Origin of the sequence: Haloarcula vallismortis ATCC 29715, from assembly GCF_000337775.1 — an archaeon.
Taxonomy (GTDB): Archaea; Halobacteriota; Halobacteria; order Halobacteriales; family Haloarculaceae; genus Haloarcula; species Haloarcula vallismortis.
In genome coordinates this window covers 219,946-302,533 of sequence record NZ_AOLQ01000065.1, presented here as the reverse complement: position 1 = coordinate 302,533, position 82,588 = coordinate 219,946, and the positions used below count along the sequence as shown (strand labels likewise).

Sequence of the window (82,588 nt, the reverse complement as noted above, 5' to 3'; positions counted from 1 at the left end):
GCGCAACCGAGGTGTGAGGCCTAACTAAAGACGAATGATCGGTTGCATTCGGTCCGTTACTCCGCAGCTATGTTTGTCACATGGTGTCCCGAACTGGAACGACGAACAGCCACTCACTGTACCCCTTCCTAACTACCAGTAGCGGCGCTTTCCTGCCGGTTTTGGAATCTAAGTTGAACATTCGGTGATGGGGTGGTTTTCATAATCGGCGCTGACGGCCGCAAGAACACTTCCATCGACGAGGGAGAGGAAGAACTAGGACGCAGTCACCGTGGTGAGGACGGCCAGTAGTCACCCGGTGGGATTACGATCTGTACGGAGCGGGCGGCTGCCTCCTGATTCGTGTTTCTGACGACGGGCGGTAGTCGCCACTACGTCTATTCCTGCTAATCGCCAGACGGGAACCGATTATGACTAGCTCAGGTGGGGAGTTTGACGGCCGATTCAGGCAGGTTGAGGGACGATCTTGGTTTCTGTATTCCGCATTTCAGCCGTGCTTACGGCTTTGATGTCGGGATTCTGTGTTTCGATGGGATTCGTCATAGCCTGAACGGAACAGAGTATAGAACGTTTCTTGCGGCCTTTGAACCCGATTATGAGAATTTGCTACGTGTTTCGCTGTAATGTCTTACTGGGCAAGCTGTTCCTCAGCAGTGACTACTACTCGACGCAGTCGAAATCTTAGGATACTGTAGGAGTGGTCTCGTAACCTGACGGGAAACATAGTGTCAAGGATAGAGGCGAGAGATTGAAACCCACAAACCAACCGAACGCCGTCCTTTGTCGATTTCCGGGTGTCCAACCCAGATGCCTCCCACCGAAAGAACGTGCGTGGCCGCTGTCGAACCTAGCTAAACCGGTGGACTGACCAGTCGGCAGATATCGGAGCTGAACGACCAAAACTTCTGATATCGGATGACAGAGCCTTTGTCGAAGCCAGTTTTGACACACCGAGAACTGCGAAATATATATTTCTATTATAGTTAGGACATAATCGGATTTCTAACCTTGGTCGATGTCTTGCGATTCGAACTAACCTTAGAAATAGTAGAAATTAGAATATGTTTTGTGAAATCGATTTCAGTTTCCAACGGAGAGCCCCGACTGCTCCAGCTCTGGATTGTTACTGTTCGCTTGCCAATCTGTCGTGCTCGGCGATGGGAAGCTAAGGACTACCAGAGACGAGTTGGTCCATTCTACCGGGGATTATCCCACGGTTGTCCTATCGAGAATGGGCCGATTTGTAGCGATTGTCCTGTGATAAGTCAGACCCGCGACGTTTTTGAAACGAGGGTGAACAAACATAGCGTATGCGACGATTGCTCCTCGCTGTGTGCTTCGTGTCCCTCCTCGCCGGGTGTGGTACATTCATGAGTGATAGCCCGCCGCCGAGCGACGAGCGAGCTGTCGCGGCTGTCGAGGAGGCGAATCGTTCGATAGCCCCAGTCGAAGCGTACCGATTCAAAATGGACATGCAGGTGACTGCGTCGGATGGCGACCAGTCGCGAACGCTGAGCGTCGATGGAAGCGGTGCGGTGAACGTCTCCGCGAAACGGATGCAGGCGACGACACGGATGCAAGACCAGACAGTCAAGTCCTACGTCGACGGCTACAGGGCGTACCAGGGCTGTCAGGACCCCTGGGGCGGCTACGCTGTCGAGAACGTCTCGCGCTCCGAACCGTGGGCGACCGCGACGCCGCTCCACCGGCAAGTGCTGCTGTTCGAGCGCTCGAATGTGTACTGGCGTGGTAACAAGACCCTTGAGGGCAACCGGACTATTCTCGTCACGGCGTCCCCGAGCGCTGACACCATCGAATCACTCATCGACCGCCGACAGGCTGGCGACATGGATCTAAACCGTGGCTCGCTTGAGAACGCGACAGCACGACTGTGGCTTGACCCGGATACGAACCGCCCCGTACAGTCGGAACTTACCATAGAAATCTCACAGCGTGGAGCGACCGCAACCGCGACGATTACCGTTCAGTACAGTGAGTACGGCGAACCAACCGCCATCTCGATTCCGCCGGACGTGGACGACGACCCCTACAAACTCGGGTGTCCCGGGGCTAGCTGATCCACTTGATGACACCACTGCTGTCAGGTAGACCAGGGACGATTGACCGCTCAGTCCGACCAACTCTCGTACAGGTCTCGTCCGACTACGCCCAGACCGACGAGCGTGATGAGATTGAGGAGGAAGCCACCGACGACTGGAATCGCAAAGGGGACGGCCAGTAACAGTCCGCCAGCGACGCCGTCTGTTGCGCTAACGGTCCCGTCATTGCCGAGAACCGAGTTACCGACCCAGACGGCAGTAATGCCGGTGCCGATGATACCGAGGACACCGATGAGGAGCAATCCGGGGATCGAGATCAGCGCGCCGATAACTGTCAGTGCGAGTATCACCAGCCCGATAGGGACCAAAATACCGACGAGGATACCCCAGCCGATTGCACCGCCGAGGTTGTCCTGAATCTCTCGCACGGCGTTAGTCGTGTACGTCGGGCCAATAGCGGCGGCTGCGGCGCCCAGTACTGCGAGAATGGCGAACCCGACGCCGAACCGGATGACGACGTTGAGGGCTGGATCACCGACGCCGCCTGAGGCCGTAGACTGTGCTGTTGCGACCCCGGAGAGCCCGAGTACGGCGAGCAGACTCCCGAGGCTACTGACGGCTTGCTTGGAGGGCATAGTAGCATTTGTCCCGTTTCAACCGTGGTTGTAAACCTCTTCTGCATGTATAGAATTTGTCATAGTAGCGCTACCGTGTGTGGTGCTATTTCGGTGAGCGTCCAGACAACGGCAAAAAGAGCAGACAGAGTCGGCCGATGGCGGACGGAGCGGTAGTTTCAGTAGCTCATTGGACGGCTACGCTTTCGTCAGTGATTCGACAGAGGTACAGTCGGACCACAGCACAACCCAAGATCAGTCCAACATTCCGATCCGATCCGCGGTAAACCCGAACACGTCCTCGTAGCCGTAGGCTGAGAGCAAAACCGGGTGGAACGGCTCCTCGGCAACGATGGTTTTGTCGTCGGCCGCTGCTACAGGGTCGCCTTCGGGTACCGGCTCGAAGTTCCTGACAAATACCTCGTACTGGTTGGCCGCTGCCTTCGGAATCGGCTCGCCGAGTTGGAACACTGGCAGTGACGTCTCTCGCTGTGGAGGTGACTCAGCGGTAACACCGGTAGCAGCGAGGAACTCCCGGATGACCTGCGCTGCGTTCTCAGCGGCTTCAGCAGAGCCTTGATAGCCACACTCGACTTCGAGAACAGAGTCTACTGTCGCGATCATTCGCCCCTCATTTGCGCCTTTCGTCTGTACGACGGCGTCCACGGAAAGCACGCTACAGAGGGCTTCCATCTCTGGCGTGAGCTCGTCGACAAGGGCAAACATTCCATCGTAAGACTGCGTGGAGTGCAGCGAAAGCACGGTGCAGTCACGGAGCTCAGACGTAATAGTCGCGGCTAACCGTGTTTCACGGGACTCGCTGTCGGCGTCGCCGGGGAACGAGCGATTGAGGTCTGTATCGAGATACCGCTTGTTTTCCTGGAGGGCGGCCTCATTCGCGATAATAAACTTGACAGGGCGCTCAACCGCAGGCGGGTCGGCAAGGACGGCTTCGATGCCGTCCCGGCCGCACGGTTCGTCGCCGTGGATGCTCCCCACGATGGCCACCTCTGGATCCCCATCTCCCAGTTGCTCGATTCGCATCTACCCGTGCTAACACTTCCAGCCTTTAGAATTATCCGGATTCAGTCAGTGTTCGAGTGACTCCGCAAACTCGATGTCCTCCGGGCGACACGTCGGGTACTCGCCGTCGAGGCGGATCTGCCAGCCGTGCAGCGCCGTCGGGTCCGACAGCGCGTTCGTGACCGTCGTCCGCACGTCAAGCAGGTCGACGCCATAGTAGTCGTTGGGGACGCCACGAAAGTACTGCAGCGACGTGCGAAACAGCGACCGCATCCCGTCGTCGTCCTCGAAGTCGAAGTGCTTGTACGCACCGGCGGCGACCTGCACCATTCCGTGGAGGAATTTGCTCTCCGTGTTCCCGCGGCCGTAGTTGTACCACTCGTCTTCGAAGCAGTCGTGTGATTCGTGGAACTCCCCGGAGTTGTAGAGGCGGACCCCGTGGACCACGGCCCGTCTGAGCGTCTCGTGTTCCCACTGACCGTCGGTCCGCCATCCCGATGGGTTCCCGTCGGGGGCCTCGACGGTCGGGTCACGCGTGTGGTCGTCCATGCGTACACTACCAGTTCACGGTGGGTCAAACCACCGGTTCTGTCGGTTACAGTAGGTACTAGAATGTAGTGCAGACCTGATCACATGACAGCACCCGCTTTCAGTGTGCCGGGAAATTCGATTGTCCCATCGTCTGGCCCCGAGTCGCTTCCGTACGACATTTATACTGCACCACCGTGTGTACCGAATGCAATACGCGTGCGAGGGTAGCCAAGCCAGGAAACGGCGGCGGACTCAAGATCCGCTCCCGTAGGGGTCCAAGGGTTCAAATCCCTTCCCTCGCACTGTTGGACCGACACGGTCCCTCACAAACAGTGAGCGGCCATCGTCATGGTCGCGAGGACGCCGCCGACTCCGGTGGTACCTCGCGAAAGAGACGGGAGCCGATCGGTGCCGGAAGACTCGCACGGAGCGATCTTCCCTCGCAATTTTCCGACCCGACGTGGCAGAGAGAGGCATCCGCGATGTGGACCACCGTGGTGTGGTTCCGCTAAGCGCTCGTTGTGACTGAATTCTGACGGCGTTTCTCATGTGATAATTTGCTCGAAAACCGGGCTGATATCATGCCTCCGACTACTCAACGGGATCGGGTACCATTGTGACGCCACGTCTCTGAGCAGTCCTCGGTGACCGTCCTGTACCGCCTGCTTAGCAAAGCCGGAGCTCTGCTAAACTGTACCAGATTTCCTCAGTTAGTATAGCAGTTAACATAGCTTACAGCTATTGAATTGTCACATACACTGTTTTGAGGGTAGTTCATCATTTTATCATCCGATAATTATCAAAAAGGTATGATTAAAATTCTATATTCAATTTAACTCCAGTTTGTATGTTTTATGCCTCTAGAGCACTTCTTGAGCTATCTAGTTAGTGTCACTGCACAAGAAATATACCAAAGCCATCAGTAATGTTTCAGCAATGGTAAAAACGCCAATACTAAAGCCGGCTGTTGTCTTCGTGATGGCAGTCGCACTGGTGCTCGCTGGTCCGTTATCAGTGATGTCCACCGTCGGGGCAACTCCTGTCGCCGAGAGTCAGTCGATATCGGTAACTGAAAACGTCGACGTGTGGGAACGGTCCCCGCTCACGCTCCGAACGACGTCGGAGGGGCCAACGACGGTAGCGGCACCGCAGTCGTTCATCAACGTCGAATCGGCCGCAACCGGTGACTTGCCGCTTAACAAGCGGACGGTGACGATCCACGAGCGCAACGAGTCGATAAACATGTCCTTCGAACCGAGGATCGGTGCCGGGACGAGGTCACTCGCTGGCGACGAGGCGCAACTGCTCGCTGTCAAATTGGATGAGGCACCGACCACCGAAGGTGCAAACACCAGCGACATCTCGAGCTCACTCGGGGACCTCTTCGCAAACAATTCGAATATCACGACGGCAGAGTTACTCGATGACGCAGAGGGCGTCGGTGAAATCGGTGCTGAGGGTGAACTGAACGCGTCCTATACTCCCGAGTCAGGCGGAGTGTACGGCTTCGTGCTGGTGACTGTGGATGAGGGTGACGAGGGGCTATCGGTGTCGGATGGCAACGTCTCCGTCAACGGGAACGTGACTGTTGTCGGCGTCGAGCAAGCGATTGTACAGGACAACGCTTCAACCGTCGAACCGACTCAGAATCCGGTCACTCCCGGTGACAACGTTACGCTGGATGTCGACACCGAAATCGAGGACGAAAACGCCACGCACGCAGTGGCACTGGTGAGACGCGGCGAACTGCAACGGCAGTCAAGCACAGTGACCGTGTCTGGCGAGCTAAACGAGAGCTTCAGTCCGGACCAGATCACTGTGGACAATTCCTTTGACAACGTCAGTGGTGTTGCGACAGTCGGAGGCAACACCAGTATCGAAGGCATCAATCTCTCCGGAAATCAGTCGCTACCTGCAATCGGGTTACAGGGTGTATTCGGCATGGTAGTCTCTGAAGCTGAATCGGATGCCGACGGCGACGTCATCCATGCTTCCGCGACGGTCGTCAGCGCTGACTCTGATGCCAACGTAACAGTCCAGACGCTGGATTCCTGGCCAAACGGCGCGTACCAGTACATCCACGTCGCAGTCGGTACCGAGTCCGGAACTATCAACTCGGATACCGGCACAGTGGCACTGAGTCCGGGCGGCGGCCCTGAAAACGGTGGCGGCCCGGACAACGGCGGCGGCCCCCCAGATTCCGCTGCTGGAACGAATGCCACTGGTAACGACGACGGAAACGGGGCAGAATAACTGAACGGTCGATAGTCACGGACTGCGTCGGTCAAACAAACCATACATTTCGTCATCGGGCGTCACTGGGCGTATCCGACCTCATAGTAATCTATTGGGATATCTATATTTTCTCCGGACATGCCATCAGCTGGATGGCGTCGAACAGTCAATTTCTGCACAACCTGCATTAATCCAAACAGGCACGCACCGAGACACGATTCAGCGATCGCAACATACAGCCTTGGGACAGTGTCTACGTGTCCTATAACCGTCATATGACACTGTGTATCGTCGAATGTCACTGCATAAGAATTATACCGCGTCCTTTCGAAAAAATTCAATAATGTATAAAACACCAAACGGGAAACACACTGTAATTTGTGCGATTACAGTGCTGCTGGTGTTAGCCGCTCCCCTGTCGGTAACGTCAGCGGCGGCAACGCCAGTGGATGACGGACAAACGACGGCAGTGACGGAAAACGTGGATGTCTGGGAGCGGTCACTGCTCCCGCTTCGGACATCCTCCACCGGCCCCACGGCGATAGCAGCCCCACAGACGTACATCAACATTGAATCCGCCCAGACCGGTGATGTTCCCCTCAATAGAGAGGAGTACACGATCCACCAGGCAGGCGAATCAGTGGATCTCACGTTCGAATCAACGACAGGGGCTGGAACCACGGGAGTTGCCGGCGACGAGGCACAACTGCTTGCTGTCAGACTCTCCGAGGACCCAACTGCGGCCGGGTTTAGCGAAGGAAGCGCCAGAACCGATCTAGCCAGTATCTTTACCAACGACTCCAACGCCAACTCGGTCGAACTGTTAGATGACGCGGAAGGGGTCGGCTCGATAGATGACAACGGTGTGCTCGAAACCTCGTACACGCCTGACGCCGGCGGTGCGTACGGCTTCATTCTGGTCACCGTCGATGACGGAGAGGGCCTGTCAGTTTCGGACAACAACGTTTCAGCCGATGGAAACGTGACCGTTGTCGGAGTCGAGCAAACGCTGGTTCAGGAGAGCCCTGCCACGGTCAATGCGGCTGCCAACGACGTTGCCGCTGGCAACAACGTCTCGCTCGATATCGAGACTGAACTGGAAGACGACTCTGTCACGCACGCCGTATTGTTGTTCGACGAGAACGAACTCCAACAGCGGACGAGCACCGTCCGGGTAACCGGTGACATCGATGAGGATTTCTCGGAAGATCAGGTCACGGTAGAGAACTCCTTTGATGGCGTCAACGGTGTCTCATCGGTCGATGACGACGCCACCCTCACCGGAGACTCGACGGCAGTGGAGGCGATGCCGTCGGCAGGACTCGTCGGCCTGTTCGGATTCGTTCTCTCCGAAGCATCGCCAGAGTCGACCGGTGACGACGTGCTACATGCCTCGGCGACGACGGTATCCGGTGCCTCCGATACCACTGTCGATGTCGAAACCCTGGACTCCTGGACAAACGGAACCTACACATACGTTCACATCGCCGTTGGCGAGGACTCCAACGAGATCAACTCCGCTACCGGGACAATCACACTGTCGCAGTCGAACGAAACCGATGGCGGCGACGGAAACGACGACGGCGGTAACAGTGGCGGTGGCGACGACGGCGATGATGGCGATAACAACGACGGCGACGATGACGGCGACAATAATGGCGGTAGCAACGACGGCAATAGTAACAGTGGCGGTAGCAACGACGGCGATAACGACAGCGATAGCGGAGACGACAACTCCGATAGTGAGGGCACTGAGGACGAATCGACGACCGATACTGCAGACCAAACCACCACGGACGACAGCACGGAAATAGAGGACGAAGGTGGGCAGACCGAAACGACCACGACCGCAGATGATGGTGGTGGTGCCCAGCAACCCGACGATACCGCCACAGCTGGAACCGAAGGTTCAGTCGAGACCACGAGCTCAAGCGGTCCCGGGTTCACCGTACTCGTCGCGGTGCTAGCACTGCTAGGTGCCGGGTTTCTGGCGCGTCGAGACTAACGAACTCTCCCAGTTTACTTGGCGATTTTGTTTATTTTCTGCGACGACTTTCTCTCTACTGTGCACCCTTAGGAGGCACTTTGTGAAATCGTTGAACTATCCGGTCACTAGCGATTGCTGATACAGTATTGCTGAAAGGGGCAATTTAATCTTATTTTACAGATAATATGCGACTGTAAGGTTTACACTGGGAGACTACGCAAAGCCATCTCGTGCGGCGAGACTCAAGTGCATCAGCTGCAATGCACCGGTCGTACGCACCGTTGACTTTCATTCCACGGTAGTTGGACGGGCAGCGACGATATCTGACGAACAACTTGAAGTCCATCACTGGGGAGTCGTCACTCCAGCAGGCGACAACCGTTGAGTGGAGTGTTAGCGCGGTGGTATTTCGGCGAAGCTCCGGCCGTGCCGCTGGTACACCGTCGCGAGGCTGTAGCTGATTGCCAGTCCGAAAACGGCCATGGGGACGACAAGTGAGAGCAGACTGTCTGGCGAATGCGCCGCAAACGACGGCGTTCTATCGGGGTTCGCCGCCGACAACGGCCAGAACAGGTTTGGGAAGAAGTAGTACTCCGTCCCGAGCCACACGATGGGATAGAAGTCGCCGGCGATGTGCGAGAGGTAGCCAGCGGAAAACACCGCGGCGGACCGCACATAGCCCCAGCGTGCAGCCAGTAGCACAACGACAGTGAGCATCGGGAGCGAGACGACCAGCGAATGGGCCAGCATTCGCCCGCTCGGAAGGAGAGCGACTGTCCACGCGAGCGGCTTATCGATTATGTCCGGGAGTTGCGTCGCGACAAGCAGGAGTAGTACCATCGCCCAGACGGGAGGCGACGCCACCGGACCACCGTATACACTGCCAGCGGGATAGCTGCAAGGAGAAAGTGGCCTGCGGGGTACACTGTGAGGCGAATGATCCGAGAAACTAAAAGCTGTTCGCCGGGTTCGGCGTGCAAAGGGCAGGCAGTGGGTTAGCCCAGTTATACCGCGGGTAGCGCTACTCTCTGTGAGAAACTGGTCAGCCGGTTACGTTCACCCAGAGATGGACTTCCCGGTACGCGGTCGACTGGTTCACGCTCTCAGGCGGTGGGCCACGGTACAACAGGTACTGGAGACGGAGCCTGTCGCCAGTCATTCTGGGTGTCACTTCGTGTTGGCGCTGCCAGGTCTCGTTGTGACCTAGAGTCGGCTGGAAACGCCGCAATTCCGACCGTTCCCGAACGCGAGTCTGATTGCCGATACGCTCGACGCGCTGTAATTCGGCGATAACGGTGTAATCAGTCTGCTCGTGTTCCTGATTGCCGATACCGACGATCAGCGAGCGGCCCTCTCCCTGCTGAAACTCTGTCGGATAACCGTCAGCAACGAGCTCCCCGTCTTCGTCTTCTGTCAGCAGGTAGAACTCGCTGAACCGCTCGCCATCTTTCGGCACTGTGACGGCGTATCCGACGCTGGCGGCCGCAAGTAAGATGCTAAGAACCAACAGTACATTCAGGACCGCGTCTGTCCGCGAAGCCGGCGAGAACAGTTCATCACGTCCGGCACTGAGCCACGCACGGCAGGGGACACGAAACCGTTCGTCAGCGGGCAACGCCCACCGTCGGACGGCCGCGACAGCGGTCAACACGAGCGTCAGCCCGCTAAGCGAGACGAGAATCGGAAGCAGGCGGATGCCCCACGGCGTGAAGTTCAACACCAGACCGACCAGTGGAACGAGCGCGATGCTGAGGCCGAACGAGAGTGCGGTCCGCTCGATACCGTCGATTCCGTCGGCCTGTGGCCCCAAATCGGTCTCATCGTCGGCCGTGGGGCCGCTCCCGGCCTCCGGAAACAGCGCTGCAATAAACGCATAGCCGGGAACGAAGAGGACAAACACGAGTCCAAAGATGATGCGGACCGGCGTGTCGGAGATGACTGGCAGCAGGGCAGCCAGATTCGTCAGAATCACCACGCCGATAACGCCTGCCAGATCGGCCGGGAGGTGGCGGAGTTGACGTGGCAAGAGTAGTTTCCACGTCTGGGTTTCAGCCATTAGCAATGAGTCATGTCGGCGTGGTAAAAAAATAGCTGATTGCGTCGTTTTCTATCACGGCACCCGACTGGGACTTTCGGTGAGTCAACCGAACGCATTTTATCAAACCAGCGGAATAACTCGGTGTGTTCCGGAGCCAGTCGTGGGCCGTGCTTGTCACCCTGACAATACTTGGACTTACAGCGGGCGCTGGTGGGGTGGCGGCGATGGGAACCGACGACGGGGGTCCGGCTCTGAACCGGCAGGTGGAGACGCCGACGGACGACAACGAGACGCAACAGGAAAACCCGGACTCGGTATCAGACGGCGAGTACAGCGACGAAACGGCCGCCTGGTTAGCCCGGACAATGGGGGGGCAGCTAGAAAACAGCAGTATTGCGCTGTCGAACGACCAGTACGACCAAGCCCGCTCGGTCCTCGGCGACGACTACGACAAGCGCTTAGAACAGTACGTCGAGGTTGCTGGTGACACATCGTCGGATACGGACGACACCGCCGCGAAGGAGTTTGAAGCCGCGCGCGAGAACCAGCGGAATCTCACGGATGAGGTCCAGCGGTACCGGCAACAGTACGCGGCGTATCAGACAGCACGCGAACGCGGTGACGAACGCGAGGCCCGGATTACGGCGCGTGCGATGGAGCGAACGGCATCGAACATCAGCGACAGGAGCGAAGCACTGAACCAGAACCTCGAACGGATCGAGAACACCACGTCTGTCGACCTCTCTTCGGGACAGACTGAGATTAACGAGACGACAGCGGAGATATCGGCAACACAGGCGAGTGTCCGTGAAGAGACGCTCGTCGGCACGACGCTCACGGTGCAGGCGATAGATTCGACTGCATCGTTTAGCGACCCCGGAACGGTCTTCGGTCAGATACAGACTGAGAACGGCTCGGTCATCGCAGACGAAGCAATCGAACTCAGAATCGAGAACCGGACACAGACCGTGCAGACGGATTCGGGCGGCGTGTTTGAAACGCAGTACCAGCCACGTGCAGCTACACTCGGGTCACAATCCATCTCAATTGAGTACGTTCCAGATACTGACTCGGTGTACCTGTCCGACAACGCCACGTTCACAATCGACGTACAACAGGTGACGCCGGACGTGACGAGCGAAACTTCAACGGAGACGGTGAGATACGGCGACCGGTTCAATGCTACAACGTCCGTGAGCGTCGAGTCAGCCGGTGTCGATGAGGTACCAGTCGAATTCGCCATTGACGGGGCCGTGGTTGCACGGACGACAACCGGACCGAACGGCACCGCCACAGAAACGATTCGACTCCCGGCATCGATAAATGACGGCGACCGGCGGGTTGTAGCTCGGATTCCGTATGAGAACCGAGCCATTGCGGGCGTCCAGTCAGAAACCCCTATTGTCGTCGCCGAGACCCGAACGACCCTCTTACTGAATGCATCACGCGCGGCCGATGGGATCATCGTCGAGGGGCAACTCCGGACCGTTGATGGCGACACCGTGGCGGGTCGTCCGGTACGCCTGCAGACCGATGCGGGCGGCACACAGCGAGTCGAGACGACCCGGAATGGCTCGTTCCGGACCAGTCTCGAAAATCCGCCGAGCAACGAGTCAGTTACTGTTATAGCCACATTCGACGAGCCACAATCTAATCTCGGTAACGCGACTGCAACGGCAACGCTGACAGCCGGGTCCGGTGGCGGCAACCCACCTGTCGGCTCCGACTCGGACAGTGACCTGCTTATCGATACACTGGTGGCGATACTGCTCGGCTCTGACGAGCGGCCGGCAGCCGGCTTCGGAAACGGGATCATCGGCTACAGCTGGCTGCCCGTCGTCGGTGGCGGGGCGGCGCTTACAGTTGTCGGCGCAGCTTGGTTTGTCGTATCACGAATCCGCCAACCCCGAGAGACGGACTCGACTGTGCCAGCGGCGGCAGCTGAGGTGTCGATGAGTGGACCCGATCAGACGGCGACACAACCGGATACGACGACTCCGACGTTCGAGGACCGTGTCGAGACGCATCTTGACAGCGGGAACTACGACGCCGCAGCGATGGTCGCGTACACTGCTGTCCACGATGCGCTAGCGGCGAAAAACGGGCTCGGCGAGGGGGTTACACACTGGGAACTCCTTCAGCGAAGCCGGGAGCACGGCGTTCCGGAGGAACAGATGACGGCTCTCGAAACGGTGGTCGAAGCCTTTGAGACGGCAGCATTTGCACCATCGTCGGTTGATCCAGCGCGTGCGGAGGCAGCCGTCGAGCGCGCCCGCGAGTTCAGATCGAACGGGGACCCATAACCCGCTGGTCGTCTCCCTCCAGCCGACTTGCTTAACGCGTTGGACCGGGTCCAGCCGCTTCTGTTCACCGAGTCGGGCAAGGTTCTGGCGGGGGCTAGCGGTATCTGTTCGGGCTGATTGGCTGTAACGGTAGCCGGGTCGGCCGTCGAAATGCGGTAACTATCTTACACCCACCCGCTGTAGGACCCGCCAATGAGTGACGGCCGGAATGGGCGGGTGCTGCTCATCATGGCTGTGCTGGCCGTGGCAGCTGCGGCCCGACTGACGACGCTGCACTGGACACCGCTGCCCTCGACGCTAGACGGATTCGGCTACGTCGCTCTGGCGAGAGACACGCTTCAGACGGGGTCCTTTCCGTTCACCCGGTTCCGGGCGGACAACATCGTGTTTACCGCTGTTCTGACAGTGGTCGGCGCACTCACCGGTGAGCGGCCGCTGTACATCGCACAGCCGGTCGTCGCGGTCACCGGCGCAGCGTCCTGCCTGACGGCGATGGCGCTAGTCAAACGCCTCGCGCAGTCGAGCCGCTGGCGTCCCTCGCGGACGACGCTGTCGATGGGTGTGGTCGGGATGGGGCTCGCGGTGGAGGGCATCTATCTCCGGCGCACCGGACAGACAGACGAGGAGGCGCTGGCGTTCCTCTTGCTTCCGCTGTTTGCGATTGCCGTCCATCGGTTGCTCACGACGGAGCGATACCACCGTCGATGGGGGGCAGTTGTGATCGTCCTGTTCGCTGCGTTCCCGCTCCTGCATACGTTTAGCTCGCTCATCGTTGCGCTGGTACTCACAGGGGTACTAGCCGCCCATCTCGCCAGGATTCCGTCGCGTCGTGACGCCGTCACTGCTCTCGCCGTCGTCGCGGGATTCTGGGTGTATATGTGGGGGTACTACCGGATTGCAGAACGCTCGCTTCTTGAGGTCCCGTACGTCGACCGCGTAAGCGCGTATCCGGGGCTGTTTCTGGCCTGGGTCGTCGTCCTAGTGGCGACACTGATCTGGTTCCAGCGGACGAGTGCTCGCCTCCAGCGGATGACTATCGGCGGCGCGGTCGGACTCTGGTTCCTGACCCTCAGTGCGAACGCAGTACAGACCGTGTTCCCCGGGACACAGACGACGCCAACCGGCCTCTTGGTGCTGGTCGCGGCGTTCGCCGTCCCGGTGGTGTTTGCGGTCGTCGGACTCCCGCTCGCGAGTCGTGATCGGCGGCTGATCGGGCCGGTCGTACTGGCGTTGGTGCTGGCACCAATTGTCATCGTGTACTTCTCGCTGACCGCCTCGCTGACGCCGGAGTACTACGGGACCGCGCTCCGGGGCCAGACGTTCGTTCACCTGCCCGTGTTTGTGCTCGCCGGCATCGGCGTCGTGTCGGTCGCCTATCGGCGGTCGCTGTCGCCGGACGGCGGGCTCGGAGCGACACGGACGCACAGCCACCGCCTCGCAACTGTTCTGACTATCATCGTCGTGGTTGCTGCGGTTGCGACGATGCCTATCGCGTTCGTCAATCTCGATACGCTGGCATTCCCGACCGGAGCGACCGAATCGCAGTTCGCGGCCGCAACATTCACCGCAGACCACGTCGACGAGCAGTGGGCGTCCGACCACCCGTTCAGCAGGATTGTCGATTTGTACTATCCGAACGCGACCAACGGAACGTACCAGCCGACAGCGCGGTGGCTCGGCGGTGGGACGGCACCGAGCTGCCCGACGCTATCGCGGTCGTCGTGGGGGACGACCGGGGCACACCTGTTCCCGGCAAGTAGCGAGAAGACTTCGCCTGCGGCGCTGGCGGAGTGGCGCTACGAGAACGACGTAGTCTATGACACGCGGGGCCTTGATTCGGTGTACCTCGTTCGCCCCGGCGGGAACCGGACGAGTTGCTGAACGCACATCGTTCGGCCCCCTCCCCCGTTTCTCCCGGGTATGTAACCGTGGCATACAATACGAGGCCGGCAGAAAGGCCGACAATGACTGACCCCGTCCTCGTCGGCTCGGAGCTGTGTGTCACACGACGGGGCACCACAATTCTCGATGGCGTCTCGCTCACGGTCGGGTCCGACGCGGCGATGCTCGTTCAGGGCCCGAGCGGGGCCGGGAAGTCGACCCTGTTCAACGTCCTCGGGCTGCTAGAACCGCCGTCTAGCGGACGGCTGGAAGTCGACGGCCGGGACGCGAGCAAGTTGTCTGAACGTCAGCGCGCTAGCCTCCGGCGGACCACGCTCGGATTCGTCTTTCAGGACTTCCAGCTTATCGGTGACCTCACTGCGCGCGAGAACGCGTCGCTTCCCCAGGAGCACGCGGGGGACTGCGACCCGGACTGGCTGGACACGCTGTTCGAACGGCTTGGAATCTCCGGGCTCGCACACCAGTACCCAGCGACGCTGAGCGGCGGCGAGAAACAGCGGGTCGCTATCGCACGGGCGCTTGCAAACCGCCCCGAGATAATCCTTGCCGACGAGCCGACCGGACAGCTAGATCCGGACACTGCCGAGTCGGTGTTAAACCTCCTGTTCAGCATGAAGGAATCGACGGAAACCGCCCTCATCGTCATCAGCCACGACCCCCAACTGGCACAGCGGTTCGACGAACGGCTGTTCATTCGCGGCGGCACGCTCGTCTCCGATGCTGCCTCGACGCCGGACGCGAGCCCGTCCACGGAGACGAACTAACGAACCGATGGGATACAGAAACGCTCTCCTGTTTCGCTGGTCCAGACGGGACCGGCTCACCGTCGTCGTCATCGCCGTGACGGCTGCGTTTCTCATCGGCACGGTCCTGCTGTTGTTCACCGCCGTCACGTACTCGGAAACGTTCGCCGAACCGCTTGCGAACTCCGGGACAGTCACGTACCACGACGCGGAAAACGGCCCACCCGACACTGACGGGGATGTCACCGTGCTCCCGACAGCGACGGCAACGGTAAACGAAACCGACATTCGCCTCGTCGGCATCCCACCCGATACGCCGAGAGTACTCATCGAGGGGTCGGCCCAGTGGCAGGAGGGGCGACTGCCGACGATGCCGGACGGTGCTGACGGCCGGGGACCGGTCTCCCAACAGCGGACCCGAACGGTCAGTGGGTCCAACGGCACCGTCTCGCTTTCGGTCGTGCCACAGGAGCGGGGGACGACGTTCCTCTCCAACCAGTGGTACGTCACGAACGCCTCGACAGCCCAGCGAGTCGGTGTCACCGGCTACTTCATCATCGACCGCAGCCCGAGCGGGACCGGGCTGGGAAGCCTTCCCGATGAAGGGGCACCGCTTGTCAGCGCGCTCCTGTACGTTCTGGGCGGCCTGGAGCAGGTGCTCTGGGCGCTGGGCATCGCTGCGGCTGCCGGTGGATTGCTGGTCCTCATTGTCGTCTACAACGTCACGCGGATGAGCGTCCGCGACCGACTCGACGCGATTCGGGTCATCCGCTCGACCGGCGCGTCGGGGTGGCGCGTGGGACTCCTGTTTACGCTCCGCGCTGGTCTCCTCGTGACCACTGGCGTCGTTCTGGGCTACGCCGTCGGACTCATTCTCATCAAGGCGCTCGTCAACGTCGCAATTTATGTCGGACTCCCAATCGCGCTCGATATCACTGTCACGGGCCAGAGCGCCACCGTCGTCGCGGGCGTCGCCGGAATCTTCGTTTTGATGGGGCTGGTCGCCGGCGCGCTCGCGGCCTATCCGGCAGCGACCCGACCGCCGGCCTCCCTCGGGAACCGGCACACTCGAACCGGACAGTCGGGGCAGTCGAGGCTTGCGAGGGTCCGGAACTGGGTCACGCCGACGTTCCTGTCGTGGCGCTCGGTCGTCCCGACGGCGGCGACGCTAACCGTGTTCGGCATCACGTTCTTGTTGGTGGTCTCACTGGCCGGCCTCGCGTCTCCACTCGGCGGCGAGGCAGGCGGTTCCGGGACGATCACCGAAGCCGGTGCCCCCCATCCGCTGAACAGCCGCCTCGACGGCGAGTACGCGTCGGCGCTCCGGGCCGACGGAACGCCGGCCAGCCCGGAAATCATCTACGCCCAAGTTTCGGACGGGCAACCGTACATGGCCCATGGAGCGAGGTACGACGCGTTCGCGAACGTCACCGGTGCCACGCTGGTCGAAGGCCAGCGACCACAGCGGTACGACGAGGCCGTCATCGGGAGCGACCTCGCACAGACGCTCGACGTCGAGGTCGGTGACGAACTGACCGTCAGCGGGAGCGTCAAGCCCGGGGTTCGCCGGGTCACCGTCGTCGGACGGTACGACGCCGACAGGACGCTCGATGACCTGCTCATCCTGCCGCTTGATTCTGCGGCTGACCTGGCGACTGGGCCAGGACAGGTCCACATGATTCGCGTGAAGGGATCGGTATCCGAGATTGACGATGCCAACGGTGCCGCTGCCAACCGGTCGGGCGCTGTCGTGACGGGGCTATCGGGGCCGACACGCGTCACGAAAGGTGATACCATCAACTTCAGCGTCGACGTGCGAAACGTCGGTAACGAACGGGTGAGCCGGGACGTCACCCTCCGGTATCGGGGTGAGCGACAAACAACGACGATAGCCGTCCCACCGGGACAGGAGCGGACCAAGACTGTCTCCTTTACCGCGTCGGAACTGGGGACCGCAAACGCTACTGCCGGAGGGTACACCCATTCAGTGACCGTCGTCTCGCCGAACAGTATCGAGATACCGAACCAGCTGCCGTCACAGGCCCCGCCCGGGTCGGGGCTCTCCGTCCCTGTCCTCACGAAAACTGGAGAGCGGGTTTCAAACGCCACTGTTACAGTGAACGGCCCGTCGCTCAGAACCGGATCGAGCGGTGTCGCCGTCGTTCCCCTGCCACGCGAACCGGGGAACTACACGATAACGGCCCGGTACGGAAACCGGACGGCGACTCACGACATTCAGATCGTCCGTGGAACTGAGCGGGAGCTGTACGGAGAGCTGTCGATCTCTCCGTCGTCAGGGTCGGTCTTGACGACGCCAACGCTCAGAGTCGGGCTCGCAAACCCCTGGCAGGAACCGATCACACGCAATGTCGGCGTCATCGGTCCCGGCGTCTCCCGAAACCGGACCGTGTATATGCCGCCCGGAAACGTCACGCAGACGCGGTTCTCTCCGGATGGTGGACGCGGCCAGCCCGGAAGGTATACCTATCGTGTGACAGCCAACGGGACTACCCTCACCACAGCAGAGTACGAGGTGACCGGGGACCGCCGGCTGGCATCCGCGGTGGCAAGCAGCGGGTCATACGCGTCGGGAACGCCCATCGAGCGTTCCGTCGAGGGGGTGTTCGGGAACGTACAGTTGATTCTCGGCGTCCTTGTCGTCCTCTCGGCGCTGAGTACCGTCGGCAGTACCACGGCGACGTTCGCACAGGGAGTCCACGCCCGTCGGCAGGCTATCGGCATCCACCGCTCGACCGGCGCGACACAGTGGCGGATTCTGCGGACGATCTTGGCCGACATCGCTCGTATCGCGATTCCGGCGACTGGCCTCGCGCTCGGCCTGTCGGTCGTTGCGTTACAGCTGCTGGAGCGGGCTGGCTGGCTCGTCTTCTTCGGCTTCCGCCTCTCCGCGCGAACACCACCGGCAATTCTCGCAGCGATATTCGTCGGCGGGGTCTTGCTCGCGCTGTTCGGTGCCCTCGTCGCAACACTGCCGTATCTGACGGCGGCACCGGTATCGTTGCTCCCGAGCGGCGACCGAACGCGGACGCCTGATGACGATTCGGTCGCCGAGAGACAGCACAGCGACGACTGAACCGAAGTGCTAGGGCAGATAATCCAGTCTCTGCTGGCGGCTGTCGGTCGGAACTTTGACTGTCGACCGACAAGAACGCCGTTGTATGGCGACCCGACAGCGCCAGCAGTTCATCTACGGACATCTCATGTGGGTGCTTGGCAGCATCCTCGTGTTGACCCTGCTGGATGCGCTGACGTTGGAGCTGTTTTTCGTCGTCTCGCTGATCGGGTTTCTGGTCACGGTCGAACTGGTCGCACCGCAGGCCGTATCGCCGCGCTGGCGACGGCGGCTCTGGTGGCTCATCGGAGCTGGTCTGGTGGGCTTTGCCTACGTGGTGATCAGACGAATCCTTGAGATTCTCCCACCGGGGCTGGTCTGATGGCACTGACACCGTCTCCCGACGATTCCTGGCGTCCGTCGCTCACTCTCCCACAGCTATTACTCGCCACTTACACCGCCGTTACCATCATCGCGGTCGTCTACGCCGCGAGCACGTCCTCGGCAGCGTTCGGTGCGTATAACTCCCAGTGGGACGGGGCAGGCGAACTCCGAGCCGTCGCGGCTGACACCGGTGCGAACGTGACTGTTGGGACGAACGTGAGTCAGTATACGGCCAGTGACCCGGACGACACCGTTGCAGTCATTCTCTCGCCGGCGGAGCCGTACTCGTCGAGCGAGCGCACACGAATCCGGGAGTTTGTCCGGAGCGGCGGGACACTTGTCGTCGCCGAGGATTACCGCCCACGCGGAAACGACCTGCTCGCCGCTGTCGGTGCGGATGCACGCTTCGACGGCCGTCCCGTGTACGACAACCGGAATTACTACCGGAACGCCTCGCTCCCAGAAGCGACGCCTGTCGGCGACGACCCAGAGACAGCGGGCGTCGATACTATCGTCCTCAACTACGGCACGACTGTCAGGGCCGGCAACGCGACGACGCTCGTCACCACTTCTGAATACGCCTATCTCGACACCGATGGCAACGGCGAACTCGACGGTGCAGAGCAGTTAGCGTCCCGACCCGTCGTCACGAGGGAATCGGTCGGCGACGGCCGAGTCATTGCCGTCAGTGATCCGAGCATCTTCGTAAACGCGATGCTCGAGCGCGGTGACAACCGGCGGTTCGTCCGGAACCTCATCGCCAATCACGACACGGCCCTGCTGGACTACTCGCACGCCGGTGGTGTCCCCCCGGTGGCCGCTGCCGTTCTCGCACTGCAGCGGTCAGACGTGCTGTTACTGTTCTGTGGCGTCGTGCTGGTCGGGGCGCTATTCGCGTACGACCGCCGCCTCCATGAGTCTTTGCGGACTCGACTCCGGGAAGAAAGGGGCCACAAGCCGAACCCGGGCTTGTCCCGAGAGGGCGTGAAAAAGTATGTCAGCGCCCGTCACCCGGACTGGGAGGAAACACAGGTACAGCGAGTAACGGAAGCCATTATTAAACAGCGGTCCGAACGTCAACGCAATGACTGATCCGTCGGTACTGTATGACCGTCTCAGATCGGAGGCGGAGACAGTTCTTATCGGTAACGAGCAGGTTCTGCGGCAGATTACTGTTGCCATGCTTACACGGGGCCACGTGCTTCTGGAAGGGGTCCCTGGTGTCGCGAAAACGACGATTGCCACGCTCGTCGCCAACGCGACGGATCTCCAGCACTCCCGGGTTCAGATGACTCCTGATCTCCTCCCTGCGGATATCACTGGAACGACGGTGTATCACCAGCGAAACGGCGAGTTCGAACTGCAGAAAGGGCCGGTGTTTACCAATCTGGTCATCGCCGACGAGATCAATCGCGCCCCGCCGAAAACACAGAGCGCACTCCTCGAAGCGATGCAGGAGGGGCAGGTCTCTATCGAGGGGTCGACGCTCGAACTCCCGACGCCGTTTACGGTCGTTGCGACAATGAACCCGCTCGAGATGGAAGGGACGTTCAAACTCCCGGAGGCCCAGCGCGACCGATTCCAGATGAAACTCGTCACTGAGATTCCCGATTCTGATGAGGAGCGCGCAATCTTGGATCGGTTCGACGCGAACCCGGCGCTCGATGCGGACTCTATCTCACAGGTCATCTCACGGGACGAACTTCTGGACGCTCGGACGGTCGTTCCTGAGACACACATCGAAGACAGCATCAAGGAGTACATTCTCGCTCTCGTCGAGGCTACCCGAGACCATCGTAACGTCATTCACGGGGCCTCTCCGCGGGCGACAATCGCGCTCCAGAATACAGCCAAAGCGGTCGCTCGTCTGAACGGCCGGAAATATGTTATTCCGGACGATGTGAAAGAGATGGCGCTCCCGGTGTTGCGCCATCGCCTCATTATGAGTAGCGACGCCGAATTAAGTCAAATCAGCGCCGAAACGGTTATCGAAGAGATTCTCCAGTCGATCACGCCGCCGGGGTCCGACACCGACCACAGTACAGGCATCGAAACGGCAGTCGGTGACGGCGGGACGAAACGCGAGTTCGAATAGCGACCGGCCCGCAGTTAGCCGTTGTCCGAAGTTGGCATTGTCTCTTGTTCGTGGGTCGCCGCGCCACTGGACTGTGCCGGTGGTTCCTCGGGTTCGTTCCACGAAACTGTCACGACACCGCTGAACCGATCATCATTGTGGGTGTCGACGGTTACCGGTCGATCAAGGCCCGTGGCAAACCCCACCGCGAGCAGGGACACCACTGGGTGGTCTAGTTGATGTATGTCGCCAAACGCCGGGTTGTCGATGGCAATAGAAGCGGTTTGGTTCTCGCCATCGACTTCGATTCTCGTGTTCTCAACAAGCTCGAACTGCTCCGAGAGGGCCGCAGTCAGCTGTGTTGCTATTGCATCGGGGGCGGTACCGAACTCGCCCGACATCGTCTGCTCGAACTCGTTGTAGAGCCGGTCACCAGTCGGGGGCAGTGATATTCCCTGCGCCGCCTCGACACCCGTCACGAACAGTGCTTCCAACTGCCCCGGGTCGGGAACCGTGTACTCGACGTGCTGGGGGACGAACAGGCGCGCAGTCGTCTCCGGATGGGATGCTGTTGGGACATACACCGTCTCGGTCTGGAGTTCCAGTTCGCTGACGAGGTGCTGTTCGACATCTGCCAGCGTGTTGAATACCGTAGCACCGACTGACGCCGAGACGAACCGCTCGGGAGTGAGATAGAACGTGACGATGCCGGCGAACACACCGGTCCCGCCGAACGCGATGAAGATGGTTTGCAGGGCCGGAAAGACAAACGCCGCTACGAGGGATAGTCCGCCAACCGCGAAAAAGCCCAATGCGGTCCGTCTGAACGTTGCCCGTTTCGCGTGCGCGTACGACTCGCGCAAGCGACGGTTCTCCTCCCGCAACACTTCAAGTTCCGCTTCGAGTGTCTGGCGGTCCCGTACAATATCGGTCTGTTGGTCGCTGTCATCGGCTGCCGTATCGGGTTTCGAGAGATCGGGTTGACTCATGTGAAATCACGGTCCGAGGTTACGTCTTCGGTCACGATGTCGAGTTCTATCAGCAGGTAGCGATGGAGCAGATAGCCGACGATGGCACTCCCGACGAGAAGGGCGGACCCGACCCTGAGGGGATCCAGATTCCAGCGCCAGAGCGACAGCCAGGCAAAACCGCCAAGCAGTGGGACGACAAGTGCGACGAGGCTGCCAGCGATTCGACTGTCGGGTGTCTCAGCAGCGACCGAAAGCAATGTCAGGAACAGGCCGCCTTCGACAAGGGCGAGTGATAGCAGTGACGGTGTATCAACTGTGACGAGCGCTATCTGTCCAAGCACGACCGTGAGAACAGTTGTTCCGGACAGGTAGAGGCCGCCGAGGACAACACCGACGAGGCCGAGCCATACCGGTCCACCCATGAGTAGCCCACCTGTCGCTCCGACGATGCCCAGCAGGCCGAGCGCGGTCGGTAGTGGGCGGCGCGACTGTCCGATCAAATTCAGTGTCGTACTCATACGTACTCCCCCTGGTCCGTGTTGGCTGGGCCAGCGGACAGAATAGTCGAAATCTGGTCCGAGGGCCCCACCTCGTAGGCCGTCACCGAGTCGATCTCGTTCAGCTCACGCCGGAACTGGTCGAAGGTCCGATACCGTTCGTAAGCGGTATCGAGGTCCGTGACGAGGTCCGTATCGAAGGCTACTGATGGAGTGAGAAACACGATGACCTCTGTTGCGTTCCGTCTCGCCAGCCCAACCGTGTTCCGTAGCTCGCTCGGGCTGCTGTCGTCGGTACAGATGACCAGCAGATCCGCGCTGCGTATCTCGCGTGGTGCCGCCTGAAAACCGTTGTACAGCGGTTGGTTGGGAAGGTGCTGCTTCGACCCGGCGGCGTCTCGATACGCGAGCAGCGTCGTCTCCATCGGCGATTGGGTGTCAGCCGTTGGATTCACCGTTCCTGTCATCCTTCCGGCGGCAGCCGCTGTCGCGGGGGCTGTTGCCGGCGCTTCAGCTTCGATGTCGAGGTCGTTGATTCGATGCTGACACGACCTGTAGGCTTCGGCTCTCGCCACCGGGACTCTCGCTTCCGTTATGCCGGCATCGTCGATAGTCACGTAACCTAGTGGGTCGCGGGTCGTTTCGGCACGCTGTTGGAACGCCGCGGCGACCGCCTTGAGGTGTTCTAGCTTCGTTTCGCCAGGTGTACCGTCGCCCAACGTCTGACGGTGGTCGAGGAGGAGTACCACGCTACGGTTCCCCTCGGCTTCGTAGTTGCGGACGTGTGTTTCGTCTAGTCTGGCAGTCGCCTTCCAGTCGACGTATTTCAGTGCGTCACCCGGGACGTACTTCCGTATTTCCTCGGCTGAGAGTCCACCCGTCCGCCCGCGAGCATCGTGTTCGCCGACACCGCGTAGCAGTTGTTTCCCTCCCTGCCCAACGTGAATTGGGTCGACCGACGGGGCCTCGACTGCTACTTCGGGGCCCGGTGCAGTCGTGAACGACTGGGTGAACAGGCCAGTACCGTCGCTGACTGTCACTGTGGCCCCAGGAACGGTGTAGTCGCCGACAGTCTCCCAGATGAGCGGGAGTGTCACCGACGACGACTGTATCGATGTGTCGAGATTGAGCTCCGGCGTGGGGCCCGACTCCATCCGCGCTGTGAGTGGAATCGTTGCTTTGACGGAGAGTGGCAGGTGACCGGCGGCGTCGACTGATGCCGCAAGTGTGTACGTCGTTTCGGTGTCGACCTGTATCCGGGTCCGGTCGAGGGACTGGCTCACTGTAAGTTCACCCCTGAGTCGTGAAACGCCACGAACGAACGCAAACTGCAGTGTGAGCAGCCAGCCTGTGAGCCCGGCGGCTCCGACCACTAACAGGGGCGCATCGAGCAGCCCGCCACCCACGACGAGACTAGCGATAGCAGTGAGCGTGAGCCAGAACCGCCGGGTGACACGCATTGCCTTCTGTTACTGAACCGAGCCCATTGAAGATACCGACAGACACAGCCGGGGACTCCCGAGTTGCGTCCGCCCTTGGTATCGAAATCGATACTGATATTCAGAGAATCACTTACTTAACCGCTAATCGAGAATATCGGCGTATAGATGTCTTTGACGGCTTTTCTATCCCGGCCCTTGGGGGCGCGTTTAGGTGCAATTATCGGAGTCAATTTTAATACTGAGCCTGAAGAATCGGATAGAGACTCCGGAACCAGCGGCGACTGGTTCCGTACCGTGCCCATAGCTCGCTTCGGTGCCGTTGCCCTCGTCACCCTGCTTCTCGCCGGCGTCGTGCTTCCAGTCGCTGGGGTGCCGCCGCAGGTAAACACCGCCAGCGGTGGTGGGGCCGATACACCGAACACGCAGCAGGTACAGGCCGATTCGAACGCCACTGATACAGACGGAGACGGACTGTCGGATTCGCTAGAGCGGTCCGTATACGATACTGATCCGACCGATACGGATACCGACGGCGACGGCTATCCGGACGGTATGGAAGTCCGCTGTGAGCAGGCTCTTCCGGATGCAGACCCGCTCCGAACGGACATCTACGTCGAAGTCGATTCCACGGAGGCAACGACGCTCAGCGACCCGGTTCAGACATCCATCGCCGAGACGTTTGAGAAGGCACCTGTTTCGAACCCCGATGGCTCCACCGGGATCGATATCCATCTCGTCACAGACGAGACTAACCTCTCGGCCAACGGGACGGTGTACTCAAAATCCCGTGCCGGTGCCGGAAACGACATCTATGATTTCCGGGCGAACCATTCGGAGCACCGTTCTGACGGCTATTACTACGTCCTGCTCACCGACGATGTGGCCTACAACGGGGACGACTACTTCGTCGGCGCGGGACGACCTGAGATTGCAGCGATGGAGCGGTTCGACTCGACCAAAATAACCGCTTCGCTGTTCATGCATGAATTCGGGCACGCGATGGGCCTCGATGCCCATCAGGACGGTATCGACGAGGAGCGCTACTCCCGGACAGAGTACGATAGCGTGATGAACTACAACGGACTGTACAGACAGCTCACCTATTCGAACGGTACCGACAGCGTGGGCCGAAACGAGTGGCAGTTCGTCGCCGAGAACCGAACACAGCCTGACGTTGAATGTGCGGACAACGCGTGCTCTAGCAGGTGTACGCAGGGCTGATTAGTCGCAAAAAGAGACGGTCAACGGCTAGCTGCTGTCTCCGAGCATACTCATAAAGAACGACCCGAACACGGTCTGCAATCCGAGTACTACGACTGTCGAGGCCAGAAGGGTCGCTGTGGCTGATGGCAACGCCGCTTCGCCGACGAGCAGCCACTGTCCGAACACACTCCCGAGATACAGAAGCCCGACTGCAGCCGCGAGAATGCCGATGGACGCACCGTGTTCCAACTGGAACTGCTCCCGTATCATCCCGACGAGTACACCATCGGGTTTGTTTATCGGGTTCGCAGCGATAGAGCTGAACAGTGCAAGCGTCCAGACCTGATACCCGACGATTGCCAGTAACGATCCGCCGACCATCGTCTGTATGCCGAAGTTGACGCCACCGACCGACAGCTGGGCGACTGACAGTGACATCAATATCGCCCCGGCAGAGACGAGCAACAGAGCCGGATAGGAGAACAGGTAATCCGGCGCGTTCACGAGCATGAATCGGACGTGCCGCCAGCCGTCACTGAAACTGTCGAGCGTCTCCTCGCCTTCACGCTCGTGGTAGATGATCGGAACCTCTTCGATGGTGAGATCGTTCGCGCCGGCTTCCATAATCATCTCGCTAGCGAACTCCATCCCGGTCGTCTCTAGCTCTAGCGTTTCGAGCGCATCCTTGGTGAACACGCGGAACCCGCTGTGTGCGTCGCTCACGCCGGCCCCGTAGAACGTGTTCAGGAACCGCGTCAACAACGGATTGCCGACGTATTTATGCAGCGTCGGCATTGAACCGTCTCGAATCTCTCCCTCAAGTCGGCTCCCCATACAGATGTCCGCGTCGCCGTTCTGGACCGGGTTGAGGAGCTGAGGAATCATCTCGAAATCGTACGTCGTGTCAGCATCGCCCATCGCAATGTACTCTCCCCGCGCCTTGTTGAACGCACAGCGATACGCATAGCCATAGCCCGGTTCATCGGGGGTCACGACTGTCGCACCCCGCTCGCGGGCTAACTCCGGTGTCGCGTCGGTCGAACTGTCGCTTACGATAATCTCAGTCGGGACGCGCAGTTCGGATACCGCTGTTTTGATCCGATCAATACATTCTACGATTCCTTTCTCTTCGTTGAGAGTCGGCATCACGACGCTCAAAACCGGCGTGACGTCGCTCTCTGGCGTGACGAGAAACTCGTCTGCAGTCTTGGCTGCGATCCCCTGTTTGTTCGTTTGATTTGCCTGATTTGCTTGTATTGTCATTCCCGTACCTCGGCTGTAACTGGTGCGTCTAGTAGCATGCACACTCCACTCCCCCTGGCCGACGTTCGACGAATACGGCTGGTAGGGCCCGTTTTATTCGGTTTCAATGGCTACCTTCTGATAGGTACCGTTTGTTTCCCACACAGAATGTCCTGTCAAACCAACATATAATAAAGCTGTTGGGTGAGGTAATTCATAACTAATAACAATAGTTGGCATGAGACCCTTCATCTCTCTTTGATTGGTCACAATTTCTCCGCACCATGACGATATTGTGTAATGAGCACCTGTCAGTAAGGCACACTATACATGCACTGATGTACGTTGCGAATCCTGCATTTATCAGAATAGTATACTATGTCAGCCACGAGTGTCACTTACAGATATTCCAGACACTGTGATATAACGGCTATCGGAACGACCACACCAGAGAAAGTCGCGCTACGCCGGAATTCGAACAGTAAACACACGGAGAAGAGTCTCGGATATCATCTTCGTCAGTAGAACCTCCGCAACCTCAATCGACACGCTTCGGGGGCGGTCATCTGGTGGTGTGTGCCGGCCGACCGCTCTGGCGCTACTCGGTTGCTGAAACGTCTCACACTGGGCGGCGAAGTCGACTCCGTATCTTGCCGCCAACAGCGTGTACCCGTGGCAGTCGGTTCTCCATTGCACTGATCAGCGTTGCGACGCTTAGCCCAAGGACGTAAACAACTCCTAAAACCATGATAACTGCGATGTCCTTGCTGAACCGGAGTGCCCCACGTATCGATGCCATATTCGTACATTTCTGGGATGAGTATAAGTCGTTGGGGTCTGATTATTAATATCTGTAACTGGGCGGGCGCTGTTGTCTAGGGCCGTAGATTTAAGCCGTCCTATGTGCTAAACGGTAACATGGCGACAGATCAGTCCGAGGGGGCCAGCCTGCACGTGCCACCGCTGGAGAATACGGCGTTTTTCTCCATTGAGGACGATGACGGCTACGTCCGCATTGAACAGTCGCTGGGGAACCAGGTCCTGTACACGCCCAACGAGGCGCGGGATATCGCCGAAGCTATTCTCGATGCTGTTGATGAGGCGGTCGAAGAGGAGTAACCCATCGGCGGCGGCCGGCCCTGTTTTGCTGGAAGGCGAGACGGTTTGAACGAGGGCGGTCCACCGTCAGGTATGACAGGTGCAAGCCACCGGGCGGCAGTCGCCGAGCGAGCAGCCCGGTCTGGCGGTGTCGTAGCCCGGGAGCAGTTCCGGGGCGACCTCAGCGTCGAGTCGAAGGCCAACAAGAACGACCTCGTCACAGCGACGGACCGCGACGCCCAGCGACAGGTCGTCGCAACCATTCTGGAAGAGTTTCCGGGCGACCGATTCCTCTGTGAGGAAGACCTCTCGACGCGAGCCGGGCCGGAGGCCGACTACGAGCCTGAAGCGGTCGATAGCATCCCAAGCAACGGCTCTGTATGGGTCATCGATCCGATCGACGGGACGGCGAACTATGTCCGTGGAATGCGCTTGTGGGGGACCGCCGTCAGTGCGGTCGTCGATGGCGAACCGGTCGCATCGGTGACCTATCTCCCCTCGTACGGCGATCTCTACGCGGCCGGCCCAGAGAATGTGACGCGAGACGGGACTGAACTCTCGGTAAGTGACCGAACCGACCCGGAGACGTTTGCTGTGGCCCCCGTCGGTTGGTGGGACCGCGACGACAGGGACGAGTTCGGTCGGTTGTGTAGCGCCGTTGGCGACCGCTTCGGCGATATTCGGCGTCTGGGTTCGTTCCAGGCCACGCTGGCACACGTCGCCGACGGGGCGCTTGAGGGGCTTGTTTGCACGCGCCCGATGGCCCCCTGGGATACGCTCGCTGGCGTCCAGATGGTCCGACAGGCTGGCGGTACGGTCACTGACCTCGATGGCGAACCATGGACTCACGACAGCGATTCTGTCGTCGCCTCCAACGGCGAAGCACACGAGGTGTTCGTGGCGGCCGGCAACGAAGCGCTCAGGCAGGACTGAACACACTTGCCCCGCGCAGTTCAGTACCGCGCGAAATTCCGCTCCGCGCACACGGGACCGGAACGCTAAAACCGCCTGCCACCGGTCACTCGGCCATGGAAACGCTCGAGCGAGCCGTCGATGAGTACGGGCCCGGCCAGCTCTGGGTGGGCTCTTTCGTTGCAGTCCTCCTCGTCGCGGTCGGTGCTGTTGTGGCCGCTCCACAGATCGTCTGGGACCGATTCCTCTGGCAGTACTTCTGGGGGCCAGTGTACGCGGACGCCAAGTCGGCCAGCTGCGCCGAGATGACTGCATCCGGGCCACAACCGCTGTACGATGGCTGTAGGGCGGCTATTCAGGAAGGACGGCTCATAGCTGAGCCCGGGTACACCATCGTCTCCGAGGTCGGCTATATGTTGATTCTGGTGTATATGCTCGTCGGCGTCTACTTCCTCCTTGAGCGACTGGACATCGCCGAAGACCCAGAGCTCTACTTCGCGTTCGTGCCGTTCATGCTGCTCGGCGGCGCGTTGCGGACCGTCGAGGACGCGACGGACCGTGCAGTTGACGCCGGCGTCTCTCCTATCGTCGAGTACCCACTGAGTTCTCTCATCATCAGCCCCGTTATCTACGGCACAGTGTTCTTGCTGACGCTGCTCGTCCTCGTCGTCTGCGTGGACCTCGAACAGCGAGGCGTCGTCGACAGCTACTACCGGACGACTGGCGCTATCGGTGGGGCTTTCGTCGCCGTGACGCTCCTGTATCTCACATTTGTTGCGCTCACGCGCGAGTACGCGACCCTCTATCCGTCAGTCCTCATCACGACTGTCGTGCTGGCCTCGGCGCTGTCGTATGGCCTCTACTGGGTCTTCGAGACGTACCGCCCGGCACTGAACGACGGCACAGGCTACATCGGCCTGTTGGTCATCTGGGGCCACGCCATCGACGGCGTCGCGAACGTCTTGCTGGCCGACTGGCTCGACGTCCTGAACGTTCCGCTGACGTACTACCCGAAACACCCGGCCAACGCGTTCATTATCTCGGCCACCGAATCGCTTCAGCCTGCAAGCCTCTCGGCCGCTATCGGCACGTCGTGGCCGTTCCTGATCGTCAAGCTCGCGGTCGCCTCGCTGGTCGTCTCGCTGTTCAACCAGGAGTTCATCGACGATAGCCCACGGTACGCACTGCTGTTGCTCATCGCCGTCACCGCGGTCGGCCTCGGGCCGGGTACGCGGGATATGCTGCGGGCGACGTTCGGTATCTGAGGGTCGGTCGCGTCGTCGTCCACCTTATGGGAACGGATGATGCTCCCTGTCGAGTCGCGGCTCGAAGCCCAGCTCGGCAGGTACAGCCTCAGCCCGTTCGCCGAAGAACGCGTCACCGAAGAACAGCGGCTGTGCCGACGGACAGACGGCACGGACTGCCTCGAACCCGAGTTGTTCGAGGTCGCGTGTCGTCAGCCGTGCCCCGTGGGGCGTGAGTCCTGCGTCAGCTGCCCGGTCACACACTGCCTCTAGCTCTGCCTCACCAGAGAGGGCCGTGTCGGGGCCGAGCGAACCCAGCGGGACTGCTGTCTCCGTCGCCGTCAGGTCGGCCGCCTCGCCGGGCGACTCGGCGTAGCGCCCGATAGCGCCCTGTGCGTCCATGGCTGCCTCTGGCCCCATGCTGTCGAGTTCCATCCAGTTCTGGAGCGCTTCCTCCAGCGCGCCGACGGCGGCCGAACCCGGGTCCAAATCTGCGTCGGTCCCGAGCGCGAAGCGCGGCCATTCGTCCTGTTCCAGTGCAACAGCGACGACTGGCACGTCCACGTCCTGTGTCAACAACAGCGCCGTCACATCGAGCCCCTCAGATGTCGCGCGCCGCCGGAGCGTGTCGTATTGTTCCTGCTCATCGATGGCAACGCGGAGCGGCTCGAACGTCGAGTACCACGACAGCATCGCGGCGTCACGTTCGATGACCTCGTACAGCCCGGTCAGAAGCGCCTCGGTGACGGTGTTTCCGAGTCCGAGCCCGGTCGTCGTTGCCGGCCTGACGGCGTCCGATGGCGGCGGATAATAGACAGTTTCGGCGGGAAGCGACCGACGTTCGTCGGTCAGTATGTTTGTGGCCGGGACCCAGGACAGCACCGTCGATTTGTCCCACGCAGCCTCGTCTCTGACGAACGCGTCGGGAGTGACAGCATCCGGAATATCGGTGACTGTTCCGTGCTGTATGTTTCCTTCGCGGTAGACGCCGGCCGCGTACCGCTCGTAATTCTCACCCAGGGCCTTCATGAACGCCGTGTCCCAGTCGATAGCGACACCCGCGGCCTTGGCAGCGGCCGATACGTCGCTGAAACCAGCGGTATCGGCGAGCGTCGACAGGTAGTACGGAGCCGGGAACGACTCGACCTCGCCGACCTCCGTGGCGATACCGACCCGGTCGTCGAGGCCCAGTTCTGCCCGCGACAGCGCCTCGCTGTCTGGAGCCGCCTGCCGGCCATCGCCAAGGGTCCGGCTCGGTGTCTCGCTGCAGTCACAGCCCGGGACCGGGAGGAACCGCCGCTGAGTGTGTGGGAGTTCCGTGACGGTCCCGAAAAGCGAAGCGTCGCCGTCGAGAAACTGTGTCACCAGTCGACCGGCCAGCGCTCCCGCGAATCGCTGCGTGGCCGCCGTCGGGGCCGCTGTGGCTTCCTCGGTGTCGTCGACCGTCGCCTCGACCCGAGTCTGGAGACAGTCGAAACAGCCCGTTTCAGGACCAAATCCGCTGATCGCGGCATCGGTCACCGGGACGCCGCCGATGCCGCCCAGTTCGACGGCGACCCACGGAATGGCGTCCTCTCTCGCCCGGTCGTTCCACGCCGCAAACGTCTCCGAACCGACGGTATCGACGACGACGGCGAGGTCACCACTGACATCTGTCGGCGTTGAGGACTGTGCTACTGAAACATCGATAGCAGCGAGAAACGCGGTAAGTGAATCGACGGCCGGTCCACGCCCGACGACTTCGACAGTCTGCATGCCGAACCCCTCGCGGTGGAGCGGGAAAAACCTACGCGGCGAGGATAGACTGGGCGACGGAGGCCAGTTCGTCCGGGTCGGCGTCTTTGAGCCGGTCGTCACCGAGCATCAGGCGGAGCCGCGGCCGGCCCACGTCAATCGGGACTTTCTCGGTGTCGATGAGGTTCATGTCTTCGAGTTTCGTCTTCGTCCGCGAGAATGTCGCCTTGCTCGCCAGCCCGACATCTTCGCCCCACTTGCTGATGTCGTACAGCAGTTCACCGTTCCGCGCGGCCACGAGCAGGCTGATAGTGACCTCGTCAAGCCCGTCGCCGTCGCCGCGGGCCGTCGACAGCGAGTTGAGAACATCGTTGAGATCAGATGCGGTTTCCGGGCCGATGTCGGATTCCAGCGTGCTCTGGACGCGGTTGAGCGGCGGCGTCCGGAGTGAGTACTCGTCGGCGTCTGCCCAGGCCGAGTCGTAGTAGTCGTAGGCGTTGTCCACGAACGCCGCGTCGTCGGTCCCGAGACCACCGACCGTGTCGCTGATGGTCACAAGCGCGTACACTGTATCGACAGTCACCGCGACCGAGTGGTTCGGCACGTCATCGAGCAGTCGCATCGTGAGCCGCCCTTCGTCGATGAGGTCGGCCGCAGTACTCGCGACGAGGAAGTCGTCCATAACGTCTTTCAGCGCCCGCTCGTCGGCTAGCAGCCGAACTTCGGGGGCCCCCGACTCTGCGTCCAGTGTCGATACAAGCTCAGAGATAGTCCGCCGCGACGGGTTCACGACGTACACCGACTCGTCAGCTGCCCCAAACACCGTGGTCAGCATAGACCCGACGTCGTCTTGCAGGAGATTTTCAGTCATTGTCCCTTGCCAGTATATAGTGTATTATTATATTTAATTTTACCGGCCATACTGTGTTGATTTCGCCAACAATCCGACAACACCCACTACCGAACAGCGATAAAATATCGGTCTGTTGTCCTAAGCAGAAAGCGTTTGCTCCACGGACTGGACCTCCTGTTCTTACCGTCTAAATCACGCGTATATGGACAAATTAGCGGCTGTGTGGCGGCTTTTTCACTCGGGAGAATCTACAGCTTCGATACAGTATCGAGCCTGCACTTGGTATGCAAGATGAACATAGACTGTTGCCTCGTCGTGACTACTTGATTACCAGACGCTGAAACAATCGGCGGCCGTCCCAGCTTCCCGCTCAGAGCCTGCCGCTCTATCAGAAGTCTGTCCGGAGACGCGCGGCAAGGTCGTCGGACCAGTGGAACTCCCCGTCGTAGATGACGGGCAGTGAGGTCCGGCCCAGCGCGTCGGCCAACTCCGCAGCGTCGAGCGAGTGGCTCGTCTGTTCGCCGTTCAGCGCGGCGCTGTCGTCGAACGGCAGGCGGTAGCTCTCACCGGGCCGCTCCGGGGACACGACTGTACACTGTACGTCGAACCCTGTCTCCCCCTCTGAGAGCCAGACGACGGCCGGATGTGCGGGATTCGGAACGATAGAATAGGTCCCGTCGCCCACAACGGCATAGTCCTTGCACATCATTATTCGCCGGCGAGCGAGCTCCAGCGCTCGCTGGATGCTGAATCCGTTACTGAGCAGGCGTGCGAAGGCGGTCCCGACCAAGGCGGCGTGTTTGTCCAACACGTCGGTGAGTGTCACTGCACCGGCGACTGCACCCTGCTTGACCAGATCAAGCCCTTCGTCGTAGGAGCCACAGGCGTTCAGGAAGAACGTCTGCGTTCGGACATCCGACAGCGACGACAGCGCCAGATTCCCGTCGGGACAGCGCAGTCCCTCTTCGTCGCAGTGGCCGATGAAGTGGACGAAATCGGTCGGCTGCCGGAACACGTCGGCCAGTTCGGTGACCGACAGCGTCTCGCTGACCCGCACGTCCATTGGCAGGTCCGCTGCCCGGTAGATTTCTGTCACTTCGGTGTGTTCGTCGGCCATCTCCTCGTCGTTGAGAACGACCGCGACCCGTTGATTGCCGACATCCCGGTTCTGAATCCGGTATCGATTCAGATACGCCTCCGCTGGCGTTTTACAGGCGTCTATCGGGTTCCCCGGCGCGAGCCACGAGTGCAACTGTCCCTCGCGCAGGTTCGGTTCGATGACCGGTGGGCGCTCGGCCGACCCACGACTCAGATACGAATCCGCCAGCGTCTTGTCGAGAAGCTCATCGCGGTCGAGCCGAGAGCTGTCCGGCAGGTAGATGAGGCTGAGCCGGTCGAGGAGGAACGGGAGACAGCGGACCCGTTCCGGCTTCGGTGAGACGTACGTCGAAAGGGGCCATTCAGGTAGAATCGACTTCACGGCATCGTCGGAGACATCGAGGTATCGTTCGAGCCGTCCGGCCGGCGACAGCGACCGAACTGTCTCCGGGTCGAGTGAGAGCGCCGACGTGATACGGGGTCCGCTTTCGGCCGGGTCGACGCGCCTGACTTGGCAGTCGAGGTAGAACACCTTCCGGAGTAGCGCTGCGACGCCGGCCTGTAGCGACGGCCACGCGTCGAAGGAGAGGTGTACCGACGTGTCTTCGGCTGTCAACACTGCGGTATCTCGTGACTCGACCACCACTTCGGCCCCGAGATAGTATGCCAGCGGTGCGCTGACGAGCAGTTCCGCCTCGCACTCCGGAACACGGAGCGTGATACCGGTCTCGGGACGGTTCTGCCGAACCGGTCCGGGAATACGGGTCGTTTCGCCGGTCGTGACTATCGGCGGGTGTCCGCGGAGTTCTGGGTGCGAACGGGACGGCTGCATCGTGTGATGAGCCCCGCTCAGATGTGTAATCGCCGTTGCAAGCCCCGTGGGCGTCGCGGGGACCTGCAGATGCGGCCGCTCTGCGTTCGTCTCCCAGATGAACCCGACGGCAATACTCGTCGGCTCTTGGAAGCTGAGCACAGTGGTAACACCGGCTGAGTGGAGCGACGCCGGACCACTGAATCGAACGTGGATCCGAATGTCGTCGGCGACGCCGAGCGGTGACTCGTTGCCACTGTCGGCAGCGCGGGCCTGCATCGTCAACAGGTACTCTCCTGTCGCAAGCGTCGTCGGTGAATCGACTGTCCCGGTACCCCTTTCAGTGTCAACTCGGGTTACCGTGGCATCCACTGCCGGCAGCGCCAACTCGGTGACGGACCCACTGTAACACTCATCGACAGGGCGTGATAACCGGTCGTCGTCTGTGACTTCTCGATTGTGTAATTGGTGCACCAGTGCGGTCGGGTCGACCGTTTCTCCATCCCAGTCCAGCGTTTCACCGCCGTCCCGGCCGACCCGCTCGCCTGCCACCCCCCAGGTGACCATGTGTGAATATGTGGAACGTCATCTGATATATACGTACGGTTGTCAGCACGTCGTCACCGCCCACTGTACTTCCGGCACTGGACAGAGATAATGTCGTCACACACGGGGACCAAAGGGTAGATTATTGTCGTATCAGTCCTGACTCGAACACATGAGCTACGAAACCGTCCGGGAAGCGGACCCGGCAGTCGCGGACGCTCTGGAGGGCGAACGAGGGCGGCAGAACGACACGCTGGCGATGATCGCCAGCGAGAACCACGTCAGCGAGGCTGTGATGGAGGCACAGAGCTCCGAGCTGACGAACAAGTACGCTGAGGGCTACCCCGGTGAGCGGTACTACGGCGGCTGTGAGTACGCCGACGACGTCGAGGAACTCGCTATCGACCGCGCGAAGGAACTGTGGGGAGCAGACCACGTCAACGTTCAGCCCCACTCCGGGTCACAGGCCAACATGGGCGTCTATCTCAGCGTCCTCGAACCCGGCGACAAGATCCTCTCGCTGGACCTGACTCACGGCGGCCACCTCTCACACGGTCACCCGGCGAACTTCGCCGGCCAGGTATACGAGGTCGAACAGTACAAGGTCGACGAGGAAACTGGGTATGTCGACTACGAAGGCCTCCGCGACCACGCAGAGGAGTTCGAGCCAGACATCATCGTTTCGGGCTATTCAGCGTACCCCCGAGAGGTCGACTTCGAGCGGATTCAGGAAGCCGCCGACGCGGTCGACGCTTACCACCTCGCGGACATCGCCCACATCACCGGTCTCGTCGCCGCCGGCGTCCACGAGTCGCCCGTCGGCGTCGCCGACTTCGTCACCGGCTCGACGCACAAGACCATCCGCGCCGGGCGCGGTGGCATCATCATGTGCGACGAGGAGTACGCTGACGACATCGACGCCGCTGTCTTCCCCGGCTCTCAGGGCGGTCCGCTGATGCACAACGTCGCCGGCAAGGCCGTCGGCTTCGGCGAGGCGCTGGCCCCTGAGTTCGAGCAGTACGCTCAGCAGACCGTCGACAACGCCATAGCACTCGGCGAACGGCTCAAAGAACACGGTCTCTCGCTCGTCTCCGGTGGCACGGACAACCACCTCGTGCTCATCGACCTCCGGCCGTCCCATCCTGACACCACCGGCAAGGAAGTCGAGGAAGCGCTGGAAGAGGCCGGCATCGTTCTCAACGCCAACACCGTGCCCGGCGAGACTCGTTCGGCGTTCAACCCCTCGGGTATCCGCGCTGGCACACCCGGGCTCACTACCCGTGGCTTCGATGAGGACGCCTGCCGCGAGGTCGCCGACCTCATCTACACGGTCGTCGACGCTCCACACGACGACGATGTCGTCGCAGAAGTCAGTGACCGCGTCGACGAGATGACCGACGAGTACACGCTGTACGAGTAACGACAGCGCAGCCCTGTAGCGCGGATTCTGCTGGCCCGCTTGCATCTCCCTTTTTGTCATCGCTCCCCGACATGTCTGCTATGCCCCGCACAACCCGACGCCGGACGCTTTATACCCTGAGCGCCGCCCTGTCGACACTCGCTGGCTGTGCGCAGTTCGAGGTCGAGTCAGGGGCGGAAACCGAGCAAAGCGACGGGGCCGCGAACGAGCCGACAGCGACGGTCACGGCAGCAGAGACAGACGCCGCTACTTCGACGGACCGGGGGTCGACTACTGGACAGACGGAGGCAGCTACGGACGCAGAACCCGACCTGCGAGAGGCCAACGTCGTCGGCGTTGCGATCACGAACGAGAGCGGCGGCGACTACCGATTCGACGTAACGCTCTATCACGATGACGACGGCGAGGACGGCTACGCGAACTGGTGGCAGGTCGAGACGCTGGGCGGTGACCGGCTCGGCCGTCGTGACCTCGCACACGCGCACTCGACGGCCCCGTTCACCCGGTCGGAGATGATTCCGGTTCCCGACGACACGGCCTGTGTCGTTGTCCGGGGCCACGACCAGACCCACGGCTACGGCGGGCAGGCAATGACAGTGGCTATCCCGAGCGGCGCAACAAGGGCTATCCAGCAGGGGTCGGAGCGACAGCCCGTGACCGCGTCGGACTGCCCCTGAACGAGAGCCTGCCAGCCTGTCGCGGCTGACTGAAATCCGGGACGTTCATACCGTCCCGCGCCGCCGGTGTAGGTAATGACAGAGATTATCGACGGCGACGCCGTCGCACAGTCGATTCGGGACGACCTGGTCGCGTCCATCGACCGCCTCGCCGATGCCGGCCACCGCCCGTCGCTCGCGACGGTGTTGATGTCTGAGGACCCGGCCAGTGAGACGTACGTCTCGATGAAACAGAACGACTGCGAGGAGGTCGGTATCGAGGCCATCGACATCGACATCGACCCCGACGCGGACGCCGCCGAGCTGTACGACACCGTCGAACAGCTCAACGACGACGACGATGTCAACGGGATTCTGGTCCAGATGCCTGTCCCCGACCACGTCGAGGACAGGTCTGTTCTTCGAGCCATCGACCCGATGAAAGACGTCGACGGCTTCCACCCGGAGAACGTCGGTCGGCTCGTGGCCGGTGACGCCCGCTACAAGCCCTGTACGCCCCACGGCATCCAGAAGCTCATCGAGAGCGCCGGTGTTGACACCGAAGGCAAAGACGCCGTCGTCGTCGGCCGGTCGGACATCGTCGGCAAGCCGATGGCGAACCTGCTCATCCAGAAGGCACCGGGCGGCAACGCGACGACGACAGTGTGTCACTCCCGCACCGAGAACCTTGCTGAACGGACGCGCAACGCCGATATCCTTATTGCCGCGGCCGGCGTGCCCGAGATGATCGACGGCGAGATGATTCAGGCGGGCGCGACGGTCATCGACGTTGGTATCAACCGCGTCGATGCCGACACGGAGAAGGGGTACGAACTCGTCGGCGACGTTGAGTACGAGAGCGCGAAGGAAGTCGCGGGCGCAATCACGCCGGTCCCCGGCGGCGTCGGCCCGATGACCCGCGCAATGCTCCTGTACAACACGGTGAAAGCGACGGGCCTGCAACACGACATCGACGTTGACCTGCCCTGAATGCCGTCGCTCGTGGCCTTCGAAGACCGTGACGTGCTCACCCGTCGCGTGGCAAGAGAGACTGACGCGGCGGGCGTAGACGGGGTCCGGGCCCGCGCCGAGCGCGGCCTCCACTGGGCGGTCGGCGCGCTCGTCACCGACGCGGCGGACCGGCTGCTGTTCGTCTACGAGGACGAGATATGGAAGCTCCCGGGCGGCGGCGTGGAAGCTGGCGAGACACGTCAGGAAGCGGTGCGCCGTGAGGTGCGCGAGGAGACCGGCGTCGCCATCACTGTCGCCGGTCTGGCTGCCGTCACCGAGGTCACAGTAACCGACGGCGGGCGTACGGCGACGTTCTTTTTCGGGACGTTTCGGGGGACAGCCGAATCGACGGCGCTCGCGTCGGACCCCGGACTCGACGGCGAATCGATAGAGACCGTAGCGTGGCGGGATTCAGTCCCAGAAAACTGTCTGGACAGGCGACTGCTCAGGCGGCTCCGCTAACGTCAGACGGTGTCGTCCTCGATACCAGCGAGCCAGTTTTCGGCTCTGACGAAGGCACTCTCGTCGCCGGTGATGTACGACCCCAGATCCCGTGTTGCGTGGACGAGACGGTTCGCGTCAGCGGGGTCGACATCGCCGTCCAGCGCCTCGATTCGTTTCCGATGGTCGCGGATGCGTCCCGAGAGTTGTCGAGCGGTCGGTTCCGGGTCGGTGTCCAGATACGTCCGTACGTCCCGCTGATAGCTGTCGACGGCGGCCGCCATCGCCAGACCGTACGGGACCCGCAGTTCCGATGGGACCTCCTCGACAGCCGGGCGGTCGCCGTCGTCCGCCCCGCCGAGCAGTTCATAGAAGTACCGCTCAGCCGGGTCGGCACTGCGTAGCTCCCGAGAGAGGTGTGCACCGACGTGCTGGAGTTCGACTGCGGCGACGAACGTCGGGTCGAGCGAGCGAAGTTCGCCCGCATCGATGAACCCCCGCTTTCGCGTGTACTCCCGGCACCGCTCTGCAGCAGCGTCAGCGATGTCCCGGGTCGAATCCGCGTCGATTCGGCTCCGGACCGGCGTCAGGTCGAGCGTAGCCGGTGCGTCGGTATGCTCGGTGTGCTCGTCGATGCCGACACTGTGGATGCTGCCGCAGTCCGGACAGGCAATACTCCCCGTCTCGTAGTACCGCCATCGCGTGCCACAGTCCTGGCACTCGCGCTCCCCGCGGACTTTCATACGTGATGGTGAGAGGGCAGCCCTCAAGATTGTTCCGTGAGGGCTGTCTACGTCAACGCATGCGCTCGGAAGACGAAATTCGCGAGCAGTACGAGTTCCTTGTTGAGCAGCTAGACGACGAGGAGATGAACCACGAGCGGGTCCGGATGATGTTCACCCACTACAAGCGAGCTCTTGGATGGGTGCTTGAGGAGGAACATATCTAAATTAGTACAGCTTACATCCACATATACTTCGATAACTAACACCTGCTGGACGGGGCCGGTACTTTTAAGTTATTCTGCCCCATTCGACCAAGTGACGCTTCGCTTGGAGGGCCGAAGCGTCAGCGGGGACCAATTCAGGGCGGCAAGCGGTCGCGTTTTTCGCGACCGCTTTCCACTTACTTCGCTGCTAACGACCTAATACGAGCGGTATCTGTATATCTGCAAAGTGACTGCTCCACGATACAATGCGCTCGGTAGCCAGTTCTGTGCCCGCCGCGTCCCCGAGCCACGACAGTTCGGCTTCGATGCTGCCCGTGTGACGCCGACCTCGACGCCATGCGCGACTTTCATTGCAAACTCTACCGACAACAGTGCCCCGGCGTGGCTTCCCTGCGCTACTGTGGTCTGCTTTTTCTGTCAGCGGCCGGTCGTTGTTCCGCGAGATGCCACGGTACCCTTGCGACTGAATCCTTCTTCGCCTGCAGCCAAGCGTGTGTCTGCCAACTATATCCTACAGTGACAAATAATACTGTTGCCATCAGTTTCCGAAGAATGATGATGTACTGACTGTATTTACCGTATGGACAAAACGATGACTGAGGGCCTAAATACAGAAAATTCGATACCTAGACCTACTGAAATCATACCAAGTTCTCTGGGCCGATATATTTAACAGTATAGATACTAAATCATTACATAGGAGAATCGATGCACGACTTGACAGGATTCCAGCGAGACCTTCTCTACGTGATCGCTGGCAGGGAGGAGCCCCACGGCTTAGCTATCAAGGAGGAGCTCGAAGCGTACTACGAGAAGGAGATCCATCACGGTCGTCTGTACCCCAACCTCGATACCCTGGTCGATAAAGGACTGGTCGAGAAGGGGCAGCGAGACCGCCGGACCAACTTCTATACGCTTACGCGCCGCGGCCGTCGCGAAATCGATGCCCGCCGTGAGTGGGAAGACCAGTACGTCGACCTATAAGGAGGTCGTACCGCCGCTCGTGCTGAGACCGCCGTTTCGCCGGTAATGGTGGGTCCGTAATCAGTGGCAACAGCAGGTGATTCTAGGTCGTCTCAGTCTGGTTCACCATCGGTGACTCGTGGCACTCGACCACGAACCTGGCGCCGCCGCTCTCGGCCTCAGTGACCGAGATTTCCCAGCCGTGGGCCTGCACGATGTCTTTAACGATCGCGAGGCCGAACCCTGTCCCCTCCGTGTTTGTCGTGTATCCCTGTTCGAACACGGCGTCGCGCTCCTGGCTGGGGATGCCCGTGCCGGTGTCTTCGACATAGAAGCCGACACCGTCGGGTAAGGACCCGACTTCGACGGTCAGGTCGGTCGACTCGTTGTGTTCGACGCTGTTCCGGAACAGGTTTTCGAAAATATTCCGGAGCCGATTACGGTCACCGTCGAGTTGGAGTGTCGTTTCCACGACGAGGGTCGCCCCGCCAGTCTCGACGCTCTGCCAGGCATCGTAAGCAACCATTTCGAGATTAACCGTGTCGGTTTCAGTGACCGTTTCACCTGAGCGAGCCAGCGTGAGCGAGTCGTCGATAATCGATTCCATACGCTCGAGTTGCTCCTGAATCGCACCGATGGATGCGTCGTGGCTAGCGATATCCCGCTCAAGCAGACTGAGACGTCCGCTTGCGACGTTCAGCGGGTTCCGGAGGTCGTGCGCAACGATGCTCGCAAACTGGTCAAGCCGTTCGTTCTGCCGTTCCAGTCTCTGCTTCCGTTGTAGCTGCTCGGTCACGTCCCGGGAGTTGAGGACGATGCCCTCGACGAACGGGTCGGCAAGTAGATTTGTCGCGCGCGCTTCGATGAAACGCCAGTTGCCAGCTGCGTCGCGGAATCGCACGACGTACGTGCCGGAGTAGCCGTAATCGTCGACGTACTTGGCCAAATCTTCGGCAACATTCCGTCTATCATCGGGATGGATGTATTCGACGACGTTCTCGCCGACCAGCTCGGTCGGCTCGTAGCCGAGTATCTTCTCGACTGGCTGGCTGACGTACGTGAACTCCCCGACCTCGTCCAGTATAGTTACCATGTCCGAAGACCGCTCGATGAGTCGCTGAAACCGCTCTTCCGCGATACGGCGCTCAGTCACGTCACGGTAAATGAGCAGTTTTCCGATCACTGAGCCAGTTTGGTCGGTGAGTGTCGAACGGTTGATGTCGAAGTACCGGGGCCCGCTGTCGGACTCGATGACGACATCGGCGTCGGCACTGGCGTTGCTGTCTGGTAGCGAGTCGTAGGACGGCATGACTTCCGTCACAGACCGGCCGAGCGCTGTCCCTTCATCATCGAGGAGGGCTGCGCCAGTCTCGTTTACATCGACAAGCCGCTCGTCTTTATCGACGACGAAGACGGGGTCAGACATCTCCTCAACTCGTGTGACTGTGCGGTCACGACAAACCCCAAAATGACGACTGCCGGAGCGAGCAGTAGCGCCCAGCGTCGGCGGGTGAGGAATGATTCCCGGCCGCTGTATGTCAGCCCGAACCAGAACTGCGTTGGCCCGAGTCCGAGCAACCCGAGGTATTTCACAAGGAGGCCGGTCCGGTACGTCGACAGTGTCGTGCTTGCCGCCAGAACGCCGTTACCGAGCGAATACACCGCTACACGGACCATTATCGCGGCGAGCGGGACCGCTCCGCGGACTCCCCTCCGGCGAATCGCGATGCCAGCGATCCCTAGGTTTATCGCGAATGCGATGAGGAGAACCCACGTCGGTATGCCTGGCGCTAATCCCACATTGAGAGATTTATCTAGAGTTATTTTATAACTTCTCTCTGCTATCAAAGTTGAATAAGATCATTAAAAATAATACATGTTGCATCTGAATGTGCTTCTTTACCCTCTAAGACTCGTAAAGAAGGACTGACAAATCGGCAACCGCTGTTTCGCTTATTGATACTTACCGGAGAGAGCACCGGAAGCCGACAGTAGTCTGTGTCGGCTACAGTGAGTAGTGCGTGTGTCTTAACCCCGGTTATCGGCGGGACACATTACCTGTTTCATGCGGCGTCGGCTACCCCGAGACTGAACCGGGCCTTCGCCGTACGCGTCACGTTTTCTACTCGGAGTCTCCCCCAGCACGGCAACAGTGCTGGCGCTGGGGCTCTTGATCTAAAACTGGTAGCGCCGGTCGTCCTTGTCCTGTTGCTGGGGGAAGTCGTTTCCGGTCATCTGGTCGAAGGTCATCCCCGAGAGGTACTCGTCGTACGTGCAGTCGAAACTCGACCGGAGGTGGAAATCCAGCGTTCCGCGGTCGACGGTCGACTGAAACAGCATGTGAACTGCGCGCCTGATGAGTTCGTCCGGGTCGTCCGGGTCGAGTGCGACTGACAGCATCGCGAGCTCGTTGCGCGTCTCACGGTCGATGGACAGCTCGAACTCGTCGTCGAACTCGCCGTACGCCGCTTCGATATCATCCTGCAGATCTTCGAGACTCATACGAAAAGGGACGGTGAGCGCGAGGAAACCCCTTACGACTCGTCTGGGACCGTTCTCTCGAAACGCAGACCACATCGATTATAACATATGATAAATTATATCATGGGTTGAACATAACGATTGGTAGCGGTCGACTACCGAAGGATTCAGATTGGATAATGACAGGCGGTGGGGACGAGATAGCCGGGTCCAGCCAGCGCGACGGGTTGCGGGAGCGACTTCAGACAGTCCTCCCGAGCATGTACACGCGCAACTACGCGGTGAAGTTCGCCGTCGCGCTGGCGGTAATCGTCATCGTACTCGCAGCCGTCGGCTTCGGGAGCTACCTGCAGATACAGAACCGGGTCGTCAGCGACGCGACGACAGACCTCGAAACGTCGGCCACGCATCGTGCCGACAGTATCGAGCAGTGGCGGGCGACCACCGAGGCGGAGGCTACCACTATCGCAGCCGCGGGGGTGTACGACACTGGCACGTCCGCAGATATCAGACAGTACCTCACCACAATAGCCACGGCAGAGTCGTCACAGACTCGTTCGCTCCACTACGTCTCCACCGTTGGCGACTCGCAGTTAATCGTTGCTAGCACTGGGACGGACACAGAAGGCCGGACACCGTGGGCGGTCGAACCCGCCTGGAAGTCCCCCGTACTGGCGACGATGAACGATACTAGTTCCCAGACAGTAGTACAATCGACGGCATATGCGGACGGTGACGGCCACTCAATGGCGTTCGTGGCTCCCACCTCTGATGGCGACGGCGCACTCGTCCTGGTTGCCCGGGTCCCAACCGAGCAGTTTGGCGACGGGCACAGCGGATTTGAGACGAAACTACTCACCGAGGACGGTGACCCCCTTATCGACGGCCAGGACGGGTCCGCGCCTCTCAGTCAGGACGGCCTCCGGGCCGCAACAGCGGGCCGAACGACGACTATCGAAACCGGGTCCCATGTCACAACGTACGCGCCCGTCAACGGCACGTCGTGGGTGGTCGTGACGAGCGCCGAGCGCGAGTCGCTGTACGGGACCGGCCGACTCGTCCGCCTGGGATTTCTCGCTGTCATCGGGACGGCAGTCGTCCTGCTGGGCGTCGCGGGGTATCTCTTCGGACGGCATACGGTTCGACCCCTAGTACGGCTCCGTGACCGAACGCAGGCGATGAAAGCGGGTGACCTCAGCGTCGACATCTCGACCGCTCGGCAGGACGAAATCGGGCGGCTGTACGACGCCTTCGGGAACATGCGGGACACACTCCGGAGTCAGATCCGACAGGCCCAGGCGGCTCGTGAGGAGGCCGAGCGGTCGAGCCGCGAACTCGAACGCCAGAACGAGCGGCTGGACGAGTTCGCGTCGACACTGAGCCACGACCTCCGTAACCCGCTTACCGTCGCTCGGGGACACGTAGAACTGCTTGCGACGCGGCTGTCGGATCCGGAGGCGGATTCGGACGACCTCCAGTCCCACATCGAGAAACTCGAAGACGCACACGACCGTATCGAGTCGATAATCGACGACGTGTTGACGCTGACGAGAAAGGGCGCAAGCGTCGAGGAGACGGCCCCGGTACCGCTTGCGGCTGTCGTTACCGATGCGTGGGACAACATCGACAACAAAAGCGCCAGCATCGAAGTCACGGGCAGTCGGACCATCGACGCCGACCGGACGCGACTCCTGCGCGCCTTCGAGAACCTGTTTCGCAACGCTATCGACCATGTCGGCCCGGAAGTGACTGTCACGGTCGGACTGACGGAACACGGGTTCTATGTGGCCGATAACGGGCCGGGGATTCCGACCGACGCAGTCGACAATATCTTCGAGTACGGTCACACGACGAGCGAGGACGGAACCGGGCTCGGCCTCTCTATCGTCAAGACCATCGCGGAGGCCCACGGCTGGCGGCTGTACATCGATACGACCTACCCCGACGGCGCGATGTTCGTGTTCGCCGACGTGTTCAGCGAGGACGAGCCAGACTGGTATGGAACCGAGTTCGAGTGGGGACGCCCCGAAGCCGACGACTGAGACTATCGGCTGTACCTATTGTGAGATGGTCGCGATGCTTTCCAGACGCAGTTGTTCGGACGAGCGACAACGACCGCCACGCACAAATCAGGACAGCGCCAAGCGGAGGTATGACCGACCAGTCGACAGCGACGGACCGGCCGGGAGGCGTGCCAGCGGACCCGTCGGCTGTCCAGGACGCGCTCGTGGCGTGGTACGAGGCGGACCACCGCTCGTACCCGTGGCGGGAGACGACAGACCCCTACGAAATTCTCGTTTCCGAGGTGATGAGTCAGCAGACCCAACTGGACCGCGTCGTCGATGCCTGGGAGGACTTCTTGGACCGCTGGCCGACTACAGCGGCGCTGGCAGCGGCCGACCGGTCTGCCGTGGTGGGTTTCTGGACCAATCATTCGCTGGGATACAACAACCGGGCGAAATACCTCCACGAGGCCGCTGGCCAGATCATCGAGGACTACGGCGGCGAGTGGCCCCGTGACCCGGACGGCCTCAGCGACCTGATGGGCGTCGGCCCCTACACCGCCAACGCTGTCGCTTCCTTCGCGTTCAACAACGGGAACGCTGTCGTCGATACGAACGTCAAGCGCGTCCTGTATCGGGCATTCGACGTCCCAGACGACGACGCGGCGTTTGCAGAAGCCGCCAGCACGCTCATGCCAGCGGGACAGTCGCGGGTCTGGAACAACGCCATCATGGAACTGGGCGGTGTCGCCTGCGAGAAGACGCCAGATTGTGACGGCGCGCAGTGCCCCTGGCGCGAGTGGTGTTCGGCCTATGAGACGGGCGATTTCACTGCGCCGGATGTTCCGACACAGCCCGAGTTCGAGGGGAGCCGCCGACAGATGCGCGGCCGCGCCATTTCGGCGCTCAAGGAGTACGAGGAACTGCAACTGGACAAGCTGGGGCCGCGTGTGCGCGTTGACTACGCCCCTCACGGAGAGTACGGCCGCGAGTGGCTCCGTGGCCTACTAGACGACCTCGTCGACGACGGTCTGGTCGAAGTCGAAGAAACAGGCGACGACCTCGTTGCACGCCTCAAGCGCTGACCGCGAGTGGAATATATCTTGAACCCCTGCGGCTAATACGTTCACAATGGTTGGCTTGCTCGGCTCGGTCGTCCTCATTGTCGTCGCCACCGCCGTCATCTGGAAGGGGAGCGCGTACTTCGAGCGGGCCGCGGAACGACTGAGTCGGTACTACGGCCTACCGGTGGCGGTCCACGGAGCCATCGTCGTCGCTGTCGGGTCGAGCTTTCCCGAGATAAGCTCGGTCGTCATCAGTACCGTCGTCCACGACGAGTTCTCGCTGGGCGTCGGTGCCATCGTCGGGAGCGCGATCTTCAATCTGCTCGTGATTCCGGCCCTCGCGGCGATATCGAGCGAGGAACTCCGTTCCACGCGCGACATCATTCACAAGGACGCCCAGTTCTACGTCATCAGCGTCCTCATTCTCTTTATCGTGTTCGCGCTCGGAGCGACCTACGTTCCGGGCGGAACGAATCAGGCGGCCATCCTGACACCCACGCTTGCCATCGTCCCGCTCGTGACATACGGCATCTACGTCTTCCTGCACCAGCAGGACGCGAGCGAGCACGTCGCGGACGAGGCCCGAAGCGTCCGTCCGGGCCGGGAATGGGGGATGCTCGGGGTCGGGCTGGTTATCATCACTCTCGGCGTCGAGGCGATGGTTCAGGGCGCACTTTCCCTCGGTGTCATCTTCGAGACGCCGACGTTCCTCTGGGGGCTGACAGTCATCGCCGCCGGCACGAGCCTTCCGGACGCCTTTGTCAGCGTTCGGGCGGCGAAAAACGACGACAGCGTCACGAGCCTGACGAACGTCCTTGGAAGCAACACGTTCAATCTTCTGGTGGCGATTCCGGTCGGTGTTCTGCTGGCCGGGCGGGCGACCATCGACTTCCGGGTTGCGATTCCGACGATGGGGTTTCTGGGCTTTGCGACGCTCGTGTTCATCGTGTTCACACGGACAGACCTCAAACTCACTGACCGCGAAGCGTACACGCTGCTCGGCCTGTACGTGGTGTTCGTCTGTTGGATGGCCCTGGAGTCCGTCGGCCTCATCGAGACGGTCCGTGGTATCTGAGCGGGAACCCCATCGCTTCCGCGGCTGAGGTGCGGTTCCCCGACACGGTAGTGGCCCCACGGCCACGCTGGACTACCCGTCGTCGCCGCCACTGGGCGATAGCTCGCGGGCGTATACCGCCTCATCGTACGGGTCGCCGCCGATGGTGAGCGTGCGCGTCTCGACCCGCTCGAAGCCGAGGTTCTCGAAGAACTCCCGGCTCCGGTCGTTCGAGGCTAGATCGAGCGCGCGGAACTGCTCGACATCGTGTTCTTGGAATCTCGATTCGAGCCGGTCGTACAGCGCCGTCCCGACGCCCTCACCGTGGTGGTCCGGGTGGACGTACAGCCGCAGCATCGTCCCCATGGTGTGCATGGTGATGCCCTGCGTGAACCCGACAACGTTCCCGTCCTGCTCTGCGACCAGCAGCATCGTCTCTATATCGTCGAGGTCGTTGGCGGGGACGCCACCGGCCCACCCGTGGAGCGCGCTACCCAGCGGGTCGGCGTACCAGTCGGATATCGTCTCGTCGATAACATCTGCATCCAGCGAGTCGTAGGCATCGTGCCACGCCGCCCGTGCGACCCGGCGGATGCCGTCAGCGTCGGCGTCGAAGGCTCGGCGAATGGTCGTCATGTGTCTCCAAACGCTTGACAGACAGATTGCTCCGAGCGGGTGTCACACTGGGTAAACTGACGCGATAGACGGCACAGTCCCAGTGGCTCGCCCGAGCGTTGAGGCGTGTCCTGTACCATAGATGCTGTATCTATCGGTTCGTTTGTGCTATCATGGCTAATATCCTCCCCTCCGCGTGTGAACTACTCCCACTATCCATCATGGTTTATCATTAGGTTTATGTAGTTGACACCCATTGATTGTCTTGTATGAGGACAGTCATCCTCGGTGTCATCGGCTCCGACGCGCACGTCGTTGGGATTACTATTCTGGAACGAGCGTTCGAAGCGGCAGGGTTCAACGTAGTCAACCTCGGCGTCCAGTCGTCCCAGTCGGAGTTCATCGACGCCGCGGATGAACACGACGCCGAGGCGATACTCGTCTCGTCGCTGTACGGCCACGCCGAGCAGGACTGTCAGGGCTTCCAGGAGCAAATCAACGAGGCCGGACTGGACGTGACGACGTACATCGGCGGCAATCTTGCTGTCGGACAGGATTCCTTCGAAGAGACGCGCGAGACGTTCAAGGCGCTCGGTTTTGACCGGGTCTTCGATTCGGAGACCGACCCGGAGGAGGCCATCGAGGCGCTGAAAGCCGACCTCGGCCACCGCTCCCGCGAGGAGGCCTCGTCCGAGAAGATCCAGCTCGGTTCCTGACTACGGCCTGATTTTTAGCCGCTAGCGCCAGCGTACTGTGCGTAATCCGGACCACTCTCAGCCACTGCCACCGTTGACCACGCCCAGCCCGAGGTGCTTTCCCACCGGGGTACGTATGATCCGTAATGTCACACATGACAGCTGAGCTGAGTGACGGCACCGAAATCAAGAACATCCACGACGTGGTCGAAGGGTCGAACGGCGTCCACCTGAAGAAGGAAGTCGGTAGCGGCGGACTGGAGCGGGTCGCGTACATCCCGTATCCGAACCTCCTCTACGTGTACCACGACAACTGACGTCGGCCAGAGCGGCCTCCGTGATCGTGACAAACTGACAGCGGGAACGAGACCAGTGACGACCTCGTTTCCCCCCATCGATATACCGGGCCCACTCGATAGACCAGCCATGACCGAACCACACGTTGTCGGCGTCGTGGGCAGTCTCAGAGACCAGAGCTACACCAGAGTTGCCATCGAGCGCGCGCTCGCCGCTGCCGAAGAGATGGGAGCGACGACGGAGCTGCTTGACCTCCGGGAGGTCGACCTGCCGGTGTTCGATGCCGACCACCGCGAGGTCGGCGACGCCGTCGAATTCGCCGATAGAATTCACGCGGCTGATTCGATTCTGCTGGGGACGCCGGTGTATCACGGGTCGTACTCCGGTGCGCTGAAGAACGCACTCGACTACTGTGGCTTCGACGAGTTCGAACACAAGACCGTGGGGCTGCTTGCGGTCGCCGGTGGAGGCTTTCCGATCACCGCGCTCGAACACCTCCGCTCGGTCTGCCGGGCGCTGAACTGCTGGGTCATCCCGCATCAGGCCGCGATCCCGAACGCGCGCAACTACGTCGCTGACGGCCGGATAACGGACGCCGACATCGAAGACCGCGTGACGACGCTCGGTGAGGAAGCAGTGCAGTACGCGAACATCGAGCCAGACCCGGCGTGTTTCGAGAGTACGGAAAACGCCGGGGCAGACGATTAGCCGCGAAGACCGTTGTACGTGTCAGAGCCGTAAGCGTCTGGTTCGAAGGAGCAGACGAGTAACCCCGAGGACCGCCGTATATCTCCAGAAAACGGTGCGTTGCTGACCGGGAGAAGGAAACGGTCAAACCGTCCCGCGCCTAAGTTTCCGGCGTGACTCAGTGGGTCGAGAATCCGACCGGTGGCCGGGACCGGGGGCCGACCGCGCTAGTGCGCGCGTGGGTCGAGATACTGCGCCGCCCGCGGCGCTTTTTCCGCACCGGGGTCGCACCGGGCGACCAGGCACCGGGGCTGGTGTTCGCCGCGACAGTAGTCCTCTTCGAAGAGGTGAGCCGGTACGCCGTTGTCAAGCTGGCCCAGCGGGGGTTCCTGTCAACGGGGCCGTTTGATTACCCCGCCATCGGTGGCTTCTCGCCCGGCGTTGCGGTGCTGGCCCTGTTTGCCATCCTCGTGTTCGTCACGCCGGCGACGGTGCATCTGACAGCGGCGCTGCAGACCCTGCTGTTGCTTCCCCTCGGACTGCTCCCCGTCGCGTCGGACCGCGGCGGCGTCAGTGAGACGGTGCAGGTGATGTGCTACGCGATGGCCCCCTGCCTGCTGGCTGGCCTGCCCAGCGCCGAGCTCCGGGTGCTCGTCACTGCCTGGGGCGCGGCGCTGTACCTGCTCGGGACGGCCGTCGTCCACAACGTCCGGCTCCCGGTGGCTGCAATCGTCGGGGCCATCCCCGCCGCTATTATCTTCGGCTACGGCTTCCGCGGCTTCCAGGCGCTCTCGATGCTGGCCGCGGAGTATGGGTTTTAGGGGCCGCCCGCGTGCGTTCTCTTACGATGCTCAGTATCGACATCGACCAGTTCATGCTGGAACTCAAGGACGGCGCGTTCAAGAGCGTCGGCCCGTCGAACAAGGAAGCGACCATCAAGATGTACGACGTTGAGGGGGTCGACGTTCGCGAGTACGGCGACAAGCGCGTGAAGATTGCCTTCGAAGACGAACAGGGGAGTGAAATCGAGGTCGCTCTGTTCCCGGAGCAGGCAAAAGCCGTTGCGTCAGGGCTAGAGCTGCTCGAAGAGGAGAGCGACCTGTTCGATTAGCGGTCCCGTTTAGTTCGTCCGTAATTCGACAACCGTTTTAGGCCCGACATGCTTGCACCGTGTAATGGGTTCGTGTATCATCTGCGGCAAATCTGTCGAAGGACGCATCTGTGACCTCCACGAGGAGGACGCCCTGTTCGAGTTCCGTGGCTCGCGTGCCGACCAGCTATCGGTCGACCGCTACTACCGCGGCAGTGTCGACGGCTTCGCCGAGTTCGGCGTGTTCGTCGACATCGGCGACAGCGTAACGGGGCTGCTCCACCGGAGCGAACTGGACCAGCGGCTCGATTCCCTCGACTGGGAACCGGGCGACGCCGTCTACGTCCAGGTCAAAAACGTCCGGGACAACGGCAACGTCGACCTCGGCTGGTCCATCCGCCAGTCCGAGCGCGAGTTCCGCGGGGTCCTCGTCGACGACCCGGAAATCGGGCACTCCGTCCTGCTTGAGAACGAAGACAACGAAGACGACGAAGAGGACGACGAAGTCGAGCCCGAATCGACAGCCGACGAGTCGACAAGCCAGAGTGACGACGAATCGAGTACGGACGACGACTCCACTGCAAGCCAGTCTGAATCCGAGAGTACCGCAAGCGCCGGTGCTGTCAGCCGGGCCAGTGACGCCGACCGCGTCGAAGGCACTGCGGCCGTCGGTGGCAACGACAGCGGGTCAAGCGCCGCCGCAGTCACCGACTCCGACGACACCGAAGAGGCCGACGAGAGCCAGGCCGAGACGGTCGCTGCGGCCATCGGCGACCTCGACGACCATGTCGGCGCGGATGTTCGATTGGAAGGCGAGGTCGTCGGTATCCGACAGACCTCCGGGCCGACAGTGTTCGAACTGCAGGACGAGACCGGCACCGTCGACTGTGCGGCCTTCGTCGAAGCGGGCGTCCGCGCGTACCCCGAGGTCGAGGAAGACGACTACGTCCGACTGGAAGGCGAAGTCCGCGAGCGTCGCGGCGAACTGCAGGTCGAGACCGAAGCACTCGACGTACTCGAAGCCGAGGAGCGCGAAGCGGTCGAACAGCGACTCGCTGACGCCCTCGACGACGAGGCCCGACCTGACACGGTCGAACCGCTTGCTGACGACACGGCGGTTGCGGCCCTCTCCGAGGACCTGGTCGAAGCGGCGACACAGATTCGGAAGGCCGTCCTGACGGACCGGCCGGTCATCGTCCGCCACGCTAACACTGCGGACGGCTACCTCGCCGGCAGCGCGCTCGAACGAGCGGCACTCCCGCTGGTCACCGAGCAGCACCGTCGCGCCGACGCGAAGTACCACTACTTCGACCGTCGCCCAATCGAGGGCGGCGTCTACGACATGGACGACGCGACGAAGGACACAACGACGATGCTCGACAACCGGGAGCGCCACGAGGAGAAGCTCCCGCTGTTCGTCTTCGTCGCCGCTGGCGGGACGCGTGAGAGCCTTGACGGCTTCGACCTGCTGAACGTCTACGGCGCACCGAGCGTCGTCATCGACGACATCGACGTCGACGGCGCGGTCGTCGACACTGTCGACGCCGTCGTCTCGCCGTCGGCTGACTCCGTTTCCGAGACCACGTCGACGGCGCTTGCAGCCAACGTCGCCGCACACGTCAACGAGGACGTTCGCGACGACCTGCAACATCTTCCGGCCGTGAGCTTCTGGGAGGACATCCCCGAGCCATACGTCGACGCCGCCAGCGAGGCCGGCTACGACGAGACAGCGGTGTCGGAGCTCCGCGAGGCCGTCGCGCTCGAAGCCCACTACCAGTCCTACGAGGACAAGCGCGAACTCATCACCGACCTCGTGTTCGGTGACGACGAAGAGGACGTGGGTGGCCTGGCCGGCCACATCGCCGAGCAGTTCCGCGAGAAGGTCGACGAAGAGGTGTCGACTGCCCGAGCCAACCTCGACCATCGGACTGTCGACGACGTTGACATTGCCGTCCTCGACACGGATGCCTTCACCCACCAGTACGAGTTCCCGCCGGAGTCGCTCCTGCTCGATGAACTCCACCGGGACGTCCGCGACGAGAGCGACGCCGTGCTCGGCATCTCGACGGACACGATGTACGTCCGCGCCAACGGCGACCTGGACCTGCACGAACTGGTGAGCGAAGTCAGCGAGCGCGTGCCGGAAGGTGGCGTCGCGACCCGGAGCGTCCGCGAGGGCACCATCCGCTATCTGGCCGGCGAGCGCCCGGCCGTCCTTGAAGCCACGCTCGACGTGCTGGCCGACGAACTGTAACGCAGGAGACTTTTTCTACTCGCCGGCTGTCCACACGGCCATGAGCGACGGCCCCGTCAACGAAGCCGACCTCGACTGGACCGACCACGACCACGGCGACCGGACGTTCAAGCGCAAGCAACTGGGCGACGCCGCCGGTGGCGAGCAACTCGGCGCGAGCCTCTATGCCGTCCCGCCGGGCAAGCGGCTCTGGGTGCGCCACTATCACGAAGGCAACGAGGAAGCGATATTCGTTCAGGCCGGGACCGGCACGCTCTGGCTCGGACCTGATGCTGACGAGCACGCGCTCGAACAGGGCGACTACGTCGCACTCCCGGCCGGCGAGGAGAGCGCCCACGAGATCGAAGCCGGCGAGTCTGAGCTCCGGCTGCTGATGGTCTCGACGATGGCGGAGCCGGACATCACCGTCTACCCCGACCGGGAGATGGTCGGGCTGTACGCCGGGTCGCCACCGGGCGGCGAGAAAGCGGACCGGACGCTGTCGACGTATCTCGATAGAAACGCTGAAAAAGAGTACTGGGACGAGTGAACCTTAGCGGCTGCCGACGTCGAACTCCGAGAGCATCGTCTGGAGTCGCTCGGACTGCTCGGCGAGCGATTCGATGCTGGCGCTGACCTGCGACATGGATGCGGCCTGTTCCTGTGCCGTCGCGGAGGCGGTTTCGGTCTCCGCAGCGGTCGACTCGCTGATGTCCACGGCCTCCTCGACCATCGACACTGCCTCCTCGGTCGACGCGGCCTGATCGTCGGTCGTATCGCTGATTTCCTGAATTCCGTTGTCTGTCGCCTCAGCGTTCTCGGCGACGCGGGTGAACGTGTCGACGACCTGCTCGACGGCTTCGGTACTCTCTTGCATATCCTCCTTGGCTCCTCGTGCCTCCGTCACTGTGGTCTCGGTCTGTGCCTGTGTTTCCGCAATGAGCTGTTCGATTTTGGTTGCCGAGGCCTGCGTCTCCTCGGCCAGCTGTTTGACCTCGTCTGCGACGACGGCGAACCCGTCGCCGTCTGACCCATTTCCGGCCCGCGCGGCCTCGATGTTGGCGTTCAGGGCCAGCATATTCGTCTGCTCGGCGATGTCGCCGATGAGCTCGACAATCTCGCCGATTTCAGCCATCTTCTCGTCCAGCCGCTCCACGTTTTCGACGGTCGAATCGATGGCCGTCTGGACCTCTCTGGAACCCTCGATGGCTTCCTGTGCGGTCTCCTCGCCGGCGTCCGCGATCTCGGCCGTCTCGCGGGACCGTTCGGCGACGGTTTCGGCAGAGGCGGCGACCTCCTCGACGGTCGCCGACAGGTCGGTCATCTCGCTGGAGACGGTTTCGAGCATCTCACGCTGGTCGACCGCCCCGCTGGCGATACCCTGAATTGACTCGCTCATGTCCTCGCTGGCCCCGGTCGCCTCGTTCGCACCGGCCGTGACCTGGTCGCTCGTCGTCGCAACCTCTTCGGAGAACGTCTGTATCTCCTCCATCGCCGACGCTGTCTCGTCTATCATCCTGTTGAACGACTCGGCAATCTGTTCCATCGCTTCGTTGTCGGCCACGTCAGGGTCGACGCGAACCGTCAGGTCACCGTCGGCGGCGGCCGCCATCGCTTCGCTGAATCTGCTAGCTGTCTCCTGGAGTTCCGTGTTTTGCTGCTCGGCGGCCTGCATTTTTGCCTCCGCCTCTTCGCGGGCCTCCTTTGCCTCGGCGCGTTTCCGCTCTATCTCCTCCTGTTTGGCCTGAAGGTCGTCAATTTCCGAGGCTCGTTGTTCAGCTTGCTCAAAACGCTCTCGTGATTTCTCGCGTGATCGCTCAGTCGACACCCAGTTGTTCACAAGGGCGACACACAGCATCAGGACGAACCCACCGTGGATGAGCCCCCACACCCACGGGTTGTTAATCGCAGCCGTGTGATTGTAGACACGACTTGGGTCAATTGTTCCGAAGTAGCCGTGGGTGAGAACCACGTATGCCAGTCCCCACAAGAACGGGACCCAGTCCTCGTACACGGCGACCATTGCCATCCCGACGAAGAAATGGAAGTGGGCCTCGATATAGCCGCCCGAGAACTGAACGAGAGCGAGTGACGACACGAACACGCCCGTGACCGAGAGAATCGTCCTGACGCGTCGTCTGAACCGAGCGATGAGGCTCCCTGCCGACAGGGCGAACACAACTCCACAGAGCAGGAGGACCCGAGGCAACGCGGTCGCGGGGATCTGGGCTTCAGCTATCGGAGTCGACCCGGTGTAGACCCCGAGCCCGAACAGAAACGGGATATGCAGCAACGTCACAAGCACCACACTCCGGTGTCGGTTACGCCACTGTTTATCCGGGATTGTCGACCCGTCCGGGATATAGGATACGAAGCTTTCTAGCCGCTCGACTGGGCCTGGATTGCGGTCCGTTGACTGCCCAATATCTCCCGTTGGCTGTGCCATATGTACGCATGGTACGGATACCGCAAATTAACCCTTTCGCGCAGATTATCATTCCCTGAATTGCCGAATCGGCATGGAACATATATACTAAAGCAGCTTGTTGCTGCGCCTGAAACCGGGGCTATCTGCCGTTTACGCTCACAGACCGGTGGAGGGTTCAGGTTACTCGCGACCCATGGATCTCCGATAGTGGTTTCAGCCCACGATCACCGTGTCCGCGCACTCGTACGCCACGCTACCCGTAGAGTGCTCGGTCCAGCAGTATCAACTGAAATAACAGGGACAGCTCTCTGCGGTCAAGAGCTGATGGGCTGGAAGCTGTTTCAACTGCTCACTCGCCGCCGGCCGCTACTCCGGACCCGCTACGTACCGCTTCCTGAGACGGACTTGGCTGCCTTCTTCGCACCGTAGTACGCCCACTCAGCGCTGTAACAGAACACGCAGCCGCGGAAGGTCGGCCGGTCGGGACTCTCGGTGTCGTCCGTTTCGCTACCCATACTTCGGCTTGGTGTGACAGCACAATGAACCCCACGGCCGCCCCCGTCGCTGACGATGCCCGAGCGACACGCTTATTCGGCCGAGACGCCGATTTCGCACAACGCCGATGAGCACGGAGACGCCGGACCCAGACGAGACAGAGACCTTCCAGCAGGTGTGTGCAGAGCTGGTCGACCGGATTCTCGCAGGCGAGGTCGAACGCGACGACGTCGAATCGGCCAAGATTGACGTCTGCCGCGAGTACTCCGCGCCGAAAGTGCCGAAAAACTCCGAGCTGCTCGATTACGCGCCACAGGAGCACCGCGAAGTGCTGGAGGAGGTCCTCCAGCGCAAGCCGGTCCGGACTGCCTCGGGTGTGTCCCCCATCGCTATCATGACGTCGCCCGAGCGGTGTCCCCATGGGAAGTGTCTGTACTGTCCCGGCGGCCCCGACTCCGAGTTCTCCTCCGCGCAGTCTTACACCGGCCACGAGCCCGCGGCCGCACGCGGCGAGCAGAACGACTACGACCCGTACGGACAGGTCACGCTTCGGCTCAACCAGCTACGGGAGATCGGCCACCCCGTCGACAAGGCCGAACTCATCGTGATGGGCGGGACGATGACAGCCCGGAGCCACGACTATCAGGAGTGGTTCGTCAAGCGGGCGCTAGAGGCGATGAACGACTTCGACGTGGACGCCGAGCCGACGCCCGCCGAAGACGTGAGTTTCGCCGAGGACGACTACGAATTCCGGTATCTTGAGGACGTCATCGCCGAAAACGAGACCGCAGCTGTCCGTAACGTCGCGACGACGTTCGAGACGAAGCCGGACTGGTGTGACCCAGAGCAGATCGACCGGATGCTCGACCTCGGCGGGACGAAGGTCGAGGTGGGCGTCCAGACGACCTTCGAGCGCATCAACCGTGAGATGCACCGCGGGCACGGCGTTCAGGCTTCCATCGACGCCAACCGCCGACTGCGCGATTCGGGGTTCAAGGTCGGCTTCCACATGATGCCGGGCCAGCCCGGGATGTCAAAGGAGATGTGTCTGGAGGACTTCCGACGCATCTTCGATGAGACCGACTGGCGGCCCGACTATCTCAAGATATACCCGACGCTGATCGTCGAGGGGACCGTCACCTACGACTGGTGGCGAAAAGACGAGTTCGACCCGCTGGACAACGACGAGGCCGCAGAGTTAGTCGCCGAAATCAAGGACATGATTCCCCGCTACACCCGGCTCCAGCGCGTCCAGCGGGACATTCCGGCGGACTTCATCGAGGGCGGCGTCTGGAAGTCGAACCTCCGACAGCTCGCCTGGCAGCGCATGGAAGAACACGGCTGGACGTGTGACTGCATCCGCTGTCGGGAGGCCGGACACAGCGACGAGGTCGCCGAGAACATCGAACTCGGCGTGATGACCTACGAGGCCTGTGGCGGCACGGAGCACTTCATCTCCTTCGAGGACTTCGACAACGACGTGCTCGTCGGCTTCTGTCGGCTTCGGTTCCCCAACGACCCGGTACGGCGGGAGCTACAGGACGCTGCAATCGTACGCGAACTCCACGTCTACGGTAACGCCGTCGGTGTCGGGCAGGAGGGTGACGACGATGACCACCAGCACAAGGGTTACGGCAAGAAGCTGCTGGAGAAAGCCGAGCGGATGGCCCAAGACGCCGGTTACCCGAAATTGGCTGTCATCTCCGGTATCGGCGTCCGGCAGTACTACCGAGAGAAACTGGGCTACAAGCAGGATGGGCCATACGTAAGCAAGCGTCTCTGATAGCCCTCTGACCCCCTGTCTAGATGTGTGACCGAGCGTCTGTCGACTGATTCTGGCTGCGGAACGTCGTTGTGTGGCTGGCCAGCAGGAGTTGCTGCATCGCGCAGCAGAAATCAGGCGATGACCGAAAGCACGGACATCATTTGAGATACTATATGTATACCGACTCACCAGCCGTGTGTACTGGGTACGATGAACAGCCCATTACGTGTAATGGTGGGACACAGCGTTTATCAGTCCAGAACCGGCGGTAGCGGTCGGGAAACGCGATAATAGCACCTTACTCTGCGATTCACTCCTGCTAACTAATTACCATACTACCATCGGCCCTCTCATGGGTAAGATTATGGGCCTGTGGCTATCAGCGATGACGCTACTGGCTGTGGTTGCGGTGTCGACGGCCCCGGTGTTCGGGCCGGGCGTTGCGGCAGCATCCAATCACGAGACAGCGACTATCGAAGTGACCGATGCTACAACGACAAAGACCAACAGTTCTGGGACGCACGACGCGCCGTTCTCGGTTGTCTCCGACGGGGAATTCGAGGTAGAGTTCACGGTTGAGAACACCGGAGACAGTGACGGCACAAAACAAGTAACGGTCACAGCGGACGGCGAGCAAGTCGGGCAAGTCACCGTTGCGCTCGCCGGCGGCCAGCAGACGACCAAAACCGTTCCTGTCGCGCTCGATGACACCGGTGAGTACGACCTCGTCGTTAACGATGTCCAAGCCGGGACAGTGACCGTCGTCGAACCGTCGAGCATCACGGTCACTGAGACGGCTGTCAACCGAACGGCGGTCACGCGTGGCGAATCCATCGAAGTAACTCACATGCTGGAAAACACCGGCGGGAAAACCGGCGAACTGACCCTCACACCGACGCTGAAGAATACGGATACGGGGGAATCACAGATGGCCAACGAACTCGATGTCGAGGTCGGTAGCAGCGACACGGAAACGACTTCGTGGACGCTGGACACCGGAAATCTCGACGGCCTGCCTGCCGGGGACTACGAACTGCAGGACGGTTCCGGCTCGAACCCGATAATCACTATCGAGGAGCCGACGCGGTTCACCGTCGATTACTCGCAGCTAAGCGACGAATCGACAGTAACGGGCGACCCAGTTGATCTAACTGTCCGGATGGAAAACCCCCGGAACGGGGACGGGTCAGCGACGGAGGACGTCGTTCTGCAGGCTGACAGCGCTGAAATCGCCAACCGAACCGTCGAAATCGAGAACGGCGAGACGAAGACGCTGGAGTTCTCACCGAACTTCGACAGCGCGGGGACGTACGATCTAACGATAAACGGAGAGTCGGTCGGGACTGTCGAAGTCGCGGACGAGGGCTCGATCCAGATTCAGGATGCCGGGCTCATGGACACCCAGGTCAATACTGACACGGACACGGGTAGTCACGGGTCCAACAAGCTCGAAACGTGGGTGATTGTGGAGAACACTGGCGGACAGGCCGGAACGATTACCCTGCCTATCGAGGTCGGGGGTACAGAGGTTGGAACGCAGTCGGTGGCGGTTCCAGCCGGTGAGACGGTCAACGAGACACTCGGCTATCGACTCGACGGAGCTGTTGACGAGGGTGACCACGAGGTTACAGTCGGCGGGGTCACCGCTGGCACCCTGACCGTTGGCCAACCCGATATTCAGGTCACTGACGCAAGGTGGAACAGAACAACGGTTACCCGAGGTGACGCGGCAGAGCTGACGGTGACGGCCAGAAACGACGGGCCCGTGACCGCAAAGCAGGAGTTCTGGGTCGAAACGGAGAACGAAGTCCCAGACGCCGTTTCGTTCGACCTTGCACCGGATGAATCCGGGACGGATACGTACGTGCACAGGTTCGAGGAGCCCGGGACGTACCAGTTCACGGTCGGTAGCGAGACCAAGACGGTCACAGTCGAGCAGCCAGCGACGTTCGAGGTATCCGACAGGGCGCTGAACACGACGAGTGTGGGCGAGGGCGAGAGCGTTGCGGTGACTGCGACGGTCACGAACACCGGCGACCAGGCCGGTACCTACGAGGTCCCGCTTACCGTCGCTGACGAGCGGACGGACACCACGGAACTGCAACTAGAGCCTGGAGAATCGGCGACCGTCTCGTTCACGGAGTCGTTCACCGCCGTTGGCCCATACCCTATCGATCTTGACGGCGAGCGGGTCGGGACGGTCCGGGTCTCTGAGGCGGCGGCGTTCGACACGGCCGCAGTCGGACTGAACCGGACGAGCGCTCGGACAGGCGAACCCGTAGAGGTGACTGCCACGGTCGTCAACAACGGTGACGAGACAGGGGCTTCCTCGGTCCGGCTGCAGACCAACGACGACATCGTGGACACGACGAACGTCACGCTCTCGGGCGGGCAACAGACCGAAGTCACCTTCGTCTACGCCTTCGAGAGTGGCGGCGAGTACGACGTGGCGGTCAACGGTGATTCCGGCGGAAACGTTTCAGTGACACAGCCCGCGATGTTCGAGGTCCGCGACGTAAATCTGAGCACTCAGTCCGTCGAAACCGGTGAGTCAGTGGATGTGACAGCGACTGTCGCAAATGTTGGCACGGAGAGTGGGAACTACACTGCGGCGCTCGCAGCGAACAATCAGACGCTCAAGTCCAAAACCATCGGTCCGATTGCCGGCGGTGAGACCGCAACTGCGTTCTTCAGTATCTCTTTCGACAACGAGGGCAACCGGTCGCTCTCTGTTGGCAACACCCTCACCGAGACGCTCGCCGTCGAAGCTGAAGACAGTAGTGGTGGCGGTGGCGGAGGCGGGGGCGGTGGCGGGGGCGGTGGTGGTGGATTCGATTTCGATGATGAACCGGACGAGACCGACGATGGCGGCGGCGCAGAGGCTCCCGCTATCTCGAAGTCCCAGATTGACGGCGGGGTCACTGTCCGAATATCTGCCGACGCTGCGAACTCAACAGTCTCCCAGTCGCTGAACCGCTCCGGTCCGTCCGAGACCGCGCCAGCGTTCACTCTATCATCGCTCTCGCTCAATGTGACTAACGACAGTGATGGGTTCAACACGACACTGCTTGGCCCACACGCCACGCCGAACGACATGGCTGCAGTTCAGGGAGATGGTGTGCGCGGGTACGTGACTGTCACCTCCGGTGCGAATGCGTCTGCCATCAGCCGGGCGACGTACACCCTGCGGCTCGACGAATCGGTGCTTCCGGCCAACGGGTCGATGGATGCCGTGCGGGTGTACAAGTACCACAACGGGTCCTGGAGTCAGCTACCCAGCACTGTCAACGAAACAGACGGCTCGATTCGGGTGACATCGTCCAACCTAGCAACCATTGCTATCGCTTCCCCGGTCGCTAATGCGTCCACTCAAGCGACCACAGTGGGGCCCTCGTCGAGTGCATCTGCCCCGACGTCCGCCGAACTAACCGTCACTGACGCGTCCCTGACGGCTGACTGGGTCCGGGCCGGCTTCAACACCTCAGTGCGAGCGACAGTCGAGAACCCGACCGATGAAACCGTTGAGCAGCCACTGACAGTCACTATCGACGGCGATTCAGTCGCCTCTCAGACTGTCCGGCTCAATGCCGGCGAACAAACTACTGTGACAGTGGAGTTCGAGGCCGTCGAGGGCACCGTCACAGTCAACGGCGTCAGTGCCGGTGACCTCCGTGTCGGCTCGACGACCGTTCAGGGCACAGGCGGCTCTGGGGCTGACGATACTGGTGAAAGCGGTGGCGGCGCGGAGCCAGCCGCGGAAACGGTCGCAGCGTCTGGTCCCGGATTCACTGTCCAGCTAGTCGCAATCGCGTTGGCGCTGATCACCGGTGTCGCCCGACTCCGTCGACAAGTGTAGGACGACCTTACCGACGGTTTGGCTGCTGCGTAACTAATCCTTTACTCGCCGACATTCCTGTATGAGCGAGGCACGAACACTCTATACTGTCGTTGCTGTCGTTTTTACTGTCGCTGTGTTCGCGTCCGTCTTCGCCGTCGGCAGCGTAGTCGCTTCTGACGGCAGTCCACAGAGCGGATCAGACGCCACAGCAAGCACACCCGGACCCACCGTTTCATCTGTTCTCGAGCGCCACACAGGGACACTACTCGGGCAGGTCAACGAGACCGACACACCCGATGCCGGTGAGCAGACCGAAGAAGAGACTGAGACTGAAGGCCCCACAGAAACCGAGGAAACGGCAGAACCGACGGAGACAGAGAAACCCACAAAAACTGAGGAAACGGAGGAACCGACTGAGACAGAAGAACCCACAGAGACCGGGGAAACGGAACAACCGACTGAGACAGATGAACCCACAGAGACCGAAGAAACGGAGGAACAAACTGAGACCGAAGAACCCACAGAGACTGAAGAAACGGCAGAACCGACCGAGACAGAGGAACCCACAGAAACCGAGGGAACGGAGGAACCGACTGAGACAGAAGAACCTACCAAGACCGAGGAGTCAACTGAAACGGAAGAACCTACACGAACTGAGAACGGAAGCCAGAAGCAAACCGACGCAGATGACAGCGCTGATAGAGGCGACTCTGACGCCGGTAACGGCGACGCCGATGACGCAGACGACAGGGAGAACACGACAACGTGGAACGAAACGGCGGGCGGCGGTGCGCCTGCTGACAACACGACCGGTACCGAGAACGGAACTGTTGGGTCTGGGACGGCAACTGAAACGGGCACCGACGGGGCATCCACTCTCGCCGGGCAGGGCAGCGCCGATGTCCGGGTCTCGGACGCGTCGCTGTCGGCTGACTGGGTCCGGGCCGGGTTCAATACGACTGTGCGAACGACAGTAACGAACACCCGGCCCCGACCGGCCAACGAGACACTGACTGTGGCGGTCGACGGCGAACCCGTGGCAACGGACCGGGTGGCACTCGATCCTGAGGAAGAGACGGTTGTCGAGACCGAGTTCGAGGCGGTCAACGGAACCGTTCGGGTCAACGGCGAGACGGCTGGCCCGCTCAGAGTGGAAAACCAGTCCGTTTCCGGAACTGACCGTGACGACCGGACAACAACCACGGCGCAGGGCCCGGGGTTCACACTCTCACAGGTGGGCATCGGTATCGCGATACTCACTGTCATCTGCTGGACGCGTCAGGGTCTCTGGCGCGGCCGGGGACGCTGAATCGGACCACTGGCGGGCGGTCCGAACTGGTTGTGTGGTGGATTTTTACTCGTACCGTCCGACTTGGATGTATGGCTCGTAACCTCGCAGTCGTCGGTGCCGGTGGTGCCGGTGCGGCGGCAACGTACGCGCTCCGGGACGCGGCGGTCGATGTAACAGTGTTTGAGAAAAGCCGCGGCGTCTGCGGGCGCGCCGCGACCCGACGGCACGGCGACTGCACGTACGAGTACGGGGCGAACTATCTCAAAGCCGACGACGACCGCGTAACGGAACTGGTCACGGAGGCGCTCCCAACTGAGGGGCTCGTCGACATCGAGGAGCCGGTGTACGCGTTCGACAGGACCGGTGACATCGACGCCGGTCGGGATGCTGACGAGCACAAATGGACGTACGAGGCGGGCATCACACAGCTTGCAAAGCGCCTGTTCGCCGAGACCGGCACTGAGGTAGAGAACGGCGTCCGAGTCGAACGTCTGGAGCGACAGCGTGACGGCTGGCGGCTCGAAGACAACGACGGAACGGATCTGGGGCACTTCGACGCCGCGCTGCTGACACCGCCGGCTCCGCAGACGGCTGACCTGCTGGGGCAGTCGCGGTGGGACCACGGCGACTGCCGTGACCTTCGGCAGGAAATCGCCGCAGTCCCCTATCGAACGGTCATATCGGGGGTGCTGCACTACCCCTTCGAACTCGACGTGCCGTGGTACGCTGCGGTCAACAGTGACAAGGACCACGATATCGGCTGGATCGGTCGCGAGGAATGCAAAGACGGCCACGTTCCCGACGGAGAGTCCCTGTTGCTGGTCCAGATGAACGAACCGTGGTCGATTGCGAACTACGACGAACATCCCGACGCGCTCATTGAAGATATCGCCGCGCGGACAGCGCGCCTGCTCGATGACGACCGGCTGGCCGACCCGGACTGGACGGATCACCAGCACTGGCGCTACTCCCAGCCCGAAGGAGAAGTCGACCACGACCTGCTGTCGTGTGCAGCCGAGCACGACCTGCACTTCGCCGGCGACTGGGTGGCCGGAGAGGGGCGACTGCACGCGGCGCTTCGCAACGGACTGGAGACGGGCGAGGCAATTGCCGACAGTGGGTAACGGAACGCCTTTGGGTGCCCGCCGACAGCCACCGACATGGACCACAAGCGGGAACTGACGAGCGTCGACCTCGCCGCCCTTGAGGGCGAACTCGCCGGTTACGAGGGCGCGAAGCTCGACAAGGCGTACCTCTACCCCGAGGACGACCTCGTCAGACTGAAGCTCCGGGACTTCGACCGCGGACGCGTCGAGTTCCTCATTGAGGTCGGCGATGTCAAGCGCGCCCACGTTGCCGACCAGAGCCACGTCCCCGACGCGCCGGGTCGACCGCCGGACTTCGCGATGATGCTCCGGAACCGTCTGTCGGGCGCTGACCTCGTCCGCGTCGAGCAGTTCGAGTTCGACCGCATCATCGAACTGGAGTTCGACCGCGAGGACGCCTCGACCACCATCGTCGCGGAGCTGTTCGGCGACGGGAACGTCGCCGTCCTCGACGAACACGGCGAGGTCATCGACTGTTTGGAGACGGTCCGGCTCAAATCACGCACTGTAGCGCCGGGGACGCCCTACGAGTTCCCGACGGCGCGGTTCAATCCGATGACCGTCGATTACGACGGCTTCGTCGCCCGCATCGAGGAGTCCGACGCAGACCTCGTCCGGACGCTGGCGACACAGCTGAACTTCGGTGGCCTGTACGGCGAGGAGCTGTGTACCCGCGCCGGTATCGACTACAACATCGCCGTCGACGACCTCGACGAATCCGACTTCGAGCGGCTGTACGAACTCGTCGACGAGCTTGGAACCCGACTTCGTGAAGGGAACGTCGACCCGCGAGTGTACTACGAGACACTTGGTGAGGACAATGGCGATGGCGGTGCGGAGAGCGACGATGACCCGGATCGCCGACGCGTCGACGTGACGCCGATTCCGCTGGCGGAGTACGAGGAACTGTACAGCGAGTCTTTCACGGAGTTCAACACCGCGCTGGACGATTACTTCTTCAATTTCCAGCGAGAGGAGGAAGTCGAGGGCGGCGAGACCCAGCGGCCGGACTTCGAGGCCGAAATCGAGAAGCAAAAACGCATCATCCAGCAGCAAGAGCAGGCCATTGAGGACTTCGAGGCCGACGCCGAAGCCGAGCGGGAGAAGGCCGAACTACTGTACGCCAACTACGACCTCGTCGACGACGTACTCTCGACGGTGCAGGCCGCCCGCGAGGACGACGTGTCGTGGGACGACATCGAGGCGAAGTTTGACGAGGGAGCAGACCGCGGCATCGAAGCCGCCGAAGCGGTCGTCTCGCTCGACGGGAGCGAGGGGACGGTGACGCTGGATATCGAGGGGACGCGGGTCACCGTCGACGCGTTCACCGGCGTCGAGAAGAACGCCGACGAACTGTACAAGGAGGCCAAGCGCATCGAGGAGAAGAAAGAGGGCGCGCTGGCGGCCATCGAAAACACCCGCGAAGACCTCGAAGCAGTCAAAGAACGCCGGGACGAGTGGGAAGCCGACGACGGCGAAGACGAAGTCGACGAGGACGGGAGCGAGGACGAACCGACGGACTGGCTCTCGATACAGTCCATTCCCACCCGGTCGACGGAGCGGTGGTACGAGCAGTTCCGCTGGTTCCACACCTCGGACGGCTTCCTCGTCATCGGTGGCCGTGACGCCGACGACAACGAGGAACTCGTCCAGAAGTACCTGGAAGGCGGTGACAAGTTCTTCCACGCGCAGGCCCACGGCGGCCCGGTCACGGTCCTCAAGGCCACCGGTCCCAGTGAGCCGTCCAAAGAGGTAGACTTCCCACAGTCCTCGCTGGACCAGGCCGCGCAGTTCGCGGTTTCCTACTCCTCTGTCTGGAAGGACGGGAAGTTCGCCGGCGACGTGTACATGGTCGACCCCGATCAGGTGTCGAAAACGCCCGAAAGCGGCGAGTACTTGGAGAAAGGTGGTTTCGCCGTTCGCGGCGACCGGACCTACTTCGAGGGCACACCGGTCGGCGTCGCAGTCGGTATCACCTGCGACGACGAGACGCGGGTCATCGGCGGCCCACCGGCAGCTATCGAGGGACAGGCCGCGACGAGCATCACCGTCGAACCGGGCCAGTACGCGCAGAACGACATCGCCAAGCGCCTGTACCGGGAGTTCCGCTCGCGGTTCGCTGACGAGTCGTTCGTCCGCAAAGTCGCCAGCCCGGACCAGATACAGGAGTTCCTGCCACCCGGCGGCAGCCGGATGACCGAGGAGTGATGATGTCGGAGCAGCGCATCGGGGCAGGAGGTGACTGGCTGCATGAGTGACCTTGGGAAAATCGACCGTGCGGTGTTCGATAGCGTCATCTACCCGGAACTGGGCGCTGACCGTGAGGACGTGGTTCTCGGGCCGACTCACGGCATCGACTTCGGCGTCATCGACGTGGGAGGAGAAGCCCTCGTTACGGCGACCGACCCGCTGTCGGTCCTCCCCGATCTGGGGTTCGAGCGGGCCGGGCGGTTCGCACTCGACGTAGTGCTTGCCGACGTTGCCGTCTCCGGCGTTCCACCAACCCATCTCTCTGTGACGTTCACGCTCCCGCCCGAGATGACAGACGACGAACTGGCGGCGATGTGGCACGGCTTCGCCGGCCGGGCCGAGGAAGTCGGCGTAACGGTCGTCACTGGCCACACCGCCCGCTATTCGGGCGTCGACTACTCCTGGGTCGGCGGCGCAACGGTACTTGGCGTCGGATCCCACGACGACATTGTCCGACCGGACGGCGCGCGGCCGGGTGATAAACTGGTCGTCGGCACTGGGCCTGGGGCCGAGGTCACGGGGCTGTTTGCGAACCTGTTCCCGGCGCAGATCGGCCTGTCGCCCGAGGGTATCGCCACCGCACAGGAGCGTCTGGCCGACACCGCCCTCGTCGAGGACGCCATGGCCGCGACGGACGCCGGCAACGTGACGGCGATGCACGACGCGACGGAGGGCGGCATTATCGGTGCGTTCATCGAGATGGCCGACGGCGCGAACGCCCGGTTCGACGTGGATAGTAACGCGATGCCGGTCGCTGACGGTGTCGACGCACTCTGTGATGCCCTCGACATCGACCCCTGGCACGTCAGCAGTTGCGGAACGCTGCTGGCCGCGGTCGACCCCGCCGACGCCGCCGACGTTGTCGGTGCACTCCGTGACTGCGGGACGCCGGCAGCCGTCGTCGGCGAGGTGACTGACGGCGAGGGGTTGTACGTCGACGGCACGCGGCAATCTCATCCCGGGGCTGACCCCTCGTGGGAGGCGTTCGCGCGGCTGCAGGCGGCCGCGGACGGGGACTCCGACAGCGAGTGACTCGCTGGCCCCACCGTTGGAGTTGTCTGTGAGTGATAGCACGGCACACGTACTGCTATATATACTTGTAAGTTGTATTATAGTTCAATGTGACACCTCGTCGCGACTGACGTGGCAGCGGCCACGCCGGCCAGGCTGATGTCACGGAGTACCATCATGTTCCAAGAAGCCCTAACGTATCCGCGGGACAGTGACAGCGCAGTGAAGACCATCGCCATCGGGGGTGCGTTGCTGTTCCTGAGTGTCCTCGTCGTGCCCCTGTTCTTCGTCCTCGGCTACATCGTCCGGACGCTCCGGGCAGTGCTGAACGGCGAAGCCGAACCGCCGGCGTTCGACGACTGGGGTGACCTCGGCATGGACGGCCTGAAGGTGTTCGCCATCGGGTTCGCCTACTCGCTCGTCCCGGCGGCTATCGCCCTCGCAGCGGTGTTCGCAAGCGGCGCGACGCTGGGTCTGGGCGGCAGCGGGGCCGGAAGCGGACTGGCCGTCGGCCTCATCGCTCTCGTCGCAACGCTCGCGATAACCGTACTTTCGCTGGCTATCGCGTACGTGCTCCCGGCCGCAATCGCTGCGTACGTCCGGACGGACACCATTGCGGCGGCGTTCGCACCGGATGAAATCCGCAGGCTCGTGTTCAGTCGGACCTACGCCACCGGCTGGCTGGTCGCGTTCGGTATCAGCTTGCTCGCTGGCGTCGTCATCGGCGCGCTGAACGCCGTCGTCATTGGCGCGGTGCTGGCTCCCTTCGTGACGTTCTACGCGAACGTGGCAGGAACCTACGCCGTCGGGACCGCCGTGCGGGACATGCCAGCTGTCGACGCCGGTGATGAGACGCCCGGCGCTCAGCCCGCGGCCTGATAGGACACGCGGTGATCCCCCAGTTTTACTTCGGTTTCGCTATCGTCGCTGTGTTTCGGGAGTGTAGATTTATATTACTGCTTACACAATTCTGCTGTATCACTAACCTGTTTGGACAGTCGGAACCCGCTCCCTGTTCCCCACAGTGACGGTGTCCCCATGCTAGAAGACGCAATTCGGTACCCCTGGAACGGCGAGCAGAAGGTCGAGACGATACTGATTGGCGGCGTGTTGAGTTTGCTGGGCGTGTTTTTTATTCCGGTGTTGTTCGTGTTCGGCTATCTCGTTCGCGTCATTCGAGCAGTTACCGACGGCGACGACGAGGTGCCGCCGGTGTTTGAGGAGTGGGGTGACCTGCTTATCGAGGGATTAGTCGCGTTCCTGATTTCGCTGGTGTATTCACTCGTCCCGCTGGTGGTCATCGGCCTCGCAATAGCGTCGTTCATCCTGCCCTTCTCCGTGGTCACGACGACGGGCGGTGAACCGTCATCGGGTATCGCTATCGGCGGACTCCTGCTCGCGCTCGTCATTGTCTTTGTCACCGTCGTGGTCTCGCTCGGTGCCGCATATCTCCTCCCTGCAGCCGTGGCCGCGTACGCAGTGACCGGGCGCGTCGGCGCGGCGTTTTCGCCCGGCACGCTGCGCGCGATTGGCGGGTCAGGGACGTACGCTGTCGCGTGGCTGGTCGCTGTCGCTATTGGTATCGGCGCCCAGGTGCTCGGCGGCCTCGCCTCTGCTACCGTGCTCGGCGCGGTCCTGGTCCCGTTCGTCTCGTTTTACGGCAACGTCGCCGGCGCGTACGCCATCGGGACGGCGATGCGGGAAGTTCCGGCGCTCGGTCTCGAATCTGAGACACGCGCTTCGCGCTCTGTCGCTTGACCGCCCAGTATCTGTTTTTCACCTCGGTAGCGAAACGAATGGCAGAACACTTGTGTCCCTGAAGCGGACTCTCGGGTATGCAAATACAGAGTCAGGAGACCACCGCCGAAGGGGCAGAGCGCATCGAGGTGGTCCCCGAGACGCTGGACGACCTCTGGCATCTCTCGTACGTCATCGAGCCGGGGGACCTCGTCTCCGGCGACACGACGCGGCGCATCCAGCGCAACGACGACAACCTCCGGGACAAGGGCGGCGAGCGCGAGCCGATGTGGATCCAGATCGAAGTCACCGACGTGGAGTTCGCGAAGTTCGCCAACCGTCTCCGCGTCGGCGGCGAGATCGTCGACTGCTCCCGGGAGGACCAACTCGGCTTTCATCACACGCTCAACGTCGAGGAACACACCGAACTCACCGTCGAGAAACACCTCAAGCCCGACCAGGCTGACCGTCTAGAGGAGGCCGTCGAGGCGACGGAAAACCCGGACGTGGCAATCGCCACCGTCGAAGAGGGCGAGGCCCACGTCCACACCGTCGCCCAGTACGGCACCGAGGAACGGGCGACCATCACGTCGACGACCGGCAAAGGCGAGTACGCCCGCCCGCGGAAGGAATTGTTTGACGAGCTTGCCTCCGTGCTCAAACGGCAGGACGTGGACGCCTACATCCTCGCTGGTCCCGGCTTCACCAAGCAGGATGCGCTGGACCACTTTCAGGACGAGATACCCGATGTCGCGGAGCAGGTTACCGTCGTGGACACGTCGGCTGTCGGCGACCGCGGCGTCCACGAGGTACTGAAACGCGGCGCTGTCGAGGACGTGCAACAGCAGACCCGCATCGCAGAGGAGGCAGACTACATCGACGAGCTGATGGAGCGCATCGGCTCTGGCTCCGAAGTCGCCTACGGCCCGGAGGAAGTCGCCAAGGCAGCCGACTACGGCGCTATCGAGACGCTGCTCGTGCTGGACGAACGGCTCCGACTGGAGCGGGCCGGCGAGGGCGACTGGGATATCGACGTCGACCAGATTATCGAAACGACAGAGCAGAAGGGCGGCGACGTGACCGTCTTCTCCGCGGAGTTCGCGCCCGGACAGCAACTCTCGAATCTCGGCGGTATCGCCGCGCTGTTGCGGTACCGGCTCGACTGAGCGGCCCGCGTGTCTACTAGCTTTCATTTCAGGGTTGGTTCCCCCGAAACCGTTTTTTTGCTCCGGTCTCTATTGCTATGTAGTTCCAATGTCTGCGAGGTGTGAGTAGTATGTCGTTCGAAGAACAACAGGACTTTGCCAGGCAGGTCGCCGACCTGAACAAGTACGGCCAGGCGCTCAATCGGTGCGAGTCCGTCGACGAAGTCGTTTCGCTCACACTGGAAGCGATGTCGCTGCTGTTTGAATTCTCCTACTCTACGTTCGTCGAGGTTCGTGACGACGACCTCCGTGTCGTCCACAGTACGAACCCGAATCTCGTTCAGGGTGAGCCACCGAGTGACCTGGCTCGACGGGCGCAGTCGGCCGGCGAGACGCTGGTCGAACAGGGTGCTGATGCTGCTGTCACGGCTGACTCGAATGTGACGGGGGCGCTTGCTGTCCCGGCCCGGATGGGCGATGAGGTGACTGCGGTGTTGGTCACTCGGTCACAGACCGTCGAGGAATTCGGGGACGAGTACATCAGACCAATGGAGATTCTCGCAACTCACGCCGCGACGGCTATCTCCAATATCCGCTCCCGCGAACGGCTCGAACGGGCACACCGTGATCTGGAACGGCGAAAGGAGATGATCGAGATGTACGACCGACTGCTCCGCCACGACCTGGGTAACGACCTGCAGGTCATCGCCGGCTTCGCAGACGTCGTCGCTGGACAGGTCGATGGCCAGACCGAGGAGTACGCCGGCAAGATCCAGCGCGCGGCCGAGAGCGCTGCCGACCTCATCCAGCGTGTTGGCGATCTCGTCTCGACGCTGGAAGCACAGGACAACCCGGAGCCACGCGACCTCGACACGGTCCTCGAGGAGACGGTCCGTGACATTGAGGCCAACTACGAGTCGCTGACCGTCGATTTCGATGCGGCCGCGTTCGACTATCAGGTGTACGGCGGCGACCTGCTCGATTCGGTGTTTACGAACATCATGTCCAACGCGGCGGTCCACAACGAGGACGAGGTACATATGCGAGTGGCCCCAGCGGAGGTCTCCCCTGACGAGATTACCGTCTGTTTCGGCGATGATGGGAGCGGTGTCTCGCCGGACCTGCGTGAGGATATCTTCGAGATGGGTGTGAAGGGACAGGAGAGTCCAGGGACCGGCTTCGGCCTCGGGTTCGTTCGAGCGTTGACTGAATCCTACGGCGGCAGTGTCAGCGTGGCCGAAAGCGACGCTGGCGGGGCCGAGTTCCGCGTCACACTCGAACGCGTTTAGTTGACTGTTATCGTCAGCCCGTCCTCGGCGAACTGCACGTCGCCGTCGTAGCTATCGGCTATCGACCCAAGCATCTCCTCGTGGTGGCCTTCGGTGTGTGGGTACAGATGGGTGAGGTACACGCGCCCGACCTCGGCGTCGGCATCGCGGAGGGTCCGTCCGAGCGTTTCGGGCGTCGGATGGTTCGATACGTCCACGTCGTCCGGGAACGAGCAGTCGTGGACGAGTACGGCCGAGCCGTCAGCGAACTCGATGAGGTCGGTAAACGCCTCAGAGTCAGCACCGAGCGTTATCACCGGACCGTCACCGACGGAGAGCCGGTAGGCGAAACACTGCATCGAATGGCGCGTCTCGCAGGTGTCGCCGCTGAACCCTGCCAGCTCGAACGGTCCGCCGTCGAGATCCCTGAGCGTCAGGTCCAGACGGTCCTGCATATAGTCGTGTGTTTCCAGCAGGCTCCGAATCAGGTCGCTCGTGCCCGGTGGACCCGCGATTGTGAGCTCCGTTTCGCCGGCAAGCCAGCGAGCCTTCAGCAGCACGTCGAGGTCCGAAACATGGTCCAAGTGGTGATGAGTCAGCAAGACGGTGTCGACGCCTTCGTACCCTGCGTCTGTTCGGGCCAGTGAGTGCAACACGCCGCTACCACAGTCGACGAGCAGCCGGTTTCCGCCGCGTTCTAGCAGATAGCCGGACTGCATTCGAGAGCCGGTCGGCATGGCGCTGCCGGTGCCAAGAAACGTGAGACGCATACCGGACGACAGCGAGCGAACGGACAAAGGGTTGGTGTCTGGGGGGACACGTCGGCAGGGAACCACCAGGGAGCGTCAGCGGAGTGAGGGCGGTGGCCGTCGGCGGGGACGGGGTCAGGGCGGTCGCGTGGGAAGGTCACCCGACGACGGCGCAGTTCATGCTTTGGACGGGGATAGCAAAAACGCACCCGTGGCTCAAAAACCATTTTAACCGAACCGTGTTTGCGGCAAAACCGCGGAACGGAGCGGGAGAGACTTCTGTGAGCGGGATGAGAACCAAGTATGAAGAAATCACTCGACGAACACGCTGAGCGGTTCTCTGACCACGCCGATGCCTACGACGAGGAGCAGGATTCGGCGGCGTATCGCGCCTGTGTCGACTTCGTTGTCGAGCACGCGGCCCCTGAAAGCGACGACGTGGTGCTCGACCTCGGCACTGGCACCGGAGCCATCGCGTTCGCGCTCGCGTCCGATGCACGAGAGATTATCGGTCGCGACATCAGCGACGGCATGCTAGAGAAAGCTCGGGAGAAGGCCGACGAGCGCGGCGTCGAGAACGTTTCCTTCGGCGACGGCCGCTTCCGCGCTCCGAACGTCGACCGGCCCATCGACATCGTCACGTCGAACTTCGCGATGCACCACCTCGGTGACGACGAGAAACGCGAGGCTATCGACACTATCGCTGATCTGGGGCCGCGCCGCATCGTCCTCGGGGACGTGATGCTGTTCGGCAAGGACGACTCCGACGCGCCGTTTTACAGCCCCGAGGTCGACGACCCAGCGACGGTCGGCGTCCTCGCCGACGCCTTCACCGACGCCGGCTACGCGCTGACGGCCGTCGAGATGGTCACCGAGCAGGCCGGTGTGCTGGTCGCGGAGCAAATCGACGCTGCGTGACCGCGGTCGGACCGCGAACCCGGCTCAGCGGTAATTCCTGTACGCCCAGAACGAGACGTACAGTGTCAGGACCAGCAGTCCGCCGAGGAAGAAGGCCACACCGGGCTCGATATGGAAGCCGCCACTGGCCGCGGCGTCGGTCGTCAGCTGTCGCGCCTGTTCGGTCATCGCCTCAACCGGCGTGTCGGCTTCCGGGGCCGGAGTCTGTTCTGGGGCCGGCGTGGCCTCCGGCGTCTCCGTCGCCTCGGCTATCTGGAACCCGCCGTCGTCCTCCGGCGTCGGGGTCGGTGTGGGTTCGGCCTCCGTGGCCGTCTCAGTCGCCGAATCCAGACTCTCCGCGTCCCCGCCGCCCTGACCACCGTCACCAGCGGTTCCCGCGTCACCGGCCCCCGCACCCCCGAACTGGATCGGGAACTGCCCGAGCAGAAGTTGCAGAATGACGCTGGCCGCGGTAAGAATGCCAACGACGGGCAGGACCCGACGGACGAGCGACCGGAGCGATTGTTTGCGCTCTTGCGTTCCGACGAACAACACCAGCGGGTCCTCCGGGGGTTCGTACACCTTCATCTCCTGACCTTTCTCGGAGTACTGGACCCCAGCGACGGCGATGAGCTCCTCGTCTTCCAGTTTCTCCAGGTGGTACGAGACCTTCTGTATCGACATATCGAGCCGGTCGGCCAGTTCGGAGGGCGTCCCCGGCTCCTCGTACACTGTGTTGAGTATCTCTCTGGCCGTTTCCGAAGAGAGGGCATCGAGTACGGCTGAGACGTCTTCGTCGACCCCGACGACCTGCAGCTCCCCGTCCTGTGAGGTGCTCGTGTCGGGACCGCGGGAGGGCAGCAACGACATATATTCCGTTCACTGCCGCCCAGCGTAATGAATCTCGTGGAACCTCACAGGGCCGTTTAAGTCTCAGAGCCCGCTATCAAGGGACAACGACACGCCCGTCCGTGAAGCAGTGCACTCGGGATACAGAACAGCGCCTTCTGATTGCCACTACAACAGCCCGGTCACGGACTCCACTGCGTCCGGCGAGAGCGTGGCTCGGGGCGGCCGCACGGTAGCGTCGTCGATAACGCCACGGTCGGCGAGCAAGGTCTTCACCGTAGGCGCGAAGCCGAACTCGGCACAGGCCTCCGAGAGCGGCGAGAGGATCTCCCGCTGGACCGCTCTGGCTTCTGCCACGTCGCCGTTGGCGACGGCGGTGCCCGCTCGTTCTAGCTCGCCGTACAGCAGGTGGGAGAGCGCGCTGACGCCGCCGTCGCCGCCCAGCACGAGCGACGGGACGAACAGGCCGTCGTGGCCCTGATAGACGGTGAAGTCTTCGGGCGTCTGATTCATGACTGCGGTGACGTACGGGAGGTCGCCCGAGGAGTCCTTGAGGCCCGCGACGGCGTCGGACTGTGCGAGCGTAGCGACGGTCTCGACCGAGAGCTCCTGTCCGACGGCCCCGGGGATGTTGTAGAGGTAGACGGGCAGCGGCGCGTCGGCCAGCACCGCCTCGAAGAACGCCTCGTTGCCCGCCCCGCTGGCCTGGCCGCCGTAGTACGACGGCACGACCAGCGTGCTGTCAGCGCCCTGCTCGGCGGCGAACGCCATCCGTTCGTGGACCGTCGAGACAGCGGTCGCGGCCGTCCCGACGATGACGCGGCAGTCGTCGGGCGCTGTCTCCGTCGTGGTTCGGACGACGGTCCGGTACTCCTGTGGTGATAGCGTTTCGAACTCCCCGGTCGTCCCGCAGGGAACGACGCCGTCGACGCCGGCCTCTGAGACGTGCCGGACCAGCGATTCCAGACCGGCGACATCGAGGTCGCCGTCGGCGTCGAAGGGTGTCACCAGCGGCGTCAGTACGTCGACGGATTCGGTCATGCTCAAGATCTGATTCGGCGGTCGCTTAGGCGTTTTCCCCGTCGATGTGGCGGAACCCACTTGCCGCGGCAGGCCTACTTGTCGGTAAGAGCCGACAATGGGAGGACGCGAGCGTCTCGCAGCGACGGACCCGGACTTCGACCCGGAGGCGGTCGAAATCGACGACGCCGAGGTGCTTTCACGCCTCGCGCCCGTCGTTCAGGAGTGGTGGGTCGAGCAGTTCGGCGAGTTTGTCCCCGGCAACGGCGGCTTCTTCACGCCCCCACAGAAGGAAGCTATCCCACTCATCCACGAAGGCGAGAACGCTCTCATCTGCGCGCCGACGGGGAGCGGTAAGACGCTGGCCTCGTTTACCGGCATCATCAACGAACTGTTCGGGAAGGCCCGCGAGGACGAACTCGAAAACTCCGTCTACTGCCTGTACGTCTCTCCGCTGAAGTCGCTGGCCAACGACATCCACCGAAATCTCGAACAGCCGCTGGACGGTATCACGACCAAGCTCGACGAGCGCGGCGAGGACGTCGAAATCCGGCACGCGATTCGCCACGGCGACACCAGCGACAGCGAGCGCCAGGCGATGCTCGAGACCACGCCCCACATCCTCAACACGACGCCGGAGACCCTGGCGATTCTGCTGAACTCCCCGAAGTTCAAGCAGAAGCTCGAAACCATCGAGTACGTCATCGTCGACGAGATCCACAGCCTCGCCGAGAACAAGCGCGGGACCCACCTCTCGGTGTCGCTGGAACGACTGGAGGAGATGGTCGAGGAACCGCCGACACGTATCGGCTGTTCGGCCACCGTCGAGCCGCTGGACACCGTCGCCGAGTTCCTGGTCGGCCGCGAGGAACCCGGCGGCGACCCACGGGACTACGAAATCGTGGACACGCGCTTCGCCCGCGACTTCGACATGGAACTGTCCTGTCCGGCCGACGACCTCATCAACACGCCGCGGGACATCATTACCGAGCGGTTCTACACGCAACTCCACGAGCATATCCAGTCCCACACCAACACGCTCGTGTTCACGAACACGCGCTCTGGGGCCGAACGCGTCCTGCACAACCTCCGCGAGAAATTCGAGGACTACGACGAGTCCAACTCCGGCTGCCACCACGGCTCGCTCTCCAAGGAGCGACGCCGAGACATCGAAGAATCGCTGAAAGCCGGGTCGCTGGACGTGGTGACCACCTCGACGAGTCTGGAACTGGGTATCGACATGCCCCACATCGACCTCGTCGTGCAGGTGGGGTCGCCGAAATCCGTCGCCGCGCTGCTCCAGCGGATTGGCCGTGCCGGCCACCAGTTGGGCGAGACAGTCGAGGGCCGCGTCATCGCCTTGGACCGCGACGAACTCGTGGAGTGTGCGGTGATGCTGGAGAAGGCCGAGCGGGGATTCGTTGACCGCGTGTTCATCCCCGAGAACGCACAGGACGTGGCGACCCAGCAGATATACGGCATGGCAATCAACGATGTCCGCCCCGAGGAGACGTTTAAAAGCGTCCTCCGCCGGGCCTACCCCTACCGGAACTACGACGACGAGGACTGGGAGCAGCTGATGCGGTACATGACTGCCGACTACCCGGGGATGGAGGACAAGAACGTCTACGCCAAGATCTGGCGCGACACCAACGACGCGCCCGACGGCGAGCACCACTACGAGGAGTACGACGTAGGTGAGCACCTCATCGGCAAACGGGGCCGGCTCGCACGAGTCATCTACATGACCAACATCGGGACCATTCCGGACTCCTTCACGTGTGATGTCGTGACCCGCAGCGACGACAGTTGGGTCGGCCAGCTCGACGAATCCTATCTGGACACGCTGGAGAAAGGCGACGTGTTCGTGCTCGGTGGGAACAACTTCGAGTACCGCTACCGCCGCGGGTCGAAGGTGTACGTCGACCGGACCGCCGCCCGCCCGACCGTCCCGTCGTGGTTCTCGGAGCGCCTCCCGCTCTCCTATGACCTTGGCCGCGAGATTCTGGACTTTCAGGGCCAACTGCTGGACCGGCTGGAGGACGGCGGCATGTCGGAAGTTCGCAACTGGCTCCGGGAGTTCCCCGTCGACGAGAACAGCGTCCGAGCAATCGCCCGGATGTTCCGCGAGCAGGTGGCCTACGCCGGTCCAGAAAGCGTCGCAACGCCCGACCGCCTCGTCGTCGAGGAGACGCTGGACCACGACGAGTACGAGCGCCACTACCATGTCCACTCGAACTACGGCCGTCGGTTCAACGACGGCTTCTCGCGCCTGCTGGCGTATCACATCGCTCGGGCGGCCAGCGCGAACGTTCAGGTCGCCGTCGCCGACAACGGCTTCACGCTCTCGATGCCGCTGAACCGCAAGGTCGACATCGCGCGCGTCGTCGACGATCTGGACCCGGAGACGGCCCGCGAGGACCTGCGGGCCAGCCTCGACGGGACGGACCTCCTCCAGCGCTATTTCCGCATCAACGCCACGCGGTCGCTGATGATACTCAAACGCTACAAGGGGTACGAGAAGTCAGCCAGCGAACAGCAGGTGTCCTCGGAGATGCTGCTTGGCTTCGCCGAGGACCTTGGTGACTTCGCCGTTGTCGAGGAAACATACCGCGAGATTCTGGAGGATAAACTCAACGTCGACGGTATCGAGTCCGTCCTGCGTGCGATGCGGGACGGCGACGTGGACGTGGTCCGGACTCGCGTCGACTCGCCGTCACCGCGCGCATTCGGCCTGGCGATGCTGATGGCCAGCGATGTGGTCCTCGCCGAGGACGAATCGGCCGTCCTTCAGGAGTTCCACCAGCGGGTACTGGACGAAATTGAAGGCGGCGACGCGGATGACAGCGCTGTCGCCACCGACGACTGAGCCTGGTCGCTGTCCGAACTGCCCGCGTCCCATCCGGGCTGTCCGAGCGAACAGTAAAGCCTGCGCGGCCCATAGGCGTGTTCTGGAATGCCACACCACACGCACGAGAGTGACGACAGCGGCGGCGAGGAACCGGAAGCCGGCCACGTCCACGAAGCGGTCGACGAGGGCGTCGACGCGCGGGACGACTGGGCGCGGCGTCGCAGGAAGGGAATTCCCACAGACAAGCAGCTGCTCGTCGTCGCCTGCATGGACGAGCGCATCCCCGTCGAGGAGGCGCTCGGCCTCTCGCTGGGCGACGCACAGATATACCGTAACGCCGGCGGCAAGGTCACGGACGACGTGATCCGCTCGGCCGCGCTGACGACACAGTATTTCGATACGACAGAAATCATCGTCGTCAACCACACCGACTGCGGGATGATGAGCGCGTCAGATGAGGACATCGTCGCGGGGTTCGAGGCTGCGGTCGACGGCGACCTCGACGACATCGACCTCGACCCGGCGTTGCCGGAGCTAAACATCGGTGATGCGTCCATCGCAGAGTGGGTCCGGATGACCGACGACATCGACGCGGCCTGTGCAGCTCAGGTCGAGTATCTGGAAAACCACGAACTGATCCCCGATGACGTCTCCGTGACCGGCTACGTCTACGAGGTCGAGAGTGGTCACCTCCGACGGCCCGGCGAACGCGTCGCCGAGCAGGTCAACGAGCGCGTGTAGTCGGGCACGGTCGCCACCGAAGGACCGGCGACTGAAACGGAGCAGTATCGGCGTCTGTCGACCCGCTCCACACAAAGGCCCCGCCGACCCCTCTGAGGTCGTGGGGGTGAGTTCTGCTGTACTGTGTTCGTCTCCTTACTCGGAGACGACCGGGCAGTTGACCATCGCCGCGCCGGCGGCCAGGATGTCGGCGTTCTGGGCGGATTCGAGGTCCGAGACGCTGTCGAACTCCGCGTTGTCGAAGATGTTGACCTGCCACAGCGGCGAGTAGCCGTCGTCACCCGGTAGTGTCGCGGTGACGTTGTGCGTCTGGTCGCTCCCGTCTTCAGAGCGGAACCCGGACGGCGGGCCGCCGCCGTCCTCGCCGGGGTTCGTGTTGAAGCTCACGTAAATCGGGGACAGTGGGACGGAGCCATCAGACGACGACAGCGACGCCTCGCCGAACAGGAAGTACGGGACCACTTCACCGTCGTACCAGCCATTGACGAGGCCGGTTGCACTTTCGTCGGCGCTGTGTCGCAGTTCCGCGGTTGACCCCTCGGGGACGACCGGGCAGTTCTTGATAGTCTCGGTCGGCTCGATGTCGTAGCCGGCCGCCTGAATCTGTGACACGCTTGTCGCAGTGTTCGCCTCGTAGCCATCGGGCACCGTCACCTTGTGGACTTGCCAGAAATCGTTGTACCCCTCATCGCCGGGAACCACATCGACGATGTTGAGTTGGTCCTCGACCGGGTCGCCGTTCTCGTAGAACAGCGCGTAAATCGGGGCCGCCTGGGTCGGTTGCACATCAAAGTCGTAGTACTGGATGACGGTTCCGTCGGGGCCGTACCCCTGTGTCAGGAACATCTCGTCGAAGTCGATGGGCTCGTCGGCGTCCGGGAGGGCGTCGTTCGCACTGCGCTGGTGGAGCATTCCGGCGGCGTCGCTGAATCGGTCGACCGACGCCATCGGGGCCTCGCTGGGGTCGGTGGGGCTCATATCGCCGTCCATCGATTCTTCGGTCATCTCTTCCCCCTCAGTCATCGCGTCGCCGTCCGTCATCTCACTCTCGGTCATCTCGCCCTCTGTCATTCCGCCGTCTGTCCCGCCGCCGCCATCACCGTCGGTGCCACTACATCCTGCGAGGGCCAAGACTGTCCCAGTACCTGCAAGCGTCGTCAGGAACCTGCGTCGAGTGTCTGTCATATTCCGTCTGGACACGCGATGGATTACCTAAAGGGACTTTTTCGAACTCTGGATAAACTCTCCCCCGCGTTCGGGTCAGAACTGTTCCAGTTTCGCCCCGGAGCCAAACCGTTAATCCGCGGCCGCCCCCTCAGTTGTGATATATGGAGTCGCTCCACCCGCGAGTGAGACTGCTGTGGGTCCTGTCGACGATCATCCAGGCGTCGGTGCTCGGAGTCATCGCCTATCTCGTCGACCGCTTTGCGGTCTCACTGCCACAGTGGGCCATCGTCGTCGGCTGGGTCGTACTCGTGTTTCTGGGTGTCGCTCACGCTATCGCCGCCCACCGAATCTGGCGCTTTGACCTGCAGGACGACGCGCTCTTTCTCCTCCGTGGCGTCGTGACCCGGACTGACACGTCCGTCCCGTACGTCCGCGTCCAGCACGTCGACACCACGCGTGGCCCGGTAGAGCGCGCCATCGGGCTGGCGAGCGTCGTCGTCTACACCGCCGGGACCCGCGGCGCGGACATCACGATTCCCGGACTGCGACCCGAACGAGCAACCGAACTGCGCGAGCAGCTCCGCGACCTCGCGAAGGAAAGCGAGGCCACGGACGCGGTATGAACCGGCTCCACCCGCGAAGTGCGGTCCTGCGTGTCGCCCGAGCGGCGCTTCAGGGCGGCTTCTTCGGCTTTTTCGGGGGCTCACTCGGGACCGGGATGTTCGGACTGCCGGCGTTCGCGGTTCCGCTGCTTGGCCTGCTCGGTGCACTGACCTTCAGCGGCTACGCACTGGCGCGCTATCTCCGCTTTCGCTACGAACTTGACGGGGACACGCTCACCGTCGAATCCGGTGTCTTCGCCAGACAGTCGCGTCAGATTCCGCTTGGCCGCGTCCAGAACCTCGATGTAGAGCAGAACATCCTCAACCGCCTGCTCGGTCTCGCAATCGTCCGCTTTGAAACAGCCGGTGGCAGCGCGACAGAAGCCACGCTGGACGCGGTCGACGAGGCCGAGGTCAAACGCCTGCGGAACTACGTGCGGACCCATGACCGAGACGAGGCCGCCGAGACGCAAACGGCCACCGCCGATGCGGTGTCGGAGACTGCGACATCCGGCCATCCGGCCCACGCCGACCGTCCCGGCGTGACAGGTCCCACGCCGACACACACCGGCGACGCACAGACGCCGGGTGATTTCGGTGACTCGGCTTCGACCCCGGACACAGTGGAGCGCGACCAGCCGGACGGGTCGCTGTTGTTCGCGTTCGACCAGCGTGAACTTCTGACGTACGCACTTGTCTCCGTTCGGCCGGCCGCACCCGTCCTGACGCTCGCGTCGCTCCCGCTGGGGATGGACATCGTCTGGTCCGTGCTGCGGTTCAATGCTGGTCTCGTCGGGGCGTCGCTGGGTGGCCCGGTGATACGGTGGCTACTTGGGTCGCCCGAAACCACACGGCTCGTTGTCTTTGCTGCACTCTCTGTCGTCCAGTTCCTCCTGCTCGCACTGGTCGTCAGCGTGGCCCTGACAGTTATCGAGTACTACGGCTTCCAGCTCACGCAGGCTGACGGCGACCTCCGGTACGAGCGAGGGCTGTTGCGCCGCTATAGCGGTAACATCCCGCTGGAGAAGGTCCAGACAGTCACTATCCGCGAAAACGTCCTGATGCGGCAGTTCGGCTACGCGACGCTGGCCGTCGAGACGGCCGGCTACAGCGGCGGAAGCCAGCAGTCCACGCAAGGTGTCGCCGTGCCTCTTGCACCCCGCGAAGAGGTGTACGAGCTGGCCCGTGATATCGAGCCGTTCGGCGACCTCGACTTCGACCGGTCACCGAAACGCGCCCGGCGGCGGTATCTCGCCCGCTTCTCGCTGGCGGCGGCCGGCCTCACCACGGTCGCCTACGCCCTCGACTCGCTAGTGCTTGAGACTGGCTACTGGTGGCTTGTGGCCCTTCTGTTTCTCACCGTTGTGCCCGCGGCCCATCTTCGCTGGCGACACCGCGGGTACGACCTGAGCGAGGACGTGCTGGCGACCCGGAGCGGGTTCTGGCGGCGGACGACGCGAATCGTTCCGTACTACCGGCTCCAGACAGTGTTCGTCACCCGCTCGCCGTTCCAGCGCCGCCGCGACCTGGCGACCGTCGGAGCTGACACGGCGAGTTCGTCGAGCCTGCTCGGCGGCGTCGCTCGGGTGTACGATATCGACGAGGACACCGCAACAGAACTCAGAGACGCGCTGCGAGAACGCCTCACTGCACACGTTTCGGGGCTACGGACGAACGACAGGGCCGGCGACGCGGACGCGTAGTCAGCCCCGCGCCCACTCGACCATCCGGCCGTACACCTCGTCGGTCGCCAGCGCGTCGCCGTCGCCGACGAGGACGAGCGCCTTCTTCGCCCGCGTGAGTGCGACGTTGATGCGCCGATAATCCTCGAAGATGGGGCTATCGAGGTTCCCAGTGGCGACGAAGGAGATGACGATGACCTCCTTGCTCGACCCCTGGAAGCGGTCGACCGTGTCGACAGTCACGTCCGGGAGCCGTTTCGATATCTCCGCAACCTGCGCGCGGTACGGCGCGATGACGCCGATGTCCTCAGCCGGAACTCCGGCGGACCGGTACGACGCGACGAGTTCGGCGATGCGGTCGGCCTCCGTCGGGTTCGTGTTCCCGATCTGACTCCCGTTCGGGTCGACAAACGCCACGCGGTCTCGGAGTCCTTCGGGCAAGGACGCCGTCGAGACGCCATCGAGGTCGTTTAGCCGCTGGGCGGCCACCTCGCCCGTCGCGGGCCGCAGTTGTCCGTCGTAGAACTCCCGCGAGGCGAAGGCCTGGATGTGCTGGGCCATCCGGTACTGGCGGTCAAGCATTACGCCTGCATCGGGGTGGGCGTCGATGAGCCGCTCGAACAGCGAGGTCGACAGCGTCTCGTCCTCGGACTGGACTACGGGCGGGAGCTGCTGGTGGTCACCGACCAGCACGAACCGGTCGGCCAGCGTCGTCGCGGCCAGCGTCCCCGGCTCGGTCAGTTGGCCGGCCTCGTCGACGACCGCCACGTCGAATTCTTGTGTCTGGAGCGTGCTCCCGCCGCAGGTGGCCGTCGTCGCCGCGACGACCTGGGCGTTCTGGAGCCGGCTCGCGCACTCGCCGGGGTCGCCGCTGGTCTCCAGCCGGTACTTTTGCATGTCCTCGCGGACGCCGCTTTCGGTCCCGACGCGGACGATGTCTGTGAAGCCCTGATCTTCCAGCGCCTCCAACAAATTGTCGACGGCGCGGTTGGTAAAGGCCGAGAGCAGGACCCGGTCACCACGGGCGACTAAGGCCCGGACCATCCGCGCCAGCGTGTACGTTTTTCCGGTCCCCGGCGGGCCGTGGACTAGGGCGAAGTCCGCCGCACCGACGGCCAACTGGACCGCCTCGTTCTGGGCATCGTTGTTGTCGATGAACGTCTCCTCGACCGGATTGAATTCCGGTTCGCGCCGCCCGAACAGCACGTCTTTTCGCTCGGGCGACTGGAGGAGCACGGCGTCGTGGAGCGCGTTCTGCAGCCGGTCAGTCGTCAGCTCGGAGGGGTACACGTCCAGGCGACGGAGGTCCAGCGGCTCGTCGGCCGTGACGACGATTTCCTCGCCAAGACGTTCGACGCGAGCCAGCTCTGCGTTACCGGTCACCGGGTCGCCATCGCTGGCCAGTACAAGATTCCCCTC

67 protein-coding genes, 1 tRNA gene and 1 pseudogene (1 of these 69 cut by a window edge) are annotated in these 82,588 nt (G+C 62.0%); 46 read left to right on the top strand and 23 right to left on the bottom strand.

What is annotated here, in order from left to right; translation table 11 throughout:
- The first annotated feature begins 1,370 nt into the window (after positions 1–1,370).
- The gene (locus C437_RS16390) at positions 1,371–2,078 is read left to right on the top strand and encodes a LolA-like protein (RefSeq protein WP_004518114.1); all 708 of its coding nucleotides are present in this window, start codon (positions 1,371–1,373) and stop codon (positions 2,076–2,078) included.
- Between the two features lie 50 nt (positions 2,079–2,128).
- Here the strand turns inward: C437_RS16390 and C437_RS16385 are convergent, their stop codons facing one another.
- The 3 genes from C437_RS16385 to C437_RS16375 all read right to left on the bottom strand — a co-directional run bounded on the left by C437_RS16385 (position 2,129) and on the right by C437_RS16375 (position 4,246).
- Positions 2,129–2,695 carry a hypothetical protein gene (locus tag C437_RS16385; RefSeq protein ID WP_004518113.1) on the bottom strand — a complete coding sequence of 189 codons (567 nt, stop codon included), beginning with the start codon at positions 2,693–2,695 and terminating at the stop codon, positions 2,129–2,131.
- Between the two features lie 234 nt (positions 2,696–2,929).
- The gene (locus C437_RS16380; protein ID WP_004518112.1) at positions 2,930–3,718 is read right to left on the bottom strand and encodes a M14 family metallopeptidase; all 789 of its coding nucleotides are present in this window, start codon (positions 3,716–3,718) and stop codon (positions 2,930–2,932) included.
- 45 nt (positions 3,719–3,763) lie between these two features.
- Positions 3,764–4,246: a DUF309 domain-containing protein gene (locus C437_RS16375; protein WP_004518111.1), complete on the bottom strand. Its 483-nt coding sequence runs from the start codon at positions 4,244–4,246 to the stop codon at positions 3,764–3,766.
- Between the two features lie 200 nt (positions 4,247–4,446).
- Here C437_RS16375 and C437_RS16370 point away from each other — a divergent pair.
- The 3 genes from C437_RS16370 to C437_RS16360 all read left to right on the top strand — a co-directional run bounded on the left by C437_RS16370 (position 4,447) and on the right by C437_RS16360 (position 8,468).
- A tRNA-Leu gene (locus tag C437_RS16370) sits at positions 4,447–4,530 on the top strand.
- Between the two features lie 676 nt (positions 4,531–5,206).
- Complete coding sequence (locus C437_RS16365; RefSeq protein ID WP_004518110.1) at positions 5,207–6,481, top strand: hypothetical protein; 1,275 nt, start codon at positions 5,207–5,209, stop codon at positions 6,479–6,481.
- A gap of 325 nt (positions 6,482–6,806) precedes the next feature.
- On the top strand, positions 6,807–8,468 hold the full coding sequence (locus C437_RS16360) for a PGF-CTERM sorting domain-containing protein (RefSeq protein ID WP_079992068.1): 1,662 nt from the start codon (positions 6,807–6,809) through the stop codon (positions 8,466–8,468).
- Between the two features lie 375 nt (positions 8,469–8,843).
- Here the strand turns inward: C437_RS16360 and C437_RS16355 are convergent, their stop codons facing one another.
- On the bottom strand, positions 8,844–9,314 hold the full coding sequence (locus C437_RS16355; RefSeq protein ID WP_241431700.1) for a metal-dependent hydrolase: 471 nt from the start codon (positions 9,312–9,314) through the stop codon (positions 8,844–8,846).
- 178 nt (positions 9,315–9,492) lie between these two features.
- The gene (locus C437_RS16350; protein ID WP_004518107.1) at positions 9,493–10,506 is read right to left on the bottom strand and encodes a DUF1616 domain-containing protein; all 1,014 of its coding nucleotides are present in this window, start codon (positions 10,504–10,506) and stop codon (positions 9,493–9,495) included.
- Between the two features lie 206 nt (positions 10,507–10,712).
- On the opposite strand from C437_RS16350, the gene C437_RS16345 reads away from it, so the two are divergent.
- The 7 genes from C437_RS16345 (at position 10,713) to C437_RS16315 (ending at position 20,988) form a co-directional block, all read left to right on the top strand.
- A complete protein-coding gene (locus C437_RS16345) occupies positions 10,713–12,791 on the top strand; it encodes a hypothetical protein (protein WP_049919859.1) in 2,079 nt (692 codons plus the stop codon).
- Between the two features lie 192 nt (positions 12,792–12,983).
- Positions 12,984–14,672 (top strand): hypothetical protein, encoded by a 1,689-nt coding sequence (locus C437_RS16340; protein WP_004518105.1) that lies wholly within the window; start codon positions 12,984–12,986, stop codon positions 14,670–14,672.
- Positions 14,673–14,755: 83 nt separating this feature from the next.
- The gene (locus C437_RS16335) at positions 14,756–15,457 is read left to right on the top strand and encodes an ABC transporter ATP-binding protein (protein ID WP_004518104.1); all 702 of its coding nucleotides are present in this window, start codon (positions 14,756–14,758) and stop codon (positions 15,455–15,457) included.
- A gap of 7 nt (positions 15,458–15,464) precedes the next feature.
- Positions 15,465–18,530, top strand: a complete 3,066-nt coding sequence (locus tag C437_RS16330) for an ABC transporter permease (RefSeq protein ID WP_004518103.1) — start codon at positions 15,465–15,467, stop codon at positions 18,528–18,530.
- 85 nt (positions 18,531–18,615) lie between these two features.
- Positions 18,616–18,891 carry a hypothetical protein gene (locus C437_RS16325; RefSeq protein WP_004518102.1) on the top strand — a complete coding sequence of 92 codons (276 nt, stop codon included), beginning with the start codon at positions 18,616–18,618 and terminating at the stop codon, positions 18,889–18,891.
- Positions 18,891–19,985 carry a DUF4350 domain-containing protein gene (locus C437_RS16320; RefSeq protein WP_004518101.1) on the top strand — a complete coding sequence of 365 codons (1,095 nt, stop codon included), beginning with the start codon at positions 18,891–18,893 and terminating at the stop codon, positions 19,983–19,985. Before C437_RS16325 ends, C437_RS16320 begins: the two co-directional genes overlap by 1 nt.
- Positions 19,978–20,988, top strand: a complete 1,011-nt coding sequence (locus tag C437_RS16315) for an AAA family ATPase (protein WP_004518100.1) — start codon at positions 19,978–19,980, stop codon at positions 20,986–20,988. The genes C437_RS16320 and C437_RS16315 overlap by 8 nt, the downstream gene beginning before the upstream one ends.
- A gap of 14 nt (positions 20,989–21,002) precedes the next feature.
- On the opposite strand, the gene C437_RS16310 is transcribed toward C437_RS16315, so the two are convergent.
- From C437_RS16310 to C437_RS16300, 3 genes are read right to left on the bottom strand one after another with little or no spacing between them, the layout of a single operon-like run.
- On the bottom strand, positions 21,003–21,956 hold the full coding sequence (locus C437_RS16310; protein WP_004518099.1) for an AAA family ATPase: 954 nt from the start codon (positions 21,954–21,956) through the stop codon (positions 21,003–21,005).
- Positions 21,953–22,456, bottom strand: coding sequence for a hypothetical protein (locus tag C437_RS16305; RefSeq protein WP_004518098.1), 504 nt, complete (start codon positions 22,454–22,456; stop codon positions 21,953–21,955). The genes C437_RS16310 and C437_RS16305 overlap by 4 nt, the downstream gene beginning before the upstream one ends.
- Positions 22,453–23,895, bottom strand: coding sequence for a DUF58 domain-containing protein (locus C437_RS16300; protein ID WP_004518097.1), 1,443 nt, complete (start codon positions 23,893–23,895; stop codon positions 22,453–22,455). The genes C437_RS16305 and C437_RS16300 overlap by 4 nt, the downstream gene beginning before the upstream one ends.
- A gap of 282 nt (positions 23,896–24,177) precedes the next feature.
- Between C437_RS16300 and C437_RS16295 the strand changes: the two genes are divergently transcribed.
- Complete coding sequence (locus C437_RS16295) at positions 24,178–25,098, top strand: zinc metalloprotease (protein WP_319946236.1); 921 nt, start codon at positions 24,178–24,180, stop codon at positions 25,096–25,098.
- A gap of 27 nt (positions 25,099–25,125) precedes the next feature.
- Here the strand turns inward: C437_RS16295 and C437_RS16290 are convergent, their stop codons facing one another.
- Positions 25,126–26,343, bottom strand: coding sequence for a glycosyltransferase family 2 protein (locus C437_RS16290; RefSeq protein WP_004518095.1), 1,218 nt, complete (start codon positions 26,341–26,343; stop codon positions 25,126–25,128).
- 897 nt (positions 26,344–27,240) lie between these two features.
- Between C437_RS16290 and C437_RS16285 the strand changes: the two genes are divergently transcribed.
- The 3 genes from C437_RS16285 (at position 27,241) to C437_RS16275 (ending at position 29,597) form a co-directional block, all read left to right on the top strand.
- Positions 27,241–27,441, top strand: a complete 201-nt coding sequence (locus tag C437_RS16285; protein WP_004518094.1) for a hypothetical protein — start codon at positions 27,241–27,243, stop codon at positions 27,439–27,441.
- A 72-nt stretch (positions 27,442–27,513) separates the two neighbouring features.
- Positions 27,514–28,353: an inositol monophosphatase family protein gene (locus tag C437_RS16280; protein ID WP_004518093.1), complete on the top strand. Its 840-nt coding sequence runs from the start codon at positions 27,514–27,516 to the stop codon at positions 28,351–28,353.
- 95 nt (positions 28,354–28,448) lie between these two features.
- Positions 28,449–29,597: a DUF63 family protein gene (locus tag C437_RS16275; protein WP_004518092.1), complete on the top strand. Its 1,149-nt coding sequence runs from the start codon at positions 28,449–28,451 to the stop codon at positions 29,595–29,597.
- 24 nt (positions 29,598–29,621) lie between these two features.
- Here the strand turns inward: C437_RS16275 and C437_RS16270 are convergent, their stop codons facing one another.
- The 3 genes from C437_RS16270 to C437_RS16260 form a co-directional block, all read right to left on the bottom strand.
- Positions 29,622–31,331: a YcaO-like family protein gene (locus tag C437_RS16270; RefSeq protein WP_004518091.1), complete on the bottom strand. Its 1,710-nt coding sequence runs from the start codon at positions 31,329–31,331 to the stop codon at positions 29,622–29,624.
- Between the two features lie 31 nt (positions 31,332–31,362).
- A complete protein-coding gene (gene tbsP / locus C437_RS16265) occupies positions 31,363–32,181 on the bottom strand; it encodes a transcriptional regulator TbsP (RefSeq protein ID WP_004518090.1) in 819 nt (272 codons plus the stop codon).
- Positions 32,182–32,551: 370 nt separating this feature from the next.
- Positions 32,552–34,639 (bottom strand): hypothetical protein, encoded by a 2,088-nt coding sequence (locus C437_RS16260; protein ID WP_004518089.1) that lies wholly within the window; start codon positions 34,637–34,639, stop codon positions 32,552–32,554.
- A 151-nt stretch (positions 34,640–34,790) separates the two neighbouring features.
- Here C437_RS16260 and glyA point away from each other — a divergent pair, with 151 nt between their 5' ends.
- The 4 genes from glyA to C437_RS16240 all read left to right on the top strand — a co-directional run bounded on the left by glyA (position 34,791) and on the right by C437_RS16240 (position 38,167).
- A complete protein-coding gene (gene glyA, locus C437_RS16255; protein WP_004518088.1) occupies positions 34,791–36,038 on the top strand; it encodes a serine hydroxymethyltransferase in 1,248 nt (415 codons plus the stop codon).
- An 80-nt stretch (positions 36,039–36,118) separates the two neighbouring features.
- Complete coding sequence (locus C437_RS16250) at positions 36,119–36,715, top strand: hypothetical protein (RefSeq protein WP_004518087.1); 597 nt, start codon at positions 36,119–36,121, stop codon at positions 36,713–36,715.
- Between the two features lie 75 nt (positions 36,716–36,790).
- A complete protein-coding gene (locus C437_RS16245; protein ID WP_004518086.1) occupies positions 36,791–37,684 on the top strand; it encodes a bifunctional methylenetetrahydrofolate dehydrogenase/methenyltetrahydrofolate cyclohydrolase in 894 nt (297 codons plus the stop codon).
- Positions 37,685–38,167 (top strand): NUDIX hydrolase, encoded by a 483-nt coding sequence (locus C437_RS16240; protein ID WP_004518085.1) that lies wholly within the window; start codon positions 37,685–37,687, stop codon positions 38,165–38,167.
- 2 nt (positions 38,168–38,169) lie between these two features.
- On the opposite strand, the gene C437_RS16235 is transcribed toward C437_RS16240, so the two are convergent.
- Positions 38,170–38,889 (bottom strand): DUF7117 family protein, encoded by a 720-nt coding sequence (locus tag C437_RS16235; protein ID WP_004518084.1) that lies wholly within the window; start codon positions 38,887–38,889, stop codon positions 38,170–38,172.
- A gap of 59 nt (positions 38,890–38,948) precedes the next feature.
- On the opposite strand from C437_RS16235, the gene C437_RS20710 reads away from it, so the two are divergent.
- Both C437_RS20710 and C437_RS16230 read left to right on the top strand, forming a co-directional pair.
- Entirely contained in the window at positions 38,949–39,095 is a 147-nt protein-coding gene (locus tag C437_RS20710; protein ID WP_004518083.1) for a hypothetical protein, read from the top strand.
- 708 nt (positions 39,096–39,803) lie between these two features.
- The gene (locus tag C437_RS16230; RefSeq protein WP_004518082.1) at positions 39,804–40,079 is read left to right on the top strand and encodes a PadR family transcriptional regulator; all 276 of its coding nucleotides are present in this window, start codon (positions 39,804–39,806) and stop codon (positions 40,077–40,079) included.
- An 82-nt stretch (positions 40,080–40,161) separates the two neighbouring features.
- Here C437_RS16230 and C437_RS16225 read toward each other — a convergent pair.
- A pseudogene (locus C437_RS16225) lies at positions 40,162–41,858 on the bottom strand (PAS domain S-box protein).
- Positions 41,859–42,233: 375 nt separating this feature from the next.
- Positions 42,234–42,560, bottom strand: coding sequence for a hypothetical protein (locus C437_RS16220; RefSeq protein ID WP_004518080.1), 327 nt, complete (start codon positions 42,558–42,560; stop codon positions 42,234–42,236).
- 158 nt (positions 42,561–42,718) lie between these two features.
- Between C437_RS16220 and C437_RS16215 the strand changes: the two genes are divergently transcribed.
- The 3 genes from C437_RS16215 (at position 42,719) to C437_RS16205 (ending at position 46,681) form a co-directional block, all read left to right on the top strand.
- Complete coding sequence (locus tag C437_RS16215; protein ID WP_004518079.1) at positions 42,719–44,581, top strand: sensor histidine kinase; 1,863 nt, start codon at positions 42,719–42,721, stop codon at positions 44,579–44,581.
- A 110-nt stretch (positions 44,582–44,691) separates the two neighbouring features.
- Positions 44,692–45,627: an HhH-GPD family protein gene (locus tag C437_RS16210; protein WP_004518078.1), complete on the top strand. Its 936-nt coding sequence runs from the start codon at positions 44,692–44,694 to the stop codon at positions 45,625–45,627.
- 46 nt (positions 45,628–45,673) lie between these two features.
- Positions 45,674–46,681, top strand: a complete 1,008-nt coding sequence (locus tag C437_RS16205) for a sodium:calcium antiporter (RefSeq protein ID WP_004518077.1) — start codon at positions 45,674–45,676, stop codon at positions 46,679–46,681.
- 72 nt (positions 46,682–46,753) lie between these two features.
- Here C437_RS16205 and C437_RS16200 read toward each other — a convergent pair whose 3' ends face one another.
- On the bottom strand, positions 46,754–47,296 hold the full coding sequence (locus C437_RS16200) for a GNAT family N-acetyltransferase (RefSeq protein ID WP_004518076.1): 543 nt from the start codon (positions 47,294–47,296) through the stop codon (positions 46,754–46,756).
- Positions 47,297–47,544: 248 nt separating this feature from the next.
- Here C437_RS16200 and glmS point away from each other — a divergent pair, with 248 nt between their 5' ends.
- The 7 genes from glmS (at position 47,545) to C437_RS16170 (ending at position 52,827) form a co-directional block, all read left to right on the top strand.
- Complete coding sequence (glmS, locus tag C437_RS16195; RefSeq protein WP_004518075.1) at positions 47,545–47,991, top strand: methylaspartate mutase subunit S; 447 nt, start codon at positions 47,545–47,547, stop codon at positions 47,989–47,991.
- A 125-nt stretch (positions 47,992–48,116) separates the two neighbouring features.
- On the top strand, positions 48,117–48,287 hold the full coding sequence (locus tag C437_RS20705) for a hypothetical protein (RefSeq protein ID WP_004518074.1): 171 nt from the start codon (positions 48,117–48,119) through the stop codon (positions 48,285–48,287).
- Between the two features lie 109 nt (positions 48,288–48,396).
- Positions 48,397–48,975, top strand: coding sequence for an NADPH-dependent FMN reductase (locus C437_RS16190; RefSeq protein WP_004518073.1), 579 nt, complete (start codon positions 48,397–48,399; stop codon positions 48,973–48,975).
- Positions 48,976–49,127: 152 nt separating this feature from the next.
- Positions 49,128–49,775, top strand: a complete 648-nt coding sequence (locus tag C437_RS16185) for a YIP1 family protein (protein WP_004518072.1) — start codon at positions 49,128–49,130, stop codon at positions 49,773–49,775.
- 26 nt (positions 49,776–49,801) lie between these two features.
- Complete coding sequence (locus C437_RS16180) at positions 49,802–50,065, top strand: hypothetical protein (RefSeq protein ID WP_004518071.1); 264 nt, start codon at positions 49,802–49,804, stop codon at positions 50,063–50,065.
- A gap of 64 nt (positions 50,066–50,129) precedes the next feature.
- Entirely contained in the window at positions 50,130–52,298 is a 2,169-nt protein-coding gene (locus C437_RS16175) for a DHH family phosphoesterase (protein WP_004518070.1), read from the top strand.
- Positions 52,299–52,338: 40 nt separating this feature from the next.
- Positions 52,339–52,827: a cupin domain-containing protein gene (locus C437_RS16170; RefSeq protein ID WP_004518069.1), complete on the top strand. Its 489-nt coding sequence runs from the start codon at positions 52,339–52,341 to the stop codon at positions 52,825–52,827.
- Between the two features lie 3 nt (positions 52,828–52,830).
- Here C437_RS16170 and C437_RS16165 read toward each other — a convergent pair whose 3' ends face one another.
- Together C437_RS16165 and C437_RS21160 are read right to left on the bottom strand one after the other, a co-directional pair.
- On the bottom strand, positions 52,831–54,723 hold the full coding sequence (locus tag C437_RS16165; RefSeq protein WP_079992067.1) for a methyl-accepting chemotaxis protein: 1,893 nt from the start codon (positions 54,721–54,723) through the stop codon (positions 52,831–52,833).
- A gap of 362 nt (positions 54,724–55,085) precedes the next feature.
- Complete coding sequence (locus tag C437_RS21160) at positions 55,086–55,220, bottom strand: hypothetical protein (RefSeq protein WP_004518067.1); 135 nt, start codon at positions 55,218–55,220, stop codon at positions 55,086–55,088.
- 107 nt (positions 55,221–55,327) lie between these two features.
- Here C437_RS21160 and C437_RS16160 point away from each other — a divergent pair, with 107 nt between their 5' ends.
- The 10 genes from C437_RS16160 (at position 55,328) to C437_RS16115 (ending at position 70,632) form a co-directional block, all read left to right on the top strand.
- Entirely contained in the window at positions 55,328–56,983 is a 1,656-nt protein-coding gene (locus C437_RS16160) for a tRNA uridine(34) 5-carboxymethylaminomethyl modification radical SAM/GNAT enzyme Elp3 (protein WP_004518066.1), read from the top strand.
- 367 nt (positions 56,984–57,350) lie between these two features.
- Positions 57,351–60,821: a CARDB domain-containing protein gene (locus C437_RS16155; protein ID WP_004518065.1), complete on the top strand. Its 3,471-nt coding sequence runs from the start codon at positions 57,351–57,353 to the stop codon at positions 60,819–60,821.
- 61 nt (positions 60,822–60,882) lie between these two features.
- Positions 60,883–62,112, top strand: a complete 1,230-nt coding sequence (locus C437_RS16150; protein WP_004518064.1) for a hypothetical protein — start codon at positions 60,883–60,885, stop codon at positions 62,110–62,112.
- Positions 62,113–62,183: 71 nt separating this feature from the next.
- Positions 62,184–63,218, top strand: coding sequence for an NAD(P)/FAD-dependent oxidoreductase (locus tag C437_RS16145; protein WP_004518063.1), 1,035 nt, complete (start codon positions 62,184–62,186; stop codon positions 63,216–63,218).
- Positions 63,219–63,254: 36 nt separating this feature from the next.
- On the top strand, positions 63,255–65,408 hold the full coding sequence (rqcH, locus tag C437_RS16140) for a ribosome rescue protein RqcH (RefSeq protein WP_004518062.1): 2,154 nt from the start codon (positions 63,255–63,257) through the stop codon (positions 65,406–65,408).
- A 42-nt stretch (positions 65,409–65,450) separates the two neighbouring features.
- Positions 65,451–66,482 (top strand): AIR synthase family protein, encoded by a 1,032-nt coding sequence (locus C437_RS16135; protein ID WP_004518061.1) that lies wholly within the window; start codon positions 65,451–65,453, stop codon positions 66,480–66,482.
- Between the two features lie 156 nt (positions 66,483–66,638).
- Positions 66,639–67,340 carry a DUF4013 domain-containing protein gene (locus C437_RS16130; protein WP_004518060.1) on the top strand — a complete coding sequence of 234 codons (702 nt, stop codon included), beginning with the start codon at positions 66,639–66,641 and terminating at the stop codon, positions 67,338–67,340.
- Between the two features lie 159 nt (positions 67,341–67,499).
- Positions 67,500–68,219 carry a DUF4013 domain-containing protein gene (locus C437_RS16125; protein WP_004518059.1) on the top strand — a complete coding sequence of 240 codons (720 nt, stop codon included), beginning with the start codon at positions 67,500–67,502 and terminating at the stop codon, positions 68,217–68,219.
- Positions 68,220–68,296: 77 nt separating this feature from the next.
- Positions 68,297–69,364 carry an mRNA surveillance protein pelota gene (locus C437_RS16120; RefSeq protein WP_004518058.1) on the top strand — a complete coding sequence of 356 codons (1,068 nt, stop codon included), beginning with the start codon at positions 68,297–68,299 and terminating at the stop codon, positions 69,362–69,364.
- A gap of 110 nt (positions 69,365–69,474) precedes the next feature.
- Positions 69,475–70,632, top strand: a complete 1,158-nt coding sequence (locus C437_RS16115) for a sensor histidine kinase (RefSeq protein WP_004518057.1) — start codon at positions 69,475–69,477, stop codon at positions 70,630–70,632.
- Here C437_RS16115 and C437_RS16110 read toward each other — a convergent pair.
- Positions 70,629–71,381: an MBL fold metallo-hydrolase gene (locus C437_RS16110; RefSeq protein WP_004518056.1), complete on the bottom strand. Its 753-nt coding sequence runs from the start codon at positions 71,379–71,381 to the stop codon at positions 70,629–70,631. The two genes, C437_RS16115 and C437_RS16110, sit on opposite strands and share 4 nt — an antisense overlap.
- Positions 71,382–71,663: 282 nt before the next feature.
- Here C437_RS16110 and C437_RS16105 point away from each other — a divergent pair, with 282 nt between their 5' ends.
- Positions 71,664–72,278, top strand: coding sequence for a class I SAM-dependent methyltransferase (locus C437_RS16105; RefSeq protein ID WP_004518055.1), 615 nt, complete (start codon positions 71,664–71,666; stop codon positions 72,276–72,278).
- Positions 72,279–72,302: 24 nt separating this feature from the next.
- On the opposite strand, the gene C437_RS16100 is transcribed toward C437_RS16105, so the two are convergent.
- The gene (locus C437_RS16100; protein ID WP_004518054.1) at positions 72,303–73,127 is read right to left on the bottom strand and encodes an ArsR/SmtB family transcription factor; all 825 of its coding nucleotides are present in this window, start codon (positions 73,125–73,127) and stop codon (positions 72,303–72,305) included.
- Between the two features lie 147 nt (positions 73,128–73,274).
- Entirely contained in the window at positions 73,275–74,147 is an 873-nt protein-coding gene (locus C437_RS16095) for a dihydrodipicolinate synthase family protein (protein WP_004518053.1), read from the bottom strand.
- A gap of 97 nt (positions 74,148–74,244) precedes the next feature.
- On the opposite strand from C437_RS16095, the gene C437_RS16090 reads away from it, so the two are divergent.
- Together C437_RS16090 and C437_RS16085 are read left to right on the top strand one after the other, a co-directional pair.
- Positions 74,245–76,995, top strand: a complete 2,751-nt coding sequence (locus C437_RS16090) for an ATP-dependent helicase (protein WP_004518052.1) — start codon at positions 74,245–74,247, stop codon at positions 76,993–76,995.
- An 87-nt stretch (positions 76,996–77,082) separates the two neighbouring features.
- Positions 77,083–77,718 (top strand): beta-class carbonic anhydrase, encoded by a 636-nt coding sequence (locus C437_RS16085; RefSeq protein ID WP_004518051.1) that lies wholly within the window; start codon positions 77,083–77,085, stop codon positions 77,716–77,718.
- Between the two features lie 135 nt (positions 77,719–77,853).
- On the opposite strand, the gene C437_RS16080 is transcribed toward C437_RS16085, so the two are convergent.
- Positions 77,854–78,903 (bottom strand): hypothetical protein, encoded by a 1,050-nt coding sequence (locus C437_RS16080; protein WP_049919858.1) that lies wholly within the window; start codon positions 78,901–78,903, stop codon positions 77,854–77,856.
- Positions 78,904–79,046: 143 nt separating this feature from the next.
- Here C437_RS16080 and C437_RS16075 point away from each other — a divergent pair, with 143 nt between their 5' ends.
- A complete protein-coding gene (locus C437_RS16075; RefSeq protein WP_004518049.1) occupies positions 79,047–79,508 on the top strand; it encodes a PH domain-containing protein in 462 nt (153 codons plus the stop codon).
- Positions 79,505–81,190, top strand: coding sequence for a PH domain-containing protein (locus tag C437_RS16070; protein ID WP_004518048.1), 1,686 nt, complete (start codon positions 79,505–79,507; stop codon positions 81,188–81,190). Before C437_RS16075 ends, C437_RS16070 begins: the two co-directional genes overlap by 4 nt.
- On the opposite strand, the gene C437_RS16065 is transcribed toward C437_RS16070, so the two are convergent.
- A protein-coding gene (locus C437_RS16065; RefSeq protein ID WP_004518047.1) for an AAA domain-containing protein crosses the window boundary here: on the bottom strand, positions 81,191–82,588 show its 3' portion. Its footprint extends 1,344 nt past the window's final position; only the last 1,398 of its 2,742 coding nucleotides appear in the window; the start codon falls outside the window, past its right edge — the gene reads right to left on this strand; it ends in the stop codon at positions 81,191–81,193.

What these genes read in the sequence shown, in the direction of transcription:
- C437_RS16390 (WP_004518114.1), top strand. Translation starts at nt 1,371, where the DNA reads ATGAGTGATAGCCCGCCGCCGAGCGACGAGCGAGCTGTCGCGGCTGTC.
- C437_RS16385 (WP_004518113.1), bottom strand. Translation starts at nt 2,695, where the DNA reads ATGCCCTCCAAGCAAGCCGTCAGTAGCCTCGGGAGTCTGCTCGCCGTA.
- C437_RS16380 (WP_004518112.1), bottom strand. Translation starts at nt 3,718, where the DNA reads ATGCGAATCGAGCAACTGGGAGATGGGGATCCAGAGGTGGCCATCGTG.
- C437_RS16375 (WP_004518111.1), bottom strand. Translation starts at nt 4,246, where the DNA reads ATGGACGACCACACGCGTGACCCGACCGTCGAGGCCCCCGACGGGAAC.
- C437_RS16365 (WP_004518110.1), top strand. Translation starts at nt 5,207, where the DNA reads ATGGCAGTCGCACTGGTGCTCGCTGGTCCGTTATCAGTGATGTCCACC.
- C437_RS16360 (WP_079992068.1), top strand. Translation starts at nt 6,807, where the DNA reads ATGTATAAAACACCAAACGGGAAACACACTGTAATTTGTGCGATTACA.
- C437_RS16350 (WP_004518107.1), bottom strand. Translation starts at nt 10,506, where the DNA reads ATGGCTGAAACCCAGACGTGGAAACTACTCTTGCCACGTCAACTCCGC.
- C437_RS16345 (WP_049919859.1), top strand. Translation starts at nt 10,713, where the DNA reads ATGGGAACCGACGACGGGGGTCCGGCTCTGAACCGGCAGGTGGAGACG.
- C437_RS16340 (WP_004518105.1), top strand. Translation starts at nt 12,984, where the DNA reads ATGAGTGACGGCCGGAATGGGCGGGTGCTGCTCATCATGGCTGTGCTG.
- C437_RS16335 (WP_004518104.1), top strand. Translation starts at nt 14,756, where the DNA reads ATGACTGACCCCGTCCTCGTCGGCTCGGAGCTGTGTGTCACACGACGG.
- C437_RS16330 (WP_004518103.1), top strand. Translation starts at nt 15,465, where the DNA reads ATGGGATACAGAAACGCTCTCCTGTTTCGCTGGTCCAGACGGGACCGG.
- C437_RS16325 (WP_004518102.1), top strand. Translation starts at nt 18,616, where the DNA reads ATGGCGACCCGACAGCGCCAGCAGTTCATCTACGGACATCTCATGTGG.
- C437_RS16320 (WP_004518101.1), top strand. Translation starts at nt 18,891, where the DNA reads ATGGCACTGACACCGTCTCCCGACGATTCCTGGCGTCCGTCGCTCACT.
- C437_RS16315 (WP_004518100.1), top strand. Translation starts at nt 19,978, where the DNA reads ATGACTGATCCGTCGGTACTGTATGACCGTCTCAGATCGGAGGCGGAG.
- C437_RS16310 (WP_004518099.1), bottom strand. Translation starts at nt 21,956, where the DNA reads ATGAGTCAACCCGATCTCTCGAAACCCGATACGGCAGCCGATGACAGC.
- C437_RS16305 (WP_004518098.1), bottom strand. Translation starts at nt 22,456, where the DNA reads ATGAGTACGACACTGAATTTGATCGGACAGTCGCGCCGCCCACTACCG.
- C437_RS16300 (WP_004518097.1), bottom strand. Translation starts at nt 23,895, where the DNA reads ATGCGTGTCACCCGGCGGTTCTGGCTCACGCTCACTGCTATCGCTAGT.
- C437_RS16290 (WP_004518095.1), bottom strand. Translation starts at nt 26,343, where the DNA reads ATGACAATACAAGCAAATCAGGCAAATCAAACGAACAAACAGGGGATC.
- C437_RS16285 (WP_004518094.1), top strand. Translation starts at nt 27,241, where the DNA reads ATGGCGACAGATCAGTCCGAGGGGGCCAGCCTGCACGTGCCACCGCTG.
- C437_RS16280 (WP_004518093.1), top strand. Translation starts at nt 27,514, where the DNA reads ATGACAGGTGCAAGCCACCGGGCGGCAGTCGCCGAGCGAGCAGCCCGG.
- C437_RS16275 (WP_004518092.1), top strand. Translation starts at nt 28,449, where the DNA reads ATGGAAACGCTCGAGCGAGCCGTCGATGAGTACGGGCCCGGCCAGCTC.
- C437_RS16270 (WP_004518091.1), bottom strand. Translation starts at nt 31,331, where the DNA reads ATGCAGACTGTCGAAGTCGTCGGGCGTGGACCGGCCGTCGATTCACTT.
- tbsP (WP_004518090.1), bottom strand. Translation starts at nt 32,181, where the DNA reads ATGACTGAAAATCTCCTGCAAGACGACGTCGGGTCTATGCTGACCACG.
- C437_RS16260 (WP_004518089.1), bottom strand. Translation starts at nt 34,639, where the DNA reads ATGGTCACCTGGGGGGTGGCAGGCGAGCGGGTCGGCCGGGACGGCGGT.
- glyA (WP_004518088.1), top strand. Translation starts at nt 34,791, where the DNA reads ATGAGCTACGAAACCGTCCGGGAAGCGGACCCGGCAGTCGCGGACGCT.
- C437_RS16250 (WP_004518087.1), top strand. Translation starts at nt 36,119, where the DNA reads ATGCCCCGCACAACCCGACGCCGGACGCTTTATACCCTGAGCGCCGCC.
- C437_RS16245 (WP_004518086.1), top strand. Translation starts at nt 36,791, where the DNA reads ATGACAGAGATTATCGACGGCGACGCCGTCGCACAGTCGATTCGGGAC.
- C437_RS16240 (WP_004518085.1), top strand. Translation starts at nt 37,685, where the DNA reads ATGCCGTCGCTCGTGGCCTTCGAAGACCGTGACGTGCTCACCCGTCGC.
- C437_RS16235 (WP_004518084.1), bottom strand. Translation starts at nt 38,889, where the DNA reads ATGAAAGTCCGCGGGGAGCGCGAGTGCCAGGACTGTGGCACGCGATGG.
- C437_RS20710 (WP_004518083.1), top strand. Translation starts at nt 38,949, where the DNA reads ATGCGCTCGGAAGACGAAATTCGCGAGCAGTACGAGTTCCTTGTTGAG.
- C437_RS16230 (WP_004518082.1), top strand. Translation starts at nt 39,804, where the DNA reads ATGCACGACTTGACAGGATTCCAGCGAGACCTTCTCTACGTGATCGCT.
- C437_RS16220 (WP_004518080.1), bottom strand. Translation starts at nt 42,560, where the DNA reads ATGAGTCTCGAAGATCTGCAGGATGATATCGAAGCGGCGTACGGCGAG.
- C437_RS16215 (WP_004518079.1), top strand. Translation starts at nt 42,719, where the DNA reads ATGACAGGCGGTGGGGACGAGATAGCCGGGTCCAGCCAGCGCGACGGG.
- C437_RS16210 (WP_004518078.1), top strand. Translation starts at nt 44,692, where the DNA reads ATGACCGACCAGTCGACAGCGACGGACCGGCCGGGAGGCGTGCCAGCG.
- C437_RS16205 (WP_004518077.1), top strand. Translation starts at nt 45,674, where the DNA reads ATGGTTGGCTTGCTCGGCTCGGTCGTCCTCATTGTCGTCGCCACCGCC.
- C437_RS16200 (WP_004518076.1), bottom strand. Translation starts at nt 47,296, where the DNA reads ATGACGACCATTCGCCGAGCCTTCGACGCCGACGCTGACGGCATCCGC.
- glmS (WP_004518075.1), top strand. Translation starts at nt 47,545, where the DNA reads ATGAGGACAGTCATCCTCGGTGTCATCGGCTCCGACGCGCACGTCGTT.
- C437_RS20705 (WP_004518074.1), top strand. Translation starts at nt 48,117, where the DNA reads ATGTCACACATGACAGCTGAGCTGAGTGACGGCACCGAAATCAAGAAC.
- C437_RS16190 (WP_004518073.1), top strand. Translation starts at nt 48,397, where the DNA reads ATGACCGAACCACACGTTGTCGGCGTCGTGGGCAGTCTCAGAGACCAG.
- C437_RS16180 (WP_004518071.1), top strand. Translation starts at nt 49,802, where the DNA reads ATGCTCAGTATCGACATCGACCAGTTCATGCTGGAACTCAAGGACGGC.
- C437_RS16175 (WP_004518070.1), top strand. Translation starts at nt 50,130, where the DNA reads ATGGGTTCGTGTATCATCTGCGGCAAATCTGTCGAAGGACGCATCTGT.
- C437_RS16170 (WP_004518069.1), top strand. Translation starts at nt 52,339, where the DNA reads ATGAGCGACGGCCCCGTCAACGAAGCCGACCTCGACTGGACCGACCAC.
- C437_RS16165 (WP_079992067.1), bottom strand. Translation starts at nt 54,723, where the DNA reads ATGGCACAGCCAACGGGAGATATTGGGCAGTCAACGGACCGCAATCCA.
- C437_RS21160 (WP_004518067.1), bottom strand. Translation starts at nt 55,220, where the DNA reads ATGGGTAGCGAAACGGACGACACCGAGAGTCCCGACCGGCCGACCTTC.
- C437_RS16160 (WP_004518066.1), top strand. Translation starts at nt 55,328, where the DNA reads ATGAGCACGGAGACGCCGGACCCAGACGAGACAGAGACCTTCCAGCAG.
- C437_RS16155 (WP_004518065.1), top strand. Translation starts at nt 57,351, where the DNA reads ATGACGCTACTGGCTGTGGTTGCGGTGTCGACGGCCCCGGTGTTCGGG.
- C437_RS16150 (WP_004518064.1), top strand. Translation starts at nt 60,883, where the DNA reads ATGAGCGAGGCACGAACACTCTATACTGTCGTTGCTGTCGTTTTTACT.
- C437_RS16145 (WP_004518063.1), top strand. Translation starts at nt 62,184, where the DNA reads ATGGCTCGTAACCTCGCAGTCGTCGGTGCCGGTGGTGCCGGTGCGGCG.
- rqcH (WP_004518062.1), top strand. Translation starts at nt 63,255, where the DNA reads ATGGACCACAAGCGGGAACTGACGAGCGTCGACCTCGCCGCCCTTGAG.
- C437_RS16135 (WP_004518061.1), top strand. Translation starts at nt 65,451, where the DNA reads ATGAGTGACCTTGGGAAAATCGACCGTGCGGTGTTCGATAGCGTCATC.
- C437_RS16130 (WP_004518060.1), top strand. Translation starts at nt 66,639, where the DNA reads ATGTTCCAAGAAGCCCTAACGTATCCGCGGGACAGTGACAGCGCAGTG.
- C437_RS16125 (WP_004518059.1), top strand. Translation starts at nt 67,500, where the DNA reads ATGCTAGAAGACGCAATTCGGTACCCCTGGAACGGCGAGCAGAAGGTC.
- C437_RS16120 (WP_004518058.1), top strand. Translation starts at nt 68,297, where the DNA reads ATGCAAATACAGAGTCAGGAGACCACCGCCGAAGGGGCAGAGCGCATC.
- C437_RS16115 (WP_004518057.1), top strand. Translation starts at nt 69,475, where the DNA reads ATGTCGTTCGAAGAACAACAGGACTTTGCCAGGCAGGTCGCCGACCTG.
- C437_RS16110 (WP_004518056.1), bottom strand. Translation starts at nt 71,381, where the DNA reads ATGCGTCTCACGTTTCTTGGCACCGGCAGCGCCATGCCGACCGGCTCT.
- C437_RS16105 (WP_004518055.1), top strand. Translation starts at nt 71,664, where the DNA reads ATGAAGAAATCACTCGACGAACACGCTGAGCGGTTCTCTGACCACGCC.
- C437_RS16100 (WP_004518054.1), bottom strand. Translation starts at nt 73,127, where the DNA reads ATGTCGTTGCTGCCCTCCCGCGGTCCCGACACGAGCACCTCACAGGAC.
- C437_RS16095 (WP_004518053.1), bottom strand. Translation starts at nt 74,147, where the DNA reads ATGACCGAATCCGTCGACGTACTGACGCCGCTGGTGACACCCTTCGAC.
- C437_RS16090 (WP_004518052.1), top strand. Translation starts at nt 74,245, where the DNA reads ATGGGAGGACGCGAGCGTCTCGCAGCGACGGACCCGGACTTCGACCCG.
- C437_RS16085 (WP_004518051.1), top strand. Translation starts at nt 77,083, where the DNA reads ATGCCACACCACACGCACGAGAGTGACGACAGCGGCGGCGAGGAACCG.
- C437_RS16080 (WP_049919858.1), bottom strand. Translation starts at nt 78,903, where the DNA reads ATGACAGACACTCGACGCAGGTTCCTGACGACGCTTGCAGGTACTGGG.
- C437_RS16075 (WP_004518049.1), top strand. Translation starts at nt 79,047, where the DNA reads ATGGAGTCGCTCCACCCGCGAGTGAGACTGCTGTGGGTCCTGTCGACG.
- C437_RS16070 (WP_004518048.1), top strand. Translation starts at nt 79,505, where the DNA reads ATGAACCGGCTCCACCCGCGAAGTGCGGTCCTGCGTGTCGCCCGAGCG.